The following is a 95,333-nucleotide window of genomic DNA, read 5'->3' as shown; positions in this document are numbered from 1 at the left end:
CACTCGGACTGCACCCGGCCACCAACAGCGCCGACAGCCCGACCACCGCGTACCCCCACCCAGCCATGCGATCCCCCCGAGTCGATCATGAACGGGCGCGACCATAGCACACTGATCGAGGCCACACAGCCGAGCTGCCCGACCGCCCAGTCCGGACGGCGGCGCGCACGTGACACGTCCGCCGGGGAGCGCACCGTGCGGGGGAAGTGCCGTCAGACAGTCGAACACCATGGTCGATGGACGATCCCCGGGCACCGTGTCACAAGGGGAGCAGACGACTACAAGGGTCGGGAGGATCCATGACAAGTTCCGCGTTGACATGCTTCAAGAAGCTCTCCACATGAGACACGCTCTCAGTAGCACGGCACCGCTGGGATGGATTTGTTCGGGCCAAGTCCATGGGTACGGTTGGGTCGAGTGCCGACAACTCGCTGGCGGAGCGCGTCAATGCCACGCTCAAGTGGGAGCTCCTCGAGGGCCGTCGGGCGCTCCCCGACAAGGCCACCGCCCACCGGGCCGTGTTCCGGTGGGCGAACCGACCACGACCCCACTCAATCGGATCCGGCTCGTACACCATCCTCATGGACGTAACCCGATACGGCCTTCAGCACGATCTCGTGCGCGCCGTGGCGCCGTGGAAGCGGCGCACCCGGTCTGGGATAGCTGGACTCCGGATCGGGGCTTCCCCCCGAGGCCGGAACTCAACTCGGCTGCATGGCAGGTTGCTGTGCGAGTACTCGCCGTTCGCGAATCAACCAGGTCAGAACGGTCGAGACCAGGAGCACCGCAGCACCACTGGCAAAGGATGCACTGTAGTCACCGGTGGCGTCATGGAGCACCCCACCGATCAGGACACCGAGCGCCGCACACACCTGGTGGATCAGCCAGGTCGAGCCGAGGATCCCCCCCATCGCGGTTCCGCCGAAGCGATCGGCGATCAGTCCTGTGGTCAGCGGGATCACCGGGAACGAGGACAGTCCGAAGAGGACGACGCCAAGCGTGAGAATCTGCCCGCTTCCTGCAAGTGTCAGCAAGACGAAACCGACGATGCGCACAACGTGCAATACCAGGAGAGGTCGTCGCTTGCCCCACCTCTTGGCAGCCCATTGTCCGGTAGTCCACATCGATGCCGCGCTGCACACCGCAACGAGCGCCATCAACCATCCCCCGGCAGACGCCCCAAACCCCAATTCCACTGCGAGCTTGGGCATGTGGGTGGTGAACATGTAGAGCGAATAACCACATCCTGCGAAGCTGAGGCTGATCAGCCAGAACTGACGATCCTTCAGCGCTTGGCTGAGGCCGGTTGCCGCGACGGCTTGGACGGATGGCTGCTCCGCTTCCAAACCGACGTCCGCGGGGGTGTTCCGCGCACCGAACCAGATGACCGGAACGACGACTGCCAGCATCACACACCCGAGGAGCGCGAACGCCGTCTGCCATCCGAAGACCGAGATCAGCACGCCCGCGAGCGGCAAGAGTAGTAATTGGCCTGCGTTGATTCCCATCGAACTGATCGCGAGCGCCTGGGGTCGCCCACGCACGTGCCATCGCGCGACGAGGACCGAGGCCGGCATCGAACTGCAACCGGCGAAACCGATTGCGACGATGATCCCGAAGAGCACAACGAACTGCCAGAAGTCGGTGATGGTGGCAAGAAGTACGTATGCCAGTCCCATCAGTGCGGCGCTGACAGTCATCACCGCTCGCGGGCCGGATCGGTCGATGAGTCGGCCCATGACGGGCTGGGCGAGCCCCCACATGAGTGTGCTCACCGCGACGGTGCCGCTCGTGGCGGCGAGAGACCAGCCGAAGTGTCCCATCAGCGGCTGAATGAACTGCCCGATCGCCAAATTCAGCCCGAAGGCACCGGTCAACGATACGAACGCCACGGTGGTGATGCGAGTGCCCCAGCCACTGTTCAATGCGAGTCTGCCCATGAATCCCCCTCATCTAATGGATCGATTCGAAATCACCGTTAGTTCAGCTATAGCAGCACGACATCTAACGGAAGTCAACTTGGGTACCATTAGGTATATGGGTCAGCAGTCTGCGTCTCCGCCAACCGTGCCACTGAACGGCGAACCCCTCGCCGTGGAGTTGGTGAACACCACCTACATCGATGGCGGCCTCCGCGGGCACCGCGTCGATGCGTTGACGACTACGGATCAACTCACTGCGTGGGTGGCCGATCACGCAGACCAGTTCGGCAGCGAACTCTCGGCCGCGCTCATGGGTCAGGCCTGCACGCCCCGCACACACAAGCAGTTCCTCTCACTGCGCAGCGCACTTCGCAGTTGTTTGCAATCCGTCGTCGACGACTCGGCACCCAGCAGCGAACCCCTGGCGATCATCAACGAATTCAGTTGCTACAGCGCTTCCCGACTCGAGCTCTCTCCCGCGGATCCCGTTACGGTGAGGACTCGCTGGGATGTGGCGGATCCGTGGTTGGTCGCACTCGGCATAGTGGCATCCGACGTGTGCAAGCTTCTGCTGCCGGACCGAATCGACCAGGTTCGGGCATGCCCCGCACCGGGGTGCATTCTCTTCTTCGTCAAGTCTCATCCCCGGAGGGAATGGTGTTCACCGGTGTGCGGGAACCGTGCCAGAGTGGCACGGCACGCTCGTTCCGACAGAGGTCGAACGGTCAGTGATCGATGACCCCTCGCCGTTGGAACCCAGCTGCGGCGCTCTCGGATGCGGGGAATGCCCCGCAGAAATCTGAGAGGAACTCGTCAGACGCGGCAGCCTCGACGTCGAGGCGATCGCAGCAACGAATCATCGAATCGGTAACGAACACGCTGGGGCAAGGGCCTCCGACTCTCACCTCAACGCGCCTTCCCGCACACGGTCCACGAAACAAACACCCAGGTCGCAGCCAAAACCGGCTACCTGGCTGAAGATATCCTTGGTTGTGGGACGGTCGGTCGTCGGCGCAATCCGACCAAGAATCAGTGCACTGCGGCGCTGGTCACGGAAGAAGTGATCACCAGCCAGGCTACCCAAGGGAAATGGCCCCTTGGCGTGGCGACGGAGGCTGCATGTAAGGGTCGTCGCCACGTCCCCGCAAACTCTCGAAGCCGATCGGCTCATGCCCCGGGTCCGGCCAGCACAGCGCCATCACCTGCACGCGTCGGCTCTCGTAAGGGACATGACCGCGGTCGATGCCCGACCAGAACATCCCCTGCATAGTGCCGCCGCGCTGGCCACCCTGCTGTTCACCGGCACCACCTTCGACGAACTCTGATCGCTCCCCGGCTCGCGCTGACCGGGGACACCGTGATCACCGTCGGCGCATCCGCTGCTGCACGCCCTACCGAACTGTGCCTTTGGGTGATCCCGCCACCGGCCCGGCCGCTGCTGCACGCCGCCGCAGTCTTCCAACGAACACACCACCAACCCCACTGGCGCACTGTTCACGAGGCGGTCGGGAGGACCGGCAGGCTGCGCCGCACCGCAGCCACATGAGGGTTGACGATCCCCGGCCCTGCACCGGTGGCGCGATGGCCGGCTCCGCCGGACCGGCATCCTCAACCTCGCCCTGGACGCTGCTCGACTCCGTGGCCGGGGACCATTGACGCAAAGCCCCAGTTCGACACGGATTCAGGATCATGCTCGGTGCGGACTTCACCGACAGCAAGCGGGAAGACCCACTGACACCCTGGGGCGAATCCCCGTTCGCCGCGATGCCACCCCGGTGGGAAGTTGCCGGTACCGAATGGCCCTGTCGCGACTGTCGTGATGCCACCAGAAAAGGAGCGTGATGCCGCGGATACGCGCAGGTGGGGTGGTCTCATGCCGTACACTGATGCCGCGCGTTCTGCACGTGCCGTCGCGTGTTCCCAGCCATCCCTCGAGCCGGATGACGCGGGGTGCGGCAGCGATCATGAAACCCCATTTTTTCGGACATTTCGGATATTTTTCCGTACTGGGGGTTTGTCACTCCCGGTTTCTGCGGGGTCGGTGCCGATAATTTGCGCTTACGCACCGACTCCCCCGAATCCCGAGGTGAGCGCATTGTCGATGGTGGTCAGTTGGAGTGGCCGGCGAGTTCGAAAGCGCGCCGCAGATACGCCCTGCCCACCGAGTCGGGATTCTCGAAGCAGCTGACGAATCCGCCCGTGATCCAGTGGTCGTTGCGGGCGATGAGAGTCAGTGCACGTACACAGTCCTCGGGTGTGGCGGTGGAGGCGTCCCCGATCTCCCATTCGACAGGCGCGAAGTGCAGGATCAGCCCTGCGCGCCGGAGAAGCCAACGCAGGTCGGCGATGACGGGACTGTCCACGGAGTGCGGCCACTCCATGACTCCCGGGCTTTCCTCGCGGCTGACGATCTCGTGCAGCGGCCCGTCGTGGGTTTCGATGCGGTTCAGCAGCACGCTCAGCTGGTGCCAGTCCGCGGGGGTGACCTGGTCGAATGCGGCGCGGAACGCCGCGTCGTCGTCCTCGTCCACGAACTGCCAGTCGTTCTCGACTCGAGTACTGGGGACGACGGTGACGTGCTTGCCGAAAGGAACACCGACGGTGGCGTTTCCATTGGAGTGGACCGTGAGGGTGTAGCCCCGCAGATCGGTGCGGTGGTCGTGGTCGTCCTCGGTGGGGTCGAGGGTGGCGGTCCCGGCGATCAGGGTATAGGTGTCGAGGTACTGGACCGGCCGTGCCATGCCTGCCGTCCACGGCGTTCCCGGGTTCGGGGTGCCGATCAGGTGCTTCCACTGTTGGGAGAGGCGGCCGGTGAACGCGACCCGTCCCGCGTCGGGGCCTTCGGTCAGTCGCTGCCATCCGGTGATGTCGAAGGCTGTGACGACCTCGTTCTTGTAGATGCCCAGGATGGAGTCGGCGTAGGTATCGAGGCTGTGGTCGCTGATCTGGGCCCAGTTGCCGAGGGTGATGTCGGCGGCGTCGGCCTGACCGTCGGTGACGGCGGGCCAGGAGGATGCGAGGTTGACGAGGATCATGAGACCTCCAGAGATGAGAGGGTGTGTGAATCCGGTGGGTTCCCGGACCGCCCACACTCCGAGTGCGGTGTGGGCGGTCCGGGGTTCGGATCGCTGCGAAGGCAGGCTGCGTGCTGGTGGGAGTGGAGATCACTCCGCGACGAGTGCTCGAATCTGGCTCAGAAGTCCGGCTGCCTCGCCGTCCACGGCCTCGCGGAGCGTGTTGTCTTCGTCCGTGCCGGGGTTGTGCGCGGCTTCGATGACCTTCCCCAGTGCCGATGTCGCGTCGTAGACCCGTACTCGCGCATGTTGCGACGTGGGCAGGTCCTCGGGGCGGAAAGGCACGTGGCCGAGTCCTCGTCGGCGGAGGGATTCGCTGATCTCGCCGTTGATTCTTTCAGTGAGTCGTCCGGCGCCCTGCGCCTCTCGAAGCTGCCAGGCCTGCACGGTGATGACGCCGCCGTTGTCGGCGACTTCTTGCTGGAGGTCGTCAAACGTCTTGCTGGTCATGCGGGCGCAACCTTTCCTCGCGGGGACCGCAATCCCCACTTACTTGAGCAGTATGGTTAGACCATATCCAAGACTACACGTTCGTGTCAATAAAACCTATAATGAAAAATGTCAGGAGACTTTTTTCTTTGACCCCGAGGCTGGGATGGCAGGTCCGAGCGGGCGGGGTCGGATCGCGTGCACTGCCCGAAGCTCGGCAGCCGGTGGACCATTCCATAAACGAACGTTTTTGAAACGCGATCGGACGCGTGCACCGCCAATCGATCGACTTCTGAAACTGACAGACACGATCGAGTGCCGGACCGTTTCGGGGTGTGCTGTTTGGGGATCGGTCCGCGCGTTCCGAGCCGGCGGAACGGGCCGGTTCGGAACGCGAGGGGCCGATGCTGCATGGCAAGTTAGCGATAGGTGGCCGCATTCCGATGGATGGAGCGGTGTGGGCTACCAGCTCGCATCGGGCGTCTCGCTACCACGCGCAGGTACGGGTCCCAGTCTCGTTCCGCCGCGAGGGTGTAACGCACTCCTATCGAGGACTCACGGCATGGAGGCGACATCGAGGACCATCCCCGACTGCTCGGGACGATTCGTGTAGCCGAGTTCGGTGAGATGCTCGTTCGCGACAGTCGCCGTGATGGTCTCCGCCCCGAGGTCCGCGAGCATGTGCGTGATGCGATGGGCGAGTTGAGCAGCCACTGTCTCCGGGGTGCCGGGCACGGTTTCGAGCACGTCCACGTGGGCGGTGGCCTGGCCCGACCAGCGCGCCGCGGCATGCCCGACATACGGGCGCCCGACCGCGTTGTTCACCTTGGCCTGGATCCACACCGCGAGTACACCCGTGTTCTTCCATTCGAGCGGCCGGTCGATGTCGAGGCCCTCGCGAGCAAGCCACACCCCGCAGCGTTCGTGCAGCGCGACCTCGCTGACCCAATATTCTGGGTGGACCGGGGTAGAAGGCGGAGCCGAGATGTGGATGGTGTCGCCGTCGCGGCGTCGGGTACCGCGCACCAGCAGACCTGTACACAGTTCCTCTTGCCATCCTGAGATCATGGTGCCGGCGACGGCGGCGGGGGTGTGCCAGGGCGGACCGGCAAGCTCGTCGCCTGTCTGGGGTGGATGCATGGTCACAACGAAGGTGTTCGGATTGCGGGCCCACTTGAAGTACACCACCACGTGGTCGAGTTCGACGTGTAGTCGGACCGGGCGGAACTGCGTGGCGATCCTGCCGCGGACCCGGATACCGTTGCGCAGTGCGCGCACCGTCTCGGCCGCGGTGTCGGTGAGCCGGTCGAGGGGCACACCGGTGACCTCCAGGCGCCAGCCGCCGTCGGGTTCGGTGTCGGGATGGCGGATTCCTGCGGTCGGGGCGTACGGGCCGACCCGGGCGATGTGTTCTTGCAGTGCCCTCGATTCGGGATCCGGATCGAGTTTGCGGGCGTCGATGACTTTGAGCCACACCCGGTTCCAGGCGGTGTTGTCCGGGGCCAGCACCGGTGTGCCGTCCGAGGCGACGAACACCACGAACAGTGGCTGGGTGTAGATCAGGTTGGTGCGCATGCGCCGGTCCACATCGGTCCGGCGGATCATTTGGTACGCATAATCCGACCACTGTCGGCCGAGCACCGCACGCGCCCACGCTTCCGGTTCGACGGCCGGGTACTCGTGGACCAGATCGGAGCCCGCTGCCCGACGGTCGGGATACTTATCGGGATAGCCCTGCACATGGATCCGCACACACACCGGCCTCATCTCCGCAGGGAATGATCCCAGCTCGTCGGCGTCCTGATAGCTGTAGCTCACCTGGATCCGCAGGTGTGGCGTCGTCAACGACGGACCCTCGACAGGATGAGTGTCGAGCAGCACCGACTGGTGATATGGGGGCTCTCCGGTGGCGGCGAGGCCGCGGAGCAGATCACGGTAGACCGCGATGGGTTCTGCGAACCGCGTGGTGAGCAGTTCGATCATGTCGGTCATGGCGGCACGGTCGGGGGCGCCACCGGACTCAGCAGGCGGAGTCATTCTTTCGACGAAGTGTCAGCATGGCGCCAACGATATCCCATCGTGCGACACACCCCTGGACTCGAACGAGTGGATGTGTCCGCGCTCGGGGACACGCGGGCTTCTCCATCTCTTCCCTAGAGGACATCCCCTGCGATTTTGTTCGTCGACACGAATCAAGCGTGGAGACGAGTCTGGTCTGTGCTGCTCAACCATCGGTCACCCATACCGTGTGGCCGATCAACTCTGGTCGGAGTCTGGTCGTCACCGTGCTGGGTTGAGTTCGACTGACACGCTGGCACTCATCCGTCGTTCCTTCCCGTGCCTTGCTCGTGGAGCCACACCCGTGCCTCGGCATACGCTTCCAGGGTGGACTCGCCGATCGTCGAAGTCGCAGTGTGAAACTCGATCCGCACACCGTGTGCAGCGAGAAGTTCGTCCGTCCACAAATCCCGTATCCGCGGGTCGATTCCACTCAAATGAAGCTGTCCTCCCACATCATCGAGGCGACGTGCGTAGTCGGCAACGACAGTGAAGAACGTGGCGCTGACCGTGGTTCTACCGCGTAGTCGGAGAATCACCACCGGTGAGACCGCTGCGCTGGGATCTGGAAGTTGCACCTGGAGCGTGCGCGCGCCCGCGTAGAACAGGCTGCCGTACACGTCCAGCACCACGACATCTCGGTCCGCCAGCTGCCCAGGCGCGTCGAGTTCGACGAGCCTGTTCCCGTCCACCTTCAATTGGACCACCCGCAGGTCCATGGCTTCCTGGTTGAGTTGCAGTACCAGTGACAGTGCGACACCGATTCCCACAGCGGTAGTCACCGGGAGCAGCAGTGTCGCAGCCAAGGTCGTGACAAAGACCACCCGTGAGGTATAGCCACTGCTCCAGATCGCTGCTGCCCTCGACGGTGCGAGCGAACCGGCAGCCGCGGCGATCAGCACAGCGGCCAGTGTCGGCATCGGCACCTTCGCAACCAGCCCCGCGAACGCTACGAGCAGGACAAGTAACCACACTCCCGACCAGATCGAAGCCCAACTGGTCCTGGCACCCGCGCTGCGGTTGAGAGCCGTCTGCCCCACCGAGCCGCCGACAGGCATGCCGTGGACCAGGGAAGCGGCGATGTTGCCGACGCCCTGAGCGGCGAAATCACGGTTCGCGTCGGACCGCGGGCCGTCCGGGTTCGGTGCTGCCTCGGCAACCCCGGCGCCTTGCACCAGCACGATGATCGCGACAGCGAACGCCCCGCCGATCAGTGAGGGACTCAGCACGGTGAGGTCGGGAGGGCCCGGCACCGGCATCCCGGGCGGGATCGTACCCACCTCGGCGACGCGGCTGACCGAACCCCAGCCGAAGATCACCACTATCGCCGTCGGCAGAACCAGGGCCGCCAGCGAGGCATACAGTCGCAGACGCGACCGGGCCAAGCCCTCTGCCAGGAGAAGAGCGACGGTCCCGACCAGGAAGGACCGCCAATCGATTTCCCCGGGATGGGTGAGCACGTACACCGTTTTCGCTACCGCGGTCTGTCCCGCGGCGTCGACCCCGACCAGCGTGGGGATCTGGCCGAGCACGATGTTCGCTGCCACACCGATCAGAAAACCGGTCATCACCGAATGCGAAACGAACCGCGTGTAGCGGCCGAGCCGCAGCAGTGCCGCCATCGCCATGACCGCACCTGTAATCAATGTCAGCAGTACCAGCGCCGCGGTGCGGTCCTCGGCGGCGACATCGGCCAGCGCCGATCCCGCCGCCAACGCGGACGCACTGGTCGTGGTGATCACCATCAGCCGGGTGCTGGTGGACAGCCCACCGACTACCCGTCCTGCCATGCTCGCGTACAGCCCGTGGACGGGACTGACCCCGGCAAGTACGCCCGCAGCCATGCCGTCCGGCACGCTCCCGATCGCCCCGGGAAGACCCGCGACTACATCCGCTCGGGTCATGCGCTCGCTGGGAAGCAGGGCACGCATGCAGTGAAGCCGGTTCCTCATCTCATACTGCTGTCCATGCGAGGGGCTCGGCCCGTTGGTGGGGTCGGTGCGGCGGCGCACACCGCGCTCCGGAGAGGGTTCTCGTCATCATCGACGTCACCGCCAGGAATCAGGCCGAGTTCGTCCGGGGCGAGGTGTTCACGCGGGACGAACTTTGATGTCGAGTTTGTCCGCGAAAAGGCGGCGTTGGATCAGCCAGCCCGCCGTACCGAGCGCAATCCATGCTGCCGTTGACACGATCTGCTGCCATCCCGGATTCGGGTCGTGGAGGAAGCCGAGTGGGTCGGCCGTTCGACCGAGGCCGTTGAGTATCATGCTCGCACCCCCGATCGATGTGAGCCACAGCAACGCTCGTGCGCGGTACTTGTCGGCGATGAACGCGGCCGCGACCGCCACCGCGACGATGATGATGGCGCTCACTGCCCAGTCGTTGTCGCCGGCTTGCAGGATGTCGGCGGCGCGGGCGCCGGCCATCGCGCCTGTGAGACCACCGATGAAGTAAGCGGAGAACTTGAAGATCAACGTGGTAACGACCCACGCGGTGACCGCTCCGACGAGTGCGAACAACAGCAGTACCGACGCCGAGGCGTTGAAGAGATCAGCGATCAACCAGCCGAGTCCGAACCCTGCTGCGAGCACGGCCAGGTGCAACGAACGAATCCCGTAGAAGCAGAGCAATGCACCCACGAGCAGCACAACGATCCCGCTCACGTGACCTCCTCGATCGGGAGACTGATTGTCCTCGTAGGAACCGATGTCGGAGACGCGATGTACCGCGGCCGGACGCCACCGGTTCTGTTTCCGGTGGGTGCGGATCCGTCCGGGCCGTTTGTACAGGACGGCGTGTCCCACTACGGACTGTCCCGGTCATGGTGTGACGATCGCGAAGGCCGGATCGGAAGCGTCCAGATATCCGACCAGGTCGGCGTTCGTGACCGCCCTCGGGTCGAGCGCCGCGATAAACCCGCGCGTGGCGTCGTCGACGTCCTGGTGATCGGCACAGGGGAGTGTGAGCTCGGGCTCTGCTCTGCTGCCGACCACGCTGGTTACGCCCTCACTGGGGTTGGACATCGAACCCCTTCCTCGCGAGTTCACCGCCTATGGTCGGGTTGTCGACCGCCCGGCGATCGTGCAGTCGAGACGGCACAGGCGATTGTCGGCATCGTCACCTCGGTGTCTCGGGCGAGCATCTCATCGGCGGAACGCTCAGACATCACCCGTGTTGGATGAAAATCTGTCCGTGGACAAGCCTGCATCCGGCGGAGTTCACGCGGTGCCGACACCGATCGGTGTCGACGCCGCGGTTTCGGTCGAGAAGCGAAGAGGGTCGTGAGAGCGCCTCCATCGAGGCGCTGCTTCTGCACGATCACCTCGCCGCACCCGGAATCGGTCGAGGACGCTGGTGAAGGTGGATTAGGTTTCTTCTACGTCGTCGAGTGCGTGGTTCACTGTCGGATACACCGGAAGCTGTCGGTCCGATCCGGTTCGGTTCAGCACGTCACGGACTTGTCCGATGTCGTGGGCGATGCGTAGTTCGATTCCGCGACGGTCCAGTCCGTCGGCGAGTTGGGAGAGCATCTGTGCGGCGGTCACATCGATGAAAGGGGAGGTCTGCGCGTCGAGCACCACCATCCGGACATCGTGGTCGGTCATCTTCTCGATAGTGCTTTTGGCGTAGTCGGCGTCCGCGAAGAACAGTCCTCCTTCGACACGGACGACGAGCACGTCCTTGCGGCCCGGGAGGTTCGGATGCCGGGCGGTGTCCACCCACAGTCCCTCATGCCGGGTCAGTCGTGCCACGTTCGGACGCGAGGCGCGATACAACAACAGCAGAACCGACACGACCACTCCGATGATCAAGCCCGGCAGTGTGTCGAAGACCAGTACCCCGACCAGTGCGGCGAGCGCGGCAGCGAAGTCGGCTCGTGCGGCCCGCCCGTAGATGCGTCCCAGTCGTTCGGTCCAGATCTGGTACAGCCGCCGCAATCCGGCGAAGTCGATGAGTTCGACGACTGCGGCGATCACTACGGCGGCGAGCGTCGCCTCCGGCAGTTTTTCGAACAGTCCGGTCAGGAACAGCAGGGTCACGATCGTCAGCACCGCCACGATGAGTCCGCTGAGCTGGGTTTTCGCTCCGGCACCGCCATTGACTGCGGTTTTCGACAGACTGCCGTTGACCACCATCCCGGAACAGAGGCCCGCGCCGAGATTGGCAGCACCGAGCCCCCCGAGTTCTCGGTTGGCGTTCACGTCGTAGCCGGCTTTGGCCGCGTAGGTCTTTGCGGCACCCAGCCCTTCAGCGAATCCGATGAACAGCACGCCCGCGGCCGGCCCCAGCAGATCGATGAAGTCACCGATGCCGACCTCGGGTACCCCGATCCGGGGCAGGCCCGCATTGATGTGTCCGACGATGCTCACCCCGCGCTCGTCCAATCCGAACACAGCGACGGCCACCACTCCTGCGAGCACTGCCAGCAACGATCCTGGTACGAGCGGGATCCAGTGTTTCACCGCCAGGACGAGAATCAGGCTTGCGACACCGATGACGAAGGTGAGCCACTGGATGTCGCCGAGCGCGCGCAGCAGCGTCCACAGTTGTTCGAAGAAGTTGCCGCTGCCCTTGTCGACGCCGAGCAGTGTCGGAAGCTGGCCGACGAGGATGGTCAGTGCCAATCCGACGATGAATCCTTTGAGCACAGGTTCGGAGATGAATGCGGCGACGAAGCCGAATTTGACGATTCCGGCGAGTAGCCCGAGCACACCCGCGACGAGCGCAAGCCCGGCGGACAATGCGATGTACCGTCCCGGATCGGCTCCCGCGAGTGGCGCGATGATCGCGGCCGACAGTGCGGCGGTGGCGGACATGGGACCGACCACCAGATGCCGTGAGCTTCCGACCGCCGCGTACAGGATCAGGGCGGGAATTGCGGCGTACAGGCCGGTCACCGGGGGAACCCCGGCGATGGAGGCGTACGCGAGGGCTTCGGGTACCAGAATCGCCCACACTGTCAGCCCGGCGAGGACGTCCGCGCGCAGCCAGCGCGTGCGATAACCATGTAGGGAAGGGAACAGGGGCAGAGTGGTCACGGCTGTGCTCCCCTCGCGTCGGTCTCGGTCCGTTTCGGTGTCCTCCTGGTCGGTCTCACAGTCCGCCGAGGCCTTTGCCGATGACGACCGACCCCATGATCAGCAGAATCAACGCCATCACCTGGTGGTTGTTCGCTTGGAGCCATGTCTTGACCGCGTCGAGGGAAGGTTGTATCCGTTCACGCGCGAGCGCGTAGCCCACGACGGGAACCAGAACGGTCGACGCGGCGAGGACGGTGAACACTATGACGGCACCCATAGGCCCAGCACCGTCGAGACCGGCTGTGCCGATGGTAATTCCGGCGGAGACGCACAGCAGCAGATTCTTCGGGTTCACACCGGAGAGCAGCATCCCGAGGCCGGTGGCCCGCAAGAAGGTGAATTCGTCGATCGCCTTCATCCAACCGGGCACCTCGGTGTCGGTGCGACGTCGCCATTGAGCGATCGCCAACACCACGAGCGCCGTGCCCAGCACGATTTTCGTCCACGACGCTGCCGGGGAACCGTTGTCGGCGCCGTTGCTGTCGATGGTTCCTGACGCGAGCACCACGAGTCCGGTTACCACGACGATGCCCATCACCCAGCCCACACCGAATCCGGTGCTGGTCGATCCCGCGTGTGTCGACAACAGCATCAGGATCGTCGCCACGATGGGGATCGGCGAGATTGCGACACCTACTGCCAGTGGCAGGAGATCGCCGATGACAGCTCCCATGTGTTTTCCTCACTTGTCCTCGTCGGCGGTGTCAGTGGTGTCGGCGGACCCGCCGGGGGCTCGGCGGTCGTCCTCGTCGACGGTGAACGGGTCGGTGGTGGCGGTGGCTTGGTTGCGCATGTCGCTGACGAGGACGTTGGCCCACCGTGTCGCGGGATCGATGTCCAGGAGCATCGATTTGGCCAGCAGGGTCAGTGGGATGGCCAGGATCGCCCCGAGCGGGCCGAGCACCCACGACCAGAACACCAGCGCCAGGAACGTCATCGTCACGGTGATGCCGACGGCGTCACCGACGAACTTCGGCTGGATGATCGATTGGATGACGAAGTTGATCACGCTGTAGAGAACGATCACCCACAGCATCAGCACCGGCCCGCCGTCGAGCAGCGCCAGCAATGCCGGTGGAATCAAACCGATGACGAAGCCGATGTTGGGGATGTAGTTGGTGATGAACGACAACACCGCCCATGCCAGCGGCAGCGGGACACCGAGCAACCACAGCACTCCACCGTCGAGCACCGCTACGATCAACCCGAAGATTGTCGACACCGTCAGATACCGGCGGGTGCCATCGGTGAACGTGGCCAGGGCGTACCGGATGTCGGGGCGCAGTTGTCCGATGATGACGAGTTTGCGGCCGATGTGCATTCCGTCGAATGCCATGAACAGCAACAACGCCAGGACGAAGACCAGATTCGATGTCGTCGACAGCACCCCTGCCAGTGCTGATTCGAGCAGCGTCACCGCGTGCCTGAGGTCGATCTCGCCCAGCAGGTTCGCGATTTGGAAGTCGTCGACACCGGCGCCGGACAGTGTGGAGCGGACACCGCCGAGGAGATCGTCGAAGCTGTCGGCGTACTGGGGCAACATCGACGCGAGTTGGGCGGCGGTGACGATCAGAGCGCAGACCAGTCCGAGCAGAAATGTGTAGACAGCGACGATGGCGGCCACCATCCCCGCCCAGGGCGGCAACCCTCTGCGTTCGACTCGGGCCTGGATGGGATGCATCGAGATGGTCAGCATCAACGCGAGAAAGACCGGTCCGATGATGCCGGCGAGAGCTTTGATTCCCACCACCGCGGCGACGGCGGCGGCTGCGGCGAGCAGGACGATCAGGCCCCTGGGGATCGACCAGGCGATTCGCGTGGGGGGTTCGGATACCGCCTGCGAGCGGGGCAGAGGCGAAGTTCCCTCGGTTGCGCTCACCGTGATACTCCCCTCGCCACCGGTCGTATCGACCCCGGTCCGCTGAGTCGAAACTAACCGGAACGGTTCGGGGGAGCGTCATCCGTGGAGGGTGAACATCGAATTGGAGGATCTCTCCCACCGCTTCTCGGGGAGAGAATTGTCGGTGCGGCGGATACTGCAACAGTCGGTGCGGACGGCGATGCCGGGACGCCGGTGGAGGGAGGCGCCATGGTGTCACCGATTCGTCCGCCGTTCCCGGGTGAACCCGCTGCGAGACGGCTCCTGCGCGTGCTGATCTCACATCCGGCGGGTCGGGTGATCGAACGGATCGCGGTGGGTCTGGCGCGGATCGAACTGGTCGATCGCTCCATGACATTGGCTGGGCAGATGTTCACCTCGGTACTGCCTGTTCTGATCGCGATGAGCGCACTGGTCGACGGTGCGGTGCTCGGCAGAATCCTGCAGGATCGATTCTCGATCGACGCGGCGATCGTGCAGGTCGAGGATCTGCAGATGACATCGCAGACCGCGGCTTTCGGGGTGTTCGGTGCACTCATGGTGGTTATCAGCGGTACGTCGTTCACCCGCGCTCTGGGGCGCATGTACGGACGAATATGGAATGTCCGAAGCTTGGAGCTTATGCAGGGATGGCGCTGGTTCGCCGTCCTGTTCACCGTGGCCGCATCGATTGTGGTCGTCGGGGCGATCCAGTCCTCGGGCATGGTGTTGCCGATTGTGATCGGTCAATGGTGTGTGTGGGCCTGTACCTGGACGTGGTGCCCTCGGCTGTTGACCGTGCGGGCGGTGCCCGCACCCGTCCTGTGGGCCACCGGTGCCGTGACTGCGACGTTGCTCAGCGTGGTGGACAGCGCCAGTCGGATCGTCATGCCCCGCGCAGTTGCCTCGTCCGCCGACCATTTCGGTGTGCTCGGCGTCGTCTTCGCAGGTGTCGGTTGGTTGTTTGCGGTCGCTGTCGTTCTGGTCGCCTCACCTGTCATCGCCGATGCAGTAATGCGTGTTCCTGCGGTTCCTGCCGGCAGCGACGCTGCGCTGGACCCGGCCGCATCCGACGACTCTTCCGGGAGGTCCTGAATGCTCGAAGCCCTTGTGCCTGGAACACAACGCCGCAGCCTCGCCGAACTCGACGAGCGTCTGGATCTGTCGGTCGGTGACCGCCAGGCCAAGCGATCCGCGTTCTGGACGATGCTCGCCCTCTCGGCGATCATTGCCGTAGCGGGCGTGGTCAGCGACTCGACCGCCACCGTGATCGGGGCGATGATCGTGGCTCCCTTGTCCACGCCGATCCTCGGGGTGGGTTTGGGTATCGCGGTCGGGCGGGGTCCGCTGATCACACGCAGCCTCGCCCGAATCGTCGCCGGTATCGTTCTGGTCGTCGTTCTCGGTGTGATCTTCGCTCAGATACTTCCCAATCCCGGTAATGTGCTGGCCAATTCACAGGTTCTCGGTCGAACGTCGCCGACGTTGATGGATCTGACCGCGGCGTTGGCCACGGGCCTGGTGGGAGCAATCGCGGTGACACGCCGCGATGTCGGGGACGTGTTGCCGGGTGTGGCCATCGCGATCTCACTGGTTCCTCCCCTTGCCGTGGTCGGCGTCTGTTTGGGCTCGGGAGCGCCGGCACTTGCCCTCGGTGCATTCGTTCTGTTCACATCCAACGTCGTCGCTCTGATCATCACCGCCACAGTGGTTCTCGTCATGGCAGGCTATTCCCGTGAAACGCAGGCAGTCGCGTCCCGGTGGCGGCGGGCGTATGCGGTGCTGGCGGTCGCGCTGGCCGTCGTCGCGGTGCCGATGGTCGTCAACTCTTTGGCCTCCTTGTGGGCCCGGCAGATCTCGGCCCAGGCACAGCAGTGGCTCGAGCAGACGCCCGGGGCGGAGGTCACGGACGTGCACTGGCACGGCACCACCGTGATCGTCTCGGTCCTGGGTCCGGCCGAGTTGCCTGCCCTGGACGAGCTCGACGTCGCGGTCGATGCGATCGTCCCGTGGGATCCGGACTTGCAGGTCGTTCACACCGTCGGCACACACATCGAACGGATCGAATCGAAGTGACACGCGAGCGGTTCACCGGGACGGCGGCACTGCCCGCCTGGCCGCCGACGCTACACCGGCCAGCAGAGAGTAGATCGCGATGCCGGTGATGAAATAAAGAAGGCCGCTGGCAATCTTCGAGGCAAGGGTCGCCTCGACGGTGAACGGCCACAAGGCCGCTGCGACCGTCGCCAGGATGCAGATCCAGCCGAAGAAGCTCAGCGCCCGAGGGGTCGTGAGAATCAACAGGTGGAGTAGTGCAGTAGCCAACACAGCCGAGACGACGCCGTACCCGATGACCGTGGTGAGCTGCGAACGCCCGAACTCGACCACCGAGGTGAGAACCGGGATGTCCAGCACATCACGCACGATCAGAAATCCGACCGCTGCGGTCAGCGACGCCACCAGGGCAGTGGCACCACCACCCGCCCACAGTCGTTTCGCATCGACCGTGTACCGACTCGACCGGCCGGGAATGTTCGCGGTCACCACAGTCTCCTGTCATTGATGCCCATGCACCACAGACGCGTCGGGTGCACACCGGTGTCCGCGCGCTATCTCGTCCATAGGGACTGGCGGTGATTCATTCGGAGAACACTTCACGCAGCCGGGCTTCCTGCTCGTGAGACAAATTCGTGGAGATCAGTTCCCCGCTCTGACCAGCGAACGCTTCGTGGACCCGGTCCACGGTCGCATCGGAGGTGAGCACGAACAACGCGGACGTGCCAGGGGTGATCTTGTCACGGACACCCTTGATGAAATCATCGTCGATGCCTACGTCGGCGAGTGATCCGGACAGCGCACCGACTCCCGCCCCGATAGCTGCCCCCAGCAACGGAACGAAGAACAACAGCCCGAACAACAGACCCCAAAATGTTCCACCCAACGCCCCGGCACCGGTGAGATCGCTCAGTTGGCGGGTCCGCGGTTTCTTCGCGTCGGCCGGCCAGCGGACAGTGGCAGCATCGTGAACGGTGATGAGTTGCTGTTTCTGCAGGTCTTCGAGTGTGGTCAGTGCCGTGTCGGCTCCGCTGTCGGTCGGGAACTTCCACACCGTCAGTGTCGCTGCCATGTCTTCGGTCCTTTCCTCGGCGGGCCGGGAACGGTGACGTTCCGGGTACGTGTCCCGCGCTGTCGTCCGTACCGAACCTAGGAACAGCGCCGACCGGCGCGCATCATGCTTAGCGGGTGAAGTGGGTGCCGGTGTCCACCCATCTGCCGCAGCGACGGGTCGGTTTCATCCGCTGTGGATGAGGCGCGCATCGGGGGGCGCGGAGGACAGTAGCCTCATCCGTGAATCCCGCATCCCGAACGTAGGAGCCTGGGAGGCCGATCATGAGCGTTGGGGCGTCCTACCAGTTCGTCGTCGACGGCGTGCTCTCCGCACGGGTGATTGCGGCCTTTCCCGAACTGCGCGCACAGGTCGACGAAAAACACGGAATGACAACATTGTTCGGGACGATGAATGACCCGACGACCATGCGGACCATCATGTCCCGGATCGATGATCTCGGGTTGACGCTGCTCGAAATGCGCCGATCGCCACAGTGATCTTATCCGCCGGCCAGCCGGGGCGCCCGGCGGCTGTGGCCGGGCACCCCGAATGATTCATCGAACCGGTCTCAGGTGAAATCGGGCGACCACGTCGCCACCGCCCAGATCACCAGGATGTCGAGGGCGATGACCAGGACCGCCCACCACGGGTAGTACGGAAGCCACAGGAAGTTCGCGACGATGGACACGGCAGCCAGGACGATCGCGACGGCTCGCGCCCACGTGGCGGCCGCGAACAACCCGATCGCGGTAGCCACCACCAGAATGCCGATGAGCAGGTGAATCCATCCCCATCCGGTGATGTCGAACGAGTAGAGGTATTCCGGCCCGACGACGAACAGATCGTCGTTCGCGAGCGCCGAGATGCCTTGCAGGATCGACAGAATGCCGGCCGCAGCGAGTAGCGCTCCGGCAGCAATGGTCGTCGCGCCGGCGAATCCGTTGCGCACGGGATGCCGATCGGACATCGACGAAGTCGAGGTGCTCATGGACTGTTCCTTTCGGGGGAGCATGTCGTGTCACCGATCATGCGGCTCGCTCTACGGTGATGTCCTCGCCCGGAGAGGGTGAACTTTGCCTCTCGTGGACCGTTCGTCCTGACAATGGAGCGCCGGCCCACTGCACAATTCACGTTTTCCCGTTGTGTGAGCCTTGCCGATAGTAGGGTTTTTCCGAAGGCCGTTCGGTACCTGCCGTACGGGGGGAATCCAGAATGTCCGATGCCCGACCCAGCGAGGCCGTACACACCGACCGCGACCCGGCCAGGTCGTGGCTGCCGACCTCACCGGTGCCGATACAACGGCACCGTGCTGTCACTGACACACTGAACCGAGCGGTTCGCAGCTCGTCCACCACCGCCGTGTTGGTATGCGCTCCGGCGGGCACCGGCAAGACCGTCGTCGTGAGCGATTGGATCACACGAGACATCGCCACGTCCGACTCGACTGTTCCGGCGTGGGTTCGAGTTTCGGATCGCACCAACACCGCCGCGACCTTCTGGGTGACGGTGCGCACCGCCATCGACTACGCCGTCGAGCGATCCGGCACCGCGGGTCCGGTCCCAGTTGTGCCGATACATCCCGACCATCCGCGGGCGCTCGCGGCAGATCTGGCCCGTCGCCCTTATCCGATCATTCTGATCATCGATGACGCGCACCTGCTCCATGATCCGATCGTCCTGACGGAGCTGACGGCCTTCATTGATACGCTCGCGCACTTTCCGCATGTGACGGTCGTCTTTCTGGCGCGGGGGGAGCCGTCCTTGCCCTGGCACGAGTGGGCTGCAGCGGGAATCGTCTCTCGTATCGGATGGGAACAACTCGCTCTCGACGAGCACCAGGTCCGGGTGGTTCTGGCCGAGCACGACAGTCACCTCGACGATGCCGATGTCTCGGCACTGATCGCATTGACCGACGGATGGGCAGCGCTCGTGCGGATCGCAGCGATCCACCTGCACACCCGAACGGATCGCCGCGGGGTCATCGCCGATCTCGCCCGCTCCCCGCACCCGATATCCGACCAGCTCATCGGTGACCTGCTGACCGCTCTTCCGCAGCATCTTCTCGATTTCCTCCTGTCGACCTGCATCGTCGACGCACCGACCGTCGAACTGTGCGAACACCTCACCGACACGTCTGCCAGCGACGCCCTCGAGTTCCTCGAACGATCCGCGTTTCCCCTGCTCCACACCGTCGAACCCGGTACCGGGACGATCACCCGTCGCTACCACCCGATGCTCGTTGCCCACCTGCGAGCCGAACTGCACCGCACCGACCCCATTCGCGAAGTCCAGCTGCACTCCCTGGCGGCCCGGTGGTACCTCTCGACCGGCGCACCGGTCGACGCGCTCGCTCACCTCGTTGCCGCAGACGACACCGTCGCAGCACTCGACCTGGCTCGACACCATGGCATCTCCGTCGTGTTGGCAGGTGACACCGACACGTTTTTCCTCCATCTGGACGCGCTCGGTCTGTCCACCATCCGGACGGTACGTCTGCTGCACGCGCTCGACGCCCTGGAGCAGGGATCCCCGTCCTCGGCACGAGCATTTCTCGATACCCTCGCTCCCGCAGGGCACAGTGACAACGGACGCATCGACACACGGCTCGAGGCGGCCGTGGACACGGCCGCCGCTCTGGCAGAGGGGAAGTGCGCCTCCCCGGCCTCTGTGAACGAACTGAGCAACCGCGCTTCCACCGGCTGCCTGTGTCTCGACAGCTACGCCCGGACCGTACATGCAGCCGCACTGCTGTCGACCCGACCCATCGCCGCAGCGACGCTGCTGGACGAGGCGGCAGCACTGGCAAACATCGCCGGGGATCCCCGGCTGCAACTACGGTCGACCATACTGTCGGCGTGGTTGCACAGATCGACCGGTGACCTTGCGCGAATGCACGCGTGCGCAACGGCGGCACTGAAGGTCGCCGAACAGCACGACCATCTCGACTCACCGGATGCGCAACACGCCGTCATGTTGATCGTGCTGGCACACTATCTGCGCGCGGAACCGCTCGATCCGACCGGCATCGCCGGACGGTATCTGGCTACTGCCGGTTCTGCAGAATCGGGGGTGCTCGGTCCCTACGTGCGTTTCGTATTCGACCTGCACGCGTTGTCGGCCAGCAATGTGTCACCGGCCAGGGTGGCAGCGGCCGTGAGCAACGCTGCGGCAGTGTGTACTGGTCCCTTCGGTTCCACGACAACCGACCTGCTGCCCTACCTCGCAGGAACCCTCCTGTCCCTCGGGCGCCGGAACGAAGCGACCCATTTGCACCGGCACATGGTGGATACCCGCGGACACACCGTCGACTCGACAGTGCTCGCGGCGATGATCGAGTACGCCCGCGGACATCACCACGCAACCCGACAGATGCTCGCAGACCTGATCGACGACGAATCGTCGACCCCGCTGCGCAGCGTCCGCGTCCACCTTCTCGACGCACTCGCCGCCCAGCGGCTACACCATTCCGAGGCGATGCGGACGTCGGTGCACCGTGCCCTCGAACTGGCCGAGCCCCACGGTCTTGCTCGTCCGTTCCTCGACCTCGCCGCAGATTGCGCCGAGCTGCTGACGGTGCTCGCACACGACATCGACTCCTCGTACCGGTTCACCGGCACCCTCCGCCGGACCCTCGCCGGCAGCACGGCACCGTCCGTACCTGCCATCACGGCGGCCGAACAGGTAATACTGGTCCACCTTCCCTCCGGCCGCACCGCCGAAGAGATCGGGCACGAACTGCAGGTGTCGGTCAACACCGTCAAGACACACATCCGCAATCTCTATCGCAAGTTCGGGGTCAGGACGCGCGGCGAAGCGATCTCGGCGGCCATCCGGTGCGGTCTGCTCTGAACCACAGGCGGGGTGGATGCATCGATGGATAGACGAGGGTCAATGCCGCCAGAAGGGTGAAGTAACTGCGCAGCACCCGGAAGACGAGATACGCCGGGATGTATTTGACCGAACTCGGCCGCCACAGCAGACAGACCAGGATCGTCACGAACATGGACATCCCCAACAGTGTCGCCACCACAGGTTGCCAGCGCATCGTGCTGAACGTGGCATGGAAGAACATCTCCGCCAGGAACGCGAACAGAAGCAGCGGCCCGAGCATGGCACGACGGGCAGCGTTGACCAGTTGGAAGGGAAGAACGAACGTCCCGGTCATCGAGCGCCGATCGAACAGCATCTCCCGATTACGAGCAGCAAGGTGGTAGATGCTGCGAAACCACCGTGTGCGCTGTTCCCGCAGGTGCGCATACGAGGCGGGTGTCTCGCTGTGATAAACCGCCGCGGGGTCGGAAATGCAACGGAATCCCGCCGCCGTCAGACGAATACAGATGTCGGTGTCCTCACCGTTCATGCCCTGCACCATGCCCCCGACCGCGACGACCGGCTCACGTCGGTACACAGTGAACATGCCGGGGACACCGAGCACACCCAGGTATCCGTCGAGCGAGACCTGGAAGAATCCGTGCCGCATATACACCTCGACGAGCCGGACCTTGTCGATCCAGGTCGTCTCTTGCCGGGGCAGCGGTAGACCGCCGACCGACCCGACGGCCGGGTCGACGAAGTGGGTCATCGCCGTCGTCAGAGAGCCGGGTCCGATGACAGTGTCCGCGTCGATGCGCACGATGAAGTCCTCGACAATGTGATCGATTCCGAGGTTCAACGCGATCGCCTTACCCGGGATCGGACACTCGAGCACCACACCGGTGAGGTGAACACAGCCGTCGATCGCCTCCTGAGCGATGAGGTGCGTGGTGTCGGTGGAGGCGTTGTTCACCACGTAGATACGGATGTCTCCCGGATAACCGGCTGCTGCCTCATCGACCGACAGGATCGTCGCGGCGATGCTGTGGGCCTCGTTGTGGGCCGGGACGAGAACCGCCAGCGCAGGCCCGAATCCGGCGCCGGCCTCGCGCGATCGCCGCAGCCTGCGCACTCCGAACCACGCCGTGGACAACGCGAACAACTGTTGGACGAGAAACACACCCGCACCCAGACCCCCGAGTACCGCCCAGTCCTTGAGGGTGTCGACCATCTCGATGAGCACCTGGACGAGCAGCACCGTCACCAGAATCGATGCTGCCAGGCACCCGAACCAGATAGCAAGCTCCCGCACCGGCGTACCCGCGCTCGTCGGCATCGGGACCCGCCGGGGTAGGTGCGCCTGTCGCAACAAAGTGTGCGGAAACAACGCCAGTGCGGCCAGACCGGACGCCATCTGCAGCCCGAATGTCGAGATCGACACCAGCCCGCAGTCGTGGAGTATCCAGGCGCCGGCGTCCGTCACGACGCAGAACACGACGAACTTGCCGAGCAGAGCACCTGCGATGAACAGTCGGCGCCACCGATTCGAGTACGCGAAAACGGCGTAGGTCACGAAGAACACTACGAGGAACATGCGCAACGGGAAGACGACGTCCCCGCGCTCTCGAGAGGTCAGGACGAGATCGCGGGAAAGCGCGTCGATCCCGGTGTGCATCAGATACGTCCGAACACACATGACGATGATGGCGAGCGCGGCGAAGGTGACGAGAAAACCGTTGGCCGCGCTCGCCGGCCGGTCGACTGCGTACCCGGCCGGGGCACTGTCGACCGACCGGAAGTGATCGGCGATCGCCTCGGTGCGGAAGTCCGCCGTGCCGGTCATCGGGGGATGTTCTCGCGTGGCGGCGTCCTGGACGGGACGGTGCCGTCGGCGCGAACTTCGAAACTTCCCTGCGAGGTGACCACCAGAGCCGTCTCGGTCCCGAAGTCCGGCAGCGCAATCTCGCCGGTATCCCCCGCATACCGGATGACGAGTCCGGGCGCAGCTGCGATGTTGGTGGCGGTCTCCACCACCAGCCCGGTGTCGAACGACGAGATATCGAGGCGGCCGGCCGTTTCCGAGACGATGCGCCCGTCCGCGAGACGCATTCGCGGCGCCACGGCAGGACTGTCCCCGACCAGGATGAACGGTTGCTCGGCGTCGGGGGGTGTATTCCAGAGAAAATCCGGAACGTACTCGGCCGGGGTGAATGCGGTGAGGACACCGACGACGGAGTTCAGTTGCTCGACGGCATTGTCGTCGGTGGCTCCGGTCATGTGAACGGCGAATCCGGGCGCCAGCTGCCGAGGGAGCGCCGTGAATCCGGTACCGGGAGCGTTGCCGAGCACCAAGGCCGAGTCCGCCCGTAGCTGCGTCGGGTAGCTCGTCACCCGCACATCACAGCCGCCGAGGTCGCGATCGCGTTGCACTGTGAACGTCAACGAGTTCTCCACGACCTGATCCGCCGCCGCCAGTGGAACGGTCACCGTGCCGGCCGTGTCGTTCAACTTCCGGCTGTCGACAAGTTTCCCGCCAAGGCGGGTGTTGAGGATCCAGGTCAAGTCCTGCGGCGAGGCGGGCAACGCCACGGACACGCGCACGGCCTCCGGGATGCGGCCGTCGGGCAGGTCGGCAAGTGAGTACGCCACCTGCCAGCTCCGGGTCTCGGTGATGGAACCGACCGACATGTCCGCACCCAGCGATTCCAATGGCACCTCGTTGCCCTGCTCAGGTGTCGTGCCTACCGCTCGGGGGTCGGTACCGGACGTATCGGCAGTGGCGACCGTCGGCTGGGTCAGAAAAGTCGACAGGACCGCTCCGTCCGCAGTGAGCACGCCCAGCACCGGATCGTTGTCGATCCGGCCGACGATGGCGTTTCCGTCCGCGCCGGTATCGGACGTCCACCCCGCCGCTGCGTCCAGTGCATCTGCGGGACCGACGAGGATCGTGTTGCGACGATCGTTCTCGGGCACGGACTCGGCATACCTCACCTCCTGCCCGGCCCGCGTCAACGCCATCCCCAGTTGGGCCGCCGTGGTGCGCCACTGGACCCCGCGGTCGACAAGGACGATCGTGACCTGGCGATCCCAGGACGCCACCGCATCGCGCACCGTGTGCACCGGCTCGACGAGGGCCGCTTCGAGCACACTCGTCGGGTCGAGATGGATCTGAAGCCCGGCGGAATGATCGGGGGTGCAGGACTGGTCGTGCCGGGTGCCCTCGGCGTGGACCCGAACCCGGACGCGACCGTCCTCGGCCACCTGGTGCGGGACGTCGACGACGAGATCGAGGGGCACCTCCCCGGTGGGCAGGCGGTTTTCGAGCACCTGTTGTCCGTCCATACTCACCGACAGGAACACCGTCGTGTCCTCCGCGACCTGCGTGGTGCCCGTCAGATGCAGGCGGGTTTCGTCACGACCGGAGTCGGCGGGCAGGGTCACCAGGAAGCTGGTCGAGGGTGCATCGTCGGTAAGCCACACCCCGTCGACATGTCCGGATCCGGCGAGGGTCTTGGTGAAGTGGCGTTCGGGCGGAACGTCGAGCGGCACGTCGTCTGCAGCGTCGGTGAACCAGGATGGGCGGACGATGACGAACGCCAACAGAAGGGCCAGAGCGAGACCGAGGCTCCACCAGGCCGCGCGCGGTACCACGCGGCCGTGCTCACCGCGGAAGTACTGGGGGTCCGGACGGCCCGGGGATGGCTGTTTCTGCTCGTCCGCACCGTCGCTCATTTTGTGCTCCTCGGCGACGGTCGAGGTTCTTCCTCCCGCCTCGTGGCCGCAGCCCTGCGTGTCTCGTTCCAGTAGGAGGTGCAGGGAACCCGACCGGTGTCGATGCGATCGGCGTACTTCTGGGCGATATCGACCGATTCCTCGAGCAGACCGGTCTCCAGTCGTGTCGGGTTCAAGCCCAGCCCGAGCAGGTGATCGTTGCGGGCGCTCAACAGGTTCTTGTCCGCCTCGGCTCTCGGGTTGGCCACCCGTTCAATGCTCGCTCCTGTGATCGAGGACACCAGATCGGCCAGATCCGATATCCGGTGGGTCTCGGTGATCTGGTTCATCACCCGGACCCGACCCGAGACACGGGATCCGGATTCGATTGCCAATCGGATGCACCGCACGGTGTCGCGGATGTTGATGAACGCGCGCGTTTGGCCGCCGGTCCCGTGGACGGTCAATGGGTAGCCGATCGCCGACTGGGCAAGGAACCGGTTCAGGACCGTTCCGTAGTCGCCGTCGTAGTCGAACCGGTTGATCAGGCGGACATCGAGTGCGGTCTCCTCGGTCTGGGTCCCCCAGACGATCCCCTGATGCAAGTCCGTGATCCGCAGACCGTCATTGCGGGCGTAGAACTGGAACAACAACTGATCCAGCGACTTCGTCAGGTGGTAGACGCTTCCCGGCTGTGTGGGATAAAGGATCTCCCGGCTGTGCGAGTTGCCGTCACGATCGGGATAGGTAACGGTCAAATATCCCTCGGGCAGATCCACTGGCGCCGACTCGTAGCCGTACACACCCATCGTCCCCAGATGCACGAGGTGAGTGTCGACCCCGACCTGCACCACCGCCGCCAACACATTGTGCGTACCGGTGAGATTGTTGTCGATCGTGTACCGCTTGTGCTGCGGCGATTTCATCGAGTACGGCGCTGCCCGCTGCTCCGCAAAATGCACAATCGCATCGGGACGTTCGGCGGCGAGGAGCTCGACGAGCTCATCATAGTTACGCGCGACATCGAGATCGATCATTGCGATCCGACGTCCCGTTACCTCTGCCCAGGCCTCGATCCGCTCGCTCAGCGACCGGATCGGCGTCAACGACCGGACACCGAGTTCCTCGTCGATCCGTCGCCGGACCCCGTTGTCGACGATCGTGACGTGGTGACCGCAGGCCGACAGGTGCAGCGCGCTCGGCCAGCCGCAGAATCCGTCACCACCGAGCACCAGGATCCGCATGCGTGGATCACCTTCCTGACGATGCTGCACCGAGGGGCGCGCTCTCCAGCACGGTCACGGGGTGACGATGGCGAAGTCCGGGTCGGGATCATCGAGATAGCTCACCAGCGTCGCGAACGCACCCTCCATCCCCTCGGGGACGATGGTGCCGTCCGCCACGAGCGGGGCGGGATCGGCGCCACCGAGCAGCACCGCGATCAGAGCCGGTCGGGTCAGCATGATGGTGGCGTCCGGCGCCGGCAACGACCCGTCGGCATCGAAATGCACCAGCAGACCGTTGCGCAACTGGCAACGGTGGACGACGTTCTCGTCGGTGAATCTCCAGTCGATCGTCAGCGACGCCGACCACGCACGTGGACCGTCCACACGCAGGGCGATCGCGTCGAAGATCTGCTTGATGGTGAGGGCACCGACGATGTCCGGTGCGGCGGTGACGGTCGGTGTGCCGACCGCGCCGTGGCGCAGTTCATATGCGCCCATGAGGAAGAAGTTCCGCCAGGTGCCGTTCTCCGAACCGTAGCCGAGTTGCTCGAGGGTGTCTGCCTGAAGCGCTGTGGCCTCCGTATTGGTGGGGTCGGCGAAGATCACATAGTTCAGCACCTGCGCCACCCAGCGGAAATCTCCTTCTGTGAAGGATCTGCGTGCCTTCTCGAGGATTCGGTCGGTGCCGCCCATGAACTCCACGTGTCGCTTGGCTGATTCGACAGGGGTGTGCTCCCACAAGTGCGCGGGGTTGCCGTCGAACCAGCCCATGTACCGCTGGTAGATCGCTTTGACGTTGTGGCTGACGCTGCCGTAGTAGCCGTGCGTGTGCCACACGTTCTCGAGCGCCGGTGGCAGTTCGATCGCCTCGGCGATCTCGATGCCGGTGGCGCCCTTGTTGAGTGCCCGCAGTGTCTGATCGTGCAGATAGCCGTACAGGTCGCGTTGGATAGACAGGAACTCGGTCAGCCGCTCGGTGTCCCAGGTCGGCCAGTGATGCGAGGCGAACAAGACATCGGAGCGGGATGCGAACCGGTTGATCGACTCGGTCAGATACTGCGACCACACGTGCGGGTCGCGCACCAGCGCACCGCGCAGCGTCAACAGATTGTGCAGGGTATGGGTGGCGTTCTCCGCCATGCACAGTGCGCGCAGCTGGGGGAAGTAGAAGTTCATCTCCGCCGGCGCCTCGGTGCCGGGGGTCATCTGGAACTCCAGGGTGATTCCGTCGACGGTTTCCGTCTGCCCGGTGTGATCGATGTCGATCGTCGGGGAGATCAGCGTCGGCGTTCCCGTCGATGTCGTCGGTCCCAGTCCGGCACCGACCGCGCCCTGCGGGCCTCGCGGTAGGGCCGCGCCGTACATATAGGCGGCGCGCCGGGCCATCGCCGTGCCCGCATAGACGTTTTCGGCGACGGCGTGTTCGACGAATCCGGTCGGCGCCAGGATCGGGCATCGGCCGGCCGCAACGTCCTCGGTCGTCGTGACGCCTTTGACACCACCGAAGTGGTCGATGTGGCAATGGGTGTAGATCACCCCCGTGACCGGGCGGTCGCCCCGATGGGCTCGATACAGGGCCAGACCCGCAGCCGCCGTTTCTTCGGAGATCAGCGGATCGATGACGATCACCCCGGTATCGCCCTCGACGAGGGTCATGTTCGACAGGTCCAGTCCACGTACCTGGTAGATGCGGTCGGTGACCTCGAACAGCCCCTGCCGAGCGCACAACCGCGACTGTCGCCACAGACTCGGATTGACCGTCGGCGGGCAGTCCTCCTCCAGAAAGGCGTACGACTCGCTGTCCCACACGATGTCCCCAGCCGCGCTTTTCACGACCGCAGGTTCGAGAGCAGCAACGAACCCCCGCTCGGCATCGGCGAAGTCTTGGACGTCGGAGAACGGCAGCGACTGCGCCTGCTGGCTGCCAGAAGCGATAACGGTGGTGTCGTCCGATGAGTCGGGCATAGCGATCCTTCCGCGTGACCGAAGAGCCTGGCCAGCAGGCTCGTCATCAGGATGACGAAACCCACCCGCTCCCGCCTCATCCTCTACGGATGAATTCCCCGGCGACTCGCACTATTACAGGCTGATCAATCGCCGCTGTAGACGCATCACCGCTGGCCCACGCACTTCAGAGGTCTGCTGCAGATATGAAATCGAAAAGTTGGTATCCGAAGGCGGGAACCTTACAGAGATGTCCTGTGCCCTTCGATCTGAGGTACGAATGGGTCGCTGACCAGCAATGCCTCAACAATGTGGCGAAGCAACGCCGTGGCGTTCCTGCCACATTGTTGAGGCAAGGAGATGTCGATCCTGCGGGCTTGTCGGCGAGAGCGTGCAGGTAGAACGAGTGTCTGCCTCAACTTGGTGGCAGAATCCCTGTGTTTGCCTCAGGTGCTGTGGCAACGCCTCAGGTCTGATGGCACAGGACAAGAGCTGATGTAGGTTCTCGCCGGACGTATCAGTAGGACGGTCCTTGGAGCTGCGGGTTTCCAAGTTCGTGTTAGTCCGGGTTTCTCACGATCTTGTCGGAATCCTCAGAAATTCCGGTCCCGTCTTACTGCCCGTTCCAGAAGGACCTCACGTGTTCGCGGGGTCGTCCGCTCGACAACGTAATCAGCTCGGTCCTGTCTGCCGACAGCAGTTTCTAATGGCCCATCACGGCGTGTGCGCTGCGATGCTGGACGATACGCGGCGGCGCGTACGGTGCCGGCCAGATCTGCAGCTTGTATCGCTCGACCACCTCGTCGACGACGAGATCCCACGCCAGGTCGCGCCCTGCGACATAGGCGCGGACCCGATAGGTTCCGGCACCGGCCGACAGCACCGTGTCCGGAAAACCCTCGACGGGTTCCTCCGCTCCGGTGAGCACCGTGGCGATATCCGAGTAGGTCTGCAGCGAGGCTTCCTCGATATCTTCCCATGCTCTGTCGACGAGATCGGGAGCATCACCGAGAACCTCGACCTGCAGGTCGAGTGGTCCCATGGACATCCCCGTATAGACATAGACCATCCCGGTGTCGGCAGCGAGCAGACCGAAACCTGGCTCGGGCAACGGAGGAAGTTCTTCCCAGGCCCGATCGTCCGCGTCTTTCACACAGAACATTCGGTCGACGCTGGCTCTGCCGGTGTACAACATCGTGCCTGTTTCCTTCTGCAACCGGAGCAGTCGATCGGCAGAGGACCGACCGTACGTCCCGGTGGTCCGTGCCCCTCGCGCATCATAGGAAAGGCCGGCTGATGGCCGAGGTGATGCGGCGTGAAGCAACTGGGGTCGCATCGTCCGATTGCGCTGATCGGTGGCGTTCGAAGTTCGCTTCAGGCCCGGCGTGACCACGGTTGGTGGCCCGAGCAGAACATCCCGGAATAGTGCCGATGATGGGTGGCTGCGGACTTTCCGTACTGGCAGACCCCGGATCATCCGCCACGGGTCCGCCGCAGTGAGGGTCGTCGCGGCAAGAACATCCGAGTCCTGCACGTACCTGACCTCAACTTCGCTGGTCAGGGACACTTTCCCAGTGTCCGACCAGCTGCGAGGCCGCACGAAGATGTCAGCAGGTAAGCCGCATGTAAATGTCAGCACGATGAGCAGGATCAATTGGTTGTTCCTGTGGGTAGTGATCGGCAATTAAGTCGCTCTACGAAGAGCGGGACGATCTTGACCAATCAGGTCTTCCCACCGGCAGGCACGTGGTCAAATCAGCAACGTTGACCGTCGGTGTGCCCGACACCGGGGGTGCGCCACGAGTTCTGGAAGGCCGAGACGTTGGTCGACGCGAGCACACATGCGCTGCGCCGAGCCGCGGTGGATCGCTTGGTGCAACTGGCCGACCAGAAGTCGCTGTCGCGAGCACATGTCCACATGGTTGCGCAGACGTTGGGGGTCGCCGATCGCACGGTGTGGCGATGGGTGGCCGCACGTCGGCACGGACACACCCCCGCCTCTCGGGACCGGTTCCGGATTGACGACCAGCTGCGGGTGCGGCTGGCGTACTGGCGAGGCAACGCCGCCGCTCTGCACCGGGAGCTGGCCGCCGAAGCCGCCCGCGACGGCCGGCCCGCGCCGAGCATCTCGACGGTGCAGCGGGCCGTCGCGCGGGATCTGACCCCGGGCCAGCGAGCCGGATTGCGTCTGGGCGAGCGGGAACGGCGGAAGTTCGATGTGTTCCTGCAACGACCGGCCGCCTACCGAAACGAGGCATGGGAAGCCGACCACGTGCAAGCGCCGGTCCAGGTGGACGTGGACGGCCGGCTCGTCACACCGTGGGTGACCTGGTTCATCGACGCATGCCACGACGTGATCCTCGGGACCGCGGTGACGCCACAGACCCCGAGTCGCGAGAGCATCTTGGCTGCACTGCGGGTGGCGGTGCTACGTAGCGAGCCATACGGCCCCGCCGGTGGCCTGCCCGCGGCGGTGCGCATCGATCGGGGCAAGGACTTCCTGTCCCGCACCGTCACCGACGCGCTGGGCGCATTCGCGGTGCGGGTGGACGACCTACCCGCCTACGGTGCGCACCTGAAAGGGACGGTAGAGACCATCAACGGTGCGGCCGAAAAGATGCTGTTCGCGGTCCTTCCTCGCTACACCCACCGGCAGAAGCAGGTCAACGGCGTCGCGGTCGATCCGGACCAACCTGCTCTGTCGTTCGAAGCGTTCACCGTCGAGGTGCTGGAGTGGGTGCAGTGGTGGAACACCGAGCACACCATCACCGAACTCGAGGACCGGACGCCGCTGCAGTCCTGGGCCGACGACCCGACCCCGATCCACGACGCGGACGAGACCCGATTGTGGATGTTCACCCTCGAAGACGACCGCCGCAATCGCAAGATCACCACCAAGGGAATTGCGTTCGGCCGCAACAGGCACTACATCGCAGACTGGATGGTCGGGCGGGTCGGACTCAAGGTGCGGATCCGGTACATGCCGCACCATACCGACGAAATCGAGGTTTTCGACGCCGCCACCGGCGTGCATCTGGGCAGCGCGGTGCTCGCCGATGCCGCCTCGGCCGACACCCGGTCTCGGGTGCAGCAGGCGCGGGCCCGCCAGGCTCGTCGGGTGCGGACCGATCTGATGGCCGCCGAGAAAGCTCGTCGAGTCCGGTACGCGGCGGCGACGGTGCCCGAACCGGCGAAACGGCTCGATGCGATGACCGAGGCCGAAGCCGCCGCTGCCCTCGCCGAGGAAGACGATGTGGATATGGCTCGGTGGGCACGGCCGGATCTGATTTCGCTGGGGCCGCCCCCGGCGTCGTGGCGGCTGCCGGTCGACCTGAACCATGCGAATCTGCAGGATGACCGAGCGGAGGACCAGTAGTGAGTCGGGACCCACGCACTCGCGGCCCGGAGGTCGACGACGCCGCAGCCGATCATTTCCTCGGGCTGGTCGGGGCACATATCGTGGCCACCGACGCGCTGATGGCGACCCGCGACAACCTCGCCGACGTGATCGACGCAAAGGCGATGATGTGCGTACACGGCGATGCAGGCGTGGGAAAAACGTTCTCGGTCAACGCCTCGCTGCGCGAGCTTGCCCCGGACACGGTGTGCCGGGTGCAGTTCCGGGCGCGACCGACACCCCGGGACATTCGCTACACGCTGTTCGACGCGCTCGCGGTGGGCGGCACGCCACCGCCCAAGCCTATCGAGTTCGACCGGCTGCTCAAAGCTGTGCTATCCGAACAGTTCCGGGTACTGGTGTGTGATGAAGCGCAGTGGATGTCGCAGGAATGCTTCGAGTATTGGCGGCACCTATGGGATGACCGGCGCACCGATATCGCGATCGTGTTTGTCGGTGGCGGCGACTGCTACCAGGTGCTTTCCCGCGAACCGATGCTCTCCAGCAGAGTGTACGTGTGGCAGGAATTCCGGCGGATGACCCCTGCACAGGTCCTGAGGGTGATCCCGGCATTCCATACCGTCTGGGAGAACACCGACCCCGAGATCATCGGGTTCGCCGACACCCATGCCGGGCACGGCAACTTCCGGTCCTGGGCCAAGCTCACCGCGCACACCGTCCGTGCCTTGGCGCGTCTCGACCGGGACCGGGTCGACCAGGAAGTGCTGGGCTGGGTGTTCGCAAAGATGTCCGGACGCAGCAGCTGACCCGCCGTGATCGTCTACAGGCTACCGAAGGTGACGGTGCTGTTCGATCCCCTCGACGACGCCACTGTGACCGGCACGCTGCTCACCCGGCACAATCCGGCCGCAGGGGTGATCGTTGTGCATCCGACGCCGGGCCGGACCTCCGAAACCACGCTGGCGATGGACCTGATGGACGCGCTCGGCCACCCGACCGGACGTCTCGCCGACGAACGGATCGGCGGACTCGAAACGCTCTGGACGGCCGTCACTGCATGGTGCGACGGCGCCGCCATCACCCACCTGGTGGTACTGCGGGCGCACCTGTTGTCCACGCGTCAACACGAGCGCCTGCTCGTCCTGTGGCGCACCCTCGGCATGGATTTGGTTCTGGTGTGGCACACCGCGGGCTCCCCTGCGCGGCTCGCGCTCGACACTGTGCCACACCGGATCACCCATCGGCTCGCCGACGTCACCGACCATCTCACCGCCGCGGCGCCCACCGACCGGGCCGCAGCAGGTCTCGACCGGCGTCCGCTGCCACCGCTGCCGAACGTCGACGCCGGCAGCCTTCGAGCCGTGGTGTGCGAGCAACTGCCCCGCGCCGAGTCCGACCGAGTCACGGAACTCTACGACTATGGGCGTGCCACCGCGTGCCGATGGCTCGCCGACTGCGACACCCCAGAACTCGACCACCCTGCGCCGATCACGGGGGACGTCCCGGTGCAGCCCTCACCCCTGTCGGTGATGCTGACCGCGCTGGTGGCCGAGAGTCCGACCGAACTGCACACCCTGGTCCTGCTGCGCGGCGCACAGCACGGATTCACCCTGCACGGCTATCGACTCGCGCTGCCACAACAGCTTCCCCACATGGTCGGTCCTGGTCTGACCACCGGCCCGTTCACCGCCGAGACCGCGTCGCGAATCCGGGAACGGATCGCCCATCCGGTCCGCGCCGGGGCCCTGGCCACCGCCCTGCTCACCGGCGTCAGCTACGGCACCCTGGTCTCGATACCGATCACCGCACTCAGCGAAACCGCCGACGTCCTGCTCCTCGAATCCCATCGTCGAACCGAACCCGGCGCGCACGCCATCCCGCCCACGGCTCGGCCACTGCTGGCCGCCGCCCGCACCTTCCAGGCGCTGCGCGGTGCCGAACCCCACCATGCGCTACTCCGCGGCGGTCTCGGCGGCACAGGCCATTTCCTCCGGGAGTCCGCCGCGGTCTGCAAGCTGACGCTCCCAGCGCGCCATCGGTGGGACACGCAGTGGCTGTCCATGGCCACCGCGTATCCGTACGACCGCTCCTGAGGCGCCTACTGACATTCCGTGCGGTCTGCCGCTGACATCGAGTGACGTATCGCCAGGTCGACCCGCTGACAAGTTCGTGCGGCCTCTCAGCATCTCCAGGGGGTGACGAACAATTGACATCCCCACAAGAAACGATCGAACGTGGGCCGAGAGGACAGAGAGGACCATCGCACTCCCACCCTCGACGGGGGCGGCTGTCTCGGCACGCATCAGCGGTCATGTAGGTCGGGATGACGTGATGGTGAATGTGAGAGGTCGATTCTCGAGGCATTCCTGCAGGACTTGCTGCTAAATCCCTGTTGCCTCCACACCTACACCGGCGACATGACGGCCCGCCGTCAATACAGGATCACTGGTCGGAGCCTGACGCGGCGCTCACCGAGCACTGTGACCGAACCGGACAGCGTCGCCGGCCCGGCATCCCCGTATCGGCACCAGTTGCCCCGCGTGATCGGGTCTTCGCATCACGGATGCCATCGTCGCCCCTACGAGACTATCCGGTATCGATGCGCGACCCCACTGTGTGCACGACCTGAAGATCGGGGTCCCACGGGATGATGGCATCGACAGCAGAGTGCAGCTCATCGATCGGCGGAAGGTCGATCGGACCGAGCACAGTGACAGTAACAGTCGTTCCATGCCAGGCGACGTCGGTCACGTAGGCACCCGGGACATCCGCGAGCCAGCGTTGGCCTGCTCGAGAGATCTGTTGTGCCCACAGCGAGGACAGCGTATTGAGCACCATCGGAACCGTGACAATCAGCAACACTGTCGCCAGCGTGACGTACACGCTGCGTCGTCGGGTGACATTCCTTCCGTAGCCGACTACGACGAGCACGACCGTCACGGTGATGACGAGAGCGAGAACATTCGACAAGAACAAGACAAACGCTCCCAGCGCCAATGCTGGCGCACCAGAGCCCAGGCATACGCCCACCACAGCGAGCGGAGGAACAAGCGAGATTGCGATGGCGACGCCGGGTAGGACGTCACCGACATCGCGCCGCGTCACCGCGACCGCACCGACCAGACCTGTCGCCAGCGCAGCAGCGAGGTCGGATAAGTCAGGTGAGGTCCGGCCGAGGACCTGGGAGTTGGTCAACACATCGGTGGGATTGGGAAGCAACTGGGCGAACACCAGACCCGTGGCAACCACAAGCACGACACCGAGGGCCACAACCGCGAGACTGTGTCCGATCAAGCCCACTCGTCCTGTCGCGATTCCCAACCCCACGCCGAGAATCGGTGTCGACAAAGGGGCGACGATCATCGCTCCGATCACCGTCGCGGTGGAGTCGCCGGCCACGCCGGCGACCGAAATCACCCCCGACAGCGCCAGCATGATCCAGAACGCGGACCGTTTGGCGTCCCTGTCTCCCGCCGTCAAGTCCAGGCGCTCGTCGAGTTCAGTCGAGGTGCGCCGCTGGGACTCGGGAACCAGCATGTGGATCGGCCCCTTCTACGTCGGTGGGAAGCCGCGATCGTGCCTGTGCGGGTCTTCCCAGGGTTCATGAAGCACCGGGCCGCTCAGCGTTCGTTGGGTGAGGGACCCACGTATGCCTGCAGCAGCGGGCACGATGAGTGATCTGCAGATCGGCGCGGTCACCGAGCCTGTCGCACACGACAGGTCGAGCGGAGTGTGCCATCGGCCAGGATACAAATTCCCGTCCGAGTCCACCTCGCTCGGGTCCGCGTCAATCGCATCGCCAAGACATCGGCGACCGTCGGTCGCCGAGTTCGGCCCCTCGGTGTCAGTTCTTGTTCGGTCGTTTCACACTATTGACGCGAGGTCGCGACCCGGACAATGTCTGCCGGGTCGATGAGATGGGAATGATCGTCGTCCCCTACATCGATCTGCACCACCTCGATGCGGCCATTGAATTTGCTCGAGCCGGCGTAGTCGTGGCTCACCGGCATACCGAAATCGTCTCCTATGTCGGTGGTCTCGTCCGCGGAGAAAATCATCGGTTGGGTCCTGTCGATGCGGCCGGTGCCGACGCTGCGCCCGTCGATGTAGACGGTGACGTCTGCGCCCTTCGCGAGTCCACCGCCGTCATAGGCGACGTGTGCGCGGATCTGGTGTGCGCCTTCCGGGAGTTCTTCAGTTGCGGCGACGATAAATTCCTGCATGCCGAGCAGGTTGTAGACGAATTTCGCGTAGCCTTCGCGCACATAGAGAGCCCAGCCGCCGAAACGTCCACCCTGCGCGATCACCACCCCGTTGGTGCGGCCCTGCTTCGGGGCCTCGATCGCGGCGGTCACGGAGAACGACCGGTTCTTGATATCGATCACGCTGTGCTCGCTGAGCCGCTTCATCCCGGGAAAGAGCACCTGCCTGCTGCCCGTCACCAATTGGGGCCTGCCTGCGATGGTCGGATTGAGTCGTTCGAATCTGCGGTCGTCGATGGGGAGCACGTTGTATTTCACGGCCTCGATCAACCACAGACGTTGTAGCGACGCCAGCAGTTCGGGTTTCTCGGCTGCGAGATCGTGGGACTGCGACCAGTCGGTGGTGCCGTCGTAGAGTTCCCAGACATCGTCGTCGAGTGCCGGAAGCTCTTCGTTCGGCAGCCACGGTGTGCTGTGCCGGGTGACCGCGCTCCAGCCCTTGTAGTAGATCCCACGGTTGCCCGCCATCTCGAAATACTGCAGGTCGTGCCGCTCCGGCGCGTCGGGATCGTCGAAGGTGTACATCATGCTGGGGCCTTCGAGCGGGGATTGCTGCACTCCGTTGACGAAAGTCGGCTCCGGCAACCCGGCCGCCTCGAGCACAGTCGCCGCCACATCGATGACATGGGTGAACTGCGAACGCACCTCACCCTTGCTGCGAATTCCGGCGGGCCAGTGGACGATCGTGCCGTTGCGTGTGCCTCCCCAATGCGACGCGACCTGCTTGGTCCACTGGAACGGCGCGCACATCGCCCACGCCCACCCCACCGAATAGTGGTTGTAGGCCTCCGATGTTCCGAGTTTGTCTTTCATCGCTGCCATGAACTCGGGAGTTTCGATCGCGGCGAGTCCGTTGAAGTTCGCCATCTCGTTGAATGCCCCGTTGACGGTTCCTTCGGCGGAGGCGCCGTTGTCGCCGATGATGTAGTAGACGAGGGTGTTGTCGAGGGCGCCGAGAGACTCGATCGCGTCGACCACGCGACCGATGTGGAAATCGGTGTGCTCGAGGAAGCCGGCGTAGACCTCCATCTGGCGTTCGAGGACCGGTCTGAGTGCCTCGTCCATCTCGTCCCATGCCGGGATCGCATCCGGCCGTGCAGTCAGTTCCGTGTTCGGGGGTACGACACCGCGCTGCTTCTGCTCCGCGAGAATCGACTGGCGCTGCGCATCCCAGCCGTTGACGAACCGGCCGGCGTACTTGTCCGCCCACTCCGGGGGAACATGATGCGGAGCGTGTGTCGCGCCGGGAGCGAAATAGGCGAAGAACGGCTTGTCCGGGGCGAGTGATTTCTGGGTGCGAATCCAGTCGATCGCGTGATCGGCGAGGTCCTCGGTGAGGTGGTAGCCGTCCTCCGGACTTTTCTCCGGCTCGACTGGGACGAAACCGTCGTAGAGCGCGGGGTAGTACTGGTTGTTCTCGCCGCCGATGAAGCCGTAGAAGTGTTCGAAGCCGCCGCCGCCGGTGGGCCAGGCGTCGAACGGCCCGACGGGAGAGGTCTGCCACGGCGGAACCTCGTGGCACTTGCCGAACTGGGCGGTCGAGTAGCCGTTGAGTTTCAAGGTCATGGCCAACGGTGCCTTGGTGTTCGGTCGAAGTCCCGAGGACCCGGGTGCCGAGGTGGCGGTCTCGGTGATCATGCCCATTCCCACCGAGTGGTGGTTGCGGCCGCTGAGCAGCGCGGCGCGGGTCGGTGCGCATAGGGCGGTGGTGTGGAACCGGTTGTACGTGAGACCGTCGCGCTGCAGACGCTCCGCGGTCGGGTTGTGCACCGGACCGCCGAAGGCGCTGCTGGCCCCGAAACCCACGTCGTCGAGGAGGACCACCAGGATATTCGGTGCGTCCTCGGGCGGCAGCAGCGGTTCGATGGGTGGGAAGGCCGTGTCCGGGTCCTTCGCATCGTAGGTGATCAGTCCGAGGTGCTGCCTGTCGGGAATCGGAAGGACCTCACGTCTTTTCGTCATGGTGCGACACATCCCTTTCATCGAGTGGAGTGCTGGTGGGGCAAACGGTGACCGAACCCGCGATGCATTGCCGCCCAGCGGCATCCCTGTGTAAGTGACCGGACGACACCCCGCCGGTCCCGGACCCGCACCGGATCGTGGCTCGAGGTGCCCGCCGACCGTGCACGAGGACGCTGGCACCGGGATGCGGTGCTGCCGCGCTGACGACCGTGGCCACCGCACCTGAACCCACGGTCGCGGATCCGGGTACCCCCACCGTGCGTGCGCCGTTCCCGCAGCATCGGCGCGTCGGCACCGGCGACGCGGAGCCACCATCGCGAGGTCACGAATGCACCCAGCCTCGGAGGGCGAGCCATGACCGCTCACCCGCTGAGCACGTTCGCGAACCCATACGCGGTCCCTCCCTGGTCAGGGATGCACTTCGGCCCTACCCATCATCGAGGGATCGGTCACTTCAGCGGGCGATATTCGCGAGAATCAGGGTTTCCCAACCGGCGTGCTGCAGAGAAGCTGCAGTTCGGCTGTTCACAGAGCTTGGATCACTCATTTGATCCGTTCGGCACAGTGGACATCCACGTCGCCCCGCCTGCCTGGTTTGGAGACCACCGCAACTCTCACGAAGTAGCGGCAACTCTACAGGCGGCATCAAACCCGAGACAGTGCACCAGCCTGACCCTGCCGGATTGAGAAAGCCCTCGCTCAGGGTGCGGGGAACACTTTCGCCGAATGGGGACGACAGAGCTTCGGAGGAAGGAGATTCGGGTTCTCGTGCCTCCGGTGACATCGCCGTCTCCGGATAGTCGGCAGACCAACTTCGAGGGCGCTGAATCCGGTGGCCGCCGACGGCGACCAGATTCTGACCGCCCGGTCACCGGAACTCCCCGCGGGACGAGGTCCCGGTCCAGTGGGAGAGCACTCATGCCTGGGTACTGTCCGCTGTCGTTGGGGCAGGATTCGGGTCGCACGCACTCGCCCACCGACCTGCGACCAGCCGCAGCGGCCCTGCGCACCGCCGCCTCCGGCACCCTCGGCGCTGCCCGCGAGGCCCACGCGACCGCAGTGCGCGCAACCGAGCAGTACCACCGCGTCTGCGAAACCTTCGGCATCGAGCAGTCGCAGCAGTGTCGGCAGTGAGCGAGGGCAGTGCTGCGAGGGCGCCACGAACGCGTCCGGATGGTCGGCAAGATGGTTGTCGAGCTCATAGACAGCCGCCGGATGCCGCCATGCCTTGACCCGGTCGAGCAGATCGCGGGCCCCCTGCTCCGTCATCGTCGGCTGAGAAGCCGCGCAAGAATGTCAGCGGGTAAGCAGCATGGAGATGTCACCAACCGACGACATATACGTTCGACATCTCCCCAGCTCAACCACCGACCCCTGCCCCGGACGCTGCTGACATTCCGTGCGGCCTGCTGCTGACATTGAGTGACGTTTCGCCAGGTCGAACTGCTGGCAATTTCGTGCGGCCTCTCAGGAAAACGACACCGAATCGTAGAACCTACAGCTGAGTGTAGGTTCCCGCCGGAGGTGTCAGTAGTGCGGCGCACGGGCCTGCGGCTTTCCAATTTCGTGTCAGTCAGGGATTCTCACGATCTTGTCGGAATCCTCAGGCATCCCGGACGATGTTTCGGTCCTGTGCCCAAGCCGCGAGAACCGAATCGAAGAGTCTGCTGCCTCGAAGCCTGAGTTCTGACTCAATGCGGACGATCGAGAGTGAGCTGTCGTTCGTGGAAATCGAAATGTCTGACGGGATATCGGTACAGCTCACCAATGGTCATGTAATCGGTGAAGAACGGGTCCCAGCGCACCGGGAAGAACATTCCCCGTCCCAACGCCTGCTCCGATTCGCGTTGCAGTCGGCGGCTCAGCGCACCGATGACCCGGTCGGCTTTCGTGCCCATCCGGTTCCGGTCAAACACCAGGGCTGCAGCGCATGAACCGTAGTAATTCACCACGTCAAAAGGCCGCGTACCGGCATCGAGGACCTGGGCGAATCGACGCTCCACTCCGGCGGGCAGCCGGCTGACCATCCGCACCAAGGGCAGCAGCGCCGCCACCACCATGTACCCGAAGACCATGTGGAACAACAGTTGCTCGTTGGTCCACCGCGTCCCCGCCGATCGACTCCGCAACGAGGTGTCGGAAGCGTCGGCGAGGAGCCGGTGCAGATGCACACGGGTGCGTTCGAGCTCGCCGGCGATAGCGGCCCTGTCCACCCGCTCGGAATGGCCCATGATCCACCACCTGTCCAGGGAGCCGACGGCACTCGATGGCCGTCGATACCAGACTTCCCCCTCCCGGGCGGCCTCCACAACTGCCGGCCGAATTCAGTCTCATGTCGCGAATCGATATAGCGCCCCCGTCGACCCTCGGATGCCACGTCGGACGTACCTGCCGCAGTGGCGCGGCGCGGATCGCCGTGTCGTGACCGCCGGACGGCTGGCGTAACAGCAGCAGCGCGGGATGACGTGCGCCGCTCAGAGATCGAACAGCGAGAATTGGTCCTTCTGTGCTCGAGTCTCGGAGTCGGCGAGGTATCGGTCGGCCATGGCCCGGGCGACGGTTTCGTCGCAGCCGAGCTCGGCGGCGACTTCACTCCAGTCGTGTCCGTTGTGCTGGAGTTGCCACGCCAGCTGGTGCAACTGTTCGTCCATGTCCATCAGCGCCGCTCCCGCGGTCGTGTCGGCCGGAACCCGTTCGACGACGCGGGTTCTCATTGAGACAGATGGTAAACGCGGATGCGGGCATGCGGCGGCAGACATGCCGCCCACCGTCTCGAATCGGCGACGGATCGCACGAGAGATAGGTAAACCCGCCCCCGAGGGGACGGGCGGTGTGCCGTCCATGGTGTCACCGTTTCCGTGAACATCTATGGACGCAGCGCCGGTCAGGGACGGATAGGCAGTGCGCGGCGGGACCGGGCGGCGGCGACCACACGATCGGCGACCCGGCCGGCGTCGCGGCCGACACCCCGCAGCGACGCCGACGACAGGCTGCGCTGCCATTCGAGACCGACATACCCCAGCCCCAGATGAGTGGTGGAGAGACCCTGCCGGTGCCGGGGCCGGCCCGTCTCGTCGAGAGCGCCGAGACCGGTCAGATAGGGCAGGTGCGGGCGATAACCGGTACCCAACAGCACGGTGTCGGCGGTGGTGGCGGCGCCGTCGGGCCAGAACACCCGGCGGTCGTCGAGGCCGGTGAACAGCGGCCGCGGCTGCGGGTTGCCGCTGGCCAGGGCACGCCGGTAGCGGCCGGTATCGAGGACCTGCTGGGTCGGCGACGCAGGCAGCCACGGCCCCAAGGGGGCGCGGTCGACTCCGGTGACCGTGAGCCAGAAGTGCACATCACGGCCGAAGATCCGCTGCGGCAGGAACTTCGGCGGTCGGCGGCTGGCCAGAGTCACAGTAGCGACCTCGGCGAGTTCGGTGGCGATCTGCACCGCCGAGTTACCGGCACCGACCACCACCACGTTCTGGCCCGTGAGTGCAGCGGGGTCGCGGTAGTCGCCGGTGTGCAGCACCGTGCCGCCGAACGTGTCCAGCCCCGGCAGCGGTGGGATATTCGGGGACCCGAGATAGCCGGTGGCCGCGATCAGAATCGGCGCGGTGACACTGCCGCCGACAGCGGTGTGGGCGGTGTAGACGCCCCGCTCGCAGGTGACGGTCTCGACGCGGGAGCCGGTCACAATGTCGACGTCGAGTCCGGCGGCGTAGCGGCGCAGATACTCGATCACCTCGTCGCGCCGCGGATAGCGGTCCGGGGCGCCCGGAAACGCCAGGCCGGGCAGGGCACTGTATTTCGCCGGGGAGAACAGGGTCAGGCTGTCGTAGTAGTGCGGCCAGGCCCCGACCGGCTCGTCGCCGGCTTCGAGCAGCCCGGTGCGCAGGCCGCGAGCAGACAGAGCGTAGGCGGCGGCGAGGCCGGACTGGCCACCGCCGACGACGAGAGCGTCATAGTCGGTCATGGTGTTCCTTCGACAGTGTCGGTGGGGGTCAGCCGCGGCACGGACGCGATCGCCAGGAGTGCGGCGAGCGCGGCGACGACCGCGAGCACGAGGTAGGCGGTGGCGTAGCTGCCGGTCGCGCCGGCCAGGGCGGTTCCCGCCCACGGCGCCAACGCCATGACCAGGACGATCGGGGCGGACATCAGCCCGCCGAGGCGCCCGTAGTGGGTCGAGCCCCACCGGTCGGTGATGGCGGTGGCCTGGATCAAGGTGAACAATCCGCGCACCAGTCCCGCGCCGATCGCCGCGCCGATCAACGCCGCGGCCGTGGTCACCGCCCCGAGCAGCGCGGTGGTTGCCGCGGTGCCGGCCAGGATCACCACGATGCGGCTGCGGACGCTGGTACGGGCGACCAGGGTCGGATAGCCGAGGCGGCCGAGGACCTGTCCGGCGCCGCCGAGCCCGAGCGTCACCGCCGCCACCGACGGGGAGAAGCCCTGTTCGAGCAGCAACGGCACCAGATTGAAGACCCCGGCGAAGGCGGTGAACGCACCGAGAGCCAACGCGCCCACCAGTGCGAGGAACGCGGGGCTGCGGGCGATCTCCCGGTGCCCCAGGGCCGCGCCGTTCGCCGGTGGGGTCGCGGCGGGCCAGGATCCGCATAGTCCCCACCAGTGTCCGGGGATGGTGATCGCGGCGAGGATCGCCGCGAGGATCAGGTAGGTGGTGCGCCAGTCCGACTGCTGATCCACTGCGGAGGTCAACGGGGCGAAGATGGTGCTGGCCAGGCCCGCGGCGAGGGTCAGGATCATCAGGGCGTGCACGGAGCGGTCGCCGTACCAGCGGGTCAGCGCGGCGAACGCCGGTGGGTAGAGCACCGCGCCCATCGCGGTGCCGGCCAGCAGCCACCCGGCGTAGAACACCGGCAGCGTGGGGGCGAGCGCGATCAGGACCAGCGCGGGGACGGCGAGGACCGAGCCGGCGGTCATGATCGTGCGCGGTCCGACCCGGTCGAGGATGCGCCCGACCGGGATACCCGCGAGCGCGGTGGCGAGCTGACCGAGCGAGAACGCCGCGGTGATCGACGTGGGCGACCAGCCGGTATCGGCGGAGATCGAGACCGACAGGACCGGGAACGCGTAGTACAGGATGCCCCAGCTGGTGATCTCGGTCAGGCACAGCACCGCCAGCACCCGCCGCAGCCCGGCGCCGGTGAGAGCGCCGGGCTGCGGGCGGGTCGACGTGTCGGTCACCGGCGTTATCCGCCGGTGCGGGAGAGGGTGACCAACTGCGGCTCGGGCGCACCGCAGCACCCACCGGCCGCGGCCTCGGTGGCGGTGTCGGCGGCGGGGTCGTCGAACACTCCGGCGCCGCCGCACACCCCGGTCTCGGGCAGGGTCAGCTCGACGCGGGCGGCGGCATCGTGGTCGCCGGCCAGGGCGGCGGCGATGCTGCGGACCTGCTCGTAGCCGGTCATCGCCAGGAACGTCGGGGCCCGCCCGTAGCTCTTCATCCCGACCACATAGAAGCCGGGTTCGGGGTGGGTGAGCTCGGCGGCCCCGTGCGGGTAGACGGTGCCACAGGAGTGCACGTTCGGGTCGATCAGCGGGGCGAGTGCGGTCGGGGCCTGCAGCACCGGGTCGAGGTCGAGACGGATTTCCGAGAGCCACGACAGGTCCGGCCGGAAGCCGGTCGAGGCGATGACCTCGTCGACCGCCTCGAGGCGGGCGCCGGTATCGGACACCATGACGACCTGACCGTCGGTGGCGGGTTCGACGGCGGCGGTGCGGAACCCGGTGACCACGGTGAGCAGCCCGTCGTCGACGGCCTTCTTGGCGCGCAGTCCCAGGGCGCCGCGGGCGGGCAGCTGGTCGTCCTGGCCGCCGCCGAACGCGGCGCCGACCTCGCCGCGGCGCACCGCCCAGGTCAGGCGGGTGCCGGGGTCGGTGCGGGTGAGCTCTGCCAGCGCCACGATTGCGTTGAGTGCCGAGTGGCCGCTGCCGGCGATGACGGTGTGCCGTCCGGCGTAGCGGGTGCGCACCGCGTCGTCGTCCAGGTCGGGGACGCGGTAGGTGATCTTCTCGGCTGCGGCGCGTTCACCGAGGGCGGGCAGGCCTTCGCCGCCGAGCGGGTTGGGGGTGGCCCAGGTGCCGGAGGCGTCGAGGACGGCGCGGGCGAGCAGGCGGGTTTCGGTGCCGTCGCGGTGGCGGAGGTGCACCGACAGGGGTTCGGTGTCGCGGCCGGCGTCGACGATGCGGTCGCGGCCGCGGCGGGCGATGCCGACGACCTCGTGGTCGAGGCGGACTGCGTCGCCGAGGGCATCCGCCAGTGGGGTCAGGTACTGCCCGGTCCAGTCTTGGCCGGTGGGGTAGGCGTCGTCGTCGGGGGCGGTCCAGCCGGTGGTGTCGAGGAGGCGGCGGGCGGCGGGGTCGATCAGTTCGGCCCAGCGGGAGAAGGTGCGGACGTTGTGCCACTGTGCGACGGCGGCTCCGGCGAGGTTGCCGCGTTCGAGTACCAGCGGTTCGAGTCCGCGTTCGCGTAGGTGGGCGGCGGCGGACAGGCCGATCGGTCCGGCTCCGATGACGACGATGGGCAACTCGCTCATGACAGATCCTTTCATCGATGGGTATCGATCTAAGCTGCTGTCAGAGTATCGACGGGCATCGATGTATGCAACCATCGATGCCGATCGATATAGTGGGGGTATGACAGCACTCGGCCTACCGATCACGGTGACCCCCGGCGCGGAGGTGGACCTCGACGCCCTGAGCCCGCAGGACGCGGCCACCTACGCCGGATGGTTCGCCTGCCTGGCCGAACCCACGCGGGTGCGGCTGCTGCACCACGTCGCCGCCCATCCGTCCGGCATCACCGTCGGCGAGCTCGCCGACAGACTCGGAATCGGCCAGCCCACCATCTCCCATCACGTCCGCAAACTCGCCGACGTCGGCTTCGTCACCACCGGCAAACACGGCACCAGCACCGTGGTGCGGGTCAACCCGAGCTGCTGCAGCGACCTGCCCAGTGCCGCCGACGCGGTCATGGGGGTGCTCACCGCCCGCCCGTGCTGCCCCGAGGATGTCCCGGCCGACGTGGCCGTGCGCCCACTCGCAGGCGGTGACTGGGAGGCGGTGCGCCGCATCTACGCCGACGGCATCGCCACCGGCGCCGCGACGTTCACCACCGAGGTCCCCAGCCGCGACCACCTCGAGAGCCAGTGGTTGCCCGAGCATCGCTGGGTCGCCGAGATCGACGGTGAAGTGGTCGGCTGGGCAGCGTTGAGCCCGGTGTCGAACCGCGAGTGCTATCGCGGGGTGGCCGAGAATTCGGTGTATGTCGGCGACGGCATGCGCGGGCGCGGCGTCGGCAAGGCCCTGTTGCGCACCCAGGTCATCGCCGCCGATCAGGCCGGGTTGTGGACGCTGCAGACCTCGATTTTCCCGGAGAACCGGGCCAGCCTGGCGCTGCACCATTCGGCGGGTTTCCGCACCGTGGGGGTGCGCGAACGCATCGGCCGGCTCGACGGCATCTGGCGCGACACCGTGCTGCTCGAACGCCGCTCCGAGGCCGTTCCCGCCGCCGGGAACGAGTGAGAGCGAATCGGGTGGGGATGGACATCGAACTGCCGTACTTCGACGGCTGCCCGAACTGGGAGCTGATGCGCGACCGCCTCGCCGAGGCCCTGGCAGCGACCGGCAACGCCGGTACCCCGATCCGGCTGCGCCGTATCGAGACCCCGGAGGCCGCCGAGCGCGTCGCCTTCCCCGGATCCCCGACCATCCGCATCGACGGGACCGATCCGTTCGGCCCCACCGAGGGCGTCGGGTTGACGTGCCGCGTCTACCGCACCGCCGACGGGCACGGGGGTGTCCCGAGCACCGCCGATCTGATCACCGTGCTGCGGCAGGCCGAACACCGGTAGAGACCGGGTATCGGCTTGACCTTCGAGTCGACTCGAGGGTTCACCGTCGCGGAGTGAGCATGCTCCTCCGGGGTCAGTTCAGCGGATAGAGCATCTGGGCGGTCGCGGCGTAGGCGGTGTCGAAGTCGACGGCCAGCACTGCCTCGACCGGCCCGAGCACCGCGCGTGGCTCCCAAGCCTGGCCGGTGCGGCTACGCCACGCGGTGCCGGCGGTGTCGATACCCCACAACGAGCCATCCGGCGCCGCGGACAGCAACGCCAGCGGTGGGGCGTCCGGCACCACGGCGAAGGTGAGCCCGCCGTCGATGCTGTGCTGCAACCCGGCGGTAGTGGTCGCCCACACCCCGGCGTCGGTGACGGCGAGGGCGGCCGCGGCCACCGGGGCGCCCGCGGTCCAGCTGCTGCCGCCGTCGGTGGAGGTCAGCAATCCGGTGACGCCGTCGAAGCCGACCAGCAGCTCACCGTCGGTGGCCAAGGCGTGAAAATCCACCTCGCCGCTCAAGGATTTGGGTATCCAGGTGTGGCCGCCATCAGTGCTGTCGATCAGCCCCAGCGGATTCGGCGCCGAACTCGACGCCCCCGGATGCCCGGAGGCGAACAGACGGTCGGTGCCCGGCGCCCCGGTCAGTCCCATGAAGTCGTCGTCGGAGACGCCGACGCGGGTGGTGCGCCCGTTGTCGGCGATCTCGACGAGGCCGGTGTGGGTACCGGCCAGCACCACACCGCCGGAATCGAGGTGCAGACCGTGCAGATGATCGAGGGCCGGTTCCAACGCGACGCCGGGCACCTCCGAGACCGCCGCCGGCTCGGTGGTCGTGGTGGATTGTTCACCGGTCGCACAGCCGGCGAGCACAGCCACCGCAGCAACAGGCACCAGGACACGCGCCCACCGGCGCAGGGAAAAACTCGACATGAGAAGAAGGAACTCGTTTCGGATCGATCGGACGGCGGTTCAGGTACGAGCCAGACGGGTGGGGTCGAGGTCGAGGCGGCGCAACAGTTGGGCGTTGAGCGCCACGACGATGGTCGAGACGGACATGAGGATCGCGGCGACCGCGGGGGAGATCGCAACCCCGGCGAAGGCCAGCACCCCGGCGGCCAGTGGCACGGCGATGACGTTGTAGCCGGTGGCCCACACCAGGTTCTGCCACATCTTGCGGTAGCTGGCATGCGAGAGTGCGATGATCGACAGCACCGCCCGCGGATCGTTCGCCGCCAGCACGACCCCGGCGGATTCGATGGCCACATCGGTGCCGGCACCGATCGCGACACCGACATCGGCGCGGGCCAATGCGGGGGCGTCGTTGACCCCGTCCCCGACCATCGCGACCGTGTGCCCGCGATTCTGTAGTTCGGTGACCTTGGCGTCCTTGTGCTCGGGCAGCACCTCGGCGAACACCTCGTCGATCCCGAGGTCGGCGGCCACCGCGTCGGCGACCTGCCGGGCGTCGCCGGTGATCATGGCGACCTTGACCCCACGGGCGTGCAGGGCATCGATGGCCTGACGCGATTCCTCGCGCACGGCGTCTTCGAGCGCGACCGCGCCAAGCACCCGGTCCCCTTCGGCGACGTGCAGCACCGACGCTCCGCGCGCCACCCACTGCTGGGCCGCGGCGGTGACGTCGGCGGGCACCGACAACCGCAGATCGGCCAGCATCGCCGGGCCGCCGACAGTGATTTCGGCGCCGTCGACAAGCGCACGCACCCCGCGGCCGGGCAGCGACCGGAAATCGGTGGCGGCGATCCGCTCGCCTGCCGGGACACGCGTCTCGGCGGCGGCGACGATAGCCCGCGCCACGGGGTGCTCACTGTCGGCTTCGACCGCCGCCGCCAGCGCCAGCAAATGCTCGTCGGTGACCTGATGGGCGGCGGCGACGCCGGTGACCTGATGCCGGCCCTGGGTCAAGGTGCCGGTCTTGTCGAACAGGACCACGTCGACGGTGCGCATGCGTTCGAGCGCGAGCCGGTCTTTGACCAGCACCCCGGATCTGGCGGCGCGTTCGGTGGAAATCGCGATCACCAGCGGGATCGCCAACCCGAGAGCGTGGGGGCAGGCGATGACGAGCACGGTGACAGTGCGGACCACCGCTTCGTCGACGCTACCGACGAGCAGCGTCCAGACCCCGAAGGTGAGGATGCCGGCGAGGGTGGCGAAGTAGAACAGGAACGCCGCGGCCTTGTCCGCCAGCGCCTGGGCCCGGGACGAGGAGGCCTGGGCGTCGGCGACCATCCGCTGGATACCGGCCAAGGCAGTGTTCTCGCCGACCGCGGTGATCCGCACCCGCAGCGCGCTGTCGGTCGCGACGGTCCCGGCGACCACCGTGTCGCCCACCTGCCGGGTCACGGCCTTGGATTCGCCGGTGATCATCGATTCGTCGACCTCGGCACGGCCGTCGGTGACAGTGCCGTCGGCGGGCACCCGCGCCCCGGCACGCACCAGCACCAGATCCCCGAGCGCCAGATCCGACAAGGGCACGTCGGCGGTGCCGGTCTCGGTGATCTTCTCGGCCGTGTCCGGCAGCATCGCGGCGAGCGCGTCGAGGGCACCCGACGCCGAGCCCAGGGCCCGCATTTCGAGCCAATGCCCGAGCAGCATGATCACGATCAGCAGCGCCAGTTCCCACCAGAAGTCCAGATCGAATCCGCCGAGACCCAAGGTGGTGACCCAGGACGCGAGGAACGCGACGCTGATCGCCATGGCGATCAGCAGCATCATCCCGGGCCGGCGGGAGCGGAGTTCGGCCCAGCCGCCGGTGAGGAACGGCATGCCGCCGTAGACGAAGATCACCGTGCCCAGCACCGGGGGAATCCACATGGCGCCGGGGAAGTCCGGCATGGTGTAGCCGAGCAGGTCGGCGACCATGTGGCTGAAGAACACCACCGGTATCGCCAGCACCAGCGACACCCAGAACCGGCGGCGGAACATCTCCCCGTGTGCCCCGTGCCCGGCATGCCGATCGCGCCCGGTGTGCTCACCCGGCCCGACGTGGGCGAGGTGCTCGCCGTGCCCGGCGTGCGCATCATGCTCGTCGGGTGGCGGGCTCTGAACCTCGGCGCCGTCATTGTGTCCGGCGGGCGACGGGTCCGGGTGGGGGTGTCCGTGCTGCGGGTGCGACATCGAAAGCCTCCTGGGATGGCGAACGGGCCGAGAGGAACCGGGCGGCGCCCGGTTACAGGGTGGTCAGCAGCTGCCGCATGGTCTCGATCTCCTGCTGCTGCGTGTCGACGATGGTGCGGGCCATCTCCACCGCGTCGGGGAACTGTCCGTCCTCGATCTCGGTCTGCGCCATGTCGACCGCGCCTTCATGGTGGGCGATCATCTGCTCGAGGAACAGGCGAGCGGCGTCGGCGCCCTGCGCCTCGGACAGCGCCTGCATGTCCTCCTCGCTCATCATCCCCTCCATCTCCATCCCCTCCATACCGTCCATGCCCTCGTCCATGTCCATGCCGGGCATGTCGTTGTTGCCGGTCTCGGGCATCTCGGTGGGCTCGCCCCACTGCTCGAGCCAGGACTCGAGCTGCGCGATCTCCGGGCCCTGAGCGGCCTTGATCTGCTCGGCCAGGGCGGTCACGTCCGCGGGAATGTCCTGCTTGGCCAGCAGCATGTCGCTCATCTCGATGGCCTGACTGTGGTGCGGCAGCATCATCTGCGCGAACATCACATCGGCGTCGTTGTGCGCCGCGGCCTCGTCTGCGGCGGACGTGGTGGCCGAGGTCGTGGCGGGCGCGGTCGCGACGGTGGTGTCGGTGTCGGTCCCGGTGTCGCTGCACGCAGCCGCGGCGAACACCACCGCCAGGGCGGTGGCGCCGACGGCGAGAATCTTCGTGTTGTTCATGGGATGTGGTCCTTTCTCGAAACGGTCACTAGGACAGGAACAGTGAGAACCGGCACCGACCGGGAACGGCCCGTCCGGTGCGGCCACTAGGCCAGATAGGACACGGTGGTCATCATTCCCGCTTCCTGGTGATACGCGTTGTGGCAGTGCAGCGCCCACTGGCCCGGATTGTCGGCGTCGAATTCGATCTCGACGGTGCGCATCGGCCCGATCGTGACGGTGTCCTTGCGCAGGCCGGTGTCGGTGAGCGCGAAGGTGTGTCCGTGCAGGTGCATCGGATGGAACATGTCCGACATGTTGCGCATCCGCATCCGCACCCGCTGCCCTTCGGCCACGTTCAACGGCGGGATGTCGGGGTGGGCGCGGCCGTTGAGGGTCCACCGGTACGGCGACATGGTCCCGCCCATATCCACGCTGTGAAACACATCGTGCTCCTGCTCGGCCAGGCGCACATACTCGCGGGGCGTCAGGTCGGTGCCGAGCAGCACCCGCCGCTCCAACTCGTCCGGCCGCGATTGTGCGGGCAGCTCGCCGGCCGCGGTGCGCACCAGGGCCTGCCCGTGCCCGGTCTTGCCCTCGGCCTGCGCGAACAACGGGAACACGCCGTCGCCGAGGGTGACGAGCACATCGACACGCTCGCCCATGCCGAGCAGCAGCACGTCGGTGTCCTGCGGCACGACCGGGAAGCCGTCGCTGTGGGTCACGGTCATCCGGTGCCCACCGAGCGCGACGCGGAACGCAGTGTCGGCGCCTGCGTTGATGAACCGGATCCGCGCCCGCTGTCCGGGCGTGGCGGTGAACACGATCGGGTCTTCCGGGACCCGGCCGCCGACGAGGAAGTGCGGGTAGGTCACGTCTCCGGCGCCGCCGAGCAGCGGGGAGAGCATGGTCTCCTCACCCGTGTCCATGCCGTCCATGTCCATGGCGCCGTGGTCCATGCCGCCCATCCCGCCGTCGCCACTGTCACCGGTGGCGGCGCCGATGCCGAGGTCGCGGGCCACATCGTCGGGGGTGCGGCCGGTGCCGTCGAGCCAGTCGTCGAGCACCACGATCCACTCGTGGTCGTAGTTGCCGGGCTCATTCGGATCGTCGATGACCAGGGCGCCGTAGAGGCCGCGGTCGAGCTGCAGTCCGGAGTGCGAGTGGTAGAAGTAGGTGCCGGGATCCGGGACCGTGAACTCGTAGGCGAACCGCGCCCCGGCGGCGATGGGGTCCTGGGTCAGCCCGGGCACCCCGTCCATGTCGTTGCTCAACGCCAGCCCGTGCCAGTGCACGCTCGTCTGCGCCGGCAGCTGGTTGGCGACCTCCACCCGCAGCAGATCCCCGGCGCGGGCCCGGATCAGCGGACCCGGCAGAGTGTCGTCGTACCCCCAGGTCGAGACGATACGTCCGCCCAGGTCCACCTCGACCGGACGCGGCGTCAACCGGGCCGTGACCACCTGCTGGCCGCCCGGACTGCGGCGCACCTGCTCGACACGGCGCACCAGAGTCGACGAGGGCTGCACGGGGGCGCCGGTCGGCGAGCCCGATCCGGAGCAGGCCGCCAGGACTCCGGCGCCGGCGAGCAGCGAGCCGAGCACGAAAGCCCGGCGGGTCACGCTAGCCACGGCCCTGCTCCTGCCTGAAGTCGGGCGTGCCGGTGGTCTGTGTCAGCACCTGTCGTCGGGCCACGAATTCGTCGGAGTCGATGTCGCCGCGGGCGAACCGTGCCTCGAGCAGCCGCAGCGGATCGAACTCCTCGGTGGTGCGACCCGGCCCGTTCGCACGGTCGGTGCGGAACATCATGGCCACCAGGTAGATCACCACCGCCCAGAACGCGAACATGCACACGGCCATGACGATCCATCCGGTCCAGGCCAGCTCACCTGCCCAGCCCATCATGGTCGCCTCCTTTCCCCGGTTCGTGCCTCCAGCCTGACGCGTGTACCCCCCGATTCCTGTGGAGGTCGTATGAAGATTTGCTCAAGAAGCCCCGCCGCAGCGTCGACACCAGAAATGGCTGGTGATGATGGACGCCATGGACTCCTCTCACTCGCAGCCCACCGCGACCAGCGACCCGGCGGCGCCGCCGCGGCCACCGACGGGGTTGCGGGCGATGGTCGTCGAGGACGAGGCACCGTTGGCGAAGCTGATCGGCTCGTATCTCGAACGCGACGGGTTCGAGACCGCGATCACCGGTGACGGCGCCGGCGCCGTCACCCTCGCCCGGCAGGTCGATCCCGACGTCGTGGTCCTCGATCTCGGCCTGCCAGGACTGGACGGTGTCGAGGTGTGCCGGCAACTGCGCACCTTCTCCGACGCCTACGTGGTGATGCTCACCGCCCGCACCGAAGAAATCGACACCCTCATCGGGCTCTCCGTCGGCGCGGACGACTACATGAGCAAACCGTTCAGCCCCCGCGAATTGATGGCCCGCATCCAGGCCATGCTGCGCCGTCCCCGCGCCGGAATCGCCGCACCGAGGCCGGCCGACTCCACCACCACCACCGCCGCTGATCTGATTCATCGTGTCGGTGACCTGACCCTCGACGTCGACGGCCGTGAGGTCACCGTCGACGGGCGGCCGGTGGCGTTGACCCGCACCGAATTCGATATCCTTGCCGCGCTGGCACGCGATCCCGGCGTGGTGCTCACCCGCGCCCAGCTGATCGAGGCAGTGTGGGGGCCGAGCTGGGCCGGCGACGCGCATCTGGTCGACGTGCACGTCGGTCATCTGCGCCGCAAACTCGGCGACGACGCGACCCGCGGCCGCTATGTGCGCACCGTGCGCGGGGTCGGCTACAAGATGGGCGCCGGACAATGAGTTCCCGGCGACTCCATCGCAGTCGAGATTCAGCTGCGTCACCCCAGCAAATGCTGGCCGGCTCGAGTTTCGGCACCCGCCTGTTCCTGGCCCTGACCGTGGTGGTGATCGGCTGCGCCTCCAGCGCCTGGCTCGTCGCCTCCGCCCTCGCCCCGGGCATCTTCCACGACCACCTCGGCCAGGCCGGCATCGACCACAACTCCAACCAGGCCGCCCACGTCGAAGAGGCCTTCGCCTGGGCAATCGTCCTGGCCTGGGGACTGGCGGTCGCCATCGCGGTGCTGCTGGCGTTGGCGGTGAGCTGGTACATCACCCGCCGTGTCCAACGCTCGCTGACCGCGGTGACCACCTCGACCGCCCGGATCGCCGGCGGCCACTACGACACCCGCGTACCCAGCCCCGGTCTCGGCCGCGAATTCGACGAACTCGCCGTCACCGTCAACGAACTCGCCCGCCGCCTCGACGCCACCGAGGCCACCCGCCGCCGGATGCTCGCCGACCTCGGCCACGAGATGCGCACCCCGATTGCGACCCTCGACTCCTATCTCGAAGCCCTCGACGACGGCGTCCGCACCTTCGACGACGACACCCGACAAGTGTTGCGCGATGCCACCCACCGGCTGGGGCGTCTCGCCCAGGACATCACCGCGGTCTCGCGCGCCGAAGAACACCTCACCCGCATCCGGCCGGTGCCCATCACCACCGGCGTCTTGGTCACCGCCGCGGTCGATGCGGTGCGCGAACGGTACGAGAACAAAGGCGTCGAATTGCACAGCCGTCTCGACGACTCCCTGATCGTATCGGTCGACCCCGACCGGCTCGGCCAGGTCCTGGGCAATCTGCTCGACAACTCCCTGCGCCACACCCCCAACGGGGGCACCGTCACCAGCAGACGAGCGAACCGCGATCGGGTGGAGATCACGGTGGCCGACACCGGCGAGGGCATTGCTCCCGAGCACCTCGACCACCTCTTCGACCGGTTCTACCGCGCCGATACCGCCCGTGATCGCCGACACGGCGGCAGCGGTATCGGCCTGACCATCACCCGTGCCCTCGTCGAAGCCCACCACGGGCGCATCCGAGCACACAGTGACGGGCCGGGCCGTGGGGCACGCTTTACGATCGAACTGCCCGTCATTGCAGTCTGACCTCGGAGCCTGCTTCGGTGTTGCCGTATCCGGCACATCTCAATCCGTGGACTCACGACCTCCGAGCGCGGACCCTCGACTCGAGGGACTGAACGCCTCCGTCATGTTTGTTGTCATCGGCGCCCACCCCTGTCAGGCGTGGGCGCCGTCGGGAACGAGCTCGGCGATCAGCGCCTCCACCTTGACTTTGATCTCGTCGCGGATCGGACGCACCGCCTCGACCCCTCGACCGGCTGGATCCTCGAGCACCCAATCCCGATACGAGGTGCCCGGAAACACCGGGCACGTGTCGCCGCACCCCATCGTGATCACCACATCGGAGGCCTGCACCGCATCGACGGTGAGAATCTTCGGGTTCTGCGCGGAAATGTCGATACCCACCTCGGCCATCGCCTCGACGGCGGCCGGGTTGACCTGCTCGGCCGGAGCAGAGCCTGCGGAGCGGACCTCGACCCGGTCGCCGACCAGCGCAGTGAGGAACCCCGCGGCCATCTGGGAACGGCCCGCGTTGTGCACACACACGAACAACACCGAGGGTGTGCGGTCGGTCGAGGAATCAGTGGTCATGAAAACAGACGTCCTTTCGAAGCGAATTCAGGCAGAAACGGTGTCGAGTTCCGCCAGCAAAGCCCGCACGCGAGTGTCGATATCGTCGCGGATGGTGCGCACCGTGCCCAGCGACTCGTCGTCCGGATCGATCAACGACCAGTCGAGGTAGCGCTTACCCGGATACACCGCGCACGCATCACCGCACCCCATGGTGATCACCACATCGGCGGCTGCCACCACATCGTCGGTCAGGGGTTTGGGATATTCGGCACCGAGATCGAGCCCGATCTCGGCCATCGCCTCGACCACGACAGGATGAATCGCCGCCGCAGGAGCCGATCCGGCGGAGCGCACGTGCACCCGCCCGGCGCCGTGATGGGCCAGCAGTGCCGCGGCCATCTGCGAGCGTCCGCTGTTGCGCACGCACACGAACAGCACCTCCGGCACATCCTTCGGCACGGCGCCCTCGGCCTGCGCCAGAGCCGTGAGGCGTTCGCCCGCGAAGCGGGTGGCCAGCGAGGGCAGGTGAGTGTGGATCTTGGCGGTGCGCCGCAGCGCCGCATACGACTCGAACACCATCCGCTCGACGGTCTGCGCCGAGAACACCCCGGCATACTTCTCGGCGAGATGTTCGGCGCTGCGGTGCAGCACCGCCTGAGGCATCAGTAGTTCCGGCTGAGCAGCGTGCTGGGACATCGACATCTCCTGACGTGGGCGGTCCTTACGACACAGCGGGGGCAGACGAACGGGTGAAACGCTTCCGCAGAGCAAGCGAGACGTAGATCAGAGCAACAAGAACGGGCACCTCGATGAGCGGGCCCACCACCCCGGCCAACGCCTGACCGGAGGTGACCCCGAAGGTGCCGATCGCGACGGCGATGGCGAGCTCGAAGTTGTTTCCGGCGGCGGTGAACGCGAGCGTGGTGGTGCGCTCGTAACCGAGCCCGACCGCCGCACCGAACAGGAACCCGCCGCCCCACATGAGGATGAAGTACGCGAGCAGCGGCAACGCAATCCGCACCACGTCCCACGGCTGCGAGGTGATCTGCTCGCCCTGCAGCGCGAACAGGATCACGATCGTGAACAGCAGCCCGTAGAGCGCCCACGGACCGATCTTCGGCAGGAACGTCTCCTCGTACCACTCGCGGCCCTTGGCCTTCTCGCCGAAATGGCGGGTCAAGAAACCGGCGACGAGCGGGATACCGAGGAAGATCAGCACCGACTTGGCGATCTGCCACGGCGAGACATCGAGGGTGGTCTGTTCGAGACCGAGCCAGCCGGGCAGGACCGACAGGTAGAACCAGCCGAGCACCGCGAACATGATCACCTGGAACATCGAGTTGATCGCAACCAGTACGGCGGCGGCTTCGCGGTCGCCGCAGGCGAGGTCGTTCCAGATGATGACCATCGCGATGCAGCGAGCCAGGCCGACGATGATCAGGCCGGTGCGATACTCGGGCAGGTCGGGCAGCAGCAGCCAGGCGAGGGCGAACATCAATGCCGGGCCGAGCACCCAGTTGAGGATCAGCGAGGAGATCAGCAGCTTGCGATCGCCCGTGACGGTGTCGAGGCGGTCGTAGCGCACCTTCGCGAGCACCGGGTACATCATGATCAACAGACCGAGGGCGATCGGCAGGGAGATGTTGTCGATCTCGATGACGCTCAGTGCGTCGCCGAGCCCAGGTATGAGGCGGCCGAGCAGCAGACCGGCGACCATGGCGATGCCGATCCACACGGCCAGGAACCGGTCGAGGACCGACATCTTGCCGGCGACGGACCGGTGTTCGGTGGTGGTCACGAGACGATCTCCTGAAGGGCTTCGGTCGGGGCGCAGGTGCAGGTGCAGGCCGACCCTGGCAACACCCCGGATTCGGTGGCGAGCACCGCGGAGAGTTGCTCGAGGGCGGCGGGGATCACCCGGTAGTACACCCAGGTGCCGCGGCGCTCACAGTCGAGCAGTCCGGCTTCGCGCAGCACCTTGAGGTGATGTGAGATGGTCGGTTGCGACAGGTCGAAGGCGGGGCTGATGTCGCACACACAGCTCTCCCCGCCCTGGTGGCTGGCGATCATGCTGAGCATGCGCAGCCGCACCGGATCACCGAGCGCTTTGAACATGCGGGCCAGATCGCCGGCCCAATCGGAGGTGAGAGGCTCCCGTGCGAGCGGTGGGCAGCACGGCTCGGTCTCACTCGACAGCTGATTCGACATGCGTCTATATTGACTGTCATCAATTCAGTAGTCAATCCGAGAACCTCGGGAAGGACCACTCTCGTGCCCACTGCTTCGGTGCTGTTCGTGTGTGTCAAGAACGGCGGCAAATCCCAGATGGCTGCCGCCCTCATGCGTAAGACCACAGGCGACCGGATCGCTGTCCATTCCGCCGGCACCACGCCCGGATCGTCGCTGAACGCACTGTCGATGCAGGTCCTCGGCGAGGTCGGCGCCCCCATCGCAGGTGAGTATCCCAAGCCGATCGACCCGCAGCTCCTCACCGAAGTCGACCTGGTGGTCACCCTCGGCGGCGAAGCCCGCGTCGATGCGCCCACCGGGGTACGCGTGGAGAACTGGGACACCGATGAGCCGTCCGAGCGCGGCATCGACGGCATCGAGCGGATGCGCCTGGTGCGCGATGACATCGCCGTCCGCGTCGAGGAGCTCGCTACCCGGCTGCTTTCCGACGCCGACGCCCGATAACCGAGTTCGTCCCGGAAACTCTGTTCGCCCTCGAGCACTGAAGGAATACCTGATACCTATGAGCACCATCGCAGTCTTCGAACCGGCCCTGTGCTGCAACACCGGCGTGTGCGGCGAGGACCTCGACCAGAACCTGGTCACCTTCACCGCCGACATGGCCGCGCTGACCGAGCAGGGCGCCGCCATCACCCGCCACAACCTGGCCAACGACCCGCTCGCGTTCGCCCACAACGAGACCGTCAAGAAATTCCTCGAACTCGCCGGATCGGACGGGCTGCCGCTCGTGCTCGTCGACGACGTCACCGTCGCTACCGGGCGCTACCCGACCCGCACCGAGCTCGCCACCTGGGCCGGCCTCGAGGTACCCGCGCCGCCGTCCGGGGTGACGATGCTCGGGCTCGCCGACGACAGCGACTCCTGCTGCACCCCGGGCGAGTCCACCTGCTGCTGACCATGTAGATCCGTATCCCGCCCGCCGATACCCGTCCGACGAGGAGTACCTGTTTTCATGGCTGCCGCCGACCTCACGTTCCTGACCGACCCGCCCCGGTTCGTGTTCTTCACCGGTAAAGGTGGGGTCGGTAAGACCTCCATCGCGTGCGCGTCGGCGGTGCGCCTGGCCCGGGCCGGAAAGAAGGTGCTGCTCGTCTCGACCGACCCCGCCTCCAATGTCGGGCAGGTCTTCGGTCTGAGCATCGGCAACACGATCACCGAGGTCCCCGCGGTGCCGGGGCTCTGCGCGCTCGAGATCGACCCCGAGGAGGCCGCCGCCGCCTACCGCGAACGGATCGTCGGCCCTGTCCGCGGACTGCTCCCGGAGGCGGAGATCGCCTCGATCACCGAACAGCTGTCCGGCTCGTGCACCACCGAAGTCGCCTCGTTCGACGAATTCACCTCGCTGCTTACCGATCCCGACGGCCGGGTCGCCGGGTTCGATCACGTGCTGTTCGACACCGCCCCCACCGGCCATACCATCCGGCTGCTGCAACTGCCCGGTAACTGGACCGAATTCCTCGACCACGGCAAAGGCGACGCGTCCTGCCTCGGACCGCTGGCCGGGCTCGACAAGCAGAAAGCCATGTACGCCGGCGCGGTCGAGGCGTTGTCAGACCCCGGCCGCACCCGCCTGGTGCTCGTGGCACGCGCGAACCGCGCCGCTCTGGCCGAGATCGCCCGCACCCACAGCGAACTCGCCGCGATCGGCATGACGAGACAGCATGTGGTCGTCAACGGCGTGCTGCCCGACCCGGCCGACGACACCGACCCGCTGGCTACCGCCGTGTACCAGCGTGAACAGGCCGCACTGGCGGGTCGCGGCGCCGCGATCGCCGCGCTGCCCACCGATCTGGTGGAACTCAAGCCGGTCAACATGGTCGGCCTCGACGCTTTGAGCACCCTGTTCGACACCACCACCACCACCACGGCAATGACCACCGGGACCGATCCGGGGCTTGCCGCGGTCGCCGAGGCCCCGTTAGCGGATCTGGTCGATGCGATCGAGGCCGACGGGCCCGGACTGGTGATGTGCATGGGCAAAGGCGGGGTCGGCAAAACCACTGTTGCCGCCGCGATCGCGGTGGCCCTGGCCTGCCGTGGCCACGATGTGCATCTGACCACCACCGACCCCGCCGCGCATCTGACCGAGACTCTCGCCGGGGAGCTCGATCACCTCGAGGTGTCCCGCATCGACCCTCATGAGGCGAGCGAGACCTACCGAGACCAGGTGCTGGCTACCAAGGGCGCCGGGCTCGATGAGGCCGGCCGCGCCACTCTCGCCGAGGACCTGCTCTCCCCGTGCACCGAGGAGGTCGCGGTGTTCCAGGCCTTTTCGAAGGTGATTCACGAATCACGCCGCAAGTTCGTCGTCGTCGATACCGCCCCCACCGGGCATACCCTGCTGTTGCTCGATGCGACCGGGTCGTATCACCGGGAGATCGCCCGGCAGATGGGCGATGGCGGGCGCTTCACCACCCCGCTGATGCGGCTGCAGGACCCCGCGCAGACCAAGATCGTGCTGGTCACTCTTGCCGAGACCACCCCGGTGCTCGAGGCGGCCGGTTTGCAGGATGATTTGCGGCGCGCCGGTATCGCACCGTGGGCGTGGGTGGTCAACAATTCCCTGGCCGCGGCGGCGCCCACCGCGCCGCTGCTGCGGTTGCGAGCGGTCGCCGAATTCGAGCAGATCGACACGGTCCGGGACGAACTCACCGATCGGTACGCGGTGATTCCGCTGGCCACCGCCGAGCCTGTCGGGATCGCCGCTTTGGAATCGCTCACCGTCTCGCAGGTGGAGCTGTCACCAGTGCAGTAGCCGCATTGGCCGAGTGAGCGTTCCTCTCTCGTACAACAAGAACGTGCACACCTCGACCGTGTGGACTGTGGTGGGGACGTGTTTCCGACGTGGCGATCACACCACCTCGGTGGTCTTTCGTGCGTCGGTTGACAACCGTCGCGTTTTTCCGCACAATCTCAAGTGGTCGTACTCGTGCGCCCAAAATCAAATCACCCCAGGTTCACCTGGGGTATTTTTATGCCCTGATCAGCGAAGAAGCCGTCAGTGTTCAGATCGCACTCTCCGTCACCTGACGCAGTGTCACACTTCTACCGGGCTCATTCGAGCCGACACGGCTCTTCTCGCCAGGTGAGGATGCACTCGTGACAGGTATCCGAGTACACGAACTAGCCAAAGAACTCGACGTTCCGAGCAAGGAACTACTTCATCGGCTCAAGGCACGAGGCGAATTCGTGAAGTCGGCATCGTCGATGCTGGACGCATCTCTAGCCCAGCAGGTGAGGGACTCCTTCACCCGGACGCCTGGGCGCCCGCTCACGACTCTGGACCCAATCACAGAGCCGCAGCCATCTGCGACTGCGCCCGCCCTGCCCCGACCGCGTCGCTTGACGTCCGCCGATGCACTTCCGCAACTCCTCACTGTCGCGGAAGCAGCGGAGGCCCTGAGGATACGACCGGCCACCATCCGCAAGTGGGCCTCGCGCGGATACCTACAGAGAATCGGCAGTCGTGGGCGAGCGGCGCTGTACGACCGAGACGAACTTTGGCAGGTCAAACACCTGACCCGCAGCAGGACAAATAGGCCCCCTCTGTCGGGTCCGGTGCTGTACCTGCCGAAGAAGTACCACAACCGGTTGATCACTACTGCCGAAGCCGCCCGACTCCTCGACGTCGCCCCCTCCACTATTCGTAGCTGGGTGACGCGCGGGCACCTCACACCGGCAGGACGACACCGCGGCCATCTGTTCGCAGTCGGAGACGTGCTCGACACAGCCCAGAAGCACATCGACCGCAGCTGACCCCGCAGGAACTCCCGTAACACCCAGCGTGTCCGGCACCCGACTTCGCTTTGGCGAACGGAGCACCGGATTTCTCGGCGTCGCCGACGGCGCCCCCGAACTCCGCAGCGGAAACCTCCGCTGCGGTCAATGCCCAGGACTCTCTGGGCACCACCCCAGAAGCGGAGGTGGCGTCGATGCTCGCAACTGTCGCGGAACATCTGTTCGCTCCCGCTCTGCTCCTTGCACTCGGCCGCGGCCTGGTGTGGGTACTGCCCCTGGTGTCGGACAAAGCGAATGAACGCGCCGTCCGACTTGCCAAGGCGCAGCGCAAGCAGAGCAAGTAGCGAAAACGCACCCAAAACTTCTGGGGGAGAAGTCTGCCCAAAATTGGTCGCAAAACCCCAGTTCGTGACGCGTATGGCGCTCTCGCGGGCATTCCGAACTCCTCACCGAGCACGCCTTTTCAGCGTGCCGGGACCACTGGATCCGCCGCTCTCCGTGGAGGGCCGGCCGTGGTGCAGCGCAGCATATTCAGATGGCACGGGCGATGGTCTGCGCCAGGTCCTCAGGGATGGGCATCGGCGTCATGAGCCCGGCGCGGGCACGGCCGGTGTTGCTCTCGGGATAGCGGCCCAGCGCGGATCCGGGAGCGGCGACGATGATTCGCACCACCTGGCCGAGGGCCTCGCGGCGGTCACGTTGGCGCAGGGCAAGGCCGAGCATGGCGATGTGGTTGCGGGTGTGCGGCCACGGATAGGGCTGGGACAGGATGTGCGCGCGCTCGAGGTGCGCCCACCGCTCGGTGCCCATGGACGTGGTGCGGGCGGCTGTCATCTCGGCGGTATAGGCGGCGCGGAGGGCGGTGGGCATCGCGGTCATGGCGCGGACTCCTTGGCTTCAGTGCGAGCATCGACGAACAAGGACACGAGCAGCAGAGCGACACCGCACGTGAGGAAGGTGTCGGCGAGGTTGAAGGTGGGGAACCAGCCGGTGTGCAGATAGTCGGTGACCCTCCCGTCGAGGGTGCGGTCGACGACGTTGGCGGCGGCGCCGGCGAAAAGCGCCGCGAGCCCCACGACGGTGAGCCAACTACTGGCAGGGGCGGTCCGCCAGGCATATACCGCGATCGCGGCGGTGATCAGTCCGGTCACTGTGAGCAACACCGGGCTCGGCACGTGATCCCCCATGCTGAACGCCACCCCGGTGTTGTAGGCCAGCCGCAGTTGCAGTACTTCGAGGTCGATGCTGCGGCCCCCGGCCAGGGCCTGCCGGGCGAGGGGATCGACGACCAACGCGACCGCGAGCAACCCGGCGACAACAACGAGCAGCAGGCGCCGCGACCGCCGCGCTCTCGAGATCGCTGTGCCGGTCATGCGCTGGCCGCCGACGCCGACATCGGTGCGGGCGTGCCCGGCGACGAGTCGGCGAGGGCGCGGGCACGGCCGGCGCGGACCCCGTTGGCGATCACGATGATCTCGGCGACCTCGTGAACCAGGACGACAGCGGTCAACCCGAGCACCCCGAACAGCGCCAGCGGCATCAGGACGGTGATGATCGCCAGCGAGAGGCCGACGTTCTGCAACATGATCGTCCGTGACCGCCGGGCATGCTGCAGGGCTTGCGGCAGGTGCCGCAGGTCCTCACCCATCAAAGCGACGTCGGCGGTCTCGATGGCCACGTCGGTGCCCATCGCGCCCATCGCGATACCCAGGTCGGCGGTCGCCAAGGCGGGGGCGTCGTTGACGCCGTCGCCGACCATCGCCGTCGGCCGCGTCTTGCGGAGGGTGTGCACGATGCGGGCCTTGTCCTCCGGACGCAGGTCCGCGTGCACCTCGTCGATACCGACGTCGGCGGCCAACGCGCGTGCGGTGCGCTCGTTGTCGCCGGTGAGCATCGCCACGGTGTAACCGTCGCGGCGTAGCCCAGCAACCACGTCGCGGGCCTCGGGGCGCAGTTCGTCGCGCACCGAGATCGCCCCGATCAGGGTGCCGCCGCGTTCGATGAGCACCGCGGTGGCTCCGGCGTGCTGCATCCGCTCGATATCGGCGGCGAGGGGGCCGGGGTCGATCCACCCCGGCCGGCCCAGACGGGCGGGGGTGCCGTCGAGGTGTCCGGTCAGTCCGGCGCCGGGGACCGCATCGACGTCCTCGGCTGGTGTGTAGTCGTCGACGGCGGCGAGGATCGCTGTGGCGAGGGGGTGTTCGCTGCGGGCCTCGAGTGCGGCGGCGACGTTCATGACGTCGGCGCGGGTGGCGTCGCCGGTGGTGGCGACGTCGATGACCTCGGGTCGGTTGCGGGTCAGGGTGCCGGTCTTGTCCAGCGCGACGGTGCGGATACGGCCCAACGCTTCGAGGGCGGCCCCGCCCTTGACCAGGACACCGAGCTTGGAGGCGGCGCCGATCGCGGCGACCACGGTCACCGGGATCGCGATGGCCAGCGCACACGGGGACGCGGCAACCAGCACCACCAGGGCGCGTTCGATCCACACCAGCGGATCACCGAACACGCTGCCGATCGCGGCAATCAGCGCCGCGGCGACCATCACCCCCGGGACCAGGGGTGTGGCGATCTTGTCGGCCAGACGTTGGGCCTCGCCCTTGCGGGACTGCTCGGCCTCGACGATCTTCACGATCTTGGCCAGCGAGTTGTCCTCCGCCCGGGCGGTGACCTCGACCTCGAGCACTCCGGTGCCGTTGATCGAGCCGGCGAACACCTCGGCGCCCGGTCCGGCCTCGACCGGGACCGATTCCCCCGTGATTGCGGAGGTGTCCAGGGCGGTGCGCCCGGTGCGGATGGTGCCGTCGGTGGCGAGCCGCTCCCCGGGTTTGACGATCATGATCTCCCCGAGCACCAACTCCGCTGGGGGAACGGTCTGTTCGCGGCCACCGCGCAGGACGGTGGCGGTGTCCGGGACCAGATTCAGCAGGGCGCGCAGGCCGCGGCGGGTGCGGGCGACCGCGTACTCTTCGAGACCCTCGCTGATGGCGAACAGGAAGGCGAGCATCGCGGCTTCGCCGACCTCGCCGAGCAACACGGCGCCGACTGCGGCGATCGTCATCAAGGTGCCGACCCCGATCTTGCCGCGGGCCAGACGCATCAATGTGGCGGGGACGAAGGTGTAGCCGGCGACGATCAGCGCCACCGCTTCGAGGCCCGTTCCGAGAGCATCGGGCCCACCGGTCACGTGGACGGTCAGGGCTGCGATCAGCAGGAGGCCCGCGATGGCGGCGGCTCGGATCTCGGTGACCTGCCACCACTTGTCGGGCTCGTGGTCGTCCTCGCCCTCGGGGCGGGGTTCGTCGGGGCCGCAGCCGCACGCGTCACTCATGGCTTTTCTCCGGTGTCGCTGCCGTAGTTGGGGCACAGCGCGACGGCGTTGCCGGTGGCGGCGAGCAGGGTTTCGGCCGAGGCGAGCAGGTCGAGCAATTCCGGTCGGGTCAGCGAGTAGAACACCTGCCGGCCCTGCGGGCGGCCTTGCACCAGGCCGCAGTCCCGCAGGCATGCCACGTGCGCCGACACTGTCGATTGCGCCAATCCCAGCTCGCCGACCAGGTCCGCTACTCGGGATTCCCCGGCGGCGAGGCGGCGCACGATGGCCAGGCGGGTGCCGTCGGAGAGACTGTGGAACAACGCTGCTGCAGAGTCGAGACTTTCACCGAAGCAGGTCGTCGCTCGCTCATTCATCGTCATAAAACGATGATATTGAGGAAACATGATTAATCAAGCGGAGGGAGCGGGACAACGCGCGTTCTACTCCGCCAGTGCGGACTCCGACAACGGTCGCGAATGATGACGGCTGGCGGATTCTCGGACCGGCTCGTCACGACTCAAGGGACGTTCACAGACTGGCCGGCTGGCTCCCAGCCTGGAACGGCCAACGGGTCGCATGCCAGTTCTGCCTCGCGGGAGGATCGCCTTGCTCAGACTGTCCAGGCCGGTCGCCAGGTCCTCGCACGGGAGAGCCGATCGTGTCGACGAATCGACGGCACAGCTCGTCGAGCACCTCGGTGATGGGCATGTCGGTGGTGCCGTAGCGCAACTGTCGGCTCGGCTGAAGGTCGGCGAGGGCAGCGAACTCGATCAGATTCTGCTGGGCATGACACAGCTTCGCCGGTGCAGCGAGGACAGCAGCGTCACGCAGGTCGTATCGGCAGATACGGTCTCACACGCCCCGGGCGTTGCGGTTCGCGAGCATGGCGCTGCGGGCACTGCCACGGCGGGGCCAGAGCGCTCATCCACGCCGTTCCTGTCCACGGCACCTGACCGCAGCCTTCGCATGTCGACTGCAGATACACCTGGTGGCGTACACAGAGCGGCAGCAGCGGATTGGCCCAGCCTGCATGCCACCACGGATCGGGTTCGGCCAGGCATCGGGCACAGAAACGCGATCCTCCCCGGTCGGGCCGAATGTGGCGGTGGTGCACCAGGTACCGTGCCGCGGCGGCATCGATCGGCCGGCCCCACAGGGCGGCGCGCAGGTCACCGGCAGGGACACCGAGGTGAGCGGCGATCCACCGAGCGTGCAGGCTCAGGTGCTCGAGAACGAGGTGATATCCGGTCGGGCTCCGCGGCACACGGAGCTCGCGCAAAATCTGGATCGGGGTCAGTTGGTAGCGACAGCCGACGCGCATCAGCCAGCCCGGCAGATACTCGGCGGGATGTAGTTGCACGGTGATCGGCCACCGGTCGACTCTTATCGTGGCCATAGTGGTTCCCCAACCACTGAGCCGGCCAGGGCGGGACCAGCCGGTATCAGCCGGTGCGGGCGGCGGATTCGCTGGCATTGTCGACGGTCGCGGTCGTAATCAACTCAGCAGTGACGGCTTCGACGCCGGTGACGATCGCGAGATACGAGATCCGGTCGAGCAGATTCGTCAACGACGCGATCCGCCCCTGGGTGCGGCGGTGCAGCAGCCGAGCATGCTCGCACAGCATCCCGTCATGGCTGCCGGCGAGGGTGAGGTGTTCTTCGGCGGTGCGCAGCAGCGCGAGCCAGCCGCGCATCCCGGTGTCGGTGTCGATGCTGAACGGGGCAACCGGGCAGCGGGTGGCGCGGCGGCTGGTCTGGGCGTAGACGGTGTGCTCGCCGAGCAGGCCTTCGTCGAAGAAGCGTTTGGCGGTCAGATTCACCCCGACGTAAATGAAGGTAGCGGCCATGTCGTTGGCCAAACCCTTGAGATGGTTCGATACCTCCAGGCCGTTGCGGTGCCGGAAGTCGACGAAGTGCAGATCGTCGAGCACGATCAACCGGGTACCGCAGGAGGTGACACAGTCCACCGCCAAGGCCCCGAGTTTCGAGGTGGAGGCACGGTCCACGGCCGGATGGCCGTAGAACCGCAGGATCTGCTGATTGAGGCCTTTGAGGGTGACCCCGGCGCTGAGCGGGATGAACGCCACCGGCCACCGTTGATGCCCCTCCACGGTGAGGGGTCCGTCGCGGCGCAGAACTCGCCGGTGGACGTCGCGGGCATAGCGGGTGGCGATGGTGGTCTTGCCGAGGCCGGGTTCGGCGTCGATGACCACCGAGCCGCGCAGCTTGTCGCCGTCCCGATACGCCGAGGCCATCACCTGATCGCAGATCCCGTAGGCGGCGGCGAGTTGGCTGGTCTTGATCGTCGGCAGGTTCGCGTTCCACACCATCCGGGCTTCGTTGTAGTCCTCGAGCTCCTCCTGCGACAGTCGGGACATCGCGGTGCGGGAGAGGACCTCGAACGGTTCACGCGGTGGGGCGGTGACGAAGGCGTGCCAGCCCTGTTTGCGGGAGAGCTGGTAGCGGACAGTGCCATACGTTGCCAGCCAGGTGGCCCAGGGGTTCATTCGTCGAACACCTCGAACACGTCTTCGTCGGGATGCTCCGCGTAGTACCGGTCGAATACGTCGACGTCGTCGACCACCTCCAACCGTTGAGTTCGACTGGTGGCGAGTTCGTCGAGCAGCTCGGCGACGCCCGGCACGGACGCAGTGTCGCGTTCGTCGTCGATACCGGACTGCTGTCCTTCGGTTTCCGGATGCGGGCGGTGGGCACTGAGTCGGCGGGCCAGGGCGCGGTCGCGGCGTGTCGCGACGTCGTCTCGGCTCCACGCGAGCAGCAGATCCCGTACCGCGGCGGCGGGATCGAAGTGGCGATGCTCGCGCACGGCGATGCGTTTGGCGTAGTCGGCGGCGTCCCTGCTGAACGGCTGGTTCAGGCAAGCGCCGTGCTCCCACACCAACTGATGCCAACGGTGGCTGTCCGGGTCCTGGAACCAGGCGTGCCGGATGTCGTGATTGTCGACGAAGATCGGCCACTTGCCGGCGTGCACACCGCCATACGGCGAACGGGTGGTGCGATACAAGGTGAGCCCGGATCCGTCGTAACGCAGTCCGTCGACCTCGACGCCGTAGTGCTGGATCGTACGCCAACGCACATCGAGGAACTCATACGCCAGATCCGGATTCGCCGGCAACAGCAGACCACCCGATTTGGCGACCCCGATCTCGAACATCTCGCTCGGCGAAAACCCCACCCGCGGCAGTTCCGGCACGCACAGCCCGTCATGTCGGGTGTGGTGATAGACCCGGCCCACCCATTCCCGGATGATCTGCTCGAGTTCGCTGGCGTAGTAGAACGCGGCGTCTTCGACGTCTTTGCCCCGTGAGTACACGTCCGGGCCCTTGTAGGCGGGCAGGTGCTGTAGCAGTGATTCGCGCAGGGTGCGGAAGAAGCGTTCGACGGTGGGTTTGTCGGTGGGCTTGTGCGGGATCGCCGGCTGAACGGTGATACCCAGTCGGGCGCAGACTCCGATCACATGAGAGGACAGGTACTGCTTGCCGTGATCGACGACGATCGCCTCGGGCAGACATGCCGGTAGATCCCCGACGCGTCGCTGGGAGATCCCGTCCGGGGACTCGGTGCCGACGAGCAGGTTTCGCGGCACCCCGTGATACGGCCAGAGTTGATCCGCAGTCGGGTCGGTGTCGCGGGCGGGAGTGATGCACTGGTACAGCACATTCGCCACGTCCTGGGACCGCGTCGATAGCGGTGTCAGGCGCAGTCCGAGGATGCAGCGGGTGAACAGGTCCATCGCCACGGTCAACTCCACCCCAACCCAGCGCATGGTGACCGGTTCCATCGCGAACACATCCAGCGCGGTGGTATCGAGCACCACGTACTCCCCCGGACGGGTCGCGCGCAGTCGGCCGAGGACACCGCGGGGCCGGTCCGCCACCGACCGCCGGCCTTTCGCGCTACCGAACGCGTGCCGCCCCTTCGACAATGTCTTCACCCGCCGGTATGCCGTGCTCAGGGAGGGCAACGGCACCATGCCCGGCCCGAATTCTGCTTCCAGGTCCTTGGCAACGGCATCGATGACCGCGCCGATCGTCGGGGTCGAGACGGTGACGTACCTATCGAGCACCCGCACACATGCTGCGTCCCACCGGTGATCGACACTGGTGGCGTAGCGGCTACGGATCCGACTGTCCGTGAGTCCGGCAACTCCTGCCGCGCGGTATCCGGCGATCCAGCGGTACAGGGTGCGCACAGAGACGTGAAGTTCCGCCGCTCTGGTGGCCAACACCGATTCGAGTTCGGCGCCGGAGGTCGCAACCTCGGTCAGGATGCCGCGGACGTGTTCGGCTCGTGTTTCCAGTTCCTGAATCTGGGTTGCGGTCAGCGAGGAGAGCACTACGGCAGCAGGGTCAGCGGAGGCGGTGTCGTCCGGCGGTGAGATCGCTGTTCCCGGTGCCGCGATCTCGGTGACCGCGACACGCTGCATCCGCTCTCCGGACCGGAGGGTGACATCGTGTCCCTGCAGCGCCACGACTTCCCATGAGCAGCCGTCGAGCCAGACCTTGATTCCTGCACGTAGTTCGACGATGTTGGTCACGGCGTGCTCCTTACACCGGACACCTGCGACTGTCCGGACAGCGGCACCGTCAGGTCCACCGACCACAGACCGGACCACAGCTTCGCCAGCACCGCGATTCGCGAGCCGGGCCTGTTCACCGATGCGGCGAGGTCGTCGAGGGTCATCCCGGGCACTGCGACGCTGTCGAGTGCCCTCATCACCGCGGGGTCGATCCACTCGCTACGACGAGCGCCCCCGAGGATTCGGAGGTTCGCCAGCACTACTGGGTTTGCACCGGTCCACACTTCATACGACCAGCCCCGACTCGAACACAGTCGTTCGGTCCAGGCGAACACCTGCGCAACTGCGTCGCGACGGGCGAACTCGGCGGGTTTGACGTCGACGACCGTGAATCCGCCGTCTGTGCGTTGGAGCAGCAGATCGGGCGCATGCCGACGCATGGTCTTCCCGTCCGGGCCGCACAGCCACATCGGCTGTGCGGCGATCCGCACCACTTCCGGTGCGTAGTCCGCCAGCCACAACCGGTCCAGTTCGAGTCGGCTCTCGTAGAGGACGTGGCCACGGTTGGTGGCCGACCAGAACATCCCGGAATAGTGGCGCTGATGGGGGTGACTGCGGACTTTCCGTACCGGCAGGCCCAGGATCATCCGATAGGGATCTGCCGCAGCGAGGGTCGTCGCGACAGGATCACCTGATTCCTGCACGTACCTGACCTCAACCTCGCTGGTCCGGGGCACTTTTTCAGGGTCCCGCTACTGACACGAATTTGAGAAACCGACACGCCGCTGACAGGCGACTGACATGAAATTGAGAAACTGACACCGAATCCGAGAACCTACACTGAGCTCGCGAGCCAGTATTCGGAAAGCGGACCCAGTCACTCGTGGTTCTGTATGACTGGGCGTCGATAAGTGTAGTTATCGCACCCAACGGCGGAAGTGGCCTGGTTGGGCGGGTTTCGGAACCTTGCGCTTCTCGGCTGGGCTAGCTGCGCTGTGATGCTGCGTGATACGGATGGCGGTACTGATCTGGGTTCGGCTCGGTGGCGTCTACAGGCCATCAGTTCGGCCAGCGATTTCCGAGCATGGTCGCAATCACAGCCCGGCGATTGAACCTGGTGACGGGTGTGACGCTGACCGTGAATTGTGGCTCGGCGGACAGCCCTTCTGGCTGCCGCAGCGAGTCGATGACTTCTTGCGGTGGGATACGGCAGCATTGGTCGTCGGGCGCGACGCACCAGTGGGGGTGGTCGACGGCGGTGCGCGGGCCTCTGCCCCTGGCGATGGTGTCGGGTTCGTCGTGCCTGAACTGCTGCTTCAGGAAGAAGTCACCGCTGGTGGCGTTGCAGTGCGGGCAGATGAATGCCATGTACCGGGAGTCGCTTGTCTGGGTGAAGCGCAGGCCGATACGGGCCGGTGTCCAGCCATTGGCTTTGGCGACCACCTGCGCGGTCTCGACGACTGCGGGATCGGATTCGGGGCGGGAATGCGACCACATTTCGCGATCGGGGACGTGAGACGGAAGGGCAAGCCCGCAGGCGCCGGTTACCCTGCCCCCGAGGACGTTCCACACCACAAACTTCTTGCGGCAGCGGTAGCAATCGGTGAGGTGGAAGGCGAGTTCGGTCTCTGAGGGCTCGCCGTTGGCAAGGTACTCGCGGAATTGGATGCGCCCGGTCAGCAACCGGAGGACTGCGTCGGCGAGGGGCATCGCGGTGCTGCCGACAGTGGTGTGAGCCCGGCCTTCTCTCACGTCCAGGCCGAATATGGGGATGTTCCGGTCGGGCAGAACCAGCCCGGTGGGCTTTCGGGCGAACCAGGCGCAGCGAATTCCTTCGTCCGCGTACCGCTGCTGACGGGCGAGGAACTCTTCCGGCGCCTGTGGGCTCCACTGCACCTCGAACACCACCCGGGCACCGGACTTGGTGACCAGCACGTCGGCGATCCACCCTTCGCCCCGATATTCCGGCTCGGCCTCCCATCCAGCCTCGCGCGCGGCCTGGATGATGATGCTCTTGGCGAGCAGATGCTCGGCGCCTTCTCCCGCACTGCATCCATCGCCCCCGGCATTGTGGGCGAAGTACTGGGTGCCGAGCTGGCTGGTCTTGGCGTGCCCCGCCGACCCGCACGGCAGCTTGAGCCGCCGACGTTTCCGTCTCACGTCCGCTTTGAGCGCGTCCCATTCGTCGACGGTCAGCAGGCTGCTGACCGTGCGCACGCCGTCGACCAGTCCCAGCAGTGGCATACCACCCACCCACCTTTCCGTCTGTCGTGTGCGTACCGGAGTCCTGGTCCGACAACTTCCCGAGCGGTGAGTGGCGGAACACCAGCAATGTGATCGTTTGATGTTGTAAAGTTAAGCAAGGCGGCGCATTGGGCGCTGTTAAGTCAAGAGGGGTGGGGTGCGATCGTGTCAGAGCTTAAGTGTTCGGACTGGTCCAGGAAGCGGTTCGGCGATGTTGCCGAGGAGTTCTTGCAGGCGATTCCGCTGGCGATTCAGGGGGCGCACGAGCAGGCCGTCGCCGCGCACATCGCCAGCGAGCTCAGCACGAACGACGCCTATGGCAACACCCTCAAGGTCGCGCAGTACGAGCAGTTGATCGCGTGCACGGCGCACATTCCCGGTGTCGTGACCCGCAAGCCTGCAGACGTGCGAAGCCGGTTCGAACTGGTTGTTCTCGACGACACCGCGGTGGTGTTGCACCCGTGGCGGTACGCGGCGGACGGATGGAGCCGACGCGAGGACGCCAAGCTACCCAAGCCGCTGTCGGACCTGCGGCGCTCGTTGTTGACGCTCTCACCGCGGGTTGTCGACTCCCAGTTGTCGTTCGACCAGATCGATGCTGACCCCGAAGATCTGGCTGAGGAAGAAGCGGTCCTCGAACAGCTCGCGCAGTTCGGGCAGGTGGTAACGATCGGCTATGCCAGCAGCCCGGCCGGCTTGTTCGATCTGGGTATCGGTGACGCCGAGCTTGTCAACACCGAGACCGGTGCAGTGGTGTGGCATCACTGGGAACCGCTGAGCCTCACTGGGAGTCCGATTCAGCAGCGTCCCGCCGTCGTACCCGTGCCCGCGACGGCAACTGTCAGTGGTGGGCGCAGGTTCGACGACGCCCCGCTGGATGAACCTGTACTTGCCCCTCGCCCCACGGGGTCCCTCGGTACCGAGGGTGGAGAAGCGGAATCGAAGACTGGGAGTGATGGCGTGTGAGTCCCCGTTCGAGGATGCGCGGGCAGCTTTCCCTGCTCGACGACTCGACATCCACATCCGGCGCGGCAGCTGATCGGCAGGATCTGGTGGCGATCGCGGCAGGGTTCGATCCGCACCGATTGACCCAGGCCAGACGGCTTGCAGGTCTCACCAAGAAGGCCGTGTCCGAACAGCTCGGAGTATCTCCCGTCGCGGTGAGCCAGTGGGAGGCCGGCACGAACAGACCTCGACCCGATCACATCGGCCAGCTCGCGGACATCCTCGATGTGGTCCCGGCGTTCTTCGCGACCGGCCGCCCGGCCGCACGGCTGGAGGTGGCATCCGCGCACTTCCGCAGCCTTCGCCGTACCCCGGCGACCCAGCGCGACAAGGCGATCGCATTCACAGAACAAGTGTGGGAGCTGACCCACGCACTGGAGAAGCGGGTACAGCTCCCGGCGATGGACCTTCCCCACCTCGCGTCGGCCGAGGTGTCGGAGCACCCGAGAGGGCCCGAGCGGGCAGCCCAGCTTCTGCGGGAGCAGTGGGACCTGGGCGACGGACCGATCGCACACCTGGTCCGAATCATGGAAACCCACGGCCTCATCGTCACTCTGTCGCCGTTTGCTGGCGCTGCGACCGCGACTGTCGATGCGTTCTCCACCTCTCACCTCGACCGCCCGATCGTCGTCCTGACCCCCGACCGCGCCTACGACGTCTACCGGCACCGCTTCACCGCGGCACACGAACTGGGGCACCTGGTCATGCACGGGGACCGTGTCGCCGGGGACCCGCAGCAGGAAAGGGAGGCAGATCGTTTCGCCGCGGAGTTGCTCACACCTTCCGCCCAGATCACTCCACTCTTGCCGGGCCGGCTCGACCTCAACGCGCTCGCACAACTCGGCAAGGAGTGGGGTGTATCGGTCGACTCCCTGATCTACCGGTGCCGCGAGGTCGGCGCGGTGAGTGATGCAACCTACCGGCGGGCCTACCAGCGGCTTCGGCAGCTACGAAACTTGCAACTGTTCCGGCCCGAGCCTGTCGACGACTATCCCGGTGAGGTCCCGGTTCTCCTCAAGCGCGCCTTCGAACTCGCTGAGGCGAACGGGATGTCCATCACGGATCTCGCTGGTGACCTGTCCTTCAAACTGCCCCGGCTCCGCATGCTCCTCGGGGAGCAGAGCGCTCGCCCCGAACTACGTCTGGTTGACGACTAGACGCGGATAGTCTGAGCGGGCCACCAACCTGGTCACGGCTGTTCGGTAAGGATGGTGCTCACTTCCTCCATTGCCCGGACCCACTGCGCGGTCGCCGTTGACCGCAGTTCGACGAGATCGAGCATGCGCGCGAGGTCGTCGGCGAGGTTGCGGGTGAAGATCGGCTCGTGATGGGCCACACGATTGCGGAGCTTCCGGATTCCCTCGAGGTCGCCGTAGATCCGACTGCGGAGTTGTGGGGCCGTCTTGCCGGCAGCGTTCGGGAACAGCGTGAGGATCTGCTGGTCCCATACGCGCACGTCGTGGCGGGCGGTGAACATGCTCTGCCAGAACGCGAACTTCAGTTCCGCAATCACCTTGCCGGTCGTGTGCTCCCGTTTCCGGGTCTGGAGCAGGTCACGCTGCGGGTTGTAGGCCGGGCCTTTCGGCGCGGGTAGGCTCTGTTCGAAGGTGGTGTTCCACGGCCACCGCGCCCCGTACACGGCCGTGAGTGCATCCGAGACCGCGTTGCGTGTGGCAACTTCAGCGAAGTGCGACGGAAGCATCAGCGCAGCGGCCACACGCGCGTTCCACCCGTACAGCGACATCGCCTTCGCCGTGTCACCTCCAGCAGCAGTGACGTAGGTACTCGATCGTGGAGCGCTCAGCACGACACGGATCGCGGCTTCATCGGTGGGCTTGGCGAATGGCACGCTGGAAACGTACACTCGGTGCCACGAGTCGTGGGACTTGCGGGCTTCGGCCTCCCCCCGCGGACATAGGAATTACGGAAATGGACCCCGCAACGCGGGGTCCATTTTCTTTCGCCAATCAGCATCCGGTGGAGATTCTCCCGATCTGGCTTGTGGGACCCGGACATGGCCGGCCGACCGCGGATGTCGGTGGGCCGTTCTAGCCTGCAGCGGTGATGTGGCGTGACACCGATCGCGGTGCTGGTTCTGGCTCGGCGCCGACAGCGATTGGTGGCGGCTCCTCCGCGCCGGTGGTGTTGGCGGCCGAATCCGCTGTGTTGGTCAGCCGGGCTGTGGGGGTTTCGAAGTCGGAGAACACCCGTCGGGCATACGTGTCGGATTGGCGCCGGTTCGAACGCTGGTGCACCGCCCAGGGCCATCAGGTGTTGCCGGCCGATCCGTTGGTGGTCGCCGCGTATCTCGCCGAGACCGCCGAACTCCGGGACGAGGCCGGCGCTCGGGCCTACGCGCCGGCGACGTTGACGCGGTGGGTCGCGGCGATCGGACACCGCCACCGCGCCGCCGGCTACACGGCGCCGGGGTCGGCGGAGGTCGTCACGGCGACGCTGTCGGGGATCCGCCGCACCTATGCCGCGGCCGGTGACCGGCCCCCGAAGCGTGTGGCCCCGTTGTTGGCTGAGGATGTGGTTGCGATCGTCGCCGCCGCCCGCCAGAGCGCGGCGGGGTGGTCTGGTCAGGTGTACGAACGCCGGGACAGTGCCCTGCTGTTGATGGGGTTCGCAGGCGCGTTCCGGCGCTCGGAGCTGGCCGGATTCCAGATCGGGGACATGACCCGGCACCGGCACGACGGGCTGCATGTGCGGCTGAGGAAGTCGAAGACCGACCAGGACGGCGCCGGCACCATCCGGGCCTTGCCATACACAGACTCGCACCGCTCCTGCCCGCCGTGCGCGTATCTGCGGTGGCTGCAGGTCGTCGCCGCCTTCGACGGCGGTGGCCGGCCCGCGGTGATCCGGCTCCTCCGCTCTGCTCCAGGCGTCGACGGGCACGTGTGCCGGGGCGCCTGGCCCCAGGTGCCGGATCGGCTCGTGCCGGTGTTCCGGTCGGTGCGCCGCAACGGAATCCTCTCGGCCACCGGCCTGTCGGGGGCGGCGATCCACAAACGGATCCGGCAGCGGGCCGCCGCCGCAGGGTATGACCCGGTGCTGGTGGATCAGCTCGGTGGGCATTCGCTGCGGGCCGGGTTCGTCACCCAGGCCTTCCGCAACGGCGCCGACGCGCACGCAATCATGCGGCAGACCGGGCACGCGAGCCCGGTCATGCTCGAGGTCTACGCCCGCGAGCACTCCCCACTGGTCGGCAACGCCGTCACCACCATTGGCCTGTGACCACCACACTGTCGCGGCCGCGCCGCTACCGATACGACTGGTCCCTGTTCCAGGACTGGTGCACCGCTGTCGACCTGCCGTCCCTGCCGGCCGCCCCGTCGACGCTCGCCCTCTTCCTCGCCGAACACCCCGCGACGGCGTCGACACTCCGGGCACGAGTGACAGCGATCAACTGGCACCACGACCACGCCGGACTGTCGGCACCGGGCCGCTCGGACACCCTCCGGGATCTACTCGACGAACGGCGCGCCGACCGCCTCCGGCACGCGGGCGAGCTGATCCGGCAACAGATCCCGCAGCTACCGACCGACGGGTGGCCGCAAGGCCTGTTCGGGCGCCGCGACGCCGCCCTGCTCCTGATCGCCGCTGCCGGGATGCCGCTGCAACAGATCACCCGGCTGCAGCGCAGCCACATCACCTGCGACGGCGACGCGCTGGTCGTCGACACCGGCCGCTACCGGTATCGGCTCGACCCCACCACCGGCGATCCGGAACTGGCGCCGGCGGCCGTGTATCGCAGGTGGGCCCAGGTTCTCGCGTTCACCGACCGCCACCCCAGCACCCGTACCCTCGCCGCACAGCTGCACCGCGGGCGCCTTCCCGACATCACCGCCGACGACCTGTCGCGGGATGGGCGGGATGGGTTGGTGTTCACGCCGATCGACCGATGGGGCTACCTGCCGCTGCCCCCGCAACCGCTGACCGCGGGCTCGATCGCCGCGATCGTTCGCCAGCACCTGACCGGCACCGCGCCCGCCCACACCCTCCCGCCCCGGCGACCAAGGCCAGTTGCAGCCGCCCCCACGCCGCCACCGGAGCGGCCACCGCTGTCGGGTGAGTACTACCACCGCGGTACCGCCGCCCGACGTGACGCCCTCACCGCGCTCGCCGACGTCGGGGACGTTCTCGACGATGTCGAAGCCCGCGCCGACGCCCTGCTCGAGCAGACCCTGGCAATGATCGAGAACTGGCAACTCCCGGAACCGATCTCGACGACCGACAAGGAACAGCGATGACGAAGATGCTGCGATCACGCTGGTTGTGGACGCTGACGGCGATCAGCGCCAGCCCTGGGGTCACCGCCTGGCTACTCGGCGTCAACGCCATCGCATCGATCGCGCTGGCAGGGGTGATGATGGTGTGCGTGGTTGTGGCCGCGGGAATGCTCAGCCCGGACTGATGGCGTGAATCGCTGACTCGATTCGATCCCTGATAGACGGTGGTCGATAGTGTGTGCGCCGCGTGGCAGCGCAGACCCCGTCGTGGATCGAACTCATGGGCTGCCACGCGGACTTGTCGTCTACACGTAGTCGAGCCCCACTCTCGCGACGCCGGGCATCTGGTTTCCGTCGCGCATGTCACGTCGACAATGAGCGCTCCACCATCGATCGAGCGATGTAGCGGGCGTCTCGCCCCACGCCTCGCAGGGATGCAGACGAGAGGCTGCGTTGCCATTCGAGGCCGATGTAGCCGAGTCCGGTGTGGGTGGTGGACAGGCCCTTCCGCTGCAGAGGGCGTCCGGCCTGGTCGAGGGTGCCGATGCCGGCGAGGTAGTTCAGGTGTGGTGTGTATCCGGTGGCGAGGACGATCGTGTCGACGGTGCTGGTGGTGCCGTCTGGCCATACGGCGGTGTTGCCGTCGAGTCGGGTGAACATCTCTCGAGCAGCGGGTTGGGCGGCGGTGAGGGCTGCGCGGTAGCGGCCGGTGTCGAAGACCGGCACGGTGGGCGGGTTGGTGATCCGGTGCCCGATGGGGAGAGCGTCGATGCCGGTGATGGTGAACCAGAAGTGCATGTCGCGGCCGAGGGGGCGTTGCGGGGCGAATTTCACCGGTGCGCGGCTGGCGAGGGTGACGGTGGTGGTGGCGGCGAGTTCCACGGCGATCTGGACGGCGGAGTTGCCGGCGCCGACGACGATGACGTTCTCGCCGGTGTGGTCGGCGGGGGTGCGGTAGGTGCTGGCATGCAGCAGTTTTCCGGTGAAGGTGTCTTGTCCGGGCAGTGCCGGGAGGTGGGGTGAGCTGAATCCGCCTGTGGCGGCGACGAGCCGGGGTGCGGTGAAGGCGGTTCCGGTGTCGGTGTGGGCGGTGAAGGTGTGTCCGTCGTGGGCGACGGCGTCGACCCGGTGGTTGAGGTGGATGTCGACGTCGAGGCCCTTGGCGTAGCGGCGTAGGTAGTCGACGACTTCGTCGCGGTGCGGGTAGTGGTCGGGGTCGCCGGGGAAGGGAAGCCCGGGTAGGGAGCTGTATTTCGCGGGCGAGAACAGGGTGAGGCTGTCGTAGTAGTGCGGCCAGGATCCGGCGGTGTCGTCGGAGGCTTCGAGGATCGCGGCGGTCAGACCGCGCTGGCGCAGCGCGTGGGCTGCGGCCAGGCCGGACTGGCCGGCGCCCACGATGAGGGCGTCGTAGTGGGGCATGTGTGGGTCCTTGAAAGGTCAGGTGGCGGCGGTTCGGCGGGGGACGCTGGGGGCCGCGACGAGGGCGGCGAGGAGTGCGATGGCGCCGAGGACGAGGTAGGCGTGGGCGTAGCTGCCGGTCCAGTTCGACAGGGCGGTGCCGGCCCAGGGGGCGAGTGCCATGACGATGACGATGGGGGCGGACATCAGGCCGTTGAGGCGGCCGTAGTGGGTGGCGCCCCACCGGTCGGTGATGGCGGTGGCTTGGACGAGGGTGAACAGTCCCCGGATCAGTCCGGCGCTGATCGCGACGGTGATCAGGGTCGCGACCGTGGCCACGACGCCCAACAGTGCGGTGCTGACGGCGGTGGCGACGAGGACGCCGATGGCCCGGCTGCGAGCCGAGGTACGGGCGGCGAGGGGCAGGTAGCCGATGCGGCCGAGGAGCTGTCCCGCGCCGCTCAAGCCGAGAATCAGGGCCGCCAGGGATGGGGAGAAGCCTTGTTCGATGAGTAGCGGGACGAGGTTGAACACGCCGGCGAAGGCGGCGAACGCTCCGAGGCTCAGCGCGACGACGAGGGCGAGGAACGCGGGGCTGCGGGAGGCGTCGCGGTGATCGGCCGCGTCGCCGTGCGCCGGCGCGGGTGGGTGCGGCCACCGTCCGCGCAGTCCCCACAGGTGGGCGGGGATGGTGATGGCGGCGAGGATCGCCGCGAGGATGAGATAAGTGGCGCGCCAGTCGGTTCGCTCGACCAAAGTGGCGGCGAGCGGGGCGAAGACAGTGCTCGCCAGGCCCGCGGCGAGCGTGAGGATCATCAGTGCCTTGACGTAGCTGTCGCCGTACCAGCGGGTCAGGGCCGCGAATGCGGGCGGGTAGAGGACGCCGCCCATCGCGATCCCGGCGACGATCCAGCCGGCGTAGAACGTTGGCAGGTTGCGTGCGGTCGCGATGAGAAGCAGTGCGGGCACAGCGAGTACGGAGCCGGCGGTCATGATCGCGCGCGGGCCGATGCGGTCGATGATGCGGCCGACGGGGATGCCGGTGAACGCGGCGGCGAGCTGGCCGATCGAGAACGCGGCCATGATCGTCTGCAGGGACCAGCCGGTGTCGTCGGCGATGGAGACCGACAGCACGGGGAACGCGTAGTAGAGGATGCCCCAGCTGGTGATCTCCGTCAGGCACAGGATCGCCAAGACCCGCCGCAGACCGGCCGCGGGAAGGGTGTCGGTCTGCGGCGGGGCCTTGGTGTCCGTCATCGGGCTAGCGTGCCCCGCCGGGTGCGGTCAGGGTCACCAACTCCGGCTGCGGCGCGCCGCAGCAGCCGCCCTCGGAGGCGTCGGCGTCGGCGTCGGGCTCGTCGAACACTCCTGCGCCACCGCAGACCCCGGTCTCGGGGAGGATCAGTTCGACGCGGGCGGCGGCCTCGTGATCGCCGGCGATCGCGGCGGCGATGCTGCGGACCTGCTCGTAGCCGGTCATGGCCAGGAACGTCGGCGCGCGGCCGTAGCTCTTCATCCCGGCCAGGTAGAAGCCGGGTTCGGGGTGGCTGAGTTCCTTGGCGCCGTGCGGGTAGACGGTGCCGCAGGAGTGCACGTTCGGGTCGATCAGCGGGGCCAGCTCGGTCGGGGCCTGCAGGACCGGATCGAGTCCGAGGCGGATCTCGGACAGCCAGGACAGATCCGGGCGGAATCCGGTGAGCACTACGACCCGGTCGACGCCTTCGACGCGCTGCCCGGCATCGGAGACCAGCGCGACCTGGTCCTGGTCGGCGGGCTCGACGGCGGCGGTGCGGAAACCGGTCACCACGTGCAGCAGTCCGTCGTCGACGGCCTTCTTCGCGCGCAGGCCCAGCGCGCCGCGGGCGGGCAGCTGATCGGCCTCGCCGCCACCGAACGTCGACGCGACATCGCCGCGGCGCAGGATCCAGGTGATCCGGGTGCCGGGTGCTTCCTTCTCGAGCGCGGCGAGAGCAACGATCGCGTTCAGTGCCGAGTGGCCGCCGCCGGCGATCGCGGTGTGCTTGCCCGCGTACTGGACGCGCACGGCAGGGTCGTCGAGGTCCGGGACCCGGTACTCGATGACATTCGAGACGGCCTGCTCACCGAGTGCCGGCAGCCCTTCGCCGCCGAGCGGGTTCGGGGTGCCCCAGGTGCCGGAGGCGTCGACGACGGCCTGGGCGAGGACGCGATCCTCGGTGCCGTCGCCGCGGCGAACGTGCACGGACAGCGGTTCGGTGTCGCGGCCGGCGTCGACCACGCGGTCGCGGCCGCGGCGGGCGACGCCGACGACCTCGGTGTCGAACTGCACGGCGTCGCCGAGGGCGTCAGCGAGCGGGGTGAGGTACTCGCGGACCCATTCCTGTCCGGTCAGGTACGCCTCGTCGTCGGGGGCGGTCCAGCCCGTGCGGTCGAGCAGTCGGCGCGCGGCCGGGTCGATCACCTCCGACCAGCGGGAGAACAGCCGGATGTGGTTCCACTGGTCCACTGCGGCTCCGGCCTTGGGGCCGCGTTCGAACACCAGCGGGGTCAGTCCGCGTTCACGTAGTTCAGCGGCGGCAGCCAGGCCGATCGGGCCGGCGCCGACAACCACCACGGGCAGGTCGGTCATCACAAACTCCTTATTCATCGACGTCCATCGATCAACCACGACTGTATCGACGCGCATCGATGAATGCAACCATCGATGCGCGTCGATATAATCGGGGGTATGACTTCCCTGGATATGCCGACACTCCGGAACCCGGCTCCGGTCGAGGCGGTGGGCCTGGGGACCGAGGACGCCGCCGTCTACGCGGGGTGGTTCGCGTGCCTGGCCGAGCCGACCCGGGTGCGTTTGCTTCACCAGGTCGCCAGTCGGCCCGCCGGCATCACGATCGGGGAGCTCTCCGACGCGCTCGGCGTGGGGCAGCCGACCGTGTCGCATCACGTCCGCAAACTCGCCGACGTGGGGTTCGTGACCGTCCACAAGGACGGCACCAGCACCGTCGTGGTGGTCAATCCGTCGTGCTGCACGGGCCTGCCGCAGGCGGCCGATGTGGTGATGGGGGTGCTCACCCCGCGCCCGTGCTGCCCGGCCGATCTACCCGACGACGTCGCTGTTCGCGCGATGACCGACGACGACTGGGATGCGGTCGGGCGCATCTACGGCGAGGGCGGCGCCGGCGCGCTCGCCACCGAGGTCCCCAGCCGCGACACTCTCGATGACCGGTGGCTTCCCGGGCACCGGTGGGTCGCCGAGATCGACGGCGCCGTGGTCGGTTGGGCCGCGCTGAGCCCGGTCTCGGACCGCGACTGCTATCGCGGTGTCGCCGAAAACGCGGTGTTCGTCGCCGAGGGGATGCGGGGCCGCGGGGTCGGCAAGGCGCTGCTGCGCACCCAGGTCGTGGCCGCCGACGAGGCCGGTTTGTGGACGCTGCAGAACTCGGTCCTAGCCGAGAACCGGGCCAGTATCGCGCTGCTGCATTCGGCCGGATTCCGCACCGTCGGCGTGCGTGAGCGCATCGCCCGAATCGGTGGGGTCTGGCGTGACACCGTCTTCCTCGAGCGCCGCTCCGACAGCGTCGCGGGCGCGGACGGCGCCTGACCGGCATGGACATCGAACTGCTCTACTTCGACGGCTGCCCGAACTGGCAGCGGGCCCGAGACCTTCTGGCAGATGCCCTCGCGGCAACGGGCAACGCCAGCACCCCGATCGTGCTGCGGACCGTGGCGACGCCCGAGGACGCGCAGCGGGAAGGATTCCCCGGGTCCCCGACGATCCGCATCGACGGCGCCGACCCGTTCACATCGACCGGCGCGGCCGCGCTGGCGTGCCGCGTCTACCGCGGCCACGGGTGCGCCGACGGCCTACCCGATCTGTCGAGTCTCATCGCCGCCATCCGCCGTAGCGAACGCTGACCCGTTTCGGGTGGCTCGTCTGCCGCGGCGCGTGAGGCGCGGCCCACCGGTGAAGGGCTGATCCGCCTCCATGTGTCGGCATCGGCCACCCCGCCACCGGCTGCCACCAGCCCATTTCGCACTCTACCCTCCCGTAAGGGTAGAGTGCTGCCTCGTTGCGATGACCAGTCCCGCCGAACGCGCGGGCGACGACATCCACGGCTCCCCGCAGCTGCAGGTGTCGTCTCCTCTACCGCGGTGCATCGAAGACGCCCGCGACCGGGCACGGTGTGCCCCAGTCTCGAACGGAGCCGTGATGGCACAACAGCGTCAGCTCGCCACGCACCTCGAGGGGTCCGTGCTCGGCGCACTTCGGGATCCGTCCCGATTGAAAACCGAGGTCCTCGCCGGTCTCGTGGTGGCACTCGCCCTGATCCCCGAGGCGATCTCGTTCTCGATCATCGCGGGCGTGGATCCCCGGATCGGGCTGTTCGCCTCATTCACGATGGCGGTGACCATCGCGATCGTCGGCGGTCGACCCGCGATGATCTCCGCAGCGACAGGCGCGATCGCCCTGGTCATCGCGCCGCTGGCCCGCGAGTACGGGCTCGACTACTTCGTTGCCGCGGTGATCTTGGCGGGCATCTTGCAGATCGTGCTGAGCGTGCTCGGTGTCGCGAAGTTGATGCGGTTCATCCCTCGCAGCGTCATGGTCGGCTTCGTCAACGCCCTGGCGATCTTGATCTTCACGTCCCAGCTTCCACACCTGCTCGGTGTGCCGACATTGGTGTATCCGATGGTCGCGGTCGGGTTGGTGATCATGGTGTTCCTGCCGCGGCTGACGAAGGTCATCCCCGCCCCGCTGGTGGCGATCGTGCTGCTCACGGCCGCGACGGTGGTGTTCGGGTTGAACGTGCCCAACGTCGGCGACGAGGGCGAGCTGCCATCGAGCCTGCCGACGCTGTTCTTCCCCGACGTCCCGCTCACGCTCGAGACGCTGCGGATCATCGCCCCCTACGCGTTGGCGATGGCGCTGGTCGGCCTGCTCGAGTCCCTGATGACCGCCAAGCTCGTCGACGACATCACCGACAGCCACTCCAACAAGACCCGCGAAGGGTGGGGACAGGGCATCGCGAACGTGGTCACCGGCTTCTTCGGCGGCATGGGCGGCTGCGCCATGATCGGCCAGACCATGATCAACGTCAAGGTCTCCGGCGCCCGCACCCGCATCTCGACCTTCCTCGCAGGTGTGTTCCTGCTGATCCTCGTCGTCGGCCTCGGCGACATCGTCGCTCTCATCCCGATGGCCGCCCTGGTCGCGGTGATGATCATGGTCTCGGTCGGCACCATGGACTGGCACTCGATCACCCCGAAGACACTGCGCCGCATGCCCAAGAGCGAAACCCTGGTCATGCTCGCCACCGTCGCCGTCACCGTCGCCACCCACAACCTCGCCTACGGCGTCATCGTCGGCGTGATCACCGCGATGGTACTCTTCGCCCGCCGCGTCGCACACCTGACCGACGTCGTCGACATCGCCCATCCGGACGAGAACACCCGAGTCTACGCCGTGCGCGGCGAATTGTTCTTCGCCTCGAGCAACGACCTGATCTACCAGTTCGACTACCTCGGCGACCCAGTGAACGTGATCATCGACCTCTCCGACGCCCACATCTGGGACGCCTCCACCGTCGCCACCCTCGACGCGATCACCACCAAATACGCGGCCAAAGGCAAGAACGCCGTGATCGTCGGCCTCAACGACGCCTCGGCCGAACGCCACGTGCGGCTCACTGGCCAGCTCGGCGCAGGCCACTGAACCGACGACGAGGCGGAGGCGCTGGGCCCGGACCGGCCCGCAGGTCGCTATCGTGACTGACGGTGCCGGATCCGGGCACAGCTCAGCAGGAATCGAGGTCGTCGCGGTGCAGCAGAACGACACCACCGAGGCGCAGTTGCAGATCGGCCAGGTCGCAACGCGAACGGAACTGTCGATCAAAACGATTCGACACTACGACGAAGTCGGACTCGTCACGCCTTCCGCCCGCAGCGCAGGCGGATTCCGTCTCTACACCGAGTCCGACGTCCAGCGTCTACTGCTGATCCGGCGGATGAAGCCACTCGGCTTCACGCTCGACGAGATGAAGTTGCTACTCGAATCGGTGGACACTCTCGCTCGAGCCGACGCGTCCGCGGAGACGACGGCGCAGGCACGCGCGTTCGTTGCCCAGTGCCACACCCGCGCCGAGGAAAGTTGCCGGAACCTGCGCAAACAGCTTGCCTACGCCGAAGAACTCACCACTCTGCTGGCACGCAACGCCGGAGAATGAACCGGCCGACAACTCGCTCAGGGGAACACTGACGCCGTTCCCACTCCGGTCACGCGCCGAGGTCGAGTTCGGCGACAGCGGCCCTCGCGGTACGGCCGACCCCGAGGATCGTCGCCGACCCGGGGCCGGTCCAGTCGCCGTAGCCGAGCAGGTACAGGCGCGGCTCCTTCAGGGCGCGGGTGCCGGAGACAGCGATGTGCCCGTCACGTTCGCGTAGCCGCAGCGGGCGCAGGTGTGTGAGCGCGGGCCGAAACCCCGTGGCCCACACGATGATATCGGCGTGCTGAACCGTGTTCCCCCAGGCGATCCCATCTGGGGTGAGCCGGTCAAACATCGGGAGCGCGTGCAGGACGCCGCGAGCGCGCGCCTCTCGCACCTCGGGCACCATCACGATGTCCCCGAGCGACGCGGGACCGCCCGGGTCGGGCAGGCCGGCGGCGATCGCCGCGGCACGCTCGGACGCGACCCGGAACAGCACCCGCCCGTCGACGTCGTCGGCGAGGAAGCGAGGCGGCCGCGTGGTCACCCAGGTGGTGGCGGCTGCGGTGGAGATCTCGGCGACGAGCTGGGCGGCGGAGTTGCCGCCCCCGACCACCACTACCCGGGCGCCGGCGAAGTCCGACGGCTGCCGGTAGTCGACGGTGTGGAGTTGGCGGCCGGTGAACTCCCGCGCGCCGGGATAGATCGGCCAGAACGGTTGCTGCCAGGTTCCGGTCGCGCTGATCACCCGCTGCGCCCGCCAGGTGTGCTCGCCGGCGGAGACGACGAGGTTTTGCCCGTCGCGGTGGACTCCTGTGACGCGGACGGGGCGCCGGATCGGCAGGTTGTACCGCTCCTCGTAGGCAGTGAAGTAGTCGACGACGTGGCAGGCGGGCGGGAAACCGTCCGGCCACGGCGGCATCGGCCAGCCCGGCAGGGCGGCGAACTCGGCCGGGGAGAACAGGCGCAGCGACCGCCAGGTGTGTGGCCACGCCCCGCCCGGGGTGGGTTGGTCGTCGAGGATCACGTACCGGTGGCCGGCCCGTCGCAGGTAGTAGCCCGCGGCGAGCCCGGCCTGACCGCCCCCGATCACGACGACATCGGTATCGATGCTGATCATCGCTAGCTCACAGCGGTGTCAGGCGTCGACGGCGACGGGCTCGCCCGCGGCCGCGAGGGTGTTCTCCGTGATGTCACCCTGGTCGGCCAGCCAGCGCTCGGCGTCGATCGCGGCGGCACAGCCGGTGCCGGCCGCGGTGATGGCCTGACGGTAGGTGTGGTCGACCAGGTCGCCGGCGGCGAAGACGCCCTCGGTGGAGGTGGCGGTGGTCGGCGACTGCACCTTGACGTAGCCGGCGGTGTCGACGTCGACCTGGCCCTTGACGAGCTCGCTGCGCGGATCGTGGCCGATCGCGACGAACATGCCGGTGACGTCGAGCGTGGACTGCTCGCCGGTGACGGTGTCGCGGACCACCAGGCCGGTGACGCTGTTCTCGCCCAGCACCTCGACCGGCTCGGCGTTGGTGACGAAGCGGATCTTCTCGTTCGCCTTGGCGCGCTCGAGCATGATCCGCGACGCGCGGAACTCCTCGCGGCGGTGCACGAGCGTGACGCTGCGGGCGAACTTGGTCAGGAAGGTGGCCTCCTCCATCGCGGAGTCGCCGCCGCCGACCACGACGATGTCCTGGTCGCGGAAGAAGAAGCCGTCGCACGTGGCGCAGGCGCTGACGCCGCGGCCGAGGAGCCGCTCCTCCCCCGGGATGCCGAGGTAGCGGGCGGCGGCACCCATCGCGAGGATGACGGCGCGCGCGTAGTAGGTCTCGCCGTTCGCGACGACCTTCTTGACCGGGCCGTCCAGCTCGATCTCCTCGACGTCCTCGGTGCGGATGTCCGCGCCGAAACGCTTGGCCTGCTCACGCATCTCGTCCATGAGATCCGGGCCCATGATGCCCTCGCGGAAGCCGGGGAAGTTCTCCACCTCGGTGGTGGTCATCAGCGAGCCGCCGAACTGGGTGCCCTCGAAGAGCAGGGGCTCGAGCTCCGCACGGGCGGCGTAGACGCCGGCGGTGTATCCGGCGGGTCCGGAGCCGACGATGATGAGGTCGTGGATGGTCACGTCAGTGGTCATGTGCGCCTTCTGCGATATGGGCAGGTGGATGCCGGTGGGTGTCCGTCAGCTGTGGACGGGGTCCGGGGCGAGTTCGGCGATCAGTGCCTCGACCTTGGCCTTGATCTCGTCGCGGATTGGGCGGACCGCGTCGACACCCTGTCCGGCCGGATCCTCGAGAACCCAGTCCCGGTAGGACTTTCCGGGGAAGACGGGGCAGGTGTCGCCGCACCCCATCGTGATCACCACATCCGATGCCTGCACCGCATCGGTGGTGAGGATCTTCGGGGATTGGGTCGAGATGTCGATGCCTACCTCGGCCATCGCCAGGGTCGCGGCGGGGTTGACCTGGTCGGCCGGGGCGCTGCCCGCGGAGCGGACCTCGATCCGGTCACCGGCGAGCGCGGTGAGGAATCCGGCGGCCATCTGGGAGCGGCCAGCGTTGTGCACGCAGACGAACAGGACCGACGGCGTGGGGTTCGGGGATGCGGTGGTCATCGAGAACCTTTCAAGAAGTGGGAGGTCAGAGGGTGCGGGGAGCAGTGTTGAGATCGGACAGCAGGGCGCGGACCCGGACGTCGATCTCATCCCGGATCGCGCGCACCATCTGTGGGGACTGGCCTTCGGGATCGGCGACAGCCCAATCGAAATAGCGTGTGCCCGGACGGACCGCGCAGGCGTCGCCGCAGCCCATCGTGACCACGACGTCCGCGGCGGCAACGACCTCGTCGGTGAGCGGCTTGGGGTAGGCCGCGCCGAGGTCGATGCCGCGCTCGGCCAGGACCGAGAGCACGGTCGGGTCGATCCGGTCGGTCGGCGCCGACCCTGCGGAGCGGACGTGGACGCGGCCACCGCCGTGGTGGTCGAGCAATGCTGCAGCCATCTGGGAGCGGCCGGTGTTGTGGGCGCACACGAACAGCACCTCGGGCACCGTTTTCGCGACAACTCCGTCGGCTTGCGCCCGGGCGGTGAGACGTTCGGCCGCCAGCCGCGGGGCGAGCGCGCTCAGATGGGTGTGCACCGTGGCGGTTTCACGCAGTGCGGCGTAGGACTCGAACACCGCCCTCTCCACGGTCTCCGGGGAGAAGATTCCGGTGTACCTGCCGGCGAGGTGCTCGGCGGCGCGGCGCAGCACTGCTTCGGGAACGAGCAGTTCGGACTGGTGGCGGTCGGAGTGCTGGGACATGTTCGTCTCCTGGCCTTCTCGGGTCACGAAGCGGTGGGTGCGGGTGCGGCCTTGCGGGTGAAGCGTTTACGCAGCGCGAGGGAGACGTACACCAGCCCGACCAGGACCGGGACCTCGATCAGCGGGCCGACGACACCGGCGAGTGCCTGGCCTGAGGTGACGCCGTAGGTGGCGATCGCCACCGCGATGGCGAGCTCGAAGTTGTTGCCGGCCGCAGTGAACGCGAGGGTGGTGGTGCGCTCGTAGCCGAGCCCCATTGCGGCGCCGAGGGCGTAGCCGCCGCCCCACATGATCGCGAAGTACGCCAGCAGTGGGATTGCGATCCGCACGACATCGAGTGGCTGCGAGGTGATCCGGTCGCCCTGCAGCGCGAACAGGATCACGATGGTGAACAGCAGCCCGTAGAGGGCCCAGGGGCCGATCTTCGGCAGGAACCGCTCCTCGTACCAGTCGCGGCCCTTGGCCTTCTCCCCGAAGTGGCGGGTGAGGAACCCGGCGAGCAGCGGGATCCCGAGGAAGATCAGCACCGATTTCGCGATCTGCCACGGCGAGGTGTCGATGGTGGTCTGCTCGAGCCCGAGCCAGCCGGGCAGGACCGAGAGGTAGAACCAGCCGAGGACGGCGAACATGATCACCTGGAACACCGAGTTGATCGCCACGAGCACCGCGGCGGCCTCTCGGTCACCGCAGGCGAGGTCGTTCCAGATGATGACCATCGCGATGCACCGGGCTAGGCCGACGATGATGAGTCCGGTCCGGTATTCGGGCAGGTCTGGCAGGAAGATCCAGGCGAGGGCGAACATCAGTGCCGGACCGAGGACCCAGTTCAGCAGGAGCGAGCCCAACAGGAGTTTGCGGTCTCCGGTGACGGTGTCGAGGCGGTCGTAGCGCACCTTCGCCAGCACCGGGTACATCATGATCAGCAGGCCCAGTGCGATCGGCAGCGAGATGCCGTCGAGTTCGACGGCGCCGAGCGCGTCCCCGAGGCCCGGGATCATCCGGCCGAGCAGCAGCCCGGCGATCATTGCGACACCGATCCATACCGGCAGGAAGCGGTCCAGGGTGGAGAGTTTGCCGACGACGGCGGGGTGTGTGGTCGTCTCGGTCACCGCGCTACCTCCACGGCGACGACGGCGTCGGCCGGCGTGCAGGTCGAGCCTTCGACGACGCCGACCTCGGAGGAGAGCACCGCGGAGAGCTGGGCCAGCGCCGACGGGATCACTCGGTAGTAGACCCAGGTTCCGCGGCGTTCGCAGTCGAGCAGACCGGCCTCGCGCAGCACCTTGAGGTGATGGGAGATCGTCGGCTGTGACAGTTCGAATGCCGGGGAGATGTCGCACACACAGCTCTCGCCGTTCTCGTGGCTGGCGATCAGGCTGAGCATCCGCAGCCGCACCGGATCCCCGAGTGCCTTGAACATTCGGGCCAGGTCGCAGGCCCAATCCGACGTCAACGGTTCCCGCGTGAGGGGCGAGCAGCAGGCCTCGACCCCACTCGACGATTGATTCGACATGCGTCTATATTGACTCTTATCGATTCAACTCGTCAACCGAACGGCCGGTGAACACGGCCACCCTTGGGAGGACGCTCGTGAGCAAACCGTCGGTGTTGTTTGTCTGTGTGAAGAACGGCGGCAAGTCCCAGATGGCGGCCGGGCTGATGCGCAGGGCCGCCGGCGATGCGGTCGAGGTGCACTCGGCCGGAACCAAGCCCGGTGCCGCGGTCAACGCCCTGTCCGCGCAGTCGCTCCTCGAGGTCGGCGTGGACATAACCGCCGAGACCCCGAAGGCGATCGACCCGCAGCTGCTGCGCGCAGTCGACGTGGTGGTCACCCTCGGCCGCGAGGCTCACATCGATCCCGTCCCGGGGACCCGGTTCGAGAACTGGGACACCGACGAGCCGTCCGAACGCGGCATCGACGGTATCGAGCGCATGCGCCTGGTCCGTGACGACATCGCCGCCCGCGTCACCCGGCTCGCCGGCCAGCTGGCTGTCCCATCCACCTCCGACAACTGAGAGGACCCCCTGATGAGCCGTATCGAGGTTTTCGAGCCCGCACTGTGCTGCAACACCGGAGTGTGCGGCGACGACGTCGACCAGAACCTGGTCACCTTCACCGCCGACATGGACTGGATCAGCTCCCAGGGCGGTGACATCGCCCGCTTCAACCTCGCGAATGAGCCGCTTGTCTTCGCCGAGCGGGAACCGGTCAAGGCGTTCCTGCAGCTCTCCGGGTCCGAGGGCCTGCCGCTGGTTCTCGTCGACGGTGTCACCGCCGCCGTCGGCCGCTACCCCGACCGCGCCCAGCTCGCCAAGTGGGCCGGCCTCGACACCGACACCGCCGCGGCGCCCGCCGGGATCCAGATGCTCGGGCTCACCGACACCACCGGTGCCGGATCCTGCTGCGGCGATGGCGCGGACAACACCAGCTGCTGCTGAAAGGTCGATCCATGAAGTTCCTCGACGATGCGCCCCGCTTCCTGTTCTTCACCGGCAAGGGTGGGGTCGGGAAAACCTCGATCGCTTGCGCCTCCGCCCTCGCCCTGACCCGCGAGGGCAAGAAAGTCCTGCTCGTGAGCACCGATCCTGCCTCCAACGTGGGACAGGTCTTCGGGCTGGCCATCGGCAACACCATCACCGAGGTGCCCGCCGTCCCGGGGCTTTCGGCACTCGAGATCGACCCGGAGCAAGCCGCGGCCGCCTACCGCGAACGCATCATCGGACCCGTTCGAGGACTGCTTCCCGAGAAGGAACTGGCATCGATCACCGAACAGCTCTCCGGGTCGTGCACCACCGAGATCGCCTCGTTCAACGAGTTCACCGCGCTGCTCACCGACGACGAGACCATCTCTGGGTTCGATCACGTCCTGTTCGACACCGCCCCCACCGGCCACACCGTCCGGCTGCTCCAGCTGCCCGGATCGTGGACCGACTTCCTCGACGACGGCAAGGGCGACGCCTCCTGCCTCGGCCCGCTCTCCGGGCTCGAGAAGCAGCGCACCGCCTATGCCGGCGCCGTCGCCGCCCTCGCCGACCCGCAGCGGACCCGACTGGTCCTCGTCGCCCGACCGCAGCGCTCCCCGCTCGCCGAGATCGCCCGCACTCACACCGAACTCGCCGACATCGGACTGGCCAACCAGTACGTCGTCATCAACGGCGTCCTGCCCGCCTCCGACGACCACGACGAGTTGGCGGCCGCGATCCGCGACCGCGAACAGGCCATCCTCGCGGACCTGCCCGCCGAACTGCGGGCCCTGCCCTTCGACGAGATCGACCTCAAGGCCACCAACATGGTCGGCGTCGACGCCCTCGACACCCTGTTCAGCGCAGCGAACCTGGATACACCGGCACAAACCGATTCCCCCGACCTGGTGCCGGACGCACCGCTGAGCGCTCTCGTCGACGAGCTCGCCGCCGACGATCACGGCCTGATCATGTGCATGGGCAAGGGCGGAGTCGGCAAGACCACCATCGCTGCCGCGATCGCAGTCGCACTCGCCGAACGCGGCCACCAAGTGCACCTGACCACCACCGACCCGGCCGCCCACCTCACCGACACCCTCGCCGGCACCCTCGACAACCTGACCGTCTCACGCATCGACCCCACCGAGGCCACCGCCGCGTACCGCGACCGCGTCATGGCCGGCAAGGGCGCCAACCTCGACGAGCAGGGCCGCGCGAACCTCGCCGAGGACCTCAAGTCCCCGTGCACCGAGGAAGTCGCTGTCTTCCAGGCCTTCTCCCGCGTCATCCATGAATCGCGTCGACACTTCGTCGTCGTCGACACCGCCCCCACCGGCCACACCCTGCTGCTGCTCGACGCCACCGGCTCCTACCATCGCGAGATCGCCCGCCAGATGGGCGAGAATACGAACTTCACCACCCCGCTGATGCGGCTGCAGAACCCCGACGAGACCAAAATCGTGCTGGTCACCCTTGCCGAAACCACACCACGCCTCGAAGCCGCCGGCCTGCAAGCCGACCTCGAACGCGCGGGCATCCACCCGTGGGCGTGGGTGGTCAACAATTCCCTCGCTGCCGCACACCCGACATCGCCGCTGCTGCGGCGGCGCGCGGACGCTGAGGTCGGCGAGCTCGACACCATCGTCGCCGAGCACTCCGATCGGTACGCGGTTGTGCCGATGGCACCCACCGAGCTTGTCGGGATCAGCGCCTTGCAGGCACTCATCTAGTGCCGATCGGCCGCGGCGTTAGCCACGCCGTCCACCCAGTCCGAGAGCGGTTCCGTCACTCCCGAAGGTTGTGTGCAGAGCACTTCTGACATCCCTGCAGTCGACTTCTGAAACTGACATCGACCTGGACCGTCGCAGGCCGCGCAATGGTGCAAAACTCGTGTCACAAACCGATGATTCATAAATTGCTGTGTCGGTGAGTTCTGGAACACTGTCGCCTCGTGAACGAACTTTTGGGCTACGCAAGGGTCTCAACCACCGATCAAACGATCGACGCGCAGGCGGACGCTCTGAGAACGTGTTTGTGATCTCTGGTGCTCGAGGCGACCGGCGTGGAAGAAGGGGATCGGAGTGGACTCCTGGTAGGTCAGTAGGTGCTTACGCCACGACCCGACCAGGAGCCCACATTGTCATCATCGCGCATCACGCTGTGCCCGTCATGCCCTACCCCCGACCACGCCGCCGGGCATCGGTGCCGGGTGTATCCGTCGTCGTCGGTCACCGACGCACAGTGGGCGATCCTCGAGCCGCTGCTCCCGCCTCCCGGCAACGTCGCAGGGCGCGGTGGACGTCCCGAGAAGCACTGCCGCCGAATGGTGCTCGATGCCATCTTCTACGTGGTGCGGGGTGGGATCGCGTGGCGGCAGCTGCCGGTGGAGTTCCCGCCGGCGATGACGGTGTACGCGATCTTCGCCCGCTGGGTGCGGGCCGGGACGTGGCTGCGGATCCACGACGCGCTGCGCGACCGGATCCGGATCACCGACGGCCGCGACCCCCGGCCGACGGCGGCGGTCATCGACTCGCAGTCGGTGCCGGGCGCGGACACCGTGCCCGGTGACAGCCGCGGCTACGACGCCGGGAAGAAGACCAACGGCCGCAAGCGTCACCTCGCGGTGGACACCAACGGGCTGCTGCTGGCGGTCGTGGTCACCGCCGCGGGTATCCAGGACCGGGACGGCGCCCATCGGCTTCTGGCCGTGTTGCGGGACCGGTTCTCCACGATCGAGCTCGTGTGGGCGGACGGTGGCTATGCGGGACGGCTCGTGCGGTGGGCGAAAGACGTGCTGTCCCTGGGCATCGAGATCGTCAAACGCAACGACGATGTGCGCGGCTTCACGGTCCTGCCGCGGCGATGGGTGGTCGAGCGGACCCTGGCCTGGCTGTGCAAGCACCGCCGCTGCGTGCGCGATTACGAGACCCGCCCCGACCATCACGAGGCGATGGTGCACGTCGCCACGATCATGACACTCTCACGCCGACTCGCCCGTACGGCGTGACCCTCACCCCGGCGTTTTCAGATGCACTCTGAGAGCTGCCGGCTGTTCGAGGGTCTGGACCGAGACCGCCAGCGGGGCCACCACCGCCCGCCCGGAGCTGGCCGATCTGTTCACGCACCTGCGCGATAATGGGACAGTCGGTTATTGAAACTCCCCGAATGCTGGGTATCGGTGTTCATCGATGAGGCCAGCTGGGATTGGTCTTCGGGGCTTCGCTGCTTCTATCGCACGGACAACGCGTTGATCAGGGCATCGTTCAACACTGCGGTGGGGCTCATCGGCATGGTGTGATGGGTTGCCCCTTCGACGACGATTGAACGCAGTCGAGGGATCGACTCTGCGATGTCCGTGGCGAGCTGTCCACTGTCATGCACTTTGCTGTCGGCCGCGAGGATCACCGTCGTATCGACGGTCAGTTCATCGAGTGCACTTCGCTTGGGGCGCTTGGGAACAATGGTTTTCGACTTCGGGAAGTACGCCGCGCCTCGGGCGAGCAAGTCGAGCCAGTCTTCGTCGACGTCCTGTCCGCCGGTCTCCCAGCGAATGAACTCACGTTCACGCTTCTCGTTGGGACGCAACAGTAGCGGTACAGCGCGGGCAAGGTAGGAAGCCCGCATTCCGGCGAAACACGAATTGGGGTCGAGCAGCACCAGGTTCCGGACTCGGTCCGGCTCGCGCAGTGCGTATGCGAGCGCGATCATCGCGCCGTAGGAGTGCCCGACGAGACCGAAGTCGGTCAGGCCAGCGGCCTCGGCGACGGCGTTGAGCCAGAACATCAGGTCGTCGACCGACCGCAGGCGGTCGCCGTCGGCGATGCTTCGACCAGCGTCACCGATCAGATCTACCGCGTAAACCCGGAACCGGTCCGCGAGAGCAGCCACGTTCTCGAACCACACAGTGGACGTAGCCCCCGCGCCCGGCAGAAGGACTACAGGCGGAGCATCGAGCGGTCCGCACACGTTCACCCGGGTGGTCCCGTACTGCGACGTGAGATCGACACAGGTGACGTCGACCGGCCACTTCTCGAGCACGCGATCGTAGGCACGGTAGAAGGCAACCCCTTCGGCCGTGGTCGTGAAATCGACAGTCGACAGCGGGGGCATCCGGGCTCCTCGGTAATTAACTCGATACATCGAGATACTATGGCTGTCGAGATAGTAGATTGTCAGGGCAATGTTGTCGACCACGGGAGAGTGCGATGGATGCCGGGCGCGAGCCTGTCGAGGACTCTCTGGACACCGTTCATCGACTACGCGCACTGGTGGTCGAGTTGCACCTGCTCGGTGCGGATTTCGCTCGAAAGCACGGTCTGCACGCCACCGATCTCCGGGCATTGATCTGCCTACTCGACGCGGAGCGCAACGACCGCGAGGCGACCCCGACGTGGTTGAGGGAGCAGCTTCACCTCAACTCCGCATCGGTGACCGCACTGATCGATCGCATGGAGAAGTCCGGGCACGTACGCCGGCGGCGAGACCACCGGGACCGCAGGAGAGTACTGATCCACGTCACCCCCGAAGCCGTGCAACTCGGCCAGTCATTCTTCGGCCCGGCGATCGCGAACGCTACGAACGCCATCGGCACGTACAACGCAGGGCAGATACAGACGATCGCAAGCTTCCTGGCCGACATGCAACAGGCCATCGACGACGCCCGAACGAGTCAGACGACCAGGCCACCCGTCGTCCCGGCCCGACACTCCCGAGGCTGACCCTGAGTACGTCCTAGCGCCAGTTCAGGCGTGGTCAGGGCACAACATCGTCGGTTTCGTTTGCCATCCTGATTCGGTGAGCCATCGCCGGGCCGGTCCGGGCAGCTCGTCGTTGATGTGGCCGTCGGTGGCGAGTTCCCCGGCGAGGATGGGTCCGTCTCCGCAGACAGTGCAGGCGACATCAACGGCGGGATCGTTGGGTTGGCAACTGCGGCAATGGTGTCGGCTGACGATCTCGCCGGGAACGTCGGGATCGAGGTATAGCCAGGAGACGGCCAGATCGGCGCGCTGGTGAGCCGCCTCGGAACGGGTGGCGGGCTCGTGCCCGCAGCTCGGGCAGTCGCGCAGCGTCTTTCACGCAGGCGTGGGGTGTTCGAGCGTGGCCACTGCCAGATCAGCGGTGGCCGCCTGGTGATCTGCCGCCACGATGTCGGCCTTTTTCAAGTGTCCGTACAGAGTGGTGCGGCGCACGCCGAGAAGGCCGGCAATCTGAGCGACGGTGTGTTCGCCGGCGTCGTAGAGGCGTTGGGCGTGCTCGACCTGCTCGGCGGTGAGTTTTGACGGCCGCCCACCCTTGCGGTGTGACTCTCACCTTCGTTTGGCGGGATTTCGCAGCTTGATTTGGCGGGTCAGGTGAGGCCGACGACGAGGGTGGAGCGGGCAGCTTCGACGACGTCGTCGGTGATGGTGTTGAGCTCGTTGATCCTCATGACCCTGTGCATCTGAGTGAAGAGCCTGTCGATGAGGCGGAAGTTGCCGCGGGTGATTCGCGCGATTGCTGCGATGGCTTGTGCGTCGGTGAAATCGTCGGGATCGAGGGTTTGGCCGAGCTTGCGCCAGTGGCGTTCGAGGACGAACTGCAGCTCGTCCTCTGCCAGTGGTCGGTACTCGTGGGCGAAGCCGACGCGACTGTAAAGCTGCGGGAATCGACTGAATTGTTTCTCGAATCCGGGCATGCCGATGAGGATGACGGCGACGTTGTCGCGGTCGTAGCGGTCGCGCAGCATCTCGAGCGCCGTGGCGTTGAGGCGTTCGGATTCGTCGATGATGATGAGTTCGACGTTCTTGTGGCGTCTGGCTATCGGGCTGGTGACCTTGCCGGTCTCACGAAGGTGCACCTCGATGCAGATGGAGACCCGGGCCACGAGGTGGTCGAGATCCTCCTTGACGTGGCGGGGAGTGCTTGCCGGCTCGGGTGTGTAGAAGACCGTCCGCTTCCTGGCTAGCGCGGCGTAGACCGTGGAATCGGAGTCATCGCGTGGACCCCATTCATCGAGGAGCGTTTCGGCCTTATGCAGGTTGGCATACCTCCTGGCTGAGAGGGTTTGCCAGTGCCGGCCTGTCCGAAGCAGATGCCGATCGTGCGTTGGCGGCGCACGGCGTCGGCGAACTCGATGAACCGGCGGTGTTGCTTGGTGGCGATGAACGGTTGCGGGGACATCAGTCGTCCTCCAGGTAGGTGCGAAGTCTCGGCTTTTTCGTTCGGGCCGGTTCTGGGGCCGGCGCAGACGCTGGTGGGCTCGGGTCGACGACGACGGCGATCCGTTCCTTGATCTGACTGCGCAACTGTCGTCGCCGCTCGTTGCGGGCCTCTTGAATCTCTTTGAGGCTGACGGTGGACGATGCATGATCGGGGTCCACGGCTTTACAGATGTATTGGTTCTTGTGGAAGACATGGATCTCGGAGATATCGCGAGGGTCGTACCGGATCACGACCTGCTCTTTGACGTAGGCCGCTAGCAGCGGTGAGACATACCGCAGTCCCTGGAAATGCACGCCGTCTCGGCGGACGACACGAGCGGTAGCCACCGTCAACAGTGAATCGCCCCGGGTCTGTCGGAGGCTCTCGAACCTGTGAAGGATGGAGAGCATGGCAGCACCACGGAAGTACAGCGTTGAGCTGAAGGAACGAGCAACGAGGATGGCGGTCGAAGCCCGCCAGGATCCGGCGA

At 66.6% G+C, this 95,333-nt stretch carries 88 protein-coding genes and 1 pseudogene; 32 read left to right on the top strand and 57 right to left on the bottom strand.

What is annotated here, in order from left to right; genetic code table 11:
- Positions 1-701: 701 nt before the first annotated feature.
- Positions 702-1,940 carry an MFS transporter gene (locus LDQ05_RS04055; protein ID WP_226435604.1) on the bottom strand — a complete coding sequence of 413 codons (1,239 nt, stop codon included), beginning with the start codon at positions 1,938-1,940 and terminating at the stop codon, positions 702-704.
- Here LDQ05_RS04055 and LDQ05_RS04050 point away from each other — a divergent pair.
- Positions 1,834-2,661 carry a CGNR zinc finger domain-containing protein gene (locus LDQ05_RS04050; RefSeq protein WP_308013153.1) on the top strand — a complete coding sequence of 276 codons (828 nt, stop codon included), beginning with the start codon at positions 1,834-1,836 and terminating at the stop codon, positions 2,659-2,661. The two genes, LDQ05_RS04055 and LDQ05_RS04050, sit on opposite strands and share 107 nt — an antisense overlap.
- A gap of 1,369 nt (positions 2,662-4,030) precedes the next feature.
- On the opposite strand, the gene LDQ05_RS04045 is transcribed toward LDQ05_RS04050, so the two are convergent.
- The 9 genes from LDQ05_RS04045 to LDQ05_RS04005 all read right to left on the bottom strand — a co-directional run bounded on the left by LDQ05_RS04045 (position 4,031) and on the right by LDQ05_RS04005 (position 14,443).
- A complete protein-coding gene (locus LDQ05_RS04045; RefSeq protein WP_226435602.1) occupies positions 4,031-4,957 on the bottom strand; it encodes a DUF6508 domain-containing protein in 927 nt (308 codons plus the stop codon).
- Positions 4,958-5,086: 129 nt separating this feature from the next.
- Positions 5,087-5,446 carry a hypothetical protein gene (locus tag LDQ05_RS04040; RefSeq protein ID WP_226435601.1) on the bottom strand — a complete coding sequence of 120 codons (360 nt, stop codon included), beginning with the start codon at positions 5,444-5,446 and terminating at the stop codon, positions 5,087-5,089.
- A 534-nt stretch (positions 5,447-5,980) separates the two neighbouring features.
- Positions 5,981-7,417: a hypothetical protein gene (locus LDQ05_RS04035; protein ID WP_226435600.1), complete on the bottom strand. Its 1,437-nt coding sequence runs from the start codon at positions 7,415-7,417 to the stop codon at positions 5,981-5,983.
- A 326-nt stretch (positions 7,418-7,743) separates the two neighbouring features.
- A complete protein-coding gene (locus LDQ05_RS04030) occupies positions 7,744-9,414 on the bottom strand; it encodes a SulP family inorganic anion transporter (RefSeq protein ID WP_226435599.1) in 1,671 nt (556 codons plus the stop codon).
- A 159-nt stretch (positions 9,415-9,573) separates the two neighbouring features.
- Positions 9,574-10,146: a DUF4203 domain-containing protein gene (locus LDQ05_RS04025; protein ID WP_226435598.1), complete on the bottom strand. Its 573-nt coding sequence runs from the start codon at positions 10,144-10,146 to the stop codon at positions 9,574-9,576.
- A 156-nt stretch (positions 10,147-10,302) separates the two neighbouring features.
- Entirely contained in the window at positions 10,303-10,506 is a 204-nt protein-coding gene (locus LDQ05_RS04020) for a hypothetical protein (RefSeq protein ID WP_226435597.1), read from the bottom strand.
- A 342-nt stretch (positions 10,507-10,848) separates the two neighbouring features.
- Positions 10,849-12,522, bottom strand: a complete 1,674-nt coding sequence (locus tag LDQ05_RS04015; protein WP_226435596.1) for a SulP family inorganic anion transporter — start codon at positions 12,520-12,522, stop codon at positions 10,849-10,851.
- A 55-nt stretch (positions 12,523-12,577) separates the two neighbouring features.
- A complete protein-coding gene (locus LDQ05_RS04010; protein WP_226435595.1) occupies positions 12,578-13,237 on the bottom strand; it encodes a GAP family protein in 660 nt (219 codons plus the stop codon).
- 9 nt (positions 13,238-13,246) lie between these two features.
- Positions 13,247-14,443 (bottom strand): AI-2E family transporter, encoded by a 1,197-nt coding sequence (locus LDQ05_RS04005; protein WP_372461030.1) that lies wholly within the window; start codon positions 14,441-14,443, stop codon positions 13,247-13,249.
- A 297-nt stretch (positions 14,444-14,740) separates the two neighbouring features.
- Here LDQ05_RS04005 and LDQ05_RS04000 point away from each other — a divergent pair, with 297 nt between their 5' ends.
- A complete protein-coding gene (locus tag LDQ05_RS04000; protein WP_226435594.1) occupies positions 14,741-15,517 on the top strand; it encodes a hypothetical protein in 777 nt (258 codons plus the stop codon).
- Positions 15,518-16,498: a TIGR00341 family protein gene (locus tag LDQ05_RS03995; protein ID WP_226435593.1), complete on the top strand. Its 981-nt coding sequence runs from the start codon at positions 15,518-15,520 to the stop codon at positions 16,496-16,498.
- Positions 16,499-16,510: 12 nt separating this feature from the next.
- On the opposite strand, the gene LDQ05_RS03990 is transcribed toward LDQ05_RS03995, so the two are convergent.
- Positions 16,511-16,966: a DUF6069 family protein gene (locus LDQ05_RS03990; RefSeq protein ID WP_226435592.1), complete on the bottom strand. Its 456-nt coding sequence runs from the start codon at positions 16,964-16,966 to the stop codon at positions 16,511-16,513.
- 94 nt (positions 16,967-17,060) lie between these two features.
- The gene (locus tag LDQ05_RS03985) at positions 17,061-17,549 is read right to left on the bottom strand and encodes a DUF1269 domain-containing protein (protein WP_226435591.1); all 489 of its coding nucleotides are present in this window, start codon (positions 17,547-17,549) and stop codon (positions 17,061-17,063) included.
- Between the two features lie 263 nt (positions 17,550-17,812).
- Here LDQ05_RS03985 and LDQ05_RS03980 point away from each other — a divergent pair, with 263 nt between their 5' ends.
- Positions 17,813-18,028 carry a DUF8691 family protein gene (locus LDQ05_RS03980; RefSeq protein ID WP_226435590.1) on the top strand — a complete coding sequence of 72 codons (216 nt, stop codon included), beginning with the start codon at positions 17,813-17,815 and terminating at the stop codon, positions 18,026-18,028.
- Positions 18,029-18,099: 71 nt separating this feature from the next.
- On the opposite strand, the gene LDQ05_RS03975 is transcribed toward LDQ05_RS03980, so the two are convergent.
- Positions 18,100-18,519, bottom strand: coding sequence for a DUF7144 family membrane protein (locus tag LDQ05_RS03975; protein WP_226435589.1), 420 nt, complete (start codon positions 18,517-18,519; stop codon positions 18,100-18,102).
- 413 nt (positions 18,520-18,932) lie between these two features.
- On the opposite strand from LDQ05_RS03975, the gene LDQ05_RS19830 reads away from it, so the two are divergent.
- Positions 18,933-21,380, top strand: a complete 2,448-nt coding sequence (locus tag LDQ05_RS19830) for a winged helix-turn-helix domain-containing protein (protein ID WP_226435588.1) — start codon at positions 18,933-18,935, stop codon at positions 21,378-21,380.
- On the opposite strand, the gene LDQ05_RS03965 is transcribed toward LDQ05_RS19830, so the two are convergent.
- The 5 genes from LDQ05_RS03965 to LDQ05_RS03945 form a co-directional block, all read right to left on the bottom strand.
- Positions 21,328-23,187 carry a glycosyltransferase family 2 protein gene (locus tag LDQ05_RS03965; protein WP_226435587.1) on the bottom strand — a complete coding sequence of 620 codons (1,860 nt, stop codon included), beginning with the start codon at positions 23,185-23,187 and terminating at the stop codon, positions 21,328-21,330. The two genes, LDQ05_RS19830 and LDQ05_RS03965, sit on opposite strands and share 53 nt — an antisense overlap.
- Entirely contained in the window at positions 23,184-25,076 is a 1,893-nt protein-coding gene (locus tag LDQ05_RS03960; RefSeq protein ID WP_226435586.1) for a hypothetical protein, read from the bottom strand. Before LDQ05_RS03960 ends, LDQ05_RS03965 begins: the two co-directional genes overlap by 4 nt.
- Positions 25,073-26,299 (bottom strand): NAD-dependent epimerase/dehydratase family protein, encoded by a 1,227-nt coding sequence (locus tag LDQ05_RS03955; protein ID WP_226435585.1) that lies wholly within the window; start codon positions 26,297-26,299, stop codon positions 25,073-25,075. Before LDQ05_RS03955 ends, LDQ05_RS03960 begins: the two co-directional genes overlap by 4 nt.
- 54 nt (positions 26,300-26,353) lie before the next feature.
- Complete coding sequence (locus LDQ05_RS03950; RefSeq protein WP_226435584.1) at positions 26,354-28,246, bottom strand: alkyl/aryl-sulfatase; 1,893 nt, start codon at positions 28,244-28,246, stop codon at positions 26,354-26,356.
- 682 nt (positions 28,247-28,928) lie between these two features.
- Entirely contained in the window at positions 28,929-29,792 is an 864-nt protein-coding gene (locus LDQ05_RS03945; RefSeq protein WP_226435583.1) for a hypothetical protein, read from the bottom strand.
- Positions 29,793-30,086: 294 nt separating this feature from the next.
- On the opposite strand from LDQ05_RS03945, the gene LDQ05_RS03940 reads away from it, so the two are divergent.
- Genes LDQ05_RS03940 through LDQ05_RS03930 form a run of 3 tightly spaced genes read left to right on the top strand, consistent with a single transcriptional unit; the run spans position 30,087 to position 33,676 of the window.
- Positions 30,087-31,601, top strand: coding sequence for a TnsB C-terminal domain-containing protein (locus LDQ05_RS03940; RefSeq protein WP_372461031.1), 1,515 nt, complete (start codon positions 30,087-30,089; stop codon positions 31,599-31,601).
- Positions 31,601-32,389 (top strand): AAA family ATPase, encoded by a 789-nt coding sequence (locus LDQ05_RS03935; RefSeq protein WP_226435582.1) that lies wholly within the window; start codon positions 31,601-31,603, stop codon positions 32,387-32,389. Before LDQ05_RS03940 ends, LDQ05_RS03935 begins: the two co-directional genes overlap by 1 nt.
- A 6-nt stretch (positions 32,390-32,395) precedes the next feature.
- The gene (locus LDQ05_RS03930) at positions 32,396-33,676 is read left to right on the top strand and encodes a hypothetical protein (RefSeq protein WP_226435581.1); all 1,281 of its coding nucleotides are present in this window, start codon (positions 32,396-32,398) and stop codon (positions 33,674-33,676) included.
- A gap of 493 nt (positions 33,677-34,169) precedes the next feature.
- Here the strand turns inward: LDQ05_RS03930 and LDQ05_RS03925 are convergent, their stop codons facing one another.
- Together LDQ05_RS03925 and LDQ05_RS03920 are read right to left on the bottom strand one after the other, a co-directional pair.
- Positions 34,170-35,120, bottom strand: a complete 951-nt coding sequence (locus LDQ05_RS03925) for a DUF389 domain-containing protein (RefSeq protein WP_226435580.1) — start codon at positions 35,118-35,120, stop codon at positions 34,170-34,172.
- Positions 35,121-35,452: 332 nt separating this feature from the next.
- Positions 35,453-37,807 (bottom strand): arylsulfatase, encoded by a 2,355-nt coding sequence (locus LDQ05_RS03920; protein ID WP_226435579.1) that lies wholly within the window; start codon positions 37,805-37,807, stop codon positions 35,453-35,455.
- Positions 37,808-38,725: 918 nt separating this feature from the next.
- Between LDQ05_RS03920 and LDQ05_RS03915 the strand changes: the two genes are divergently transcribed.
- On the top strand, positions 38,726-38,941 hold the full coding sequence (locus LDQ05_RS03915; protein ID WP_226435578.1) for a hypothetical protein: 216 nt from the start codon (positions 38,726-38,728) through the stop codon (positions 38,939-38,941).
- 557 nt (positions 38,942-39,498) lie between these two features.
- On the opposite strand, the gene LDQ05_RS03910 is transcribed toward LDQ05_RS03915, so the two are convergent.
- The 5 genes from LDQ05_RS03910 to LDQ05_RS03890 all read right to left on the bottom strand — a co-directional run bounded on the left by LDQ05_RS03910 (position 39,499) and on the right by LDQ05_RS03890 (position 44,352).
- Positions 39,499-40,038, bottom strand: coding sequence for a DinB family protein (locus LDQ05_RS03910; protein WP_059384781.1), 540 nt, complete (start codon positions 40,036-40,038; stop codon positions 39,499-39,501).
- 243 nt (positions 40,039-40,281) lie between these two features.
- The gene (locus LDQ05_RS03905; protein WP_226435577.1) at positions 40,282-40,521 is read right to left on the bottom strand and encodes a hypothetical protein; all 240 of its coding nucleotides are present in this window, start codon (positions 40,519-40,521) and stop codon (positions 40,282-40,284) included.
- 170 nt (positions 40,522-40,691) lie between these two features.
- Positions 40,692-41,768 (bottom strand): flavin-containing monooxygenase, encoded by a 1,077-nt coding sequence (locus LDQ05_RS03900; RefSeq protein ID WP_059384776.1) that lies wholly within the window; start codon positions 41,766-41,768, stop codon positions 40,692-40,694.
- On the bottom strand, positions 41,765-43,000 hold the full coding sequence (locus LDQ05_RS03895) for an MFS transporter (RefSeq protein WP_226435576.1): 1,236 nt from the start codon (positions 42,998-43,000) through the stop codon (positions 41,765-41,767). Before LDQ05_RS03895 ends, LDQ05_RS03900 begins: the two co-directional genes overlap by 4 nt.
- 5 nt (positions 43,001-43,005) lie before the next feature.
- The gene (locus LDQ05_RS03890) at positions 43,006-44,352 is read right to left on the bottom strand and encodes an FAD-dependent oxidoreductase (protein WP_226435575.1); all 1,347 of its coding nucleotides are present in this window, start codon (positions 44,350-44,352) and stop codon (positions 43,006-43,008) included.
- Positions 44,353-44,452: 100 nt separating this feature from the next.
- On the opposite strand from LDQ05_RS03890, the gene LDQ05_RS03885 reads away from it, so the two are divergent.
- Both LDQ05_RS03885 and LDQ05_RS03880 read left to right on the top strand, forming a co-directional pair.
- Complete coding sequence (locus tag LDQ05_RS03885) at positions 44,453-45,340, top strand: helix-turn-helix domain-containing GNAT family N-acetyltransferase (RefSeq protein WP_206037692.1); 888 nt, start codon at positions 44,453-44,455, stop codon at positions 45,338-45,340.
- Between the two features lie 17 nt (positions 45,341-45,357).
- The gene (locus LDQ05_RS03880; protein ID WP_064063798.1) at positions 45,358-45,669 is read left to right on the top strand and encodes a hypothetical protein; all 312 of its coding nucleotides are present in this window, start codon (positions 45,358-45,360) and stop codon (positions 45,667-45,669) included.
- Positions 45,670-45,742: 73 nt separating this feature from the next.
- On the opposite strand, the gene LDQ05_RS03875 is transcribed toward LDQ05_RS03880, so the two are convergent.
- The 5 genes from LDQ05_RS03875 to LDQ05_RS03855 all read right to left on the bottom strand — a co-directional run bounded on the left by LDQ05_RS03875 (position 45,743) and on the right by LDQ05_RS03855 (position 51,386).
- On the bottom strand, positions 45,743-46,582 hold the full coding sequence (locus LDQ05_RS03875; protein WP_064063736.1) for a F510_1955 family glycosylhydrolase: 840 nt from the start codon (positions 46,580-46,582) through the stop codon (positions 45,743-45,745).
- A 39-nt stretch (positions 46,583-46,621) separates the two neighbouring features.
- A complete protein-coding gene (locus LDQ05_RS03870) occupies positions 46,622-48,787 on the bottom strand; it encodes a copper-translocating P-type ATPase (protein ID WP_226435574.1) in 2,166 nt (721 codons plus the stop codon).
- Positions 48,788-48,839: 52 nt separating this feature from the next.
- A complete protein-coding gene (locus LDQ05_RS03865) occupies positions 48,840-49,505 on the bottom strand; it encodes a DUF305 domain-containing protein (RefSeq protein ID WP_169647151.1) in 666 nt (221 codons plus the stop codon).
- 86 nt (positions 49,506-49,591) lie between these two features.
- Complete coding sequence (locus LDQ05_RS03860; RefSeq protein ID WP_226435573.1) at positions 49,592-51,112, bottom strand: multicopper oxidase family protein; 1,521 nt, start codon at positions 51,110-51,112, stop codon at positions 49,592-49,594.
- Positions 51,105-51,386, bottom strand: coding sequence for an SHOCT domain-containing protein (locus LDQ05_RS03855; RefSeq protein ID WP_226435572.1), 282 nt, complete (start codon positions 51,384-51,386; stop codon positions 51,105-51,107). The genes LDQ05_RS03860 and LDQ05_RS03855 overlap by 8 nt, the downstream gene beginning before the upstream one ends.
- A gap of 214 nt (positions 51,387-51,600) precedes the next feature.
- Here LDQ05_RS03855 and LDQ05_RS03850 point away from each other — a divergent pair, with 214 nt between their 5' ends.
- The gene (locus LDQ05_RS03850; protein ID WP_226435609.1) at positions 51,601-52,308 is read left to right on the top strand and encodes a winged helix-turn-helix domain-containing protein; all 708 of its coding nucleotides are present in this window, start codon (positions 51,601-51,603) and stop codon (positions 52,306-52,308) included.
- Positions 52,309-52,358: 50 nt separating this feature from the next.
- Entirely contained in the window at positions 52,359-53,456 is a 1,098-nt protein-coding gene (locus tag LDQ05_RS03845) for a sensor histidine kinase (protein ID WP_226435571.1), read from the top strand.
- A gap of 132 nt (positions 53,457-53,588) precedes the next feature.
- Here the strand turns inward: LDQ05_RS03845 and LDQ05_RS03840 are convergent, their stop codons facing one another.
- Genes LDQ05_RS03840 through LDQ05_RS03825 form a run of 4 tightly spaced genes read right to left on the bottom strand, consistent with a single transcriptional unit; the run spans position 53,589 to position 56,213 of the window.
- A complete protein-coding gene (locus tag LDQ05_RS03840; RefSeq protein ID WP_226435570.1) occupies positions 53,589-54,023 on the bottom strand; it encodes an arsenate reductase ArsC in 435 nt (144 codons plus the stop codon).
- 27 nt (positions 54,024-54,050) lie between these two features.
- Positions 54,051-54,701, bottom strand: a complete 651-nt coding sequence (locus LDQ05_RS03835; RefSeq protein WP_226435569.1) for an arsenate reductase/protein-tyrosine-phosphatase family protein — start codon at positions 54,699-54,701, stop codon at positions 54,051-54,053.
- A 25-nt stretch (positions 54,702-54,726) separates the two neighbouring features.
- Positions 54,727-55,767, bottom strand: coding sequence for an ACR3 family arsenite efflux transporter (gene arsB / locus LDQ05_RS03830; protein ID WP_064063801.1), 1,041 nt, complete (start codon positions 55,765-55,767; stop codon positions 54,727-54,729).
- Positions 55,768-55,799: 32 nt separating this feature from the next.
- Positions 55,800-56,213: an ArsR/SmtB family transcription factor gene (locus LDQ05_RS03825; protein ID WP_064063743.1), complete on the bottom strand. Its 414-nt coding sequence runs from the start codon at positions 56,211-56,213 to the stop codon at positions 55,800-55,802.
- 63 nt (positions 56,214-56,276) lie between these two features.
- Here LDQ05_RS03825 and LDQ05_RS03820 point away from each other — a divergent pair, with 63 nt between their 5' ends.
- The 5 genes from LDQ05_RS03820 (at position 56,277) to LDQ05_RS03795 (ending at position 60,337) form a co-directional block, all read left to right on the top strand.
- The gene (locus LDQ05_RS03820) at positions 56,277-56,699 is read left to right on the top strand and encodes an arsenate-mycothiol transferase ArsC (RefSeq protein ID WP_064063744.1); all 423 of its coding nucleotides are present in this window, start codon (positions 56,277-56,279) and stop codon (positions 56,697-56,699) included.
- Between the two features lie 58 nt (positions 56,700-56,757).
- Positions 56,758-57,150: an arsenite efflux transporter metallochaperone ArsD gene (gene arsD / locus LDQ05_RS03815; protein WP_064063745.1), complete on the top strand. Its 393-nt coding sequence runs from the start codon at positions 56,758-56,760 to the stop codon at positions 57,148-57,150.
- A gap of 57 nt (positions 57,151-57,207) precedes the next feature.
- The gene (gene arsA, locus LDQ05_RS03810) at positions 57,208-59,010 is read left to right on the top strand and encodes an arsenical pump-driving ATPase (protein ID WP_226435568.1); all 1,803 of its coding nucleotides are present in this window, start codon (positions 57,208-57,210) and stop codon (positions 59,008-59,010) included.
- Positions 59,011-59,354: 344 nt separating this feature from the next.
- Positions 59,355-60,011 (top strand): translation initiation factor IF-2 N-terminal domain-containing protein, encoded by a 657-nt coding sequence (locus LDQ05_RS19920; protein WP_372461029.1) that lies wholly within the window; start codon positions 59,355-59,357, stop codon positions 60,009-60,011.
- Positions 60,012-60,061: 50 nt separating this feature from the next.
- Positions 60,062-60,337, top strand: a complete 276-nt coding sequence (locus tag LDQ05_RS03795; RefSeq protein ID WP_226435567.1) for a hypothetical protein — start codon at positions 60,062-60,064, stop codon at positions 60,335-60,337.
- 187 nt (positions 60,338-60,524) lie between these two features.
- Here LDQ05_RS03795 and LDQ05_RS03790 read toward each other — a convergent pair whose 3' ends face one another.
- The 9 genes from LDQ05_RS03790 to LDQ05_RS03750 all read right to left on the bottom strand — a co-directional run bounded on the left by LDQ05_RS03790 (position 60,525) and on the right by LDQ05_RS03750 (position 70,087).
- Positions 60,525-60,872: a DUF3703 domain-containing protein gene (locus tag LDQ05_RS03790; RefSeq protein WP_226435566.1), complete on the bottom strand. Its 348-nt coding sequence runs from the start codon at positions 60,870-60,872 to the stop codon at positions 60,525-60,527.
- A complete protein-coding gene (lspA, locus tag LDQ05_RS03785) occupies positions 60,869-61,366 on the bottom strand; it encodes a signal peptidase II (protein ID WP_226435565.1) in 498 nt (165 codons plus the stop codon). Before lspA ends, LDQ05_RS03790 begins: the two co-directional genes overlap by 4 nt.
- Entirely contained in the window at positions 61,363-63,321 is a 1,959-nt protein-coding gene (locus tag LDQ05_RS03780; RefSeq protein ID WP_226435564.1) for a heavy metal translocating P-type ATPase, read from the bottom strand. Before LDQ05_RS03780 ends, lspA begins: the two co-directional genes overlap by 4 nt.
- Positions 63,318-63,683 carry an ArsR/SmtB family transcription factor gene (locus LDQ05_RS03775; protein WP_169687515.1) on the bottom strand — a complete coding sequence of 122 codons (366 nt, stop codon included), beginning with the start codon at positions 63,681-63,683 and terminating at the stop codon, positions 63,318-63,320. The genes LDQ05_RS03780 and LDQ05_RS03775 overlap by 4 nt, the downstream gene beginning before the upstream one ends.
- Before the next feature lie 443 nt (positions 63,684-64,126).
- On the bottom strand, positions 64,127-64,699 hold the full coding sequence (locus LDQ05_RS03770) for a TniQ family protein (RefSeq protein WP_226435563.1): 573 nt from the start codon (positions 64,697-64,699) through the stop codon (positions 64,127-64,129).
- A 46-nt stretch (positions 64,700-64,745) separates the two neighbouring features.
- The gene (locus LDQ05_RS03765; RefSeq protein WP_059384188.1) at positions 64,746-65,810 is read right to left on the bottom strand and encodes an ATP-binding protein; all 1,065 of its coding nucleotides are present in this window, start codon (positions 65,808-65,810) and stop codon (positions 64,746-64,748) included.
- A complete protein-coding gene (locus LDQ05_RS03760) occupies positions 65,807-67,861 on the bottom strand; it encodes a TnsB C-terminal domain-containing protein (RefSeq protein ID WP_213251206.1) in 2,055 nt (684 codons plus the stop codon). The genes LDQ05_RS03765 and LDQ05_RS03760 overlap by 4 nt, the downstream gene beginning before the upstream one ends.
- Entirely contained in the window at positions 67,858-68,547 is a 690-nt protein-coding gene (locus LDQ05_RS03755) for a TnsA-like heteromeric transposase endonuclease subunit (protein WP_226435562.1), read from the bottom strand. The genes LDQ05_RS03760 and LDQ05_RS03755 overlap by 4 nt, the downstream gene beginning before the upstream one ends.
- Before the next feature lie 355 nt (positions 68,548-68,902).
- Positions 68,903-70,087 (bottom strand): competence protein CoiA, encoded by a 1,185-nt coding sequence (locus LDQ05_RS03750; RefSeq protein ID WP_226435561.1) that lies wholly within the window; start codon positions 70,085-70,087, stop codon positions 68,903-68,905.
- A gap of 165 nt (positions 70,088-70,252) precedes the next feature.
- On the opposite strand from LDQ05_RS03750, the gene LDQ05_RS03745 reads away from it, so the two are divergent.
- Together LDQ05_RS03745 and LDQ05_RS03740 are read left to right on the top strand one after the other, a co-directional pair.
- Entirely contained in the window at positions 70,253-71,053 is an 801-nt protein-coding gene (locus LDQ05_RS03745; protein ID WP_226435560.1) for a hypothetical protein, read from the top strand.
- Between the two features lie 14 nt (positions 71,054-71,067).
- Positions 71,068-72,249: a helix-turn-helix domain-containing protein gene (locus LDQ05_RS03740; protein ID WP_226435559.1), complete on the top strand. Its 1,182-nt coding sequence runs from the start codon at positions 71,068-71,070 to the stop codon at positions 72,247-72,249.
- 32 nt (positions 72,250-72,281) lie between these two features.
- Here the strand turns inward: LDQ05_RS03740 and LDQ05_RS03735 are convergent, their stop codons facing one another.
- Positions 72,282-72,941 carry a hypothetical protein gene (locus tag LDQ05_RS03735; protein WP_226435558.1) on the bottom strand — a complete coding sequence of 220 codons (660 nt, stop codon included), beginning with the start codon at positions 72,939-72,941 and terminating at the stop codon, positions 72,282-72,284.
- Positions 72,942-73,273: 332 nt separating this feature from the next.
- Here LDQ05_RS03735 and LDQ05_RS03730 point away from each other — a divergent pair, with 332 nt between their 5' ends.
- From LDQ05_RS03730 to LDQ05_RS03720, 3 genes are read left to right on the top strand one after another with little or no spacing between them, the layout of a single operon-like run.
- The gene (locus LDQ05_RS03730; RefSeq protein WP_372461028.1) at positions 73,274-74,329 is read left to right on the top strand and encodes a tyrosine-type recombinase/integrase; all 1,056 of its coding nucleotides are present in this window, start codon (positions 73,274-73,276) and stop codon (positions 74,327-74,329) included.
- Positions 74,326-75,345: a hypothetical protein gene (locus LDQ05_RS03725; RefSeq protein ID WP_226435556.1), complete on the top strand. Its 1,020-nt coding sequence runs from the start codon at positions 74,326-74,328 to the stop codon at positions 75,343-75,345. Before LDQ05_RS03730 ends, LDQ05_RS03725 begins: the two co-directional genes overlap by 4 nt.
- Complete coding sequence (locus tag LDQ05_RS03720) at positions 75,342-75,509, top strand: hypothetical protein (protein ID WP_226435555.1); 168 nt, start codon at positions 75,342-75,344, stop codon at positions 75,507-75,509. Before LDQ05_RS03725 ends, LDQ05_RS03720 begins: the two co-directional genes overlap by 4 nt.
- A 178-nt stretch (positions 75,510-75,687) precedes the next feature.
- Here LDQ05_RS03720 and LDQ05_RS03715 read toward each other — a convergent pair whose 3' ends face one another.
- The 3 genes from LDQ05_RS03715 to LDQ05_RS03705 are packed head-to-tail and all read right to left on the bottom strand — an operon-like array spanning position 75,688 to position 79,330.
- Positions 75,688-76,743 carry a flavin-containing monooxygenase gene (locus LDQ05_RS03715; RefSeq protein WP_226435554.1) on the bottom strand — a complete coding sequence of 352 codons (1,056 nt, stop codon included), beginning with the start codon at positions 76,741-76,743 and terminating at the stop codon, positions 75,688-75,690.
- A gap of 18 nt (positions 76,744-76,761) precedes the next feature.
- Positions 76,762-77,979, bottom strand: a complete 1,218-nt coding sequence (locus tag LDQ05_RS03710; RefSeq protein WP_226435553.1) for an MFS transporter — start codon at positions 77,977-77,979, stop codon at positions 76,762-76,764.
- A 4-nt stretch (positions 77,980-77,983) separates the two neighbouring features.
- Positions 77,984-79,330 carry an NAD(P)-binding domain-containing protein gene (locus LDQ05_RS03705; RefSeq protein ID WP_226435552.1) on the bottom strand — a complete coding sequence of 449 codons (1,347 nt, stop codon included), beginning with the start codon at positions 79,328-79,330 and terminating at the stop codon, positions 77,984-77,986.
- Between the two features lie 99 nt (positions 79,331-79,429).
- Here LDQ05_RS03705 and LDQ05_RS03700 point away from each other — a divergent pair, with 99 nt between their 5' ends.
- The 4 genes from LDQ05_RS03700 to LDQ05_RS03685 all read left to right on the top strand — a co-directional run bounded on the left by LDQ05_RS03700 (position 79,430) and on the right by LDQ05_RS03685 (position 82,928).
- Positions 79,430-80,305 carry a helix-turn-helix domain-containing GNAT family N-acetyltransferase gene (locus LDQ05_RS03700; protein WP_226435551.1) on the top strand — a complete coding sequence of 292 codons (876 nt, stop codon included), beginning with the start codon at positions 79,430-79,432 and terminating at the stop codon, positions 80,303-80,305.
- A gap of 5 nt (positions 80,306-80,310) precedes the next feature.
- Positions 80,311-80,619, top strand: a complete 309-nt coding sequence (locus tag LDQ05_RS03695; protein WP_226435550.1) for a thioredoxin family protein — start codon at positions 80,311-80,313, stop codon at positions 80,617-80,619.
- A gap of 295 nt (positions 80,620-80,914) precedes the next feature.
- Positions 80,915-82,417: a SulP family inorganic anion transporter gene (locus LDQ05_RS03690; RefSeq protein ID WP_226435549.1), complete on the top strand. Its 1,503-nt coding sequence runs from the start codon at positions 80,915-80,917 to the stop codon at positions 82,415-82,417.
- Between the two features lie 136 nt (positions 82,418-82,553).
- Entirely contained in the window at positions 82,554-82,928 is a 375-nt protein-coding gene (locus LDQ05_RS03685) for a MerR family transcriptional regulator (RefSeq protein WP_226435607.1), read from the top strand.
- Positions 82,929-82,977: 49 nt separating this feature from the next.
- On the opposite strand, the gene LDQ05_RS03680 is transcribed toward LDQ05_RS03685, so the two are convergent.
- From LDQ05_RS03680 to LDQ05_RS03655, 6 genes are read right to left on the bottom strand one after another with little or no spacing between them, the layout of a single operon-like run.
- Positions 82,978-84,027: an ArsO family NAD(P)H-dependent flavin-containing monooxygenase gene (locus LDQ05_RS03680; RefSeq protein ID WP_226435548.1), complete on the bottom strand. Its 1,050-nt coding sequence runs from the start codon at positions 84,025-84,027 to the stop codon at positions 82,978-82,980.
- An 18-nt stretch (positions 84,028-84,045) separates the two neighbouring features.
- Positions 84,046-85,035, bottom strand: a complete 990-nt coding sequence (trxB, locus tag LDQ05_RS03675) for a thioredoxin-disulfide reductase (protein WP_226435547.1) — start codon at positions 85,033-85,035, stop codon at positions 84,046-84,048.
- A 45-nt stretch (positions 85,036-85,080) separates the two neighbouring features.
- Positions 85,081-85,512, bottom strand: a complete 432-nt coding sequence (locus tag LDQ05_RS03670) for an arsenate reductase ArsC (RefSeq protein WP_226435546.1) — start codon at positions 85,510-85,512, stop codon at positions 85,081-85,083.
- A 25-nt stretch (positions 85,513-85,537) separates the two neighbouring features.
- Positions 85,538-86,200 (bottom strand): arsenate reductase/protein-tyrosine-phosphatase family protein, encoded by a 663-nt coding sequence (locus tag LDQ05_RS03665; protein WP_226435545.1) that lies wholly within the window; start codon positions 86,198-86,200, stop codon positions 85,538-85,540.
- A gap of 23 nt (positions 86,201-86,223) precedes the next feature.
- A complete protein-coding gene (arsB, locus tag LDQ05_RS03660) occupies positions 86,224-87,309 on the bottom strand; it encodes an ACR3 family arsenite efflux transporter (protein WP_226435544.1) in 1,086 nt (361 codons plus the stop codon).
- Positions 87,306-87,713, bottom strand: a complete 408-nt coding sequence (locus tag LDQ05_RS03655) for an ArsR/SmtB family transcription factor (protein WP_226435543.1) — start codon at positions 87,711-87,713, stop codon at positions 87,306-87,308. The genes arsB (LDQ05_RS03660) and LDQ05_RS03655 overlap by 4 nt, the downstream gene beginning before the upstream one ends.
- Before the next feature lie 77 nt (positions 87,714-87,790).
- Between LDQ05_RS03655 and LDQ05_RS03650 the strand changes: the two genes are divergently transcribed.
- The 4 genes from LDQ05_RS03650 to LDQ05_RS03635 all read left to right on the top strand — a co-directional run bounded on the left by LDQ05_RS03650 (position 87,791) and on the right by LDQ05_RS03635 (position 91,670).
- Positions 87,791-88,216, top strand: a complete 426-nt coding sequence (locus LDQ05_RS03650; protein WP_226435542.1) for an arsenate-mycothiol transferase ArsC — start codon at positions 87,791-87,793, stop codon at positions 88,214-88,216.
- Positions 88,217-88,228: 12 nt separating this feature from the next.
- Positions 88,229-88,639 (top strand): arsenite efflux transporter metallochaperone ArsD, encoded by a 411-nt coding sequence (gene arsD / locus LDQ05_RS03645; RefSeq protein WP_226435541.1) that lies wholly within the window; start codon positions 88,229-88,231, stop codon positions 88,637-88,639.
- Between the two features lie 11 nt (positions 88,640-88,650).
- Entirely contained in the window at positions 88,651-90,393 is a 1,743-nt protein-coding gene (arsA, locus tag LDQ05_RS03640) for an arsenical pump-driving ATPase (protein WP_226435540.1), read from the top strand.
- Positions 90,394-90,872: 479 nt separating this feature from the next.
- Positions 90,873-91,670, top strand: coding sequence for an IS5 family transposase (locus LDQ05_RS03635; RefSeq protein WP_226435606.1), 798 nt, complete (start codon positions 90,873-90,875; stop codon positions 91,668-91,670).
- Positions 91,671-91,891: 221 nt separating this feature from the next.
- Here LDQ05_RS03635 and LDQ05_RS03630 read toward each other — a convergent pair whose 3' ends face one another.
- Complete coding sequence (locus LDQ05_RS03630) at positions 91,892-92,773, bottom strand: alpha/beta fold hydrolase (RefSeq protein WP_226435539.1); 882 nt, start codon at positions 92,771-92,773, stop codon at positions 91,892-91,894.
- Between the two features lie 95 nt (positions 92,774-92,868).
- On the opposite strand from LDQ05_RS03630, the gene LDQ05_RS03625 reads away from it, so the two are divergent.
- Positions 92,869-93,381 carry a MarR family transcriptional regulator gene (locus LDQ05_RS03625; protein ID WP_226435538.1) on the top strand — a complete coding sequence of 171 codons (513 nt, stop codon included), beginning with the start codon at positions 92,869-92,871 and terminating at the stop codon, positions 93,379-93,381.
- Between the two features lie 354 nt (positions 93,382-93,735).
- Here LDQ05_RS03625 and LDQ05_RS03620 read toward each other — a convergent pair.
- The 3 genes and pseudogenes from LDQ05_RS03620 to LDQ05_RS03610 all read right to left on the bottom strand — a co-directional run.
- Positions 93,736-93,897 (bottom strand): annotated as a pseudogene (locus tag LDQ05_RS03620) (recombinase family protein); the annotation flags it as partial.
- Between the two features lie 113 nt (positions 93,898-94,010).
- Positions 94,011-94,679, bottom strand: a complete 669-nt coding sequence (locus tag LDQ05_RS03615; RefSeq protein WP_264184406.1) for an AAA family ATPase — start codon at positions 94,677-94,679, stop codon at positions 94,011-94,013.
- Between the two features lie 142 nt (positions 94,680-94,821).
- A partial coding sequence (locus LDQ05_RS03610) for a Mu transposase C-terminal domain-containing protein (protein ID WP_226435537.1) occupies positions 94,822-95,333 on the bottom strand: 512 nt, incomplete at its 5' end.

Source organism: Rhodococcus yananensis, from assembly GCF_020515525.1.
In the GTDB taxonomy this organism is placed as follows: Bacteria; Actinomycetota; Actinomycetes; order Mycobacteriales; family Mycobacteriaceae; genus Rhodococcus; species Rhodococcus yananensis.
Note: the sequence above shows the minus strand (reverse complement) of the source record. Positions and strands in the feature narration are given on the sequence as shown.

Coding starts and splice junctions, on each gene's coding strand:
- LDQ05_RS03950 (WP_226435584.1), bottom strand. CDS start 28,246: ATGCCCGACTCATCGGACGACACCACCGTTATCGCTTCTGGCAGCCAG.
- LDQ05_RS04035 (WP_226435600.1), bottom strand. CDS start 7,417: ATGACCGACATGATCGAACTGCTCACCACGCGGTTCGCAGAACCCATC.
- LDQ05_RS03910 (WP_059384781.1), bottom strand. CDS start 40,038: ATGGGCCATTCCGAGCGGGTGGACAGGGCCGCTATCGCCGGCGAGCTC.
- LDQ05_RS03740 (WP_226435559.1), top strand. CDS start 71,068: ATGCGCGGGCAGCTTTCCCTGCTCGACGACTCGACATCCACATCCGGC.
- LDQ05_RS03705 (WP_226435552.1), bottom strand. CDS start 79,330: ATGACCGACCTGCCCGTGGTGGTTGTCGGCGCCGGCCCGATCGGCCTG.
- LDQ05_RS03890 (WP_226435575.1), bottom strand. CDS start 44,352: ATGAGCGAGTTGCCCATCGTCGTCATCGGAGCCGGACCGATCGGCCTG.
- LDQ05_RS03710 (WP_226435553.1), bottom strand. CDS start 77,979: ATGACGGACACCAAGGCCCCGCCGCAGACCGACACCCTTCCCGCGGCC.
- LDQ05_RS03855 (WP_226435572.1), bottom strand. CDS start 51,386: ATGATGGGCTGGGCAGGTGAGCTGGCCTGGACCGGATGGATCGTCATG.
- LDQ05_RS03715 (WP_226435554.1), bottom strand. CDS start 76,743: ATGCCCCACTACGACGCCCTCATCGTGGGCGCCGGCCAGTCCGGCCTG.
- LDQ05_RS03875 (WP_064063736.1), bottom strand. CDS start 46,582: ATGTCGAGTTTTTCCCTGCGCCGGTGGGCGCGTGTCCTGGTGCCTGTT.
- arsA (WP_226435540.1), top strand. CDS start 88,651: ATGAAGTTCCTCGACGATGCGCCCCGCTTCCTGTTCTTCACCGGCAAG.
- LDQ05_RS04055 (WP_226435604.1), bottom strand. CDS start 1,940: ATGGGCAGACTCGCATTGAACAGTGGCTGGGGCACTCGCATCACCACC.
- LDQ05_RS03625 (WP_226435538.1), top strand. CDS start 92,869: ATGGATGCCGGGCGCGAGCCTGTCGAGGACTCTCTGGACACCGTTCAT.
- LDQ05_RS03925 (WP_226435580.1), bottom strand. CDS start 35,120: ATGCTGGTTCCCGAGTCCCAGCGGCGCACCTCGACTGAACTCGACGAG.
- LDQ05_RS04045 (WP_226435602.1), bottom strand. CDS start 4,957: ATGATCCTCGTCAACCTCGCATCCTCCTGGCCCGCCGTCACCGACGGT.
- LDQ05_RS03845 (WP_226435571.1), top strand. CDS start 52,359: ATGCTGGCCGGCTCGAGTTTCGGCACCCGCCTGTTCCTGGCCCTGACC.
- LDQ05_RS03695 (WP_226435550.1), top strand. CDS start 80,311: ATGGACATCGAACTGCTCTACTTCGACGGCTGCCCGAACTGGCAGCGG.
- LDQ05_RS03975 (WP_226435589.1), bottom strand. CDS start 18,519: ATGAGCACCTCGACTTCGTCGATGTCCGATCGGCATCCCGTGCGCAAC.
- LDQ05_RS03770 (WP_226435563.1), bottom strand. CDS start 64,699: ATGGCCACGATAAGAGTCGACCGGTGGCCGATCACCGTGCAACTACAT.
- LDQ05_RS03655 (WP_226435543.1), bottom strand. CDS start 87,713: ATGTCGAATCAATCGTCGAGTGGGGTCGAGGCCTGCTGCTCGCCCCTC.
- LDQ05_RS03720 (WP_226435555.1), top strand. CDS start 75,342: ATGACGAAGATGCTGCGATCACGCTGGTTGTGGACGCTGACGGCGATC.
- LDQ05_RS03865 (WP_169647151.1), bottom strand. CDS start 49,505: ATGAACAACACGAAGATTCTCGCCGTCGGCGCCACCGCCCTGGCGGTG.
- LDQ05_RS04050 (WP_308013153.1), top strand. CDS start 1,834: ATGAACTGCCCGATCGCCAAATTCAGCCCGAAGGCACCGGTCAACGAT.
- LDQ05_RS04020 (WP_226435597.1), bottom strand. CDS start 10,506: ATGTCCAACCCCAGTGAGGGCGTAACCAGCGTGGTCGGCAGCAGAGCA.
- LDQ05_RS04040 (WP_226435601.1), bottom strand. CDS start 5,446: ATGACCAGCAAGACGTTTGACGACCTCCAGCAAGAAGTCGCCGACAAC.
- LDQ05_RS03995 (WP_226435593.1), top strand. CDS start 15,518: ATGCTCGAAGCCCTTGTGCCTGGAACACAACGCCGCAGCCTCGCCGAA.
- LDQ05_RS03750 (WP_226435561.1), bottom strand. CDS start 70,087: ATGCCACTGCTGGGACTGGTCGACGGCGTGCGCACGGTCAGCAGCCTG.
- LDQ05_RS03825 (WP_064063743.1), bottom strand. CDS start 56,213: ATGTCGAATCAGCTGTCGAGTGAGACCGAGCCGTGCTGCCCACCGCTC.
- arsA (WP_226435568.1), top strand. CDS start 57,208: ATGGCTGCCGCCGACCTCACGTTCCTGACCGACCCGCCCCGGTTCGTG.
- LDQ05_RS03880 (WP_064063798.1), top strand. CDS start 45,358: ATGGACATCGAACTGCCGTACTTCGACGGCTGCCCGAACTGGGAGCTG.
- LDQ05_RS03630 (WP_226435539.1), bottom strand. CDS start 92,773: ATGCCCCCGCTGTCGACTGTCGATTTCACGACCACGGCCGAAGGGGTT.
- LDQ05_RS03915 (WP_226435578.1), top strand. CDS start 38,726: ATGCCTGGGTACTGTCCGCTGTCGTTGGGGCAGGATTCGGGTCGCACG.
- LDQ05_RS03870 (WP_226435574.1), bottom strand. CDS start 48,787: ATGTCGCACCCGCAGCACGGACACCCCCACCCGGACCCGTCGCCCGCC.
- LDQ05_RS03780 (WP_226435564.1), bottom strand. CDS start 63,321: ATGAGTGACGCGTGCGGCTGCGGCCCCGACGAACCCCGCCCCGAGGGC.
- LDQ05_RS03980 (WP_226435590.1), top strand. CDS start 17,813: ATGAGCGTTGGGGCGTCCTACCAGTTCGTCGTCGACGGCGTGCTCTCC.
- LDQ05_RS03905 (WP_226435577.1), bottom strand. CDS start 40,521: ATGAGAACCCGCGTCGTCGAACGGGTTCCGGCCGACACGACCGCGGGA.
- LDQ05_RS03765 (WP_059384188.1), bottom strand. CDS start 65,810: ATGAACCCCTGGGCCACCTGGCTGGCAACGTATGGCACTGTCCGCTAC.
- LDQ05_RS03790 (WP_226435566.1), bottom strand. CDS start 60,872: ATGACCGCGATGCCCACCGCCCTCCGCGCCGCCTATACCGCCGAGATG.
- LDQ05_RS03885 (WP_206037692.1), top strand. CDS start 44,453: ATGACAGCACTCGGCCTACCGATCACGGTGACCCCCGGCGCGGAGGTG.
- LDQ05_RS03670 (WP_226435546.1), bottom strand. CDS start 85,512: ATGACCACCGCATCCCCGAACCCCACGCCGTCGGTCCTGTTCGTCTGC.
- LDQ05_RS03775 (WP_169687515.1), bottom strand. CDS start 63,683: ATGACGATGAATGAGCGAGCGACGACCTGCTTCGGTGAAAGTCTCGAC.
- LDQ05_RS03955 (WP_226435585.1), bottom strand. CDS start 26,299: ATGCGGATCCTGGTGCTCGGTGGTGACGGATTCTGCGGCTGGCCGAGC.
- LDQ05_RS03965 (WP_226435587.1), bottom strand. CDS start 23,187: ATGACCGGCACGGCGGACTTCCGCACCGAGGCGATCGCCGATCACTTC.
- LDQ05_RS03900 (WP_059384776.1), bottom strand. CDS start 41,768: ATGACCGACTATGACGCTCTCGTCGTCGGCGGTGGCCAGTCCGGCCTC.
- arsD (WP_064063745.1), top strand. CDS start 56,758: ATGAGCACCATCGCAGTCTTCGAACCGGCCCTGTGCTGCAACACCGGC.
- LDQ05_RS03700 (WP_226435551.1), top strand. CDS start 79,430: ATGACTTCCCTGGATATGCCGACACTCCGGAACCCGGCTCCGGTCGAG.
- LDQ05_RS04030 (WP_226435599.1), bottom strand. CDS start 9,414: ATGCGTGCCCTGCTTCCCAGCGAGCGCATGACCCGAGCGGATGTAGTC.
- trxB (WP_226435547.1), bottom strand. CDS start 85,035: ATGACCACTGACGTGACCATCCACGACCTCATCATCGTCGGCTCCGGA.
- LDQ05_RS03920 (WP_226435579.1), bottom strand. CDS start 37,807: ATGACGAAAAGACGTGAGGTCCTTCCGATTCCCGACAGGCAGCACCTC.
- LDQ05_RS03690 (WP_226435549.1), top strand. CDS start 80,915: ATGGCACAACAGCGTCAGCTCGCCACGCACCTCGAGGGGTCCGTGCTC.
- LDQ05_RS03960 (WP_226435586.1), bottom strand. CDS start 25,076: ATGAGCGACGGTGCGGACGAGCAGAAACAGCCATCCCCGGGCCGTCCG.
- lspA (WP_226435565.1), bottom strand. CDS start 61,366: ATGACCGGCACAGCGATCTCGAGAGCGCGGCGGTCGCGGCGCCTGCTG.
- LDQ05_RS03835 (WP_226435569.1), bottom strand. CDS start 54,701: ATGTCCCAGCACGCTGCTCAGCCGGAACTACTGATGCCTCAGGCGGTG.
- LDQ05_RS03680 (WP_226435548.1), bottom strand. CDS start 84,027: ATGATCAGCATCGATACCGATGTCGTCGTGATCGGGGGCGGTCAGGCC.
- LDQ05_RS03840 (WP_226435570.1), bottom strand. CDS start 54,023: ATGACCACTGATTCCTCGACCGACCGCACACCCTCGGTGTTGTTCGTG.
- LDQ05_RS03850 (WP_226435609.1), top strand. CDS start 51,601: ATGGTCGTCGAGGACGAGGCACCGTTGGCGAAGCTGATCGGCTCGTAT.
- arsB (WP_064063801.1), bottom strand. CDS start 55,767: ATGTCGGTCCTCGACCGGTTCCTGGCCGTGTGGATCGGCATCGCCATG.
- LDQ05_RS03665 (WP_226435545.1), bottom strand. CDS start 86,200: ATGTCCCAGCACTCCGACCGCCACCAGTCCGAACTGCTCGTTCCCGAA.
- LDQ05_RS03985 (WP_226435591.1), bottom strand. CDS start 17,549: ATGGCAGCGACACTGACGGTGTGGAAGTTCCCGACCGACAGCGGAGCC.
- LDQ05_RS04010 (WP_226435595.1), bottom strand. CDS start 13,237: ATGGGAGCTGTCATCGGCGATCTCCTGCCACTGGCAGTAGGTGTCGCA.
- arsD (WP_226435541.1), top strand. CDS start 88,229: ATGAGCCGTATCGAGGTTTTCGAGCCCGCACTGTGCTGCAACACCGGA.